General features: G+C 61.9%; 87 protein-coding genes, 2 tRNA genes and 2 pseudogenes. 25 read left to right on the forward strand and 66 right to left on the reverse strand.

Translation table 11 applies throughout. The annotated features are described in order from the left end of the window. Positions 1-4 precede the first annotated feature (4 nt). The 7 genes from B597_RS24960 (at position 5) to B597_RS24990 (ending at position 9,052) form a co-directional block, all read left to right on the forward strand. The gene (locus B597_RS24960) at positions 5-499 is read left to right on the forward strand and encodes a universal stress protein (RefSeq protein ID WP_003296534.1); all 495 of its coding nucleotides are present in this window, start codon (positions 5-7) and stop codon (positions 497-499) included. Between the two features lie 53 nt (positions 500-552). Continuing rightward, positions 553-1,569 carry a lipid A deacylase LpxR family protein gene (locus tag B597_RS24965; protein WP_003296535.1) on the forward strand — a complete coding sequence of 339 codons (1,017 nt, stop codon included), beginning with the start codon at positions 553-555 and terminating at the stop codon, positions 1,567-1,569. 203 nt (positions 1,570-1,772) lie between these two features. Next, positions 1,773-2,648 (forward strand): ribose-phosphate pyrophosphokinase, encoded by an 876-nt coding sequence (locus tag B597_RS24970; protein WP_003296536.1) that lies wholly within the window; start codon positions 1,773-1,775, stop codon positions 2,646-2,648. 38 nt (positions 2,649-2,686) lie between these two features. Then, positions 2,687-5,065, forward strand: coding sequence for a phosphoketolase family protein (locus B597_RS24975; RefSeq protein WP_003296537.1), 2,379 nt, complete (start codon positions 2,687-2,689; stop codon positions 5,063-5,065). Between the two features lie 35 nt (positions 5,066-5,100). Beyond that, entirely contained in the window at positions 5,101-6,459 is a 1,359-nt protein-coding gene (locus B597_RS24980; protein WP_003296538.1) for an MBL fold metallo-hydrolase RNA specificity domain-containing protein, read from the forward strand. Continuing rightward, positions 6,456-7,973 carry a thymidine phosphorylase family protein gene (locus tag B597_RS24985; protein WP_003296539.1) on the forward strand — a complete coding sequence of 506 codons (1,518 nt, stop codon included), beginning with the start codon at positions 6,456-6,458 and terminating at the stop codon, positions 7,971-7,973. Before B597_RS24980 ends, B597_RS24985 begins: the two co-directional genes overlap by 4 nt. 188 nt (positions 7,974-8,161) lie before the next feature. After that, entirely contained in the window at positions 8,162-9,052 is an 891-nt protein-coding gene (locus B597_RS24990; RefSeq protein ID WP_003296540.1) for a LysR family transcriptional regulator, read from the forward strand. A 25-nt stretch (positions 9,053-9,077) separates the two neighbouring features. On the opposite strand, the gene B597_RS46180 is transcribed toward B597_RS24990, so the two are convergent. Beyond that, positions 9,078-9,371, reverse strand: coding sequence for a helix-turn-helix domain-containing protein (locus B597_RS46180; protein WP_003296541.1), 294 nt, complete (start codon positions 9,369-9,371; stop codon positions 9,078-9,080). 102 nt (positions 9,372-9,473) lie between these two features. On the opposite strand from B597_RS46180, the gene B597_RS24995 reads away from it, so the two are divergent. Then, positions 9,474-10,115, forward strand: coding sequence for a LysR substrate-binding domain-containing protein (locus tag B597_RS24995; RefSeq protein ID WP_003296542.1), 642 nt, complete (start codon positions 9,474-9,476; stop codon positions 10,113-10,115). 58 nt (positions 10,116-10,173) lie between these two features. Here the strand turns inward: B597_RS24995 and B597_RS25000 are convergent, their stop codons facing one another. The 3 genes from B597_RS25000 to B597_RS25010 form a co-directional block, all read right to left on the reverse strand. Further along, complete coding sequence (locus tag B597_RS25000; RefSeq protein WP_015879529.1) at positions 10,174-12,105, reverse strand: tyrosine-type recombinase/integrase; 1,932 nt, start codon at positions 12,103-12,105, stop codon at positions 10,174-10,176. Between the two features lie 226 nt (positions 12,106-12,331). Next, positions 12,332-12,407: transfer RNA gene (locus B597_RS25005), tRNA-Gly, on the reverse strand. Positions 12,408-12,412: 5 nt separating this feature from the next. Further along, positions 12,413-12,488 (reverse strand) — tRNA-Glu (locus B597_RS25010). Between the two features lie 226 nt (positions 12,489-12,714). Between B597_RS25010 and B597_RS25015 the strand changes: the two genes are divergently transcribed. After that, positions 12,715-13,476, forward strand: coding sequence for a hypothetical protein (locus B597_RS25015; protein ID WP_024161581.1), 762 nt, complete (start codon positions 12,715-12,717; stop codon positions 13,474-13,476). A 60-nt stretch (positions 13,477-13,536) separates the two neighbouring features. Beyond that, positions 13,537-14,214 carry a glutathione S-transferase family protein gene (locus B597_RS25020; RefSeq protein ID WP_003296545.1) on the forward strand — a complete coding sequence of 226 codons (678 nt, stop codon included), beginning with the start codon at positions 13,537-13,539 and terminating at the stop codon, positions 14,212-14,214. Between the two features lie 54 nt (positions 14,215-14,268). Here the strand turns inward: B597_RS25020 and B597_RS25025 are convergent, their stop codons facing one another. The 3 genes from B597_RS25025 to msrB form a co-directional block, all read right to left on the reverse strand. After that, complete coding sequence (locus B597_RS25025) at positions 14,269-15,159, reverse strand: ATP-binding protein (protein ID WP_003296546.1); 891 nt, start codon at positions 15,157-15,159, stop codon at positions 14,269-14,271. A 91-nt stretch (positions 15,160-15,250) separates the two neighbouring features. Then, a complete protein-coding gene (locus B597_RS25030; RefSeq protein WP_003296547.1) occupies positions 15,251-15,733 on the reverse strand; it encodes a glutathione peroxidase in 483 nt (160 codons plus the stop codon). 25 nt (positions 15,734-15,758) lie between these two features. After that, positions 15,759-16,157 (reverse strand): peptide-methionine (R)-S-oxide reductase MsrB, encoded by a 399-nt coding sequence (gene msrB / locus B597_RS25035; RefSeq protein ID WP_003296548.1) that lies wholly within the window; start codon positions 16,155-16,157, stop codon positions 15,759-15,761. Positions 16,158-16,348: 191 nt separating this feature from the next. Here msrB and B597_RS25040 point away from each other — a divergent pair, with 191 nt between their 5' ends. The 4 genes from B597_RS25040 to B597_RS25055 all read left to right on the forward strand — a co-directional run bounded on the left by B597_RS25040 (position 16,349) and on the right by B597_RS25055 (position 19,726). After that, the gene (locus B597_RS25040; RefSeq protein ID WP_003296549.1) at positions 16,349-17,560 is read left to right on the forward strand and encodes a pyridoxal phosphate-dependent aminotransferase; all 1,212 of its coding nucleotides are present in this window, start codon (positions 16,349-16,351) and stop codon (positions 17,558-17,560) included. A 3-nt stretch (positions 17,561-17,563) separates the two neighbouring features. Continuing rightward, on the forward strand, positions 17,564-18,034 hold the full coding sequence (locus B597_RS25045; RefSeq protein WP_003296550.1) for a hypothetical protein: 471 nt from the start codon (positions 17,564-17,566) through the stop codon (positions 18,032-18,034). A gap of 88 nt (positions 18,035-18,122) precedes the next feature. Further along, on the forward strand, positions 18,123-18,995 hold the full coding sequence (gene htpX, locus B597_RS25050; RefSeq protein ID WP_003296551.1) for a protease HtpX: 873 nt from the start codon (positions 18,123-18,125) through the stop codon (positions 18,993-18,995). Between the two features lie 86 nt (positions 18,996-19,081). Beyond that, on the forward strand, positions 19,082-19,726 hold the full coding sequence (locus tag B597_RS25055) for a DUF2959 domain-containing protein (RefSeq protein ID WP_003296552.1): 645 nt from the start codon (positions 19,082-19,084) through the stop codon (positions 19,724-19,726). A gap of 30 nt (positions 19,727-19,756) precedes the next feature. On the opposite strand, the gene B597_RS25060 is transcribed toward B597_RS25055, so the two are convergent. From B597_RS25060 to B597_RS25075, 4 genes are all read right to left on the reverse strand, one after another. Further along, positions 19,757-20,416, reverse strand: a complete 660-nt coding sequence (locus tag B597_RS25060) for a thiopurine S-methyltransferase (protein ID WP_003296553.1) — start codon at positions 20,414-20,416, stop codon at positions 19,757-19,759. A gap of 60 nt (positions 20,417-20,476) precedes the next feature. Continuing rightward, positions 20,477-21,871 (reverse strand): sigma-54-dependent transcriptional regulator, encoded by a 1,395-nt coding sequence (locus tag B597_RS25065; RefSeq protein WP_003296554.1) that lies wholly within the window; start codon positions 21,869-21,871, stop codon positions 20,477-20,479. A 3-nt stretch (positions 21,872-21,874) separates the two neighbouring features. Further along, positions 21,875-23,002 (reverse strand): sensor histidine kinase, encoded by a 1,128-nt coding sequence (locus B597_RS25070; protein ID WP_152028133.1) that lies wholly within the window; start codon positions 23,000-23,002, stop codon positions 21,875-21,877. A 205-nt stretch (positions 23,003-23,207) separates the two neighbouring features. Beyond that, positions 23,208-24,674 carry a sigma-54 dependent transcriptional regulator gene (locus tag B597_RS25075; RefSeq protein ID WP_003296556.1) on the reverse strand — a complete coding sequence of 489 codons (1,467 nt, stop codon included), beginning with the start codon at positions 24,672-24,674 and terminating at the stop codon, positions 23,208-23,210. Between the two features lie 93 nt (positions 24,675-24,767). On the opposite strand from B597_RS25075, the gene B597_RS47235 reads away from it, so the two are divergent. Next, a complete protein-coding gene (locus B597_RS47235; RefSeq protein WP_192939374.1) occupies positions 24,768-24,911 on the forward strand; it encodes a hypothetical protein in 144 nt (47 codons plus the stop codon). Between the two features lie 146 nt (positions 24,912-25,057). Here B597_RS47235 and fliT read toward each other — a convergent pair whose 3' ends face one another. The 11 genes from fliT to ccmA all read right to left on the reverse strand — a co-directional run bounded on the left by fliT (position 25,058) and on the right by ccmA (position 32,935). Then, positions 25,058-25,354 carry a flagellar protein FliT gene (gene fliT / locus B597_RS25080; protein WP_003296557.1) on the reverse strand — a complete coding sequence of 99 codons (297 nt, stop codon included), beginning with the start codon at positions 25,352-25,354 and terminating at the stop codon, positions 25,058-25,060. A gap of 158 nt (positions 25,355-25,512) precedes the next feature. Then, a complete protein-coding gene (locus B597_RS47485; protein WP_024161582.1) occupies positions 25,513-25,953 on the reverse strand; it encodes a hypothetical protein in 441 nt (146 codons plus the stop codon). 16 nt (positions 25,954-25,969) lie between these two features. Further along, positions 25,970-27,178: a c-type cytochrome biogenesis protein CcmI gene (gene ccmI, locus B597_RS25090; protein ID WP_003296560.1), complete on the reverse strand. Its 1,209-nt coding sequence runs from the start codon at positions 27,176-27,178 to the stop codon at positions 25,970-25,972. Further along, positions 27,175-27,648 (reverse strand): cytochrome c-type biogenesis protein, encoded by a 474-nt coding sequence (locus tag B597_RS25095; protein WP_003296561.1) that lies wholly within the window; start codon positions 27,646-27,648, stop codon positions 27,175-27,177. Before B597_RS25095 ends, ccmI begins: the two co-directional genes overlap by 4 nt. After that, on the reverse strand, positions 27,645-28,175 hold the full coding sequence (locus B597_RS25100) for a DsbE family thiol:disulfide interchange protein (protein ID WP_003296563.1): 531 nt from the start codon (positions 28,173-28,175) through the stop codon (positions 27,645-27,647). The genes B597_RS25095 and B597_RS25100 overlap by 4 nt, the downstream gene beginning before the upstream one ends. A gap of 1 nt (position 28,176) precedes the next feature. After that, positions 28,177-30,150 (reverse strand): heme lyase CcmF/NrfE family subunit, encoded by a 1,974-nt coding sequence (locus tag B597_RS25105; protein ID WP_024161583.1) that lies wholly within the window; start codon positions 30,148-30,150, stop codon positions 28,177-28,179. After that, positions 30,147-30,614 carry a cytochrome c maturation protein CcmE gene (gene ccmE, locus B597_RS25110; RefSeq protein ID WP_024161584.1) on the reverse strand — a complete coding sequence of 156 codons (468 nt, stop codon included), beginning with the start codon at positions 30,612-30,614 and terminating at the stop codon, positions 30,147-30,149. Before ccmE ends, B597_RS25105 begins: the two co-directional genes overlap by 4 nt. After that, entirely contained in the window at positions 30,611-30,787 is a 177-nt protein-coding gene (gene ccmD, locus B597_RS25115) for a heme exporter protein CcmD (RefSeq protein WP_003296567.1), read from the reverse strand. Before ccmD ends, ccmE begins: the two co-directional genes overlap by 4 nt. Then, the gene (locus B597_RS25120; protein ID WP_003296568.1) at positions 30,784-31,539 is read right to left on the reverse strand and encodes a heme ABC transporter permease; all 756 of its coding nucleotides are present in this window, start codon (positions 31,537-31,539) and stop codon (positions 30,784-30,786) included. The genes ccmD and B597_RS25120 overlap by 4 nt, the downstream gene beginning before the upstream one ends. 92 nt (positions 31,540-31,631) lie before the next feature. Further along, complete coding sequence (gene ccmB, locus B597_RS25125) at positions 31,632-32,303, reverse strand: heme exporter protein CcmB (RefSeq protein WP_003296569.1); 672 nt, start codon at positions 32,301-32,303, stop codon at positions 31,632-31,634. After that, on the reverse strand, positions 32,300-32,935 hold the full coding sequence (gene ccmA, locus B597_RS25130; protein ID WP_003296570.1) for a cytochrome c biogenesis heme-transporting ATPase CcmA: 636 nt from the start codon (positions 32,933-32,935) through the stop codon (positions 32,300-32,302). Before ccmA ends, ccmB begins: the two co-directional genes overlap by 4 nt. 134 nt (positions 32,936-33,069) lie before the next feature. On the opposite strand from ccmA, the gene B597_RS25135 reads away from it, so the two are divergent. Both B597_RS25135 and B597_RS25140 read left to right on the forward strand, forming a co-directional pair. Then, positions 33,070-34,599, forward strand: a complete 1,530-nt coding sequence (locus B597_RS25135; RefSeq protein WP_003296571.1) for a flagellar hook-length control protein FliK — start codon at positions 33,070-33,072, stop codon at positions 34,597-34,599. Continuing rightward, positions 34,596-34,928, forward strand: coding sequence for an EscU/YscU/HrcU family type III secretion system export apparatus switch protein (locus B597_RS25140; protein WP_003296572.1), 333 nt, complete (start codon positions 34,596-34,598; stop codon positions 34,926-34,928). Before B597_RS25135 ends, B597_RS25140 begins: the two co-directional genes overlap by 4 nt. Here B597_RS25140 and B597_RS25145 read toward each other — a convergent pair. From B597_RS25145 to flhA, 15 genes are all read right to left on the reverse strand, one after another. Continuing rightward, positions 34,909-35,349: a rhodanese-like domain-containing protein gene (locus tag B597_RS25145; RefSeq protein WP_003296574.1), complete on the reverse strand. Its 441-nt coding sequence runs from the start codon at positions 35,347-35,349 to the stop codon at positions 34,909-34,911. The two genes, B597_RS25140 and B597_RS25145, sit on opposite strands and share 20 nt — an antisense overlap. Before the next feature lie 126 nt (positions 35,350-35,475). Then, positions 35,476-35,889, reverse strand: coding sequence for a DUF2802 domain-containing protein (locus tag B597_RS25150; protein WP_003296575.1), 414 nt, complete (start codon positions 35,887-35,889; stop codon positions 35,476-35,478). A gap of 3 nt (positions 35,890-35,892) precedes the next feature. Further along, entirely contained in the window at positions 35,893-36,372 is a 480-nt protein-coding gene (locus B597_RS25155) for a chemotaxis protein CheW (RefSeq protein ID WP_003296576.1), read from the reverse strand. Positions 36,373-36,450: 78 nt separating this feature from the next. Then, entirely contained in the window at positions 36,451-37,248 is a 798-nt protein-coding gene (locus B597_RS25160; protein WP_003296578.1) for a CheW domain-containing protein, read from the reverse strand. Positions 37,249-37,335: 87 nt separating this feature from the next. Continuing rightward, the gene (locus tag B597_RS25165) at positions 37,336-38,124 is read right to left on the reverse strand and encodes a ParA family protein (protein ID WP_003296580.1); all 789 of its coding nucleotides are present in this window, start codon (positions 38,122-38,124) and stop codon (positions 37,336-37,338) included. An 84-nt stretch (positions 38,125-38,208) separates the two neighbouring features. Further along, positions 38,209-39,051 (reverse strand): flagellar motor protein MotD, encoded by an 843-nt coding sequence (gene motD, locus B597_RS25170; RefSeq protein ID WP_003296581.1) that lies wholly within the window; start codon positions 39,049-39,051, stop codon positions 38,209-38,211. Between the two features lie 5 nt (positions 39,052-39,056). Next, positions 39,057-39,797, reverse strand: a complete 741-nt coding sequence (locus B597_RS25175) for a flagellar motor protein (protein ID WP_003296582.1) — start codon at positions 39,795-39,797, stop codon at positions 39,057-39,059. A gap of 16 nt (positions 39,798-39,813) precedes the next feature. Further along, complete coding sequence (locus B597_RS25180) at positions 39,814-40,920, reverse strand: protein-glutamate methylesterase/protein-glutamine glutaminase (RefSeq protein ID WP_003296583.1); 1,107 nt, start codon at positions 40,918-40,920, stop codon at positions 39,814-39,816. Between the two features lie 53 nt (positions 40,921-40,973). After that, positions 40,974-43,178: a chemotaxis protein CheA gene (locus B597_RS25185; RefSeq protein WP_003296584.1), complete on the reverse strand. Its 2,205-nt coding sequence runs from the start codon at positions 43,176-43,178 to the stop codon at positions 40,974-40,976. 11 nt (positions 43,179-43,189) lie between these two features. Next, positions 43,190-43,984, reverse strand: a complete 795-nt coding sequence (locus B597_RS25190) for a protein phosphatase CheZ (RefSeq protein ID WP_024161585.1) — start codon at positions 43,982-43,984, stop codon at positions 43,190-43,192. A 23-nt stretch (positions 43,985-44,007) separates the two neighbouring features. Then, a complete protein-coding gene (locus B597_RS25195) occupies positions 44,008-44,382 on the reverse strand; it encodes a chemotaxis response regulator CheY (protein ID WP_192939375.1) in 375 nt (124 codons plus the stop codon). A gap of 74 nt (positions 44,383-44,456) precedes the next feature. After that, positions 44,457-45,182, reverse strand: a complete 726-nt coding sequence (gene fliA, locus B597_RS25200; protein ID WP_003296586.1) for an RNA polymerase sigma factor FliA — start codon at positions 45,180-45,182, stop codon at positions 44,457-44,459. 17 nt (positions 45,183-45,199) lie between these two features. Beyond that, a complete protein-coding gene (fleN, locus tag B597_RS25205; RefSeq protein WP_003296587.1) occupies positions 45,200-46,027 on the reverse strand; it encodes a flagellar synthesis regulator FleN in 828 nt (275 codons plus the stop codon). A gap of 91 nt (positions 46,028-46,118) precedes the next feature. After that, positions 46,119-47,411 (reverse strand): flagellar biosynthesis GTPase FlhF, encoded by a 1,293-nt coding sequence (flhF, locus tag B597_RS25210; protein WP_003296588.1) that lies wholly within the window; start codon positions 47,409-47,411, stop codon positions 46,119-46,121. A gap of 15 nt (positions 47,412-47,426) precedes the next feature. Then, complete coding sequence (gene flhA / locus B597_RS25215; protein WP_003296589.1) at positions 47,427-49,547, reverse strand: flagellar biosynthesis protein FlhA; 2,121 nt, start codon at positions 49,545-49,547, stop codon at positions 47,427-47,429. 200 nt (positions 49,548-49,747) lie between these two features. On the opposite strand from flhA, the gene sodC reads away from it, so the two are divergent. Next, positions 49,748-50,269 carry a superoxide dismutase family protein gene (sodC, locus tag B597_RS25220; RefSeq protein ID WP_003296590.1) on the forward strand — a complete coding sequence of 174 codons (522 nt, stop codon included), beginning with the start codon at positions 49,748-49,750 and terminating at the stop codon, positions 50,267-50,269. A gap of 47 nt (positions 50,270-50,316) precedes the next feature. Here the strand turns inward: sodC and flhB are convergent, their stop codons facing one another. The 18 genes and pseudogenes from flhB to fliE form a co-directional block, all read right to left on the reverse strand. Further along, positions 50,317-51,453, reverse strand: a complete 1,137-nt coding sequence (gene flhB, locus B597_RS25225) for a flagellar biosynthesis protein FlhB (protein ID WP_024161587.1) — start codon at positions 51,451-51,453, stop codon at positions 50,317-50,319. 33 nt (positions 51,454-51,486) lie between these two features. Beyond that, positions 51,487-52,263 (reverse strand): flagellar biosynthetic protein FliR, encoded by a 777-nt coding sequence (gene fliR, locus B597_RS25230; RefSeq protein ID WP_003296593.1) that lies wholly within the window; start codon positions 52,261-52,263, stop codon positions 51,487-51,489. Between the two features lie 4 nt (positions 52,264-52,267). Next, complete coding sequence (gene fliQ / locus B597_RS25235) at positions 52,268-52,537, reverse strand: flagellar biosynthesis protein FliQ (protein ID WP_003296594.1); 270 nt, start codon at positions 52,535-52,537, stop codon at positions 52,268-52,270. An 11-nt stretch (positions 52,538-52,548) separates the two neighbouring features. Continuing rightward, entirely contained in the window at positions 52,549-53,325 is a 777-nt protein-coding gene (fliP, locus tag B597_RS25240) for a flagellar type III secretion system pore protein FliP (RefSeq protein ID WP_003296595.1), read from the reverse strand. Continuing rightward, positions 53,325-53,747, reverse strand: coding sequence for a flagellar biosynthetic protein FliO (fliO, locus tag B597_RS25245; RefSeq protein WP_003296596.1), 423 nt, complete (start codon positions 53,745-53,747; stop codon positions 53,325-53,327). Before fliO ends, fliP begins: the two co-directional genes overlap by 1 nt. 1 nt (position 53,748) lies before the next feature. Beyond that, a complete protein-coding gene (fliN, locus tag B597_RS25250) occupies positions 53,749-54,231 on the reverse strand; it encodes a flagellar motor switch protein FliN (protein ID WP_003296597.1) in 483 nt (160 codons plus the stop codon). Positions 54,232-54,271: 40 nt separating this feature from the next. Further along, complete coding sequence (gene fliM, locus B597_RS25255; protein ID WP_003296598.1) at positions 54,272-55,243, reverse strand: flagellar motor switch protein FliM; 972 nt, start codon at positions 55,241-55,243, stop codon at positions 54,272-54,274. A 13-nt stretch (positions 55,244-55,256) separates the two neighbouring features. After that, on the reverse strand, positions 55,257-55,790 hold the full coding sequence (gene fliL / locus B597_RS25260) for a flagellar basal body-associated protein FliL (RefSeq protein WP_003296599.1): 534 nt from the start codon (positions 55,788-55,790) through the stop codon (positions 55,257-55,259). A 151-nt stretch (positions 55,791-55,941) separates the two neighbouring features. After that, positions 55,942-57,174, reverse strand: a complete 1,233-nt coding sequence (locus B597_RS25265) for a flagellar hook-length control protein FliK (protein WP_024161588.1) — start codon at positions 57,172-57,174, stop codon at positions 55,942-55,944. Positions 57,175-57,353: 179 nt separating this feature from the next. Next, positions 57,354-57,704 carry an Hpt domain-containing protein gene (locus tag B597_RS25270; RefSeq protein WP_003296600.1) on the reverse strand — a complete coding sequence of 117 codons (351 nt, stop codon included), beginning with the start codon at positions 57,702-57,704 and terminating at the stop codon, positions 57,354-57,356. Positions 57,705-57,730: 26 nt separating this feature from the next. After that, a pseudogene (locus B597_RS25275) lies at positions 57,731-59,420 on the reverse strand (SpoIIE family protein phosphatase). A 1-nt stretch (position 59,421) separates the two neighbouring features. After that, a complete protein-coding gene (locus B597_RS25280) occupies positions 59,422-59,727 on the reverse strand; it encodes an STAS domain-containing protein (protein WP_003296602.1) in 306 nt (101 codons plus the stop codon). 234 nt (positions 59,728-59,961) lie between these two features. Continuing rightward, positions 59,962-60,414, reverse strand: coding sequence for a flagellar export protein FliJ (fliJ, locus tag B597_RS25285; protein ID WP_003296603.1), 453 nt, complete (start codon positions 60,412-60,414; stop codon positions 59,962-59,964). A gap of 3 nt (positions 60,415-60,417) precedes the next feature. Further along, positions 60,418-61,776, reverse strand: a complete 1,359-nt coding sequence (gene fliI / locus B597_RS25290) for a flagellar protein export ATPase FliI (RefSeq protein WP_003296604.1) — start codon at positions 61,774-61,776, stop codon at positions 60,418-60,420. After that, positions 61,766-62,536, reverse strand: coding sequence for a flagellar assembly protein FliH (gene fliH, locus B597_RS25295; RefSeq protein WP_003296605.1), 771 nt, complete (start codon positions 62,534-62,536; stop codon positions 61,766-61,768). Before fliH ends, fliI begins: the two co-directional genes overlap by 11 nt. A gap of 18 nt (positions 62,537-62,554) precedes the next feature. Next, entirely contained in the window at positions 62,555-63,571 is a 1,017-nt protein-coding gene (fliG, locus tag B597_RS25300; protein ID WP_003296606.1) for a flagellar motor switch protein FliG, read from the reverse strand. Continuing rightward, the gene (fliF, locus tag B597_RS25305) at positions 63,564-65,345 is read right to left on the reverse strand and encodes a flagellar basal-body MS-ring/collar protein FliF (protein WP_024161589.1); all 1,782 of its coding nucleotides are present in this window, start codon (positions 65,343-65,345) and stop codon (positions 63,564-63,566) included. The genes fliG and fliF overlap by 8 nt, the downstream gene beginning before the upstream one ends. A gap of 13 nt (positions 65,346-65,358) precedes the next feature. After that, complete coding sequence (fliE, locus tag B597_RS25310; protein ID WP_003296608.1) at positions 65,359-65,688, reverse strand: flagellar hook-basal body complex protein FliE; 330 nt, start codon at positions 65,686-65,688, stop codon at positions 65,359-65,361. Between the two features lie 239 nt (positions 65,689-65,927). Between fliE and B597_RS25315 the strand changes: the two genes are divergently transcribed. Then, on the forward strand, positions 65,928-67,115 hold the full coding sequence (locus B597_RS25315) for a benzoate/H(+) symporter BenE family transporter (RefSeq protein WP_003296610.1): 1,188 nt from the start codon (positions 65,928-65,930) through the stop codon (positions 67,113-67,115). A 136-nt stretch (positions 67,116-67,251) separates the two neighbouring features. Here B597_RS25315 and B597_RS25320 read toward each other — a convergent pair whose 3' ends face one another. After that, positions 67,252-68,013 carry an SDR family oxidoreductase gene (locus tag B597_RS25320; RefSeq protein WP_003296611.1) on the reverse strand — a complete coding sequence of 254 codons (762 nt, stop codon included), beginning with the start codon at positions 68,011-68,013 and terminating at the stop codon, positions 67,252-67,254. 217 nt (positions 68,014-68,230) lie between these two features. On the opposite strand from B597_RS25320, the gene B597_RS25325 reads away from it, so the two are divergent. Next, a complete protein-coding gene (locus tag B597_RS25325) occupies positions 68,231-69,235 on the forward strand; it encodes an NADP-dependent oxidoreductase (protein ID WP_003296613.1) in 1,005 nt (334 codons plus the stop codon). A 50-nt stretch (positions 69,236-69,285) separates the two neighbouring features. Here B597_RS25325 and pyrF read toward each other — a convergent pair whose 3' ends face one another. Further along, positions 69,286-69,981 carry an orotidine-5'-phosphate decarboxylase gene (pyrF, locus tag B597_RS25330; RefSeq protein ID WP_024161590.1) on the reverse strand — a complete coding sequence of 232 codons (696 nt, stop codon included), beginning with the start codon at positions 69,979-69,981 and terminating at the stop codon, positions 69,286-69,288. 177 nt (positions 69,982-70,158) lie between these two features. Here pyrF and B597_RS46185 point away from each other — a divergent pair, with 177 nt between their 5' ends. Next, a complete protein-coding gene (locus B597_RS46185; RefSeq protein ID WP_003296616.1) occupies positions 70,159-70,326 on the forward strand; it encodes a DUF2897 family protein in 168 nt (55 codons plus the stop codon). A 110-nt stretch (positions 70,327-70,436) separates the two neighbouring features. Beyond that, positions 70,437-73,001: a bifunctional diguanylate cyclase/phosphodiesterase gene (locus B597_RS25335; protein ID WP_003296617.1), complete on the forward strand. Its 2,565-nt coding sequence runs from the start codon at positions 70,437-70,439 to the stop codon at positions 72,999-73,001. 247 nt (positions 73,002-73,248) lie between these two features. Here the strand turns inward: B597_RS25335 and B597_RS25340 are convergent, their stop codons facing one another. The 4 genes from B597_RS25340 to B597_RS25355 all read right to left on the reverse strand — a co-directional run bounded on the left by B597_RS25340 (position 73,249) and on the right by B597_RS25355 (position 76,782). Beyond that, on the reverse strand, positions 73,249-74,685 hold the full coding sequence (locus B597_RS25340; RefSeq protein WP_003296618.1) for an aminotransferase-like domain-containing protein: 1,437 nt from the start codon (positions 74,683-74,685) through the stop codon (positions 73,249-73,251). Positions 74,686-74,795: 110 nt separating this feature from the next. Next, the gene (locus B597_RS25345; RefSeq protein WP_003296619.1) at positions 74,796-75,593 is read right to left on the reverse strand and encodes an OmpA family protein; all 798 of its coding nucleotides are present in this window, start codon (positions 75,591-75,593) and stop codon (positions 74,796-74,798) included. Next, the gene (locus B597_RS25350) at positions 75,590-75,946 is read right to left on the reverse strand and encodes a DUF4398 domain-containing protein (protein ID WP_003296620.1); all 357 of its coding nucleotides are present in this window, start codon (positions 75,944-75,946) and stop codon (positions 75,590-75,592) included. The genes B597_RS25345 and B597_RS25350 overlap by 4 nt, the downstream gene beginning before the upstream one ends. An 11-nt stretch (positions 75,947-75,957) precedes the next feature. After that, positions 75,958-76,782, reverse strand: a complete 825-nt coding sequence (locus B597_RS25355; protein WP_024161591.1) for a substrate-binding periplasmic protein — start codon at positions 76,780-76,782, stop codon at positions 75,958-75,960. Here B597_RS25355 and B597_RS25360 point away from each other — a divergent pair. Further along, positions 76,781-77,041: a hypothetical protein gene (locus B597_RS25360; protein WP_024161592.1), complete on the forward strand. Its 261-nt coding sequence runs from the start codon at positions 76,781-76,783 to the stop codon at positions 77,039-77,041. The two genes, B597_RS25355 and B597_RS25360, sit on opposite strands and share 2 nt — an antisense overlap. Before the next feature lie 66 nt (positions 77,042-77,107). On the opposite strand, the gene B597_RS25365 is transcribed toward B597_RS25360, so the two are convergent. Both B597_RS25365 and B597_RS25370 read right to left on the reverse strand, forming a co-directional pair. Next, the gene (locus B597_RS25365; RefSeq protein WP_003296624.1) at positions 77,108-78,037 is read right to left on the reverse strand and encodes an electron transfer flavoprotein subunit alpha/FixB family protein; all 930 of its coding nucleotides are present in this window, start codon (positions 78,035-78,037) and stop codon (positions 77,108-77,110) included. Beyond that, a complete protein-coding gene (locus B597_RS25370; protein WP_024161593.1) occupies positions 78,038-78,787 on the reverse strand; it encodes an electron transfer flavoprotein subunit beta/FixA family protein in 750 nt (249 codons plus the stop codon). A 330-nt stretch (positions 78,788-79,117) separates the two neighbouring features. Between B597_RS25370 and B597_RS25375 the strand changes: the two genes are divergently transcribed. Continuing rightward, positions 79,118-80,773 (forward strand): electron transfer flavoprotein-ubiquinone oxidoreductase, encoded by a 1,656-nt coding sequence (locus tag B597_RS25375; protein WP_003296868.1) that lies wholly within the window; start codon positions 79,118-79,120, stop codon positions 80,771-80,773. A 66-nt stretch (positions 80,774-80,839) separates the two neighbouring features. Here B597_RS25375 and B597_RS25380 read toward each other — a convergent pair whose 3' ends face one another. The 3 genes and pseudogenes from B597_RS25380 to B597_RS25390 all read right to left on the reverse strand — a co-directional run. Beyond that, positions 80,840-81,406, reverse strand: coding sequence for a DUF1285 domain-containing protein (locus B597_RS25380; protein ID WP_003296867.1), 567 nt, complete (start codon positions 81,404-81,406; stop codon positions 80,840-80,842). Positions 81,407-81,456: 50 nt separating this feature from the next. Next, positions 81,457-82,068, reverse strand: a complete 612-nt coding sequence (locus B597_RS25385; RefSeq protein WP_003296866.1) for a DUF4823 domain-containing protein — start codon at positions 82,066-82,068, stop codon at positions 81,457-81,459. Between the two features lie 98 nt (positions 82,069-82,166). Next, a pseudogene (locus B597_RS25390) lies at positions 82,167-82,943 on the reverse strand (radical SAM protein); the annotation flags it as partial. Between the two features lie 684 nt (positions 82,944-83,627). On the opposite strand from B597_RS25390, the gene B597_RS47240 reads away from it, so the two are divergent. Further along, on the forward strand, positions 83,628-84,456 hold an 829-nt coding region (locus B597_RS47240; protein WP_031323173.1), incomplete at its 3' end, for a hypothetical protein.

Consider the following 84,456-nt stretch of genomic DNA (forward strand, 5'->3'; position numbering starts at 1 on the left):
GTTCATGTACTCAAGACTCCTGGTTCCGCTTGACGGAAGTCCCACCGCCAATTTGGCACTCCACCACGCCTCAGTGTTGGCACGCCTGAGTGGTGCAACCATCATCTTGCTGCACGTCATCGAGGAGATGAAGCACAGCAACGGCTTCGAGAGGCCGAGAATCTACATTGAAAAAGTGAGGCCAGGCTTCCTGGCGGCCGGGCAGAAGCTGCTCGACGAGGCGGCGCTCCGGCTGAGACAGGAAGGCCTGACGGTAGAGACCGTCCTTCTGGAGAGCAAGGGCGAGCGCGTCTCTGTGCTCATCGCGCAGCAGGCACTGGCCACCGAATGCGAGCTGGTGGTGTTGGGCACTCACGGACGCCGGGGCGTGGACAGGCTGCTGCTGGGAAGCGATGCCGAGCAGCTCGCTCGCATCGCACCGGTTCCCGTGATGCTGGTACGCCAGCCCCATTCTGTCATTGCTACTGCAACCCCTGGGCACGGTGGCATGCCAGCGTGACGAAAGTTCAGCCCACTGACCTCGCTGAATGGAGGCTCAGAGTCGCAGCTACCTTGCTGCTGCTGTCGCTGAGTGCCTGCGCGCAGGCACAGTCCTGCCACCGTGACAATCCGCTGCGCTCGACCGGAACGCTCAATCTGCGGATCGACAACGACATGTTCGGCGGCATGGGACAGGATCAAGGGTACTCCAACGGGTTTCTCGCCAGTTGGGTTTCCCCCAACCTCGTGGACTATAGCGATGACCCTTGTCTACCGCGTCTCGTCCGTGGGCTGAATCGCTTTCTCACGATGCTCCAACCCCAAGGCTTCGACGAACAGAACATGACCATCGGCTTCGGGCAGATGATGTACACCCCGAACGACAAAACGCGCAGCGATCTCATCAAGGATGATCGTCCTTTCGCGGGCGCCTTGATGTTGAGCCTTGGCTATAACGCGAGGCGGGGCGATACGCTGCGCACTTCGCAACTCCGCGTGGGGGTGGTGGGGCCCTCCTCCCAGGCCAGGCAAGTCCAGAACTGGTGGCATGACACCGTCGGAGTGGACAGATTCAATGGCTGGAGACATCAACTGCGCGACGAACCCGTGCTGCAGTTGCTCCACGAACGCCGAACACGAGTCATCAGGCAAGAAAACGTCAGCGGTTGGGGTTGGGATCTGACCCGCCACTGGGGCGGCAGCTTGGGCAATTTCGCCACCTACGCGAATGTCGGCGGAGAACTGCGCTATGGCCTACGCCTGCCGGACGACTTAGGCACCGCACCGCTGCGCCCGGCTGGAGAAAACACCTCGCCCGTGCGTAAGACCGCTGGCAGCAACTGGAACGGGCACCTGTTCGTGGCACTCGACGGTCGCTGGGTTTTGCACGACATCACGTTGGACGGCAATACGTTCAAGTCCAGTCATAGTGTTGATAAACGGCCATTCGTGGCCGATGTGGGCTATGGCATCGCGATGACTCAGGGCAACTGGCGCATCGCGATAGCCCGCTACCACCGCACCCGCGAATTTCGTGGACAAAAGGAAATCCCGGTCTACGGAACGATCACCGTAGGACGGCGATTCTGATGCAGATCGATTCCTTGAACGCCATGCAAGCCACTCTGTTGCTGTTCATGACAAGAGCCTGGTTGCTTGTGGAGCTACCACGTCGACGCAGTACTGCCAATGCCGTCGTCATTAGCCAGTTGGCAAGGTGAACACAGCGAGCTGAACGATAAGGCACCCGCGCTCGATAAGAGACCAAGGACAACAAATAAGGAGATAAATGGATGCAACGACTCACCCTGGCCCTACCCGGCAACGAAGATCTGGCCCGCGGCATCGCGCAGGCATGCGGCAGCGAAGCCGGCCGCATCGAAACGCGCCGATTCCCCGATGGCGAGAGCTATGTCCGGTTGCATGGCGAACCTGCCGATCGGATCGTGGATGTGATTTGCACGCTGGCCCATCCTGATCCGCAGTTCCTGCTTCTGGCTTTTGCCGCTGACGCGGCGCGCGAACTTGGCGCGCAAGAGGTGAACCTGATCGCACCGTATCTGGCCTACATGCGCCAGGACAAGCGATTCCATGACGGAGAAAGCGTGACGTCGCGGTCCTTCGCACGTCTGGTCTCATCGACCTTCGACAAGCTGCTCACGGTGGATCCGCATCTGCACCGCTATCCGACACTATCAGCGGTCTACACGATCCCCACCATCACCTTGCATGCCGCACCACTGCTGGCCGACTGGATCGCGAATCATGTCGAAGAACCTTTGATCGTGGGCCCCGACGAGGAAAGCGAGCAGTGGGCCGGCGCCATCGCGTCCCGCATCGGCGTACCGCACGCTGTGCTTCGCAAGACACGCCATGGCGATCGCAGCGTGGACATCGATGTTCCCGACCTGTCGATCTGGCGCGGCAGAACGCCGGCGCTTGTGGACGACATCGCATCATCAGGCCGCACGCTCGCCGAGCAAGGAATGCGCAAGCCGGAGTGCGTAGTGGTGCATGCCCTGTTCGCCGAGGATGCCTGGGCCCAATTGACACCGTTGTTTGCCCGAATTACGTCCACCGACGCAGTACCGCATCCGAGTAACCGGATTGGTCTCGCTTCGCTGATTGCCGACGCTCTCTCTAGCGGGAAAACCGATCCGCGAGGCTGATCTTTTTATCGATCCAACTATTTTCAAGGAGACCTGAAATGTCCTCTCAAGCTAACCTCGCAACCGATTGGCGTGCTGGTTACGGGCCCATCGCGCACAGGTCTGAAACCATCGAACGTATGCAGGCCCTAGTGCAACGTCTGGTCGCGCAAAGGCGTATAGCAGACGAAGCCTCGGCCCATGCGCTGCTGGCTGCAGCCGACCGGGTGGCCTGCACGGCCATGAGCGTAGTGGCGCATATGACCTATGCCCGGCGCATCGACCGAAGCGGCTGCCCACTGGGCTCCGATGATTTCAAACAAACGCCCGAAGGCCACACCGGCGGCTCGCTCAACATGGTGCCAGCCTTCGTGGGTTATCTGTTGGCCAACGCGCTGACCGGGACGACACGCGGCTGGCTCATGGGGCAGGGGCACTGCGTGGCCGCGATCGAGGCGGTGAACGCACTGACCGGCGATGTATCCGCCGCCCAGCGTGGACGCTACGACCGCAGCGAGGCGGGCCTGTCGCTCCTGATCGCGGACTTCTACTCCTATGCCATCGATAAGCAGGGTCGGCCCGCGGTACCGCTGGGTAGCCATGCCGGGCCGAACACGGCCGGCGCGATCTCCGAAGGCGGCTATCTGGGGTTCGCCGGGCTGCAGTATGTGCACACGCCGTTGCCGGGAGAAAGCCTGGTGGCATTCCTCAGTGATGGCGCTTTCGAGGAACAACGTGGCTCGGACTGGGCGCCGCGCTGGTGGCGCGCCGAGGACTGCGGCTTCGCCATCCCGGTCATGATTCTCAACGGACGGCGCATCGAGCAGCGCACCCAGATCGTGCAGGAAGGTGGCGCTACCTGGCTGGCCGAGGACCTGCGCCACAACGGCTTCGATCCGGTCATCGTTGATGGACGTGATCCGATGGCGATCGCATGGGCCATTGTTGAAGCCGAAGACACGCTGAGCGCCTTCGCCGCACGCTCGGATCGGCGCTATCCGGTCAAGCTGCCCTACGTGATCGCCGAGACGGAGAAAGGTTTTGGCTTCCCGGGCGCGGCGACCAATGCCGCCCACAACCTGCCGCTGAACGGCAATCCGCGCGAGGATGCGCAGGCACGCGAGGCCTTCAACGCAGGGGCTGCGGCGCTGTTCGTGCCCGAGAGCGAACTGGAAAACGCGCTCACCGTCCTTGCGAATCACGGCCAGAGCCAGCGCTCGCGCGAAAGCGAGCACCCCATGGCCCTACGCCATCCAGCGAGCCCTCATCTGCCGATGCCGGCCTGGGCGCCAACTGAGGTATCGGGCAGCGCCATGTCCGCACTGGACCGTTGGTTCGTGGAGCTAGTGCAGGCAAATCCACAGTTGCGCATCCGGATCGGCAATCCCGATGAACTGGCCAGCAACAAGATGGGGACCACGCTAGCGCTGCTCAAGCACCGCGTCAACGTGCCCGAACCCGGCGTCCCGGAATCGACGGATGGCTCGGTGGTCACCGCACTCAATGAAGAAGCCGTTGCGGCCGCCGCCCTCGCCAACAAAGGGGGGCTGAACCTGATCGTCAGCTACGAGGCATTCGCGGTCAAGATGCTTGGATTGATGCGCCAGGAGATCATCTTCGCGCGTCGGCAGAAGGAGCTGGGCCAGCCGCCAGGCTGGATCTCCGTCCCGCTGATCGTCACATCCCACACCTGGGAGAACAGCAAGAACGAGCAGTCACACCAGGACCCGACCATTGGCGAAGCATTGCTGGGGGAGATGTCGGACACCGCACGCGTGTTGTTCCCGGTGGATGCCAACACGGCGTCCGCCGCGCTGCGAGCGGTCTACGCCAGCCGGGGCCAAGTGGCCTGTGTGGTGGTCTCCAAGCGCGACACGCCGAATCACTTCAACGCCGCCGCCGCTCAATCGCTGGTTGAGCACGGAGCAGCCCATGTAGCCGGCGATCCGGCTACAGCACAACTGCAGTTCGTGGTGATTGGCGCCTACCAGTTGGAGGAAGCGTTCAAAGCCCACGCCCGCCTGGAGCGCCATGGACTTGCGTCGTGCGTCACTGTAGTGATCGAACCCGGCCGCCTGCGCATTCCGCGAGATGACCTTGAGGCCACCTTCGTGGTCGGTGACGAAGCCCTGCAAGCACTCTTCCCGCCTCACTTGCCTCGCGTGTTAATAAGCCATACCCGCCCAGAGCCGATGCTGGGTGTGCTGCGCCGCATTGACAGCGGCACCTCGAAGACGCGGGCTTTGGGCTACATCAACCGCGGCGGCACGCTCGATGTGGCTGGAATGTTGATCGCCAACCGCTGCACCTGGGTGGACGCCATCTATGCCGCTGCGCAAGTGACCGGCCGGAACAGTTCGCAGGTTGCTGCGGCCGCGACCGACGAGCGAATTTCAAGTGGTTCTGACGCGGTCCGCGGCGACCGCGCCGGTTCCTGATTTCACAACCCACAAACAAGAGGGGAGACAAATACATGCTCTCATTGACCAGCCTGGGCGGTGCCGGCACCGTCACCGGCTCCAAACACCTTATCACCCATGGCAATACCCGCATCTTGATCGACTGCGGACTGTTCCAGGGATTGAAAAACCTGCGCGAACTTAACTGGCAGCGCCTGGCAGTTGAGCCCAAGGACATTGATGCGGTCGTATTAACGCATGCGCACCTGGATCATTGTGGGTATCTGCCCCGATTGGTGCTGGACGGGTTCCGCGGGAAGATTTTCTCGACCTCAGCCACGCGAGATGTCGCCGAACTCATCCTACTCGACAGCGCCTGGTTGCAGGAGAAGGACGCCGATTTCGCCAATCGAAAAGGATTTTCCAAACACAAGCCAGCCCTTCCGCTGTATCGGGTTCGGGATGCAGAACGTACGCTCCTGCAGTTCAAACCGGTGCCGCTGCATCAAGAGACTGAATTGCCGGGCAATGCCCGTCTACTGCTGCGCAGCGCCGGTCACATTCTTGGGGCGGCGACGGCTCAGATCGACATTGGCGGCAAGCGTTTGGTGTTCTCCGGCGACTTGGGACGCTTTGACGACATGGTCATGCCTGATCCTGAACCAGTCACGGAAGCGGACTACATCATCATCGAGTCCACCTATGGCAATCGTCGTCATGACCGTTCCGATGCCGTCGAAGCGCTGGGCGACATCATCGAGCGCACGACTCGCCGCGGAGGCACGGTGGTAATTCCCGCTTTTGCCGTGGGACGAGCGCAGTCGTTGATCTACGACTTGTGGCTGCTGCGACAGCGCGGTCGGCTCCGCAACGTGCCCGTCTATCTGGACAGTCCGATGGCCACCAACGCAACTGTGCTGCTGCACCGCCACTCCGACGACCACAAGCTCACGCAACACGATTTCGAGGCCGCATTTTCGGAAGTCAAATACGTGCGCGACGTTGAAGAGTCCAAGGCACTATCGGCGAATCGCTACCCCAAGGTGATTATTTCCGCCAGCGGCATGGCCACAGGTGGCCGCGTGTTGCATCACATAGAAGCGTTTGGCGGCATTCATCAGAACACGCTGCTGTTCTCTGGATTTCAGGCCGCAGGTACGCGCGGACGCAAACTGCTTGAGGGCGCTCGCGAAGTCAAGATTCATGGACGCTGGATGCCGATCAATGCGGAGGTCGCCGAGCTTCCGATGTTGTCGGCTCATGCCGACAGCGATGAACTGATGCGATGGCTGGGCGGCTTTACCCGGGCGCCGGAAGGGGTGTTCATTGTTCATGGTGAATCCAATGCCTCCGAGGCGCTGCGCGAACGTATTCAGCGCGAACTCAAATGGCACGCATCGGTGCCCATGCAAAACCAGGAGTTCGCCCTGTGAGTGCCCGCATCACTCCCCAGACACCCGCCTTGCAAGCGTCACGCATGCGACTGCATGCCCAGCATCAACCTGTCGTCTTGATGCGTACCGATTGCCATGTCTGCCGTGCCGAAGGGCTGGCACCGCGGTCACAGGTACTGATCATTGCCCGCGACCGTACTGTACAAGCGCTGCTGTACCAAATCGACAGCGATCTGCTCAAGACTGGACAGATCGCTCTGTCGGAGGCCGCCTGGGATGCCTTGGGCATTCATGAGGGCGATCTGGTGCAGGTTCGGCATCCGCCGATGCTCGAATCGTTGTCGGCCGTGCGTGCGCGAATTCACGGCCACCGACTGCAGGCGACGGAGTTGCAGGCGATCGTCCGTGATGTGGTCGATGGTCGCTATACCGATGTCGCACTTTCGGCCTTCCTGACCGCAACGGCGGTACTGCCTCTGGATATGCAAGAGACCATCCATCTCACCCGTGCGATGGTCGATGTCGGGGATCACCTGCAATGGCAGGCTCCGATTGTTGTGGACAAGCATTGCGTGGGCGGATTACCGGGAAATCGCACCACGCCGTTGGTGGTTGCCATAGCCGCAGCCAATGGATTGTTGATGCCCAAGACCTCATCACGCGCCATCACCTCTCCCGCCGGCACGGCGGACACCATGGAAACGCTGGTTCCTGTAGACCTGGGCCTGGATACGCTCAGAAAGGTCGTGGAAAAAGAGGGTGGATGCGTGGCGTGGGGCGGCGCGATGCACCTCAGCCCCGCGGACGACATCTTCGTGCGCATTGAGCGTGAACTGGATATCGACACGCAAGGACAACTGATTGCCTCGGTGTTGTCCAAGAAGATTGCGGCAGGGGCGACCCACATCGTGATTGACATTCCGGTTGGGCCAACCGCAAAAGTCCGCAGCCAGGAAACGGCCGAGCATCTTGCATATCACCTTTCGGAAGTCGCCGCGTCATTTGGCCTTGTATTGCGTTGCCTGTTTACAGACGGCAGCCAGCCTGTCGGCAGAGGTATCGGCCCAGCGTTGGAAGCACGCGATGTGTTGGCGGTATTGCGCAACGAGGCTGATGCGCCACAGGATCTACGTGACCGTGTGGCGATGGTGGCGGGTGCGGTACTTGAGCTTGGCGGCGTCGCCAAAGAAGGGGATGGAATTCGATTGGCTCACGAGACGATCAGCAGTGGCCGCGCCTGGGAAAAATTTCAGAGGATCTGTGCCGCTCAGGGGGGATTTCGTGAGCCACCCCAAGCTCTTTACGTCGAACCGCTTTTGGCAACCACTACGGGACGAGCAGTACACATCGACAACCGGAAACTTTCCCGTTTAGCCAAATTGGCCGGAGCGCCAGAGAGTCCGGCCGCAGGGATTCAGTTGCAGGTTCGCCTAGGGGACGAGGTAACAAGCGGGCAACCATTGATGTTTTTGCATGCGCAAACGTCTGGAGAGATGGCCTATGCACTCGCATACGTACATGACATTGGTGACATTGTAAATATTGAACCGTAGCGCCGTAGATATACAGGGCTCTTGAGCGCTTGGTCAATCAGAGCCCGGCATCTCGTTTGGAAAAGTTGAACGCCTACGACTCGTGCTCAAAGAACATATGCCACATACATCGCTTAAAAGCAGTTTTCAACCTGCATGGCGTGAGCAAATAGAAGGAGGTTGTCAGCGCCTGAATAGGAACATTGCTCATGGAACTGCGACACTTGCGTTGCTTTATCGTTTTGGCCGAAGAGCTTCATTTCACACGCGCCGCTGAGCGCCTGCATATAGAGCAATCCCCCTTGTCTCGAACTATCAAAGAGCTTGAGGACGAGCTAGGGGTTGTGCTCTTCGATCGGAATCGCCGGGGCACAGCGCTGACCCCTGCTGGCGCCGCCTTCTTACAGGACATCCGCAGGCTGTTCACTGTCCTGGAGCAGGCACAGGAGAACGTTCGAGCGGTCGCAGCAGGCTTGCGAGGGAACCTGCGCATTGCCGTCTCCGATGGTGCGACCGACCCTCGGCTCTCGGCGTTTCTGGCCCGTTGCCGCGCCGAGGAGCCGGAGGTCGAGATACGTCTGTCCGAAGTGCCTTTGGCCGAGCAATTGCGCGGCTTACGATCAGGCGACTTCACGATCGGGTTCGCGCACACCGCCGACGTCGGTGATGGCATTGTTGCGGAACCGATCTGGCGAGACCCGCTGGTGCTTGCTGTGCCAGCCCGGCACGAGTTGCTCGCCCACAGGGAGGTTCCACTTCATGAACTCGGGAGCCACCCGCTCGTCTTGTGCGATCCACAGGTGTGCGAGGGGTACTGCCACCAACTGGCACAGCTCCTGCAGCCTCTGGAGCACAAGCCAAATGTCGTTGAGCACGCGTCCTCGCTGGACATGATGCTCACCCTTGTCGGTGCAGGCTACGGCGTCGGCTTCACAACGACGACCAGGATCGCTGGCTACCAGCGTCCGGATGTTGTGATCCGTCCCTTGGCGATGGAATCCGCAGTCATCACTACCTACTTGCTTTGGTCCGAAAACAGCAGTATGTCGGTTTCGCTGGAGCGATTCATCGCTCGCCTACGCGACCGTTTGGGCGACTGACGGCGCCATCCGCAGACGGCCAATCTCAAGAATCGGTGCCAGAACCAAGGTTGCGCTCTGTTACAGCCATCAGTTCGGCAGCACTTATCCCGAGCGCGGCGGCAATTTTCAGTATCAGAGCCAGCGTAGGCATATGCTCTCCACGCTCGATCTTGCCCATGTGCGAGCGCGCGACCCCAGCCAAGCCTGCCAGCTTTTCCTGACCGACTCCTTGTTCCAGGCGTGTGGCACGCACCGCTTTTCCGAAGGCCAGCGCTGGCTCGGCTTCAAATGTGGTTGTGCCTGGGGGACGGCCTTGTGAAATTGGACGCTTCTGCATTGACAGAAGCGTCGATCAGCCAAGAGAATTTAACCACGTTAAACTTAACTCATTGCTATCATATTGGGTTATTTTTTGACCCGATAGCTTCGTGGGGCTCTCATGCACGACGCCACAAACCGGTTGTCCCATTTCAAGCTCGCGATAGCGCCTGGTGTGCCGTCATCACGTCTCTCTAAGCTGCTTGCGCTGCAGCGCGCGGAGGAACCGGAAGTCACCATCGCGTTTTTCGAGGTCACGGCGGACGATCTGGTGGCAGGGCTTCGTGAAGGCCGTTACGACGCAGGGATGTCGCTTCAGGGCTTGGCCGATCCATCCCTGAGCAGTCAGCCCCTGTGGAGCGAAAGCATGGCCGTTGCCCTGCCGTTGCGGCTCCCTTTGCTGGATCAGGCAACGCTCACAATTGCCGGGTTGCAGGACTACATGGTGTTTCGCTGGCAAGCAGAGGCCTGTCCCTTACTGGATCAGAGGTTGTCCTCCTTCCTACCGGAAGACCAACGGAACATTCGGTACATGACTTCGTTCGAGCTGCTGGCTCTATGGGTGGCGGCGGGCTATGGCGTCGGCTTATCCGCGCAATCGCACATCGAGCATGCTCATGGATGGGGAATCAGCATGCGACCACTCTCTGATGGTCCCTACGAAATCGTGACGCACCTGCAGCGTCCCCACGGGCCAGCCAATTCTGTTTCTGAGCGGTTCGAGCGCAGAGCACTGCAGATTGCCAAGGCTGGCGCAGCCTGATCCCGAGCCTGGCGACCGGGACAGTCCCACCCCGGTCGCCAAGTCGCACCGTCGGCGTTCAAGCCCCTTCAAGCACCACGGTGCTATCCACCAACCGGCGGACACTCTGCCGCACCTGTTCGGGGATAGGCCGCGGCGAGACAGTCTCGGGGGCATCTGCATGCTGCTGATCGCCCGCGATGGTTCGGACGACTGCGACCAGATTGGTCGGTGTCACCACATCGATGGCCGCGCGATCCCCCAAATCCGGGTGTGGCCGGGTCAGCATGCGGTAAAGCTCCCAGGAGTCCGCTTCCGGGCACTGGTTCATGAGCACCAGAGCCAGCTTGTGCTTGAGCGGCACCAATTGCCAATCGGGAACACGCTGCCCCCGGTTGCCTAGACTGATGGACAGCAGCTTGCCCGCCTTCAACTCGCGGTTGATCTGGTCCTTGGACTTCCCGGCCAGCTTGCCGAACAGAGGAACCGGAAGGTTGTTCGGCGATTCGTAGATGGCGAGCATTTCCTCGCGCTCGCGCTGGATCGCGGACACTTCCGGCTCTGGCGTCCGGGTGGGGGGCGGAGGCACTTGCGACAGCCGCTGGAACGTGGCCCCGGCGGTGTTCGGCGTCACGATGATGGGAGTAGCCACCACAGGCGGGACGGGGACTGCAGGGGAAGCCTCGACGATGGCAGCGGCATCTTCCGCTTCTACCATTGCCGGCACCCCTTCGATATGGATGGTGAGATGCGCGCTCGCAGCCTCCACCTGGCCCTGTTCGAGCAGGTCGAGGCGGTCGGCCCAGTCCTGCATCATCCGGCGGCGCGGCTCCACATACTTGGCGTGGTTGTAGGCCGAACTCACCTTGTTCGGGTCGGAGTGCGAAAGCTGCGCGTCCACCCAAATCTTGGGGTAGCCGATCTCGTTGAGCGCCGTAGAGATGGTTCCGCGGATGCCGTGGCCGGTCAGTTGATCCTCGTAGCCCATCCGTTTCAAGGCGGCGTTGAGGGTGTTCTCGCTGATGCGCTTCTTGAGGTCGCTGCGATGCGTCAGCAGGTACTGCTGGGCCGGCCGCATCACCCCCAGGAGGTAGCGCAAGATCTCGATGGCCTGGAGGGACAGCGGCACGATGTAGGGCGGCACATCCTGCGGGCGCTTGCCGGCCTTGCGCATCTCGTCCTGAAGCTGCTTGACGATCTGCGGCGGGATGATCCACAGACCACGGTCGAGGTCGAACTGATCCGGGGTCGCCAGCCGCAGTTCGCCGGTGCGCACCCCGGTCAGGAACAGCAGCCGGATGCCGAGCTGGGTTTGCCAGCCGCGAGGGTTGTAGAGCCTGAGCTTCTGGAGAAATTCGGGAAGCTCGGGCAGATGCAGGTAAGGGTTATGGTTCACCGGCGGTTTGGGCTCCGCCACCACGTCCAGGTCCGTAGCCGGATTGGTTTCCATACCCTCGACAATGACCAGAGCATAGCGGAACAATTGTCCCAGCCAGGTGCGGACCTTTTCAGCGGTAGTGAAGGCCTTGCGCTGCTCGATCCTTGCCAGGACACCCAGAAGCTGGGGCCGGCGAATGTCGTAGATCGACATCCTCCCAAGGCTGGGCAGCACGTCCTTGTCGAAGATACGGAGGATCTGGGAGAGCGTGCTTTGCCGACCTTCCTTGAGTTCCTTGCGGCGATGCTCGACCCAGGCGTCGAAGACCGCCTTGAAGGTGTAATCGGAAGCCAGTTTGACCGCATGCCGTTTCTGCTTGCGGTCGGTGTGGGGGTTGATGCCCTTGGCCAGCAGCGCCCGGGCCTCGTCGCGCAGGGCACGAGCCTCGCGCAGGCCGATCTCCGGGTAGTTGCCCAGGGAGATGCGCTTTTGTTTGCCGAGCCAGTAGTAGCGCAGGTGCCACGACTTGCCGCTGGTAGGGGCGACCACCAGGCCGAGGCCGTCGGTGTCGGGGATGCTGTAGGTTTTGTCGGCGGCCTTAGCTTGCCGCACAGTCAGATCAGAGAGTGCCATCATCGAGCTCCTAAGTTGCGACTTAGGCTCAATGCTCGTCACGGCTCCCCTCCAACCCCAGCAACAATCCGGAACCTGCACCCCCCGCATTCTTTGGCCTCAATTTTGGCCTCAAAAACGCTGGCTGTTGGTGGATTTCCATGGCTTTTGCTGGAATGAAAAAAGGGCCTTTCGGCCCTTTTTTCAACGACTTACAGACGCCAGTGGAAGTCTGTAGATCATAACTTGGAGCGGGAAACGAGACTCGAACTCGCGACCCCGACCTTGGCAAGGTCGTGCTCTACCAACTGAGCTATTCCCGCAAATATGGCGTCCCCTAGGGGACTCGAACCCCTGTTACCGCCGTGAAAGGGCGGTGTCCTAGGCCACTAGACGAAGGGGACGCTGCCCGGAAACTACAGCTTTCTTCCGGCTTGCAGCGCTCTGTTTCGCGCTTCACGCTGCAAGTGGCGCGCATTCTATGGAGCCATCAGGGAGTCGTCAAGCATAGTTTCAAAAATATTTTCATGGCATCACCATGCGGCGCCGAAAGCTATCGGCCACATCACCAAGCCACTACACTCAGGCGAAAACTCAGCGGCTCGAGAGGTCAGTCAAGTGTCTCCACTCATGATCACAGGATTGATCCTGACCGGTTTGCTCCTTCTGGTCGTCATCGTCTATTTCATACAGATCGTCGAAAAGGGCAATCTGGAGAAAGCCCGCAGACGTGCAGACCTGACTGACCGTTGCCGCCGCTGCGCTCATCTGTCCGACGAACTTCCCGGACAGATGATGACACCCGCCCTCAAGCTGCTGTTGACGCAACTCGAATTGAACCTGAGCGAGCGCTTGCTGGCGCTGGACAAGCGTGACGATCAACTGAGCGCACGCATTCAGGTATTGCGGAACGAGACGACCAAGGGCGAATCGATCGAAGTGAGAAATCCTGCGCGCCAGATTGTTACCGAGACGCAGGCCAAGGAGAGCCGCTTCATGCTCGAGGATCTGCATGCGCAGATCGTTCGTGCAACCAAGGACGGACTGCTGCAGCAGGTAGAGGCCAAGCGCTGGATCCAGGACATTCAGCGGATGCTGGCGATACTGCACATCGAATATTTCACAGGGCTCGGTCGACTGGCATTGCAGCAGAGCCAGCCACAACGCGCACGCCTGGCCTTCGAGCGGGGCATTCAGCATATACGCCGGCAACCCTCACCCGCGCCCTACCGGGCGCAGCTGGAACAGCTGGAGGCACTGCTCGAACACTCGAGCGCCCTGGTGCTGCAGCATGAGCCGGCGAGGACCGTCACGCCCACATCGAGTGCGCTGGAGGAGGGCCTGGAGTCGCTCGGCGATGATGATCTCTGGAAGAAGAATAATCTCTACTGAGCATTTGCCGGTCGCCTGCCCGGTCGACAGATGCTCGAACAACCGCTGCGGAGAATGACGATGTCCCTGACCGTTTTTGGCGTACCCCTCTCCCCTTTCGTTCGCAAGGTACGCTTGTGCCTGCTCGAAAAAGGTATCGACTACCAGCTTGAAACGGTGATGCCGTTTACGCCCCCGCAATGGTATCTCGAGCTCAATCCGCTGGGCCGCATTCCAGCGCTCAGGGACGGTGACTGTACGCTCGCCGACTCCAGCGTGATCTGTCAGTACCTGGAGGAAGCCTACCCCGATACGGCTCGCCTTTACGGAAAGGATGCACAGGAGCGCGGCCGTGTGCGCTGGCTCGAAAAGTACGCGGACTACGAGCTGGCACCTCTGACCACCTTTACCGTCTTCCGTAACCGCATCCTCAAGCCGACCTCCGGCCAGCCGTGCAACGAAGAAGCCGTGCAGGCAGCGCTACAGGAGAAGCTTCCGCCGCACTTCGATTACTTGGAGCAACAGCTTGGCGCCCAACGCTTTTTCCTTGGAGATCAACTGTCCCTGGCCGACATTGCAGTGACCTGCCAGTTGATCAACATGGCGCATGGCGGTGAGCAGCTCGATGCGCAACGCTGGCCGGCACTGTCTGCCCATCATGCGCGCATGCTGGCGCTACCCTCGATCGCCGGCCTGCTGCCGGACGAGCAGCGTATGAATGCCAAGCTCAAGGAAATGGGCAAGACTGCCACGGCGTGATTCTCAATTGTGCAGTGGCTGCCGGACCCGCGTCCGACAGCCACGCCGCGGCATTCAGCTGCGCGCTTCCAGCAGGCGCTTGCCGACCCACTGACGGGCATACTGATAGGCACAGCGGCCGTTACGATTGCCGCGACCGCTGGCCCAGCGGATCGCATCCTTCTCCAGCTCTTCGGTCCACTCCCATTCAAGCCGTGCAAGCCCAGCCAGCGACTCGATCCAGTGGCGCACCACGCTTAGGTAATGTTGCTGGCTGAACGGATAGAACGATAGCCAGAGGCCGAAGCGGTCGGACAGGGCGATCTTGTCTTCCACGGCTTCGTTCGGGTGCAGTTCACCGTCGACCATCTGCCAGTTTTCGTTGTCGCTCTGGCGTTCCGGTACCAGATGCCGGCGATTGGAGGTGGCATACAACAGCACGTTTTCCGGCGCGCGCTCAAGCGAGCCGTCGAGCACGCTCTTGAGCACCCGATAGTCGCCCTCCCCGGCTTCGAACGACAGGTCGTCACAAAACAGCACGAATGCCTGCTGCAGGCCGGACAGCTGTTCCACCACCCGGGGCAGATCCGCCAGGTGATCACGCTCTATCTCGATCAGCCGCAGCCCGCATTTCGCATACTCGGCCAGCAGCGCGCGGATCAGCGAGGACTTGCCGGTACCACGAGCGCCCCAGAGCAAGACATGGTTGGCGGGCAGCCCGTCGACGAACTGACGGGTATTGGCGGCCAGCAGATCGCGCTGCCGATCGATGCCGATCAGGTCTTCCAGGCTCAGGTTAAGGCTGACTTCGAGCGGTGCCAGATATCCGCTTCGCGCATCTCGCTGCCAGCGAGCCGCCAATGTGCGATCCCAGTCGATGACGGGAGGCTGCGCCGGCAGCAGCGGCTCGATACGCGCCAGCAGCCCTTCGGCTCGTTGCAGGAAGGCTTTCAACTCGACATCCATGATTCACTCCAAACACGAAAAGTCCGGCCGATACCGGACCGAACGACACAGGTGCAAAGGTCCGACGATCAGCGCTGCGCCATGCCCCGCATCAGAGCAGCGCTTCGATATCCGCAGCCAGCGCCTGTGGCGCCGTGCGCGAGGAATAACGTCTGACGGTTTTCCCCTGATCGGCTACTAGAAACTTGGTGAAATTCCACTTGATCGCCTTGCTGCCCAGCAGGCCGGGGGCGCGCTTTTTCAGCTCGATGAACAGCGGGTGGGCATCTCCGCCATTGACCTCGACCTTGGCGAACAATGGAAAGGAGACGCCGAAGCGGCGCTCGCAAAACGCGGCGATCTGTTGCTCGCCATCCGGCTCCTGCTGGCCAAACTGATTGCACGGGAAGCCGAGCACTACCAGTCCGCGCGCACGATAGCGCTGCCACAACTCCTCCAACCCCTTGTACTGCGGGGTAAAGCCACACTGACTGGCCGTATTGACCACCAGCAGCACCTTGGCATCGAAATCCGCGAGCCTCTTCTGCTCGCCCTCGATGGTGACACAGGGAATGTCCAGCAATGAATCGTGCATGCGCGGCTCCTTGCAACCGACGATGTCAGGCGTCGCGCGGCTTCAGGTTGAGAGAGGCGGAATTGATGCAGTAACGCAACCCGGTTGGCTGCGGGCCATCGGGAAATACATGACCGAGGTGAGCATCGCAGCGCGCGCACCTGACCTCGATCCGGTGCATACCGTGACTGAAATCGTCCAGGCTGGCGATGGCGGTATCGCTGACCGGCTGGAAGTAGCTGGGCCAGCCGCAGCCTGAATCGAATTTCGCATCCGCATCGAACAGTGGCGCATCGCAGCAGGCGCAATGATAGATGCCAGGCGTCCTGGTGTCGTTGTACTTACCCGTGAAGGGACGCTCGGTGGCGCCCAGCCTGCAGATCTGGAACTGCTCATCGGAGAGTTCCTCGCGCCAGACGTCGAGCGGTTTTTCCAGCTTGTCCATCGATACAACTCCTCAGCTCAAAAAAGGCCGATCTGTACCTTTTCCGGTGGTCGGGGCGCACGTATCATGCGTCCCTCTTCGACGCCTAGTCTGGCAGCGGGGTTTCCGACTGCCAAGGCGCCCGGGTTCATGCCAAGCGCGGCCAGCCATTTCCGGAACTGGCGCGTTTTCACTTCGGGACACTCAGGATCATGCAGGTCAGCAAATCGAACAAGCTCGCCAATGTCTGCTACGACATCCGCGGGCCCGTGCTCAAGCACGCCAAACGCCTGGAAGAGGAAGGCCATCGCATCCTCAAGCTGAACATCGGCAACCCGGCGCCGTTCGGTTTCGAAGCACCGGAGGAAATCCTCCAGGATGTGATCCGCAATCTCCCGACCGCCCAGGGCTACAGCGACTCGAAAGGTCTGTTCAGCGCCCGCAAGGCGATCATGCAGTATTACCAGCAGAAGCAGGTGGAAGGCGTCGGCATCGAGGACATCTACCTCGGCAACGGCGTGTCCGAGCTGATCGTCATGTCCATGCAGGCACTGCTGAACAACGGCGACGAGGTGCTGATCCCTGCTCCAGACTATCCGCTGTGGACCGCCGCGGTGAGCCTGGCTGGCGGCAAGCCGGTGCACTATCTGTGTGACGAACAGGCCAACTGGTGGCCGGATCTGGCCGACATCAAGGCCAAGATCACGCCGAACACCAAGGCACTGGTGTTGATCAACCCGAACAACCCCACCGGCGCGGTCTACCCGAAGGAAGTGCTGGAAGGCATGGTGGAACTGGCACGCCAGCACAAGCTGGTACTGTTCTCCGACGAAATCTACGACAAGATCCTTTACGACGACGCGGTACACATCTCCACCGCATCGCTGGCGCCGGACGTGCTCTGCCTGACCTTCAATGGCCTGTCGAAGTCCTATCGTGTCGCCGGCTTCCGCTCGGGCTGGGTCGCGATTTCCGGCCCCAAGCACCGCGCGCAGAGCTACATCGAGGGCCTGGACATCCTCGCCAACATGCGCCTGTGCGCCAACGTGCCGTCGCAGCATGCCATCCAGACCGCGCTGGGCGGCTACCAGAGCATCAACGACCTGGTATTGCCGCCCGGACGCCTGCTCGAGCAACGCAACCGCACCTGGGAGTTGCTCAACGACATTCCCGGCATCAGTTGCGTCAAGCCGATGGGTGCGCTCTACGCCTTCCCGCGCATCGACCCGAAGATCTGTCCGATCCACAACGACGAGAAGTTCGTACTCGACCTGCTGCTTTCCGAGAAGCTGCTGATCGTGCAGGGCACTGCGTTCAACTGGCCATGGCCGGATCACTTCCGTGTGGTCACCCTGCCCCGCGTCGACGACCTGGAGCAGGCCATCGGGCGCATCGGCAGCTTCCTCAAGACGTACCAGCAGTAACCGATGGACCTGCAGGTCGACGACTTCTACAAGGATGCCGCGGGCGGCCTGCTGATCCTCTATCAGGCTTTCCCGCGCAAGGTCGCACTGTATGTCGAAGACCTGATCGGCCAGGAAGAGCTGGACGAGTTCGGCCTTCCCTCCAGGCGTCATCAAAGCTGCCTGAGTGCCCTGCTCTGGCTGGCCGAGGAAGGCTATCTGCGATTTGAAAGCACCATTCACCACCAGGCCCTGGACCAGGCCGTACTCACCGAAAAAGGCTTTTTACGACTGACGCGTGCCGTCCCCGGGCAGCTTGCCGACAAGCGCAACTTGCCACCCAGCGTGCTGCGCATTCAGGCCAGCCTCGCTCATCAGCTTCGCGAAGCCTTGAAGAGCGGAGACGGTGAGCGTACAGCCCGGCTCGCCCGCATGCTGTTCGAAAACCAGGCCGACGGATCGCTGCACGCCAGTCTCGCCGGGCAAGCGACATAGCTTGAAATAGTCGCTCGGTTGAATAGCTCAAGGGCGCACCTTATATAGCCTATCGTTCTTCAATTCCTACCCTGGAGTCTGCTGCAACATGATGCGCATTTTCTTGTTCCTGGCCACCAACCTTGCGGTACTGGTCATTGCCAGCATCACCCTCAAGCTGCTCGGGGTCGATCGCTACACCGGCCAGAACTACGGCAGCTTGCTGGTCTTCTGTGCGGTCTTCGGCTTCGCCGGTTCGCTTATCTCGCTGTTCATCTCCAAATGGATGGCAAAGATGAGCACCGGCACCGAGATCATCAGCCAGCCGCGCACTCGCCATGAGCAGTGGCTGTTGCAGACAGTCGAGCAGCTTTCACGCGATGCCGGCATCAAGATGCCCGAGGTCGGCATCTTCCCGGCCTACGAGGCCAATGCGTTCGCCACCGGCTGGAACCGCAACGATGCGCTTGTGGCTGTGAGCCAGGGCTTGCTGGAGCGCTTCTCGCCGGATGAGGTGAAGGCGGTACTGGCCCACGAGATCGGCCATGTGGCCAACGGCGACATGGTTACCCTGGCGCTGATCCAGGGCGTGGTGAACACCTTCGTGATGTTCTTCGCGCGCATCTTCGGCAACTTCGTCGACAAGGCGATCCTCAAGAACGAGGACGGCCACGGCATCGGCTACTTCGTCGCGACCATCTTTGCCGAGCTGGTACTGGGCCTTCTGGCCAGCATCATCGTCATGTGGTTCTCGCGCAAGCGTGAATACCGCGCCGACGAAGCCGGCGCCCAGCTGGCCGGTACCAGCGCCATGATCGGTGCACTGCAGCGCCTGCGCGCCGAGCAAGGCATGCCGGTGCACATGCCTGATACCCTCAAGGCATTCGGCATCAACGGCTCGCTAAAACATGGCCTGGCCGGCCTGTTCATGACCCACCCGCCGCTGGAAGATCGTATCGAAGCGCTGCGTCAGCGCGGTTGAGCGACGAAGGCCATTCAGCAAGGGCGACGCAAGTCGCCCTTTTCGTTGGTCTATGCAGATTAAGCCAACGCATACAAGGAATCGCCATGCGCCGTTTCATGCTCGCCTGTTGTGCCCTGCTCGTCCTAGCCGGCTGCCAGAGCGCCTACTACTCGGCGATGGAGAAAGCCGGAATCCATAAGCGCGACATCCTTGTCGACCGGGTGGAGGATGGGCGCGACTCCCAACAGGAAGCCAAGCAGCAGTTCAAGGATGCCCTGGAGCGTTATCGCAGCGTCGTCGAAGTCGGGGGCGGTGATCTGGAGAAGCGTTACGACGCGCTGAGTCGCGAATACGAGGACAGCGTCGCGAGCGCCCGGGATGTGCGGGTGCGTATCGAGGAGATCGAAGATGTCGCCGACGCCCTGTTCGAGGAATGGGATAGCGAACTCAAGCAGTACAGCAACGCCAGCCTGAAAGCCGCCAGCGCGAAGGAACTCGCCAGGACCCGGGCCGAGTACCGCACCCTCATTCAGCGCATGAAGGCAGCCGAGCAGCGCATCGAGCCGGTATTGAGCGTACTGCGCGACCAGGTGCTGTTCCTCAAGCACAACCTCAACGCTCGCGCCATCAGCGCGCTGCATGGCGAATACCGCACCCTGCAAGGCAACGTCGATCAACTGATGGCGGAAATGCAGCGCGCCATCGACGAGGCGGACACCTTCGTGCGCCGCCTGCAGGCCAAAGGCTGATCGAGTGCGCCGCCGCTTGCAAAGCGGCGGTCAGGACTGCCGCTGCAACCGATGGAAATGCTCTTCGAGACGTTGCAGACCACGCTCGCGCATTTTCGGGTTACGCTCCAGGACCTCCTTCGCCTCCAACAACTCAACCTCCCACCCGGCTGCGTATAGCTCGCGTACCTCGCCGTCACTGATGGCAAAGGGTGGGCCGTCCATTTCAGCCTGCTCGTAATCCAGCGTGACCAACAACTGCTGACAGCCGGCCGGCAGGATGGTCGAAAGCAGTGCCGCATAGCGTCGACGCATCGCCGGTGGCAAAGCGATCAGAGCGGCTCGGTCGTAGACGCCCTTGCAACTGGCGACATCCTCGGCAGCGAGCGCGAAAAAGTCTCCGCAGCGAATTTCCAGCGCTCCCGACCGGTAGACCTTGAACGGCCCGGCGCGGGAAATCTCCGGCTCGAGGTTCTGCTCTTCGAAGAACGTCTCGACCGCTTTCTGGCTCAACTCGATCCCGAGCACCCTGAAGCCCTGCCCCGCGAGCCAGGCAAGATCAAGGCTTTTGCCGCACAGCGGCACCAGCACCATCGCCCCGCGCGGCAGATCGAGTCGCGGCCAGTGTCGGCGCAGACCAGGGTGAACTTCGCTCAGGTGGAAGCCAATTTCGTTGCGCGCCCAGCGCTCCTGCCAGAAGTCTTCGTGCACCTGCAACCTCCATCGTGATCAGAAGCGACAGCTTAACAGAGCGAACCGCGCCTAAACCGGTCAGTTGGCGTAGAGCGAGGCCTCGACATCCAGACCCGCATCACGCATCTGCGCCAGCTTGTAACGCAGCGTGCGCGCACTGATGCCCAGGCGGTCGGCGGTTTCCTTGCGGCGCCCACGCTCGGCGCGCAGGGTATCGATGATCAGCTGAAATTCTCGACGGCGCAGGTCGTCGCCAAGAGCCGAAACCGATTCGGCAGCCGGTGCTGCCGACTCGATGCTGACTGGCATCGGAGCGACTGGCAGGAACGCCGCTCCCGCCACCGCGCCTGGCGTAGCCAGGCAGAGATCCTGCGGCTGGATCAGGCCACCCTGCTGAAGAATCAGGGCACGCTGAACGGCGTTGTCCAGCTCACGTACGTTTCCAGGCCAGGCATGTTCGAGCAGGCAACGCTGCGCTGCCGCCGACAGCCTCGCGGGCGCCTGACGCATCTTCCGGGCATGCTCGGCCAGCAGCCGCTCAGCCAATGGCAGGATGTCCGCCGGCCGCTGACGCAAAGGCGGCCAGGCGAGCGGAAAGACGGATAACCGATAGAACAGATCCTCGCGGAAGCGGCCAGCAGCCACCTCGCCGGCCAGGTCTCGATTGGTAGTGGCCAGCACCCGGATGTCCAGCGTGATCGCCTTGCGTCCACCGACCCGCTCGACCTCGCGCTCTTGCAGTACACGCAGCAGCTTCGCCTGCAGCGCCAGCGGCATTTCGGAAATCTCGTCGAGCAGCAAGGTACCGCCGTCAGCCTGCTCGAACTTGCCCGCCTGGCTGGCGATGGCACCGGTAAACGCGCCCTTTTCGTGACCGAACAGGGTCGCTTCCAGCATGTTGTCAGGGATCGCGGCGCAATTGATCGCTATGAATGGCTTGTCGGCACGCGGAGACTGCTGGTGAATGTAGCGAGCCAGCACTTCCTTGCCGGTACCCGACTCGCCGGATATCAGCACCGTCGAGTCACTCTGCGCCACCCGCGAGGCGAGGTTCAGCAGTTGCTGGCTGACCGGTTCGCACGCTACCGGCCCTTCGGCCTGGGAGGGACCGACACCCACGACATGCCGACCGAGCAATTCAAGCAGCGTCTGCGGCTCGAACGGCTTGACGAGATAGTCCACGGCGCCCTGGCGCATGGCATCCACCGCCCGGGCAACGGCGCCAAATGCAGTCATCAGCAGGACGGGAATTTGCGGATGGTGCTGCCGGACCAATGCCAGCAGTTCATGCCCATCCATGCCGGGCATGTTCACATCGCTGACGACCAGGCCGAACGGCTCTCTCTTCAGGGCGACCAGCGCTGCCTCGGCACAATCGACTGCCCGGTATTCGTAGCCGCCCAGCTGCAGCGTTACGCCCAGGGCCTCGCGCAACGCATGATCATCCTCGACCAGAAGTATCTTGGCGGCCATGGGTCACTCCGATCGGTCTATGCATGAAATCAGCGGCAACGTCAGCAAGGCACAGGTGCCGCGCGCAGGCCGCGAACGAAACTGCAGTTCACCCTGATGCGCCCGAGCGACGGCCTTGACCACCGCCAGACCAAGCCCGGTACCGGTGGTTCGAGTGGTGAAAAAGGGCTCCCCGAGGCGCGCCAGCGTGGCGCCGTCGACACCATGACCGTTGTCGCTGATGCAAAACCGCAGCGTCGTCGCCCGTCGATACAGATGGATCTTCAGGCGCAGGCCTGCAGGGCAGGCCTGTCGCGCGTTCTCGATGAGATTCAGCAGTGCGCCGACCAGGGTGTCGCGATTGCACAAGATCTCCTCACCCTGGACGTCGCATTGCCAACGCACCGCAACACCCTGTAGCTGCGACTCCGCAGCCGAGCGCAATGCCATCATCAGCGCAGAAGGGCTCAGTCGATCACTCAACGGGAGGTCGCCACGCGCGAACACCAGCATATCGCGGACCTGATGCTCGAGCTCATGCAGCCGGGCCTTCAGATTGCCGGCGCAGCGTTGCTGCAACTCCTCGGTCAGCCCGCCCTGCTGCAGATGACTCGCGTACAGCAACGCACTGGATAGCGGCGTACGAATCTGGTGGGCAAGCGACGCAACCATCCGCCCAAGCGCCGACAACCGCTCATGGCGGGCAAGCTGATCCTGCAGGCGCCGGGTTTCCGTCAGATCGGTGAGCAGTACCAGCTGGCCTGGCTCGCCCCTGAGCGAGCGCGTGGCAATCGACAGGCGACGCCCGTTGCGCAAGGATACTTCGTGCCCATCATCCCTGCGCGGAGCGAAGCTGCGGGATATGACGTCGCGCCAATATGCACCCATCAGAGGCTCGCCGAGCAGCTCCAGCGCCACGGGATTGGCATCCCGCACGACACCGTGACCATCTATCACCACGACCCCGCCGGGCAGCAGATCCAGCACGCTTTGCAGCCGTTGCGCGAGCCTCTCTTTTTCCTCGAGCTCCTGACGCCGCAGCTCACCCGCCTCGGCCAGCCGCTCCTGGAGGTCGATGACACGAGTCCGCAAGAGGCCCTCAGACTCATCCAACTGATCGGATATCCGCTGAAACAGCTGAAGCGATTGCATCAGCTCGCGCTCATCGGCGTATTCATGCAGTTCGGCAGAAGGCTTGGTGACGGATTTCACGGACTCACTCGCGCCTGTCAAAAGATGGTCAGTGGGAGTGAAAGAGCAATCTTCGTGCCCGGCAAGGAATCACGGCCGCGCCGCAGCGGCCGCGCACAATGAAAGAGGCCGCTTGAACAAGCGGCCTCATGGAGTTTCAGGACGGTTACTCGGCTTCGTCGTCGCGACGGTTCATACCGTACTTGCGCATCTTTTCCACCAGGGTGGTACGCCGGATGCGCAGCCGCTCGGCTGCGCGCGCCACGACGCCACCAGCATCTTCCAATGCCTGATGGATCAAGCCCTGCTCCAGATTGCCGAGATACTCCTTGAGGTCCAGCCCCTCGAGGGGCAGCATCGCCTGAGCTTCCGGAACGACCATTGGTGCACTGATGGCCGCCCGCTCTTCCATTTCCTCGTTGAGACTGGTGGCGTACTGCTCGTCCTCGTCATCGACATGCCGAAACTTCTTCGGCAGTTCCATCACGCCAATCACGCCGTACGGGTGCATGATTGCCATGCGCTCGACCAGATTGGCCAACTCTCGAACATTGCCCGGCCAGTCATGACGACAGAGCGACATGATCGCGGCCGAGTTGAAGCGAATCGAGCCCCTCTTCTCGTGCTCCATGCGCGAGATCAGCTCGTTCATCAGCAGCGGGATATCCTCGACGCGTTCGCGCAGCGGCGCCATCTCGATCGGGAAGACGTTGAGGCGATAGTAAAGGTCCTCGCGAAAGGAGCCTTCTTCGATCATCTTCTCCAGATTCTTGTGGGTCGCCGCGATGATGCGCACATCGGCGCTCTGCGTACGATTGCTACCCACTCGCTCGAACGTGCGCTCCTGCAGGACTCTCAGCAATTTGACCTGCATGGGCAACGGCATGTCGCCGATCTCGTCGAGGAACAGGGTACCGCCTTCGGCAAGCTCGAACCGACCTGAACGAGCCGTGATGGCGCCGGTGAAGGCGCCCTTTTCGTGGCCGAACAGCTCGCTTTCGAGCAGCTCTGCGGGAATCGCGCCGCAGTTCACGGGTACGAATGGCCCCTGCCGCCGCTTGGAATGGTAATGAAGATTGCGCGCCACCACTTCCTTGCCCGTCCCGGATTCACCAAGGATGAGCACGCTGGCCTCGGTATCGGCAACTTGCTGCATCATCTGCCGAACGTGCTGTACCGCGCGGCTGGTGCCAACCAGGCTGCGAAAAAGATTGGGCTCGCGCTGCCGGCCACGAGACTTCGCCTGGTCGTACATTTCGCGGTAGATCTGCGCGCGATGCAGGGAGTCGAGCAGCTTGTTGTAGCTGGGCGGCATCTCAATACTGGTAAGTACCCTGCGCCGGACCTCTTCCGGCCAGTCGCTCGGAGCGACTTCGCCTATGAGCATCAGCGGAACGTTTTCGTCCCACTTGCCCAGTTGCCTGATCAGCTCGACAGCACCGCCCCGGACAGAGACATCACCCAGCATGACGCCATTCACTGCACGGCTGGACTCGAGACCTGCCACAGCGTCCTGCCATTCGCTACTGGAACAAGCCAGATGATCTTCACTGAGGAAGTTCAGGATGACTGCCAAGTCTCGCCGGCGGTCTCGATCATCATCTATCAACAAAATCTTGGTTTCACGCCACATCTTGTTTATAGGGCTCTATATAGCTGAAAGAAAGCCTGCGCTCGCATCCATGGAAGAAAGGCGAATCACACTATGGCAGATGAAGGTAGATTAATGAAAAAAAGAACCGAGTCAAATTTATGGCGTGAAATAGCGACCAAAGAACCAATGGGAATTCTGCAGCTTGCGAAGCTGGCAAAAGCGGGGAAAGGCATTTCGGTGCATTTTGCTGCGTATAAAGCTAATTACGTAGCATAAGCCGACAAAACAGATACGCAACATGGCGCCACAGCGACATAATGTCACATATTTTGTAATGATAAATTTTGATCGCCGCGCCGGATGCCACGCGGTCGACAATAGAGAGCGCAGGGACAAGCACGCCGCTGAATCCGGGAAGGCTCTCAACCGAACAGTCGGTAGACTTTTGCTCCCTGCTGGGAATGGTTCAGGCGTCGCAACTCGCCTACCAGGCGTTGCTGCTCGACTTGACAGGTGCTGACCATCTCGCGATACAGGTCCAGCAATTCCTTCAGGCGCTGCCGAAGCAGAACGTTATCGCGCTCTGATTCGCTCATTACATCATCCACAGCGTTACGGCACTCCCGGTCGAGCATACTGATCGCTGCCCAGTCCTGCTGGCTCAGCGCGTCGCGCAAGGCGGAACCAGTTTCTTCAAGGCGCTTGACGGAAGCATTCATGATCGACTCCGGGGGACCTGTGCCCGATGCGGCGGCTTATGCCGAACCAGCTATAACGTTTTTCACCAGTGCTGCCCGAACTGTATCGGCACCGACTGAGCGGTCTTTAGGCTGCGCTGCAAAAACTTCTACCGCCCATGCCCTCGGACCGCCTCGGCTCAATAGCGGTTGCGCAATCCCGGCGGCACGCTCGGCGGCGCCACCGGCTCCCATGGGCCGTCGGGCCGGCCGGCACAGAACCAGTCGCCATCCCAGCGATAGTAAAGTCGCTCGCGATAGTACAGGTCGCGGCCCTCCACCACATAAACGCCAAGGCGGTTATCCCAGTGCGCGGCCACATGCGGCGGCGGAGCGTAACGAGGGTGACTTTTGCGCGTACTCGGCGGGCGCGGCGCAGGCGGCGCCTTGATGGGTGGAGGCGAAATGACCGGACCAGCGGGCTCGGGCAACCGCGGAACAGGCCTGGCCGCAGGCTCCTGGGGAGCTGTTTCATAGGGCGTTCCGGCGCAGGCAGCGAGCAGCAAGACCAGCCCGGACAACGCAACCTGCTGACCAAGCAGCTTAAGCAATCGCGGCAAGGCTGATGGCGTTGCTGTCATTTTCACCTCTGAATGTTCAGGGAGCCTCGGCACGATCAATGGTCAGGCGTACCGTTCTCTCTTCACCCTTGGTCTGAAGAGCCTCGCTTTGACCCAACCATTCACCCTTGGTTGCATCGCCTGTGCGGGAAACACGTGCCACCAGTGTGACCTGCTCGACGCTGGATATCTTGAGAGACGGAACCATAGCATCGGCGTCGCCCAGGCTGATGGTCGCTGGCAGGTCGGCAACCGTCAGGCGCTTGGCTGCCAGCGGCACACCAGGCCCAGAAACCGCTCTAGCGAAAACGAAAACGCTGTCCTGTGGCGAAACGGCCTTTGCCACTTCAGGGTCGAGCTCCACCTCGACCTGCAGGGTAAGCCCTTCGGCTTCGGATGCCGCTGGCACCTGCGCGGCGGCAGGCTCACCGAGCTGTGCGCGTGCACGGTCGATACCACCGCGGATGGCCTCACGTGACGGATCACCGTCGGGCAGCACGGCTACCAGCTGCTCCCAGAAGCGCACCGCATCAGCGTAGCGTGCCTCTTCGTAGGCGGCGATCCCGAGCAGGCCAAGGCTTGTCACCTCTTGCGGATCGCCTCGCAGCGCCTCATCGGCCAACCCCTGCAATTCGGCCGACCACTGCCGACCCCGTGCGAAATACAGCGCTTGCGCCAACTGGCCAAGCAGCTCCGGTTGCCGCCCGGCGAGCTCCACGACACGACCGAAGGCCTGCGCCGCATCTTCCGGACGCTCCTGATTCATATAGGTGCGCCCCAGAAAGTACCAGGCCTCGGCCGAATCCGGCTGTTCCTTTACGGCCAGCTCGAGACGGGCCGTCATTTCCTCGATCGTACGCGGCTGTTCACTGAACTGACGCGCCATCTGCACTTTTCCGCTGGCGCCCCAGTGCATGTAGAGCCCGTACCCCACCAGCGGCACCAGAATCGCCGCTATCAGCGGTACGCTGCGGCCGAGCCTGGCAACGCTCGGCGTGCCTCTTTCCTCGGTATCTTCGAGCAACTCGCGCGCGGCATCCGCCCGCCCGGCTTCCAGCTGCTCATCGCTCAACGTTCCGGCGCCATGCTGGGCGGTCAGCTCGGACAGACGCTCCTCATACAGAGCCACATTGAGCGCAGTACGATCTTCTTCCGTCTGGGCACGGCGACCACGCAGGATAGGAAACAGCAGAAAAGCCAATGCCACCAGCAGCAAGGCAGCGGCAGCGATCCAGAAATCGATCATGAGTCTTTTTTATCCAGCAGCTTGGCGAGACGTTCGCGCTCGGTATCGGAAAGAGTGTGCGATGCGCAGGCCTGCTCGAACCGACGACGGCGGACCAGGATTATCGCCAGCACGCCGAAGCCCACCACCAGCAGCCCGGCCGGACCATACCAGAGCAGCATGGTTTTCGCGTTCATCGGTGGCTTGTAGCGAACGAAATCGCCATAGCGGGCGACCAGATAGTCCACGATCTGGTCGTTGCTTTGCCCCTCTTCCAACATGCGGAAGATCTCCTGACGCAAATCCATGGCTATCGGCGCATTGGAATCGGCGATGTTCTGATTCTGGCATTTCGGGCAGCGCAGCTCTTCGGTCAGGGTGCGATAACGCTCGCGCTCTGCCTCGTCACGAAATTCATAGGTATCGATTGCCGCCTGCGCGGTGCCGGCCAGGACAAGGCCAAGCAGCGCGGCGTGGATCAGTCGTTTCATTCGTCCACCAGTTGCTGATAGAGCGCCGCCAACTGTTCGCGCCAGACACGCTCATCGATTACGCCGACGAACTTGTGGCGGATGATTCCCTGCTTGTCGATCAGGAAGGTTTCCGGGGCGCCGTAGACGCCCAGATCCAACCCCAGACTGCCGCGCTCGTCGCGGATATTGAGCTGGTAGGGGTCATGGAATTCCTTCAGCCACTTCTGCGCAGCAGCATTGTCGTCCTTGTAGTTGACGCCATAGATGACCACGCCCTGCGATGCCAGGCGGTTCAGTACCGGATGCTCCACCTTGCAGGCCACACACCAGGTTGCCCAGACGTTGAGCAGCGCCGGTTTGCCCTTGAGGTCCGCATCGCTGATCAGGCGCTGCTCGTCCTCTACCGATGGCAACGAGAACGTCGGGACGGGCTTGCCGATCAACGCCGACGGCAACTCGGATGGATCAAGGAACAGGCCGCGATAAAGGAATACCGCGACGATCAGGAACACCGCCAGCGGCAGCAACATCAACAGTCGTTTCACATCAGGCTCCTTGCGCCGCCATGCCCAGCGCTTCGCGCACGCGGGTCTTTACCTTGACGCGGTAGCGCCGATCACTGGCTGCCAACACCCCGCCCAAAGCCATCAACAGGCCGCCCAACCAGATCCAGCGCACGAACGGCTTGATATGCACACGCACCGCCCAGGCGCCATCCCCCAGCGGCTCGCCGAGCGCAACGTAGAGATCGCGGGTAAAGCCGGCGTCGATGCCCGCCTCGGTCATCGGCATTTGCTGCACTGTGTAGAGACGCTTTTCCGGGTGCAACGTGGCAACTTGTTTGTTGCCGTCGAGCACGCGAATGGTGGCTTTGTCTGACGTGAAGTTCGGCCCTTCATGATGCACGGCACCTTCGAAAACGAACTGATAGCCGCCCAACTCCAGAGACTCGCCAGGCGCCAGGCGCAGGTCCCGCTCGGCGCTCTGGTGACTGGTAAGCACCACCCCAATGGCGCAGACCACCAGACCGAGGTGCGCCAGATGCATGCCCCAGTAGCTAGGCGCCAGGCTCCGCACGCCCTTTAGCAGGCCCTTGTGACGGGTCTTGTCCAAAAGATCGCGGACACTGGCCAGGACTACCCAGGCGCCAAGCAGGCAAACGGCCAGCACGGCCCAGTTGAAGTCGCCGAACAGCAACGAGCCAAGCCCGCCCAGGATAACGCTGGCGAGCAACACCGGCATGAGCATTCCCAGCAGCCACTTCAGTGGCGTGTCCTTCCAGCGCACCAGAATGCCAAACGCCAGCGCTACCATCAGCGCCCCAATCAACGGCACGAACATGGCGTTGAAGTAAGGTGGCCCGACCGAAAGCTTGGCACCGGACAGCGCGTCCAGCAGCAGCGGATAGAGCGTGCCCAGGAGGATCATCGAGGTGGCGACCACCAGCAGGAGGTTGTTGACCAGCAACAGCGTTTCTCGAGACCACAACCCGAAGCCGACCTGACTCTTGACCACCGGTGCGCGCAATGCAAACAACGTCAGCGAGCCGCCTACCACCATCAGCAGGAATACCAGGATGAATACGCCGCGCTCAGGGTCGGTGGCGAATGCATGGACCGAGGTCAGGACACCGGAGCGGACCAGGAAAGTACCGAGCAGGCTCAGCGAGAACGCGGCAATGGCCAGTAGCACAGTCCAGCTCTTGAACACACCACGCTTTTCGGTGACCGCCAGCGAGTGAATGAGCGCAGTGCCGACCAGCCACGGCATGAACGAGGCATTTTCCACCGGATCCCAGAACCACCAGCCCCCCCAGCCCAGTTCGTAATAGGCCCACCACGATCCCAGCGCGATGCCCAGGCCGAGGAAAGCCCACGCCACCAGGGTCCATGGCCGCGACCAGCGCGCCCAGGCCGCATCCAGCCTGCCGCCCAACAGCGCGGCGATGGCGAAGGCGAAGGCCACCGAGAAGCCTACGTAGCCCATGTAGAGCATGGGCGGATGGACGATCAAACCGAAATCCTGCAACAGCGGGTTGAGGTCTCGGCCGTCCATGGGCGACTGCGGCAACAGGCGTTCGAACGGGTTGGAGGTGATGATAAGGAACAACAGAAAGCCGATGCTGATCAACCCCATCACGCCAAGCACCCGAGCCAGCATGTCCTCCGGAAGCTGCCGGGAGAAGATCGACACGGCGAACGTCCAGCCGGCAAGGATGAGAGCCCAGAGCAGCAACGAGCCTTCATGGGCGCCCCAAACGGCGCTGAACTTGTAGTACCACGGCAGCGCGCTGTTGGAGTTCTGGGCGACATAAGCGACGGAGAAGTCGTCGACCATGAAGGCATAGGTCAGGCAAACGAACGAGAAAGCGAGAAAGGCGAATTGCCCCCAGGCCGCGGGTTGCGCCAAGCCCATCCACTGCCTGTCGCCACGCCAGGCACCGATCAGCGGCAGCGTCGCCTGCACGACGGCCAGGCACAACGCGAGGATCATCGCCAGATGGCCGAGCTCGGGAATCATTTCGCGTACTCCTGCTTGCCGCCTTCGTAGTGCTTCATCATGCCGCTCTTCTCGAGTGCCTGGGTCACTTCCGGCGGCATGTAGTTCTCGTCGTGCTTGGCCAGCACTTCATCGGCAACCAGCACGCCAGCGGCGTTGACCCGCCCCAGTGCGACAATGCCCTGCCCTTCGCGGAAAAGGTCCGGAAGGATGCCCTGATAAGTGATGGTCACCGACTCCACCCCATCGGTCACCCGGAACGATACGCTCAGGGAATCGTTGGTGCGCTGCACCGAACCTTCCTCGACCAGCCCCCCCGCACGGATGCGGGTACCCTCAGGCGCTTCCCCCGCTGCGATCTGGGTTGGCGTATAGAACAGGTTGATGTTCTGCTGCAAAGCGGACAACGCCAGCGCCACGGCGATACCGACACCGGCGAGGATCGCCAGGACGATGAAAAGACGCTTCTTGCGCACCGGATTCACTTCGACTCCTCCCGGCGCAAACGACGCGCCTCATCTTGCAGGTAACGCCGGCGTGCCAGGACCGGCAACACGACGTTGAGTATCAGGACAGCCAGGCTGATGCCGTAGGAGGTCCAGACGTACACGCCATGATTGCCCATGGCGATGAATTCGGCGAAGGACGAAAAATTCACGAGTTGTTCCCCACCAGAGCCTTGACCTCGGTCTTCACCCAGCTGGCACGCGATTCACGGCGAAGCACTTCCAGGCGCATGCGCATCAGCAGCACCGCGGCGAAGAAGCAATAAAAGCCAACCACCATCACCAGCAACGGGAGCCACATTTCAACCGGCATTGCCGGCTTCTCGGTGACCTTGAAGGTTGCCGGCTGGTGCAATGTGTTCCACCACTCCACCGAGTACTTGATGATCGGGATATTCACCACCCCGACGATCGCCAGCACCGCACAGGCCTTGGCAGCGCTGTCGCGATTGCTGATCGCCTGGCCCAGCGCGATGACGCCGAAATACAGGAACAGCAGGATCAGCATGGAAGTGAGCCGCGCATCCCATACCCACCATGCGCCCCAGGTCGGCTTACCCCAGACAGCGCCGGTCAGCAGCGCAATGAATGTCATCCAGGCACCGATGGGCGCCGCCTGCTGCAGCGCGACATCGGCAAGCTTCATTTTCCAGACCAACCCGACTACGCCCGCCACGGCGAGCATGACGTAGATGGACTGAGCGAGAAAGGCGGCCGGCACGTGGATATAGATGATCCGGAAACTGTTGCCCTGCTGGTAATCCTGCGGAGCGAACGCCAGGCCCCAGACTACTCCTACGCCGACCAGCAACGCCGCAGTCCAGGCCAACCAGGGCAACCAGCGCCCGCTGATCTCGTAGAACCACTTGGGCGAACCCAGCTTGTGAAACCATGTCCAGTTCATCGGAAGACTCATCGTCCAGCGAGCGCCTGATGGATCAGGCCTCGACATTCGCTACGTCGACCGGGCGCAGGCCCGGCCATCAGGTGTACAGCTCACTCACCAACGCTGATCTTCAGCCCGGCGGCAATCGCAAAAGGTGTAAGAGTAACCGCCAATGCCGTCAGGCTGGCCAGCCAAAGCAGATGCCCGACTGCCGGCAGCCCTTGCAGAGCAGCCTGCAACGCGCCACTGCCGAGGATGAGCACGGGGATATAGAGCGGCAGAATGAGCAGAGCCAAGAGCAAACCACCCCGTTTGAGCCCCACAGTCAGCGCCGCGCCCACCGCCCCGAGCAGGCTCAGGATCGGCGTGCCCAGCAACAGCGAGATCAGCAGCACCGGCATGGTGCCGAGCGGCAAGCCCAGCATCAGCCCCAGCAAAGGCGCCAGCAGCACCAGCGCCAGTCCGGAAAAGGCCCAGTGTGCCAGCACCTTGGCGAGCACCAGAAGCGCGAGGGGGTGCGGCGAAACGACCCACTGCTCGAGCGAGCCGTCCTCGAAATCGCTACGAAACAGCCCGTCCAGCGAGAGCAACACGGCCAAAAGCGCCGCGACCCACACCAGTCCCGGAGAAATCGTTTGCAACAGTTGCGTTTCCGGTCCGACCGCCAGCGGGAACAGTGCGATGACGATGGCGAAGAACACCAGCGGGTTGGCCAGCTCGGCCGGACGGCGAAATAACAGGCGGGCTTCACGTGCCAGCAGAAGGGTGAATACGCTGCTCATGCGGCCCGCTGCCCCAGATCCAGTTCGCGGTAGCCGACAGGCATCTCGGTCAGGCTGTGGTGGGTCGTCAGCACAACCAGTCCGCCCTGCTCGCAGTGGGCGGCGAGGTGCCTTTCCAGCTGGGCCACGCCATGCTTGTCGAGCGCGGTGAATGGCTCGTCGAGAATCCACAATGGTGGCGGCGAGAGATAAAGCCGCGCCAGCCCCACACGGCGCTGCTGGCCCGCGGAAAGGGTGTGGCAGGGCACGTCTTCGAAACCGCGCAGTCCTACTTCAGCAAGCGCCTGCCAGATCGCCTCACGGCCTGCCGGCTGGTGCAGCGCGCATAGCCAGGTCAGGTTTTCCTCCGCGGTAAGCAGGCCCTTGATGCCTGCAGCGTGCCCTATCCACAGCAGGTTGCGAGCCAGCTCGCCACGCTGCGCATCGAGCGGCAACCCCTTGAGCCTCACCTCGCCGGCGGTAGGCTGCATCAGGCCGGACAGCAGGCGCAGCAGACTGGTCTTGCCGCTACCGTTGGGGCCGGAGATCTGCAGCATCTCGCCATTCTCGAGGCGCAGGTCGAGCTTGTCGAAAAGCAGCCGCCAATCCCGCTCGCAGGCGAGCGCCACAGCTTCGAGAAACGGAGTTGACACGCTAGCGGTACCTCAAGATGAAAAAAGCCTGGCCGCTATACTCAGGCAATAGGCCGGGCGGGCGGAATTATACATGGCAAGCCTTGCTGCCGAAGGCCGCAATCGCGAAAGGTTGTAAGAGCATTTGAGGAAAGATGACCGAGATCAAGAGTACCACTGCTCTGCCCCAGGCCAGCGCTCCACGCCAGGCCGCAGCGGCCAGCGAGCTAGCCCTGAAGCTGCTGCAACCCATGCAGGGGCTGCTCGCAGCGGGTGAGCAGGCCGAAGCGGAGATAGTCGGCATCAGGGAGGCCGCACAGGCATTCCGCCTGGTACTGCGGTTGACCATGACCGGTGGGCGCCAGGCCACGGTGGAGGTCAGCAGCAACAAGGCCCCGTCGCTGGGCACCGCCTACGTCATCACGGCGCTGTCGGACAGCCGCTTGCTGGCCTCGCAACAGGCAACCGGACGCCAGCCCGCATCGGTACTCGATCTTCAGCAATTGCCGGTCGGCAGCGTGATCCAGGGCCGGGTAGTCGCCACCAGCCAGCATCAGCTGGATGACGGACAGAAGCTCTTCAAGGCGGTGGTCAGCCTGCTCAACTCCCCGCTGTCCGGGCAAAAGCTGAACATCGAATCGGCTAGCCCGCTCGCGCTCGGCAGCCTGCTTACGGCCCAGGTCAAAGGCAGCCAGGCCCTCACTTTTGTTCCGCTGAGCGGCCGGCTCGATCAGTTGCATCTTGGCGAGCAGCTTGGTGCGCAACAGAATCGTCAGGCATCACTGGAGGGGCTGCTCAAGGCCTTGCAGGGCAACTCTGGCACGCTACCCGCAGGTCTGCGGGGTGCCGCCGAGAAGTTGCTCGGCCAGATTCCCGAGATGCAGCAGTTGGCAGATGCCAAGCTGCTGGCCGCAGCGCTGGCCAGGAGCGGCGTTTTTCTCGAGGCAAGGCTGCTGGCCGGACAGACCGAGGCGCTGCAGGGCGATCTCAAGGCTGCGCTGCTGCGTTTGCTGGCACAGATGCCGAATCTTCCAGGCAGCACGCCGCTGGCCAGCGCACAGGCTGGCAGTGCGATGGGCCAGGTCTTGCCTGCCTTCGCGCGCCAGGCCCTGGGAGCGCTGGCGCAGAGCAGTACGCGCCAGCTCGCGACCGGTTTCCCGTTGCCCAGCAAGCTGCCGCCAGGCATGGACGAAGAAGCCGATCTGGAGCTGCTGCTCAAACTCGCCGCCGCGGCGGTATCGAGGCTGCAGACTCACCAGTTGTCCAGTCTGGCGCAGACGCAGGTCGGGCCGGACGGCGCATTGCTCACCACTTGGCAGCTGGAATTGCCGATGCGAGACGGGCGCGATTTCGTGCCGCTGCAGATCAAGCTACAGCGCGAGGACTCGCCGCAAAGGCAGGAAAAGGAACGCGGCGAGGCCCTGTGGAAAATCGAGCTGGCATTCGATGTCGCCCCTCTGGGACCGCTGCAGGTGCAGGCGCAACTGATGCACGGAACGCTGTCGAGTCAGCTATGGGCCGAACGCAGCGCCACCGCCCGGCTGATCTCCACGGAACTGGCACACCTGCGCGATCGCCTGCAAGCCGCAGGGCTCAGCGTAGGTGAGCTCGTCTGCCGACAGGGTTTACCGCCGCAGGGCCCGAGCACCAAACTCGAACAACGCTTCGTGGACGAAACAGCATGACCGACAGACAACCACGCCAGGCCATTGCCCTCAGCTACGACGGCGTCAATGCGCCGAGCCTGAGTGCCAAGGGCGATGATGAGCTGGCCGAAGCCATTCTCGCGATCGCCCGAGAGCACGAAGTGCCGATCTACGAGAACGCAGACCTGGTGAAACTGCTCGCACGGCTGGAGCTGGGAGACGAAATACCAGAAGCTCTTTATCGCACCATTGCCGAAATCATCGCCTTCGCCTGGTATCTCAAGGGCAAGTGCCCGCCGGGCTTCCGCGAATCGGGCAGCGATTCGCCGTCTCCATTGCTACCGCAACTCAGTGGGCCTGCGCATTGAGCGTGACAACTGGACGATCCCTGCCGCTCACCTGCGGCAGATCGTGCAACTGCCAGGCGAAATAGCCGGCTCGGAAATAGAACACTCGCTGATAACCCCAAGCCACTGCCAGACGCGCTGCTTCGGCACTGCGCGGACAGATCTCGCTGTCGCAATAGACCATCAGAGGCAGATCACGCGGCCACTCGGCCCCGGCCAGGTCGACGAAATCACCGGTCAGGTCGAAGTGCACCGCATCCTCGACATGCCCCCACAACCATTCGCGGTCCGTACGTACGTCAATGAATACCGCGCCCAACTCGTGCAGCCGCTTGGCCTGGAAGACATTGACGGTCAGTGCACCGTCGACGCTCTCCGGTGCCTCGCCAGCGCGAGCTCCAAGCGACACCACAAGCAGCAGAAAAACGAGTATGCACCGCATCATCGCCCTCCTCGTCCCGAAAGCGGAACTGGACCCCTGGCCAAGCCAGGCCGATACGGGTTGGAATACGGCGCTTACAGGAGGTTCCAGTCTTATCGACGGGAACCTGAGGCAATATTGCGAAACTCAGGGCTTCTGCCGCGCCTGATGCAACTTGCTCATCAGCTCGGCCTCGGACTGCGAAAGGCCGCAGGACTGGGTAAGATCATCGACGCTGGCACCCATGCCAACCAGCTTGGCGGCCTGGGAGAAAGAAAAGTTATTGGGGTCACGCAGTTCCAGCTGACTGAGTTTGTCCGGCAGCGGCGCGACGACCCGCCCCAACTCACGCAACTCGTCCCCCATGCGCATGTTGCCTTCCAAATAGGCATCCAGGCGATTGCTCAGGTCCTTGACTCGCTTGTCTCGACTCGCGTCACGCTGGCGCTGCTGCTCAGCCAACAACCGCTGTCGCTTGAGCAGCCACAGGCAGAAAGCCAGCAGCCCCAGACAGCAGATTGCCAGCGCAACCAGCGATGCGACCAGCGACGCGATCAGCATGTATCAGATGCTCTCAAGCTCAGCCCATTCTTCTTCGCTCATCATCTTGTCGAGTTCGACCAGAATCAGCAGCTCGCCGTTCTTGTTGCAAACGCCCTGGATGAACTTGGCCGACTCGTCATTGCCGACGTTGGGCGCCGTTTCGATCTCGGACTGACGAAGGTAAACCACCTCGGCCACGCTATCGACCATGATTCCGATGACTTGCCGATCCGCTTCGATGATCACGATACGGGTGTTGTCCGACACCGGAGCGGGCTCCAGGCCGAAACGCTGGCGGGTGTCGATCACCGTGACCACATTGCCACGCAGATTGATGATGCCCAGCACATAGCTCGGCGCGCCGGGAACCGGCGCGATCTCGGTATAGCGCAACACCTCCTGAACCTGCATCACATTGATGCCATACGTCTCGTTATCCAGACGGAAGGTTACCCATTGCAGAACAGGATCTTCGGAACCCTGTGCAGACGTCATCTTCATAGCCCCACCTTCTTCAGTTACCGCAATGGCGGTCGATTCATTCGCCGCGCCGCGCAAACAGGCGCGAGCGCCATTTCATTACGTTCGGCGCACCCGGGATTGCGCCGCACCTTGCATCCGCTTGGCCGCGCCGCTGGCGATCAACTCGGCCAGGGCCGTGACATCGACCAGCGCGCACATGTGCTCGATCACCGTACCCGCCAGCCATGGACGCTGACTGCGTTGGGTGCGCCACTTGACCTCGCTCGGATCGAGCCGGATCGAGCGGCTAACCTGATGCACGGCCAGCCCCCACTCGTAACCCTGCACCGAAATCACATACTGCAGCCCTTCGCGGAAGTCGTCACGATAGCGCTCAGGCATTACCCAGCGCGCGGTATCCAGCACCTTCAGATTGCCCGCGTGGCTCGGCAGTATGCCAAGAAACCAGTCAGGCTGGCCGAACAGCGGGGTAAGCTCCTGACCGGCGAGCGGGTGGATCGAGCCCAGGCAGACCAGCGGAACCGCGAGCGTCAGGCCGGCGACATCGAACAGCAGACACTCGAAGGGCTCGTCTGCCCAGCTCGGCTGCCCGGAACCATGCGTCGCGGCGGGCTCATCCAGCGGCTGCGCCGCCACGTGCAGGTCGGCGACCGGTTCGAACACCGCGATCGGTGCTGGTGCGACATCGGCTACGACGACCGTCGGCTGAACGACTTCCAATCGCGGCGCCAGGCGCTGCCGGGAATCGCGTAACTGCTCCTCGAGTACCGCAGCCTGGAATTCATCCTGACTGACCGAGTCCGCCAGCTCGATGGCAGCATCCTGCAACAGCCCGTCGAGATAGGACTGCAGCGCCTGCTGGGATCGGGTTTCTGTAAGGACGGTGCGACTCATGGAACGAACTCATAAGAGAATCTGAACAGGCTATCGGCTGCAAATACGACAAACTTGAGCCGCCGGGGGCCGAGCGGCAGTGCCTTTTCAGGCCACCTGCGACGACGACTGCAACGTCAACAAATGCTTCAGCAGGGCGCGATAGGCAAGCACGGCGCGGCTGGCCGGATCGAACTGCGAGGGCGTCAGCCCGGCCCGGCTGGCATCGCGCAGACGGGTATCGACCGGGATGAAAGCAGGCCAGAGCGTATCGGCATAACCCGCGCGCAGCACTTTCAGGGTATTCATGGAAGCTTGGGTCCGGCGATCGAACAGAGTCGGCACGATGGTGTAGGGCAGCGCCTGCTTGCGTGAACGGTTGATCATCGACAGAGTGCCAACCATGCGCTCCAGCCCCTTCATCGCCAGAAACTCGGTCTGCACGGGGATCACCAACTGCTGACTGGCGGCCAGCGCATTGACCATCAGCACACCCAACAGCGGCGGACTGTCGATGATGGCGTAGTCGAAATCCTGCCAAAGCTGCGACAGGCTCTTGGCAATCACCAGGCCCAGGCCATTCTGTCCCGGCGACTGCCGCTCCAGGGTGGCCAGCACCGTGCTCGACGGCATCAGCGAGATGCGTTCATGGCTGGTGGCTAGCAGGAGCTGCCAGGGCAGCCCTTCAGGCACCGAGCCCTGGTGCTGGAACAGGTCGAAAACGCTGTGCTCCAGGTTGTCCGGGTCCTGACCGAAATAACTGGTCATCGAGCCGTGTGGATCCAGATCCAGCACCACGACTCGCTTGCCGGAATCGGCCAGCAAGCCCGCCAGTGCGATCGACGTGGTGGTCTTGCCCACCCCACCCTTTTGATTGGCTACAGCCCAGACTCTCATTGATTTCCACCCGGCGAAGCTGACCGGCGTTGCCCGCCGGTAATGGCGGAGCGACGGTGTTTTGACGACTGCACCCTCAGGCGCTCACATGGAAGCTGATGGTGCAGATTGTGTGCCAGCCCGACGCAGCGCTTCGTTCGGCCTGGCATTGTTGCTACCCACACCGGTGACGCTGCGGCGCACGTCGAGATTGCGCGAAACCACGAGAATCACCCGCCGATTGCGGGCCCGTCCTTCGGCAGTCGAATTATCCGCTATCGGCTGAAACTCTCCGTACCCTACCGCCGCGAGTCTGGAGGGTTGCACGCCCTGTGCGGCGAGCATCCGCACCACGCTGCCGGCCCTCGCAGCGGACAGTTCCCAGTTGGTGGGGAACTGGTCCGTGCTGATCGGCAGATTGTCGGTGAAGCCCTCGACATGGATGGGGTTGTCGAAGGGCGCGAGAATTGCCGCGACCTTGTCGATCAACTGGAACGCCTGATCGTTAGGCAGCGCATCGCCGCTGGGAAACAGCAGGCTGGAGTTGAGTTCGATCTCGATCCACAGCTCATTGCCGCGAATCGTCAGTTGCTCGTTGGCGATCAGCTCGCCGAAGGTATCCCGCATGCTCTGGGCAATGCGCTCCAGCGGATCGAGAGTCGGAGCCCCGGCCGACAGCGCCGGGCTGGAAAGGTCCGCGACCTCCGAGACATCGGCCTCTGTGGTCCGCGGTCGTTCCTCGCCGATAGGGATGGGCTTGACCGAGCGATCGGCCTGATTGAATACGCCGACCAGAGAGTCGGACAGAATCTTGTACTTGCCTTCGTTGATCGAGGAGATCGAATACATCACGACGAAAAAAGCGAACAGCAGCGTAATGAAGTCGGCGTATGACACCAGCCAACGCTCGTGATTTTCGTGCTCTTCCGGCGGTCTGCGTCTGGCCATGGCCGTCAGTCCATGAAGCCTTGCAGCTTCATCTCGATAGACCGCGGATTCTCGCCCTCGGCGATGGATAGTACCCCCTCCAGCAGCATCTCGCGGTAGGCGGTCTGCCGCTGGACGACGCTCTTGAGCTTGTTGCCGACCGGCAACACCAGCAGGTTGGCGAAGGCAACGCCGTAGATGGTCGCGACGAACGCCACGGCGATACCGCTGCCCAGCTGATTGGGGTCGGCCAGATTGCCCATCACGTGGATCAGGCCCATCACCGCACCGATGATGCCGATGGTCGGAGAATAGCCGCCCATGCTCTCGTACACCCTGGCAGCGCGGAGATCACGGCTCTCCTGAGTGTAGAGGTCAACCTCGAGAATGCTGCGGATCACTTCCGGCTCGGCGCCATCGACCAGCAACTGCAGCCCCTTGCGTGCATAGGGATCGGACTCCGTTTCTGCGACCGGTTCGAGGCCGAGCAGTCCCTCCTTGCGCGCAGTGTTGCTCCAGGTCGTGACCATCAGGATGCCACGAGCCAGATCGATGCGCGGCGGAAAGAAGATCCAGCGACCAATGCTCATCGCCCGCATGAATACGGCAATGGGGGTCTGCAGCAGCACCGCACCCATGGTGCCGCCAAGCACGATCAGCGCCGCCGGGCCATTGACCAGCGCCGAAACATGGCCGCCCTCGAGAAAGTTGCCCCCGACGATGGCAACGAACGCCAGCACCAGCCCGATGAGGCTGAGTACGTCCATCAGTTATGCGCCTTCATCAGATGCAGGCCTCGGCCAGATTGCGGCCGATGTCATCCAGTCCGTAAACGGCATCACTGAGATTGGCCTTGACCACCGCCATCGGCATACCGTAAATCACACAGCTGGCTTCATCCTGCGCCCAGACCTGGCTGCCGTTCTGCTTGAGCAGGCGAGCTCCCTCACGGCCGTCGGCGCCCATGCCGGTTAGCACAACCGCCAGTACCTTGTCATGAAATGACTTGGCGGCCGAGCCGAAGGTGACATCGACACACGGCTTGTAGTTGAGGCGATCATCGCCGGGCAGAACCCGCACCGCTCCACGCCCGTCGATCATCATCTGCTTGCCGCCGGGCGCCAGCAACGCCAGGCCGGGACGCAGTACGTCACCATCTTCGGCCTCCTTGACCCGAATGCGACAGAGCTTGTCCAGCCGATCGGCAAAGGCCTTGGTGAAAGCCGCAGGCATGTGCTGAACGAGCACGATGGGCGCCGGAAAGTTGGCCGGCAGCTGGGTCAGTACGCGCTGCAGCGCCACCGGCCCGCCCGTCGAGGTGCCGATGGCCACCAGCTTGTAGGCCTTGCGCTTGGGGGCTGGCGAACGCGCGGGTACAGCCGGCGCCGTTGTCGTAGTGCCGGTTCTGGCAATGGAAGGTGTCGAGGTCGAACCGCGGAGCGAGGCCGGCGGTGCAGCGACGCTGGTGTTGCAAAGCATGCTGTAGCGCCGATTGCTGCGCGAAACGGTATGCACCTTTTCGCAGAGCAGTTGCTTGACCTTGTCGGGATTGCGCGAGATGTCCTCGAAGTTCTTCGGCAGATAATCCACTGCGCCTGCGTCCAGCGCATCGAGCGTTACCCGCGCGCCTTCATGCGTCAGCGAGGAAAACATCAATACCGGGGTCGGACAGCGCTGCATGATCTGACGTACCGCCGTGATGCCGTCCATCATCGGCATCTCGTAGTCCATGGTGATGACATCCGGCTTCAGCGCCAGCACCTGATCGATCGCCTCACGCCCATTGGTAGCGGTGCCGACGACCTGGATATTGGAATCAGAGGAAAGGATTTCCGAAACGCGCCGACGGAAGAAGCCGGAATCGTCGACGACCAGGACCTTGACTGCCATACATCACTCCTAGCGACAGCGCGCCCACTCCAGGGCTGCGCTGCCTGACCGAATCAAATCCTGCGTGCGTACCGCTTGAGCATGCTGGGAACGTCGAGAATCAGAGCGATGCGGCCATCGCCGGTGATGGTCGCGCCGGACATCCCGGGCGTTCCCTGCAGCATCTTGCCCAGCGGCTTGATGACCACCTCTTCCTGACCCACGAGCTGGTCGACGACGAAACCGATGCTCTGGTTGCCAACGCTGAGTATCACCACATGGCCCTCTCGCTGCTCTTCCCGAGCCGCATCGTGGACCAGCCAGCGCTTGAGGTAGAACAGGGGCAGGGCCTTGTCGCGCACGATCACCACTTCCTGCCCATCGACGACGTTGGTACGCGACAGGTCGAGGTGGAAGATCTCGTTGACGTTGACCAGCGGGAACGCGAACGCCTGGTTGCCGAGCATGACCATCAGCGTGGGCATGATCGCCAGGGTAAGCGGAACCTTGATCACGACCTTCGAGCCCTGGCCCTTGGTGGAGAATACGTTGACCGTACCGTTGAGCTGGGAAATCTTGGTCTTGACCACATCCATGCCTACGCCGCGGCCAGATACGTCGGAAATCTCGGTCTTGGTCGAGAAGCCGGGCGCGAAGATCAGGTTGTAGCACTCCAGGTCGCTCAGCCGCTCCGCTGCATCCTTCTCCAGCATTCCTTTTTCGACTGCCTTGGCGCGCAGGATGTCAGCATCCATTCCCTTGCCGTCATCACTGATGATGAGCAGGATATGGTCGCCTTCCTGTTCGGCGGAAAGCACTACACGGCCGGTACGCGCCTTGCCCGCAGCCTCGCGCTCGTCGGGCATTTCGATGCCGTGGTCGACGGCATTGCGCACCAGGTGCACCAGTGGATCGGCCAGTGCCTCGACGAGGTTCTTGTCGAGATCGGTTTCCTCCCCTACCAGCTCCAGGTTGATCTCTTTCTTCAGGCTGCGCGCCAGATCGCGCACCAGCCTCGGGAAACGACCGAATACCTTCTTGATCGGCTGCATACGGGTTTTCATTACCGCGCTCTGCAGATCGGCGGTTACCACGTCGAGGTTGGAAACAGCCTTGGCCATGGCCTCGTCGTCACTGTTGGAACCGAGCCGCACGAGGCGGTTTCGCACCAATACCAGCTCGCCGACCATGTTCATGATTTCGTCCAGGCGCGCAGTGTCGACACGCACCGTGGTTTCGGCCTCGGCCGGAGCCTTTTCAGCCGCAGCTGGCGCGCCCGGTTTGCTCACTGCCGCAGCGGCAGGCTTGGCGACAGGCGGACGCGCCGGCTCGGCTTTGGCCGGCACCGGCCTGGCGGGCTTATCAAGTGGCGCAGGCGCCGCAGGTGGTGCATCGGACGCGACGCTCGCCGGCTCGAACTTGCCCTTGCCATGCAATTGGTCGAGCAGCGCTTCGAATTCATCGTCGGTGATTTCGTCGCTGGCACTCGCGCCCACGGCGTCCGGGGACGGCTCGGCGCCCATCGGCCCGGCGGCTTCGCTGGTCGCCGGTTCGAACTTGCCCTTGCCATGCAATTGGTCAAGCAGCGCCTCGAACTCGGCGTCGGTTATTTCGTCACTGGCCGGCGCTGCGAGGGCGTCGCCTTCATCGGCGGTCGCTGCGCTTGCGGTGCCGGAGAAGTGACCCTTGCCGTGCAACTGATCGAGCAGCGACTCGAATTCTTCATCGGTTATTTCGTCGGGTACCGTGCCCGTGTCAGCGACGCCAGCCGCCGATTCGGCAGTTGGCGGCTCGATGGCTTCGAGCAATTGCTCGAACTCGGCATTGGCGCTATCGGCCGGCGCGTCAGCAGCCACCTGGGGCGCTGCTGCGGGGGGAGCATCTTGGGAGGCCGGCTCCGCCAAGCGTGCCAATGCGGCCAACAGCTCGGGCGAAGCAGGCGTGGGCTCGACACGCTCGCGCACCTGGCTGAACATTTCGTTCACGGCATCGAGCGCCTGCAGAACGACGTCCATCAGCTCGGAATCGACTCGGCGCGCACCCTTGCGCAGGATGTCGAAGACGTTTTCGGCGATATGGCAGCATTCCACCAGCTCGTGAAGCTGAAGGAACCCTGCGCCACCCTTGACGGTATGGAACCCGCGAAAAATCGCATTGAGCAACGCCATATCATCGGGGCTGCTTTCCAGCTCCACGAGTTGCTCGGACAATAGTTCGAGAATCTCGCCGGCCTCTACCAGGAAGTCCTGGAGGATTTCTTCATCGGCGTCGAAGCTCATATTCACTTCCCCTAAAAGCCCAGGCTTGAAAGCAGATCATCGACATCGTCCTGGCCGGAAACGACGTCTTCACGCATATCGGCATGCATCTGCGGACCTTCACCGCTAGAAGGCATTTTTTCTTGTTTTTTCTTTTCCTGCTCGGCGCGCATCGCTTCGCGGTCATGCTGGATACCGGCCACGCGATCGACCTGTCCCGCCATCAGAACGAGATTGAGCAGGTTGCTTTCAAGCTCGGTGATAAGCCGGGTCACCCGCTTGATCACCTGACCGGTCAGGTCCTGGAAGTCCTGAGCGAGCATGATCTCGCTGAGATTCTGTGACAGCTGGCTGCCGTCGTTCATGCTTCGCTGGAGATATTGGTCGATGCGCTTGACCAGGCCGCGGAACTGCTCGGCGTCCATGTCGCGGCGCATGAAGCGCTGCCAATCGGCCGTCAGGCTCTGGGCCTCATAGCTCACGAAATTCACCAAAGGCGCCGACTCTTCCACCAGGTCCATGGTGCGATTGGCCGCTTTTTCGGTCATCTCCACCACATAGGACAGTCGGTCGGTCGCATCAGTGATCGGTGACGGGTCGCCGCCGCCGGCGCAGGTGTCCATCTCGAGCTTGACGATGGCGTTGTGCAGCTCGCGCGTGAGCTTGCCAACTTCCAGGTAGAGCCCGTGATTGCGCGCCTGATTGAGCTCATTGAACATCTGCGCGGCCTCATCGAAGCGGCCCTGCTGCAGGCTTTCAATCAACTGGGGTGCGTGCGCCTTCAGAGTCGCTTCGAACTCTGCCAGGCTTTGGTCTGCTTGCGACATAGTGCCCTCGCGGCGTTGCTGCTTCAGCCGTTGACGCGCTCGAAAATCTTCTCGATCTTTTCCTTGAGCACCTGGGCAGTGAAAGGCTTGACCACATAGCCGTTTACCCCGGCCTGGGCCGCCTCGATGATCTGGTCGCGCTTGGCTTCTGCCGTCACCATCAGCACCGGCAGATGCTTGAGGCGCTCGTCGGCGCGCACGATACGCAGCAGCTCGATGCCGCTCATGCCGGGCATGTTCCAGTCGGTGACGAGGAAGTCGAAGCTGCCGCTCTTGAGCATCGGCAGCGCAGTGGTGCCATCATCCGCCTCGGCGGTATTGGTGAACCCCAGATCACGCAAGAGGTTCTTGATGATTCGTCTCATCGTCGAGAAGTCATCGACGATGAGGATTTTCATGTTCTTGTCCAAGTCGACCTCCGTAAGTCCCAAAATGCCTCAGCAAACCGAGCACGTCATACCGCAAACAATCGTCAATTGGCGCGCCATTCGCCGAGGCGCGCACGCAGGCGCGCAGCACACTGGCTATGCAGCTGGCTCACACGCGACTCGCTGACACCTAGCACCTGACCGATTTCCTTCAAATTCAACTCTTCGTCGTAATACAACGACAGCACCAGCTTTTCACGCTCCGGCAGATTGGCGATCGCGTCCGTCAGCGCCTGCTGGAAGCGCTCGTCCGCCAGGTCGCGAAAGGGCTCGGGATGCGTGCTGGCCGCATCTTCCTGAAGTTCGCCGTGCTCACTCTCCTGCAGCAGATCATCGAAGCTGAACAGCCGACTGCCAAGGGTATCGCCGAGAATGCCGTAATACTCGTCGAGGCTAAGCTTAAGTTCGGCCGCGACCTCATGATCTTTAGCGTCGCGACCGGTTTTCGCCTCGATGGCCCGAATGGCCTCGCTGACCATCCGCGAGTTGCGATGCACCGAGCGTGGCGCCCAGTCCCCCTTGCGCACTTCGTCGAGCATGGTGCCGCGAATGCGGATACCGGCGTAGGTTTCGAAGCTGGCACCCTTGCCCGCATCATACTTTTTTGCCGCTTCCAGCAGCCCGATCATTCCAGCCTGTATCAGATCGTCGACCTGCACACTGGCGGGCAGGCGCGCCAGCAAGTGGTAAGCGATTCGCTTGACCAGAGGGGCATACTGATCGATCAGGCGGTACTGAGCATCCTTTGCCTGAGCCTTGCTGTAATACATAGCGGATCCGGCGACTGTCATTCGTGGCGTTCTGAAGCAGGGCTGATAAGACGCTCAACGAAGAATTCGAGATGGCCACGCGGCGTCGCGGGCAACGGCCAGGTATCGATCTTCTGCGCGATGGCCTTGAAGGCCAGCGCGCATTTCGAGCGCGGATAGGCTTCATAGACTGCTCGCTGTTTCTGTACCGCCTTGCGCACAGTTTCATCGTAAGGCACGGCACCGACATATTGCAGCGCCACGTCGAGAAAGCGCTCGGTGACCTTGGTCAGCTTGGCGAACAGGTTGCGGCCTTCCTGCGGCGCATGGGCCATGTTGGCCAGGACACGAAAGCGATTGATGCCATAGTCGCGATTGAGCAGCTTGATCAACGCATAGGCGTCGGTGATGGACGTGGGTTCATCGGTGACCACCAGCAGCACTTCCTGTGCGGCGCGCACGAAGCTGACCACCGAATCGCCAATACCGGCAGCGGTATCAATGATCAGCACATCGAGCTCGTCGCCCAGATCGCTGAATGCCTGGATCAGGCCGGCGTGCTGCAGGGAGGAAAGCTGCACCATGCTCTGCGCACCGGATGCTGCAGGCACGATGCGGATGCCGCCTGGCCCCTGGATCAGAACGTCGCTCAGATCGCAGTCACCGGAAATCACGTCAGCCAGGGTCCGTTTGCTGGTCAATCCCAGCAATACATCGACATTGGCCAAGCCCAGATCGGCATCGAGCAGCACCACGCGCCGACCGAGATCGGCCAGTGCCAGCGCCAGATTGACCGACACGTTGGTCTTGCCGACGCCACCTTTGCCGCCGGTCACCGCAATAACCTGTACGGGATGCATACCCATGTTCACACGCCTATATCTTACTAGGGCCATACGGCCGGCGATGCGCCCGCATGGCACGCATCTGATTCATTCTGGTACCGCTCTTGCCTGGTCAGCCAGCCCGCCGTGACGACCCGTCGTACAACCCGGCGAACATATCGGCCATGGTTTCCTCATTCGGTTCCTCGCCGGATTGCAGGCTCACCGCGCGACTGACCAGCTGATGACTGCGAGGCAGGTGCAGGTCGTCCGGGATGCTCGGCCCATCCGCAAGATAGGCTATCGGCAGATGCTGGCTGATCGTGAGCCCGAGCACATCACCGAGGCTGCCAGCCTCGTCCAGCTTGGTCAGGATACAGCCCGCCAGGCTGCAACGGCGGTAGTTGTGCCACGCCGCCTTGAGCACCTGGCTCTGGCTGGTTGCCGCCAGAACCAGATAATTCTTCGATTTCACGCCACGATCGGACAAGGCTTCCAACTGCATGCGCAGGGTCGGATCACTGGCAGGCAGCCCTGCCGTGTCGATCAGGATCACACGCTTGCGAGCCAGCGGCGCCAGCGTCTTGCTGAGTGGCTGACTCGGATCGATCTGCACCACCGGCACATCGAGGATACGACCCAGGGTCTTGAGCTGCTCCTGCGCGCCGATCCGATAGTTGTCCATGCTCGCCAGGGCGATGCTCTGCGCGCCGTACTTCAGCACGTAGCGAGCGGCGAGCTTGGCCAGCGTCGTGGTCTTGCCGACTCCGGCAGGCCCGACCAGGGCGATCACGCCCCCCTCTTCCAGCGGCTCCTGCTTGCCGACCTTGATCGCCTGCGCCAGGTACGCCAGCACCATGCGCCAGGCCTGCCGCGGGTCGTTGATGGTAGCGACCTTCTCCAGCAGGCTGCGCGACAACTCGACCGGCAAACCAAGACGCTGCAGCCGACGCCAGAGACTGGCCTGCTGCGGACGACGGCTCTGCTCCTGCCCCCAGGCGATCGAACCGAGCTGCACTTCGATCAGCTCGCGCAGACCATGCAGCTCGGTGTACATCGCTTCTATCGCACGGGAGTCGACGGCAGCGGATGGCGCAGCTAGCGTCTCAGGCTGCATCTTGGCGGCGGCGGGTTCCGGCTTCTCGTCAAGCACTTGACGATCCTGCATCTTCGCCCGCGGCGCGGCGCTCAGTTCAGCGTGCGCGCTGGCGAGACGCGACTGAGTCTTGCGCAGCTCAGCTTCAAGAGCAGGGTTGGGCTTGTTCGCCGCCGGAGCGGACTGCATCGGATAGTCGAGTACGGCGGTCAACTCGACGCCACCGGCGACCCGGCGATTGCCGATGATCACGGCATCGGCGCCCAGCTCGTCGCGCACCATTTTCATGGCGATGCGCATATCGGCGGCGAAGAAACGTTTGACCTGCATGGCCTGTACCCTCGGTTAATTCTGACCCACCGTCGAGACGATGGTGACCTGCTTGTTGTCCGGTATTTCCTGATAGGCCAGGACATGGATGTTCGGCACTGCCAACCGTGCGAACCGCGACAGCATCGCCCTGACCGGCCCGGCAACCAGCAAAACCGCCGGTTTGCCGAGCATTTCTTGACGCTGCGCTGCCTCTACCAGAGAACGTTGCAACTTTTCGGCCATTCCCGGTTCCAGCAAGATGCCGTCATCGGAGCCCTGGCCAGCCTTCTGCAGACTATTGAGCAAGATTTGTTCCAAGCGCGGCTCCAGGGTGATCACGGGCAGCTCCGGCTCTAGTCCCACAACGCTCTGCACGATTGCGCGAGACAACGCAACGCGCACCGCAGCCACCATTGCGGCGGGATCTTGACTCTTGGCGGCAACATTGGCGATAGCTTCGGCAATGGTCCGTATGTCGCGCACCGGCACCTGCTCCTGCAGCAGCGCCTGCAGCACCTTGAGCAGGGTGGAAAGCGAAACCATGCCAGGCACCAGTTCTTCGGCCAGCTTGGGCGAACTCCTGGCCAGCAGTTGCAACAGCTGCTGCACCTCCTCGTGCCCCAGCAGTTCGTGCGCGTGCTTGTACAGCACCTGATTGAGATGAGTGGCAACCACGGTGCTGGCGTCTACCACCGTGTAACCCAGCGACTGCGCCTGGTCGCGCTGACTGGCTTCGATCCATACGGCTTCCAGACCGAATGCCGGGTCCCTCGCGGCTATGCCATTGAGCGGGCCGAACACCTGGCCGGGATTGATCGCCAGCTCGCGATCCGGATAGATCTCCGCCTCGGCCAGGCTCACCCCCATCAGCGTCAGCCGGTAGGCATTAGGCAGCAGGTCGAGGTTGTCGCGGATATGGACCGAGGGCATGAGAAAACCCAGGTCCTGGGACAGTTTCTTGCGTACGCCCTTGATACGCGCCAGCAGTTGCCCGCCCTGGTTGCGATCCACCAGCGGAATCAGGCGATAGCCGACTTCCAGGCCCACCATGTCCACCGGCGTCACGTCATCCCAACCCAGCTCCTTGGTTTCCGCCGCACGCTGCGCCGGCAGCATTTCCTGCTGCTTCTGCACATCCTGCTCGGCCTGCTGCTGCGCCTGCTTCTGGCGATGCCAGATCCAGTACGCACCCGCTGCGGCCGCTGCACCCAGGCCGAGGAAAGACATGTGCGGCATGCCCGGGACCAGGCCCATGGCGATCATGATCGCAGCGGACACCGCGAGCGCCTTGGGTGAAGCGAACATCTGCCGCTGTACTTGCTGGCCCATGTCCTCCGAGCTGGTGACACGCGTGACCATGATGGCGGCGGCGGTCGACAACAGCAGCGAGGGAATCTGCGCGACCAGACCGTCACCGATGGTCAGCAGCGCGTAGACCTGACCGGCATCGCTGAAGCTCATGCCGTGCTGCGCCATGCCGATGCCGACGCCACCGATCAGATTGATGAACAGGATCAACAGACCGGCGACGGCATCACCACGGACGAACTTCGACGCACCGTCCATGGAGCCATAGAAATCCGCCTCCGACGAAACCTCGCCACGGCGTTTCTTGGCTTCCTCCTGATCGATCAGGCCGGCGTTGAGATCGGCATCGATGGCCATCTGCTTGCCAGGCATGGCATCGAGGGTAAAACGGGCACTGACTTCGGAGATACGCCCGGCACCCTTGGTCACCACGACGAAGTTGATGATCATCAGGATCGCAAAGACCACGATACCGACCACGTAGTTGCCACCGATGACCACATTACCGAAGGCTTCGATCACGTGCCCGGCAGCCGAGCCACCTTCGTGGCCGTTGATCAGCACCACGCGTGTCGAAGCCACGTTCAGCGCCAGGCGCATCAGCGTGGCGACCAGCAGGATGGTCGGGAATACGGCGAAGTCCAACGGCCGCAACGCATAGACGCTGACCAGCAGTACGACGATCGACAGGGCAATGTTGAAAGTGAACAGCAGATCCAGCAGGAACGGCGGCACCGACAGCATCATCATGCCCATCATCACCAGCAACAGCAGCGGTACGCCGAGGTTGCCGCGCCCCGCGCCCGTCAGGCCGTTGCGAATATTGATGAGTTGCGTGCGATCCACATAGACCCCGGGAATACAGAACGAATTGTTGACGCGAAATGCGCCCTGCCGGGGCCATAGCAAGAAGGGGTCCAACTTTTCCGCCGCGCCCAGGCTGCGCCCTTCAGCCGCCATGGAGATCTGCCGAACGCGACCGGGCGGCGAGAGTCACAGTTGCTACCGGCGACACTCCGTCGCCGCCTGTGCAAAGGAGCTTTCAGATGAAACAGTGGATCATCGCCGCGCTGGCCGGCTGCACCGCACTCGCCGCGCAGGCCGAGACCTTGAGCGTCAAGGTCAACGCCGTCACCGCCCAGGGCATCGGCGACTCGCTGGGCACCGTCAAGGTCGAGAGCAACGAGTACGGCCTGGTCTTCCGACCCGAACTTTCAGGCCTGCAACCGGGCAGCCATGGCTTCCACATCCATGCCAAAGGCAACTGCGAGGCGGCCGAGGTCGACGGCAAACCGACTGCAGCCGCGGCGGCCGCCGGCCACTGGGACCCGAAGAACAGCGGCAAGCATGGCGAACCCTGGGGCGATGGACACATGGGCGACCTTCCCGCGCTGTACGTCGACAGCAATGGCAAGGCCAGCCAGCCGGTACTGGCACCGCGCCTGAAAAGCCTGGGTGACATCAAGGGGCTGGCACTGATGGTTCACCAGGGTGGAGACAACCACGCCGACCATCCACAGCCACTGGGCGGTGGCGGCGCACGCGTGGCCTGCGGCGTCATCGAGTGATCGCAAGCCACTAGGCGGCAGGCCCGGCAGCCGCCGCGTGGCCGCCGTCATTCATCGCGACGCAGGTCCGGCGGAATGGGCAGATCGTTCAGCGGGTCGGGGCGCCGGCCCTTGCCGGCGCGGTACTGGCGCAACTGATAGACGTAAGCCAGTACCTGCGCCACGGCCAGGTACAGGCCTGCCGGGATCTCCTGCTCGAGCTCGGTGGAGTAGTACACCGCCCGCGCCAGCGCTGGCGATTCCAGTATGGTGACCTTGTGCTCCTGGGCGATCTCGCGGATCTTCAGGGCCACGAAGTCCCCCCCCTTGGCCAGCAGCATGGGCGCGCCACCGCGCGCCGCATCGTATTTCAGCGCGACAGCGAAGTGCGTCGGGTTGGTGATCACCACATCTGCCTCCGGCACCGCCTGCATCATTCGCCGCTGCGCAGCCTCGCGCTGCAATTGACGGATGCGCGACTTGACCTCGGGCTTGCCTTCGGAATCCTTGTATTCGTCCTTGACCTCCTGCTTGGTCATCATCAGCTTCTGCTTGTTGTCCCAGAGCTGGAACGGCACATCCACCACCGCGATCAGAATCAGCCCGCAGGCCATCCACAAGGCGCACCAGCCGACTACTTCGGCGCTGTGCATGATGGCCAGGTCCAGTGGCTGCTTGGCAATGGACAGCAGATCGTCCTGATAGGCCGACAGCACCAGCAAGGCCACGCTGAGTACCACCAGAAACTTCGCCAAAGCCTTGAGCAGCTCAACCAGCGCATGGGTGGAAAACATGCGCTTGAGCCCGGCTGCGGGGTTCATCCGACTGACCTTGGGCGCCATCGCCTTGGCCGAGAACAGCCAGCCACCCAACGCAATGGGCCCCACCAGCGATGCGACCAGCAGAGCGATCAGCAGCGGCAGGATGGCCTCCAGCGCGATCAGGCCGCTGCTCATCAGCAGCGTCACCATGGAGGCTTCGTCAAGCAAGGTTTCACGACTGAGCTCGAAGGTGCCCTGCATCATCGCCATCAGGCTCTGGGCCAGACTCGAGCCCGAAGCCAGCAGCCCACCGATGCCGCCCAGCGTCACCGCCACGGTATTGAGTTCTCGCGAACGCGCCAACTGCCCTTTTTCACGGGATTCGCGCAGGCGTTTCTCTGTGGGTTGCTCGCTTTTGTCGGCGCCGCTTTCGCTCTCAGCCATGAGCGACCTCCGGTCCGCACAGGAAATGTGGCATCAGCGCGCCCCTGCCAGCTCACGAAGCATCATCAGCGCCTCACTGACGAAGACCTGGTACTGGGCGAATATGTCCGCCATGCCGATCCATACGATGATCAGGCCAAGCACCAGCGTCAGCGGGAAGCCGATGGAAAAGATGTTCAACTGCGGTGCCGCCCGGGTCATCAGACCGAACGCCAGGTTCACCACCAGCAGCGCGGTGATTGCCGGCAGCACCAGCAGCAGGCCGGCGCCCAGCACCCAGCCGAGTTTGCCCGCCACTTCCCAGAAGTGATTGGTAGACAGGCCGCCGCCCACCGGCAAGGTGACGAAGCTCTCGGCGAGAATCTCCAGCACCACCAGATGACCATTGACCGAGAGGAACAGCAGGACCACCAGCATGTTGAAGAACTGGCCGAGCACCGGCACCGAAACGCCATTGGCTGGATCGACCATGGAGGCGAAGCCGAGGCCCATCTGCATCGCCAGCAACTGGCCCGACACGATGAACACATGGAAGAACAGCTGCAGGACGAAGCCCAGCATCACACCGATCAGCAACTGTTCGGCAATCAGCAGCAGCGCTTCCAGGCTAAGCGAGTCGACCATCGGCATGGCTGGCAGGGTCGGCACCAGCACCAACGCAATGGCCAGCGCCAGGTACAGGCGCACCCGCATCGGCACCAGCTGAGTACCGATGAGCGGCATGCTCATCAGCAAGGCGGCAATACGAAACAGCGGGAGCAGGAACTGCCCTACCCAGCCGCCAATCTGCGCGTTGCTCAGCTCCAGCACGTGCCTACCCGATCAGCAACGGAATGTTCTGGACGAGGTTCTGGGTGTACTCCATCAGCTCGCGCACCAGCCACGGGCCGGCCCAGATCAGCGTCAGCAGCATCACCAACAGGCGCGGCAGGAAGCTCAGGGTCTGCTCGTTGATCTGCGTCGCGGCCTGGAACATCGCCACCACCAGGCCGACCAGCAGACTCGGCACCACCAGCACGCCGACGATCATCGCCGTCATCCACAGCCCTTCGCGAAACAGGTCCACCGCAACTTCTGGTGTCATCTGCGTCCCTCCTACAGGGTGCCGAAGCTACCGGCGAGCGTGCCGATGATCAGCCCCCAGCCGTCCACCAGCACGAACAGCATGATCTTGAACGGCAACGAGATGATCAGCGGCGAGAGCATCATCATGCCCATCGCCATCAGTACGCTGGCCACCACCATGTCGATGATCAGGAATGGAATGAAGATCATGAAGCCGATCTGGAATGCCGTCTTCAGCTCGGAGGTGACGAAGGCCGGCACCAGGATGGTCATCGGCGCGCTCTCGGGCGAAGCGATGTCCGTGCGCCGCGACAGCCGCACGAACAGCTCCAGGTCGCTTTCGCGGGTCTGCGCCAACATGAAGTTCTTCAATGGCACCTCGGCACGCGAGATGGCCTCCTGCGCCGGAATCTGCTCGCTCAGGTAAGGCTGCAGGGCCTCCTGATTAATCCGCTCGAAAACTGGCGCCATGATGAACAGTGTCAGGAACAGGGTGAGGCCGATGAGGATCTGGTTCGACGGCGTCTGCTGCAGGCCCAGGGCCTGGCGCAGGATGGAAAAGACGATGATGATCCGGGTGAAGCTGGTCATCAGCATGACGAACGCCGGAATGAAACTCAGCGCCGTCATGATCAGCAGGATCTGCAGGCTGACCGAATATTCCTGCTGCCCCTCGGCGTCGGTGGTCAGGGTAATCGCCGGAATCGAGAGTGGGTTGTTGCCCTGCGCCAGGATGCCGGACGACTCCTGAGCCATGACGAGAGGGCCGACCAGCATCAGTGCGGCCAGCAGCAGAATGCGCAACATCAGGGGCGGTCCTTGTGGTCCTTGCCAAGCAGCTCCATCAGACGCTGGGCGAATTCGGGATTGGCCGGCTCGCCATCCGGCAGGTGCACCGGCTCCTGCATGACGTGCAACGGCGTGATGCGCCCACCACTCAGGCCGATGAGGATCTGTTCGCTGCCAACCTGCACCAGCACCAGACGCTCGCGCGGCCCCAGCGCCTGGCTGGAAACGATCCTGATCAGCTGGGTGCCGCGCGGATTCATCTGCTGCACCCGGCGCAGCACCCAGGCCAGCAGGAAGATCAGCCCGATAACCAGCAGCAGGCCGAGCATCAGCTTGCTCAGTTGCGCACCCATGTCGGCACTGCTCATGCTCGTCGCGGGCTGCGCAGCCAAAGCCGGGAGCGTCATGAACGTAACCGCCAGAGCCGCAAGCGCACGCATGTCAGCGCAACTTCTTGATGCGTTCGGTGGGGCTGATTACATCGGTCAGGCGGATGCCGAACTTCTCGTTGACCACCACCACCTCGCCATGGGCGATGAGCGTGCCATTGACCAGCACGTCCAGCGGCTCGCCGGCCAGTCGATCGAGCTCCACCACCGACCCCTGATTGAGCTGCAAGAGATTACGGATGCTGATTTCCGTACTGCCCACCTCCATGGAGATGGAAACCGGGATGTCGAGAATGACATCCAGATTCGGGCCATCCAGCCCCAGCTGAACACCACTGGATTTCGGCGCGCTGGCGAAGTCCTCCAGCGGAGCGCGCGGCGCGGCCGGTGCGGCTGGGGCAGCCGGAGCGGTGCCCTGATTCAACAGCGCGTCGATATCGTCCTGACTGGCGTCGCCGGCCTCGGCCAGCGCTGCGGCCCATTCGTCGGCCAATGCCTGTTCCTCGGGAGAGGAGTTGTCGTTTTCGTCTGCCATCGCTAGTCCTCGAACGGCTCGAATTGAGTAAAGGGCGGGTTCAACGTGGACGAAACACGGGCTCCAGCACCTGCAGTGCCAGGTTGCCCTTGTGCGCCCCCAGCTTGACCTTGAAGGCAGGCATGCCATTGGCGCGCATGATCATGTCTTCGGGCATTTCCACCGGAATGACGTCGCCCGGCTGCATATTGAGGATGTCACGCAGTTTGAGTTGCCGGCGCACCACGGTGGCACCCAGCGGTACGTTGACGTCGAGAATATCCTCGCGCAGGGCCTTGACCCAGCGCTCGTCCTGATCGCTGACATCCGACTGGAACCCAGCGTCGAGCATCTCGCGGATCGGCTCGATCATCGAATAGGGCATGGTCACGTGCAGATCGCCGCCGCCGCTTTCCAGTTCGATGTGGAAGGTCGACACCACCACCACTTCGCTGGGGCTTACGATATTGGCCAGCGCCGGGTTCACTTCCGAATTGACGTACTCGAAGTTGACGTCCAGCACCGCGTGCCAGGCTTCCTTGAGATCGGCGAAGGCCTGGTCCAGCACCATGCGCACGACGCGCAGCTCGGTAGGGGTGAATTCCCGCCCCTCGATCTTGGCGTGCCGACCGTCGCCACCGAAGAAGTTGTCCACCAGCTTGAACACCAGCTTGGCGTCGAGGATGAACAGCGCCGTGCCACGCAGCGGCTTCATCTTCACCAGGTTCAGACTGGTGGGCACGTAGAGAGAATGCACGTATTCGCCGAACTTCATCACCTGCACGCCACCCACGGAAACGTCCGCCGAACGGCGCAGCAGGTTGAACATGCTGATTCGGGTGTAACGGGCGAAGCGCTCGTTGATCATTTCCAGCGTGGGCATCCGCCCACGAACGATGCGGTCCTGACTGGTCAGGTCGTAGCTTTTGATGGATCCCGGCTCGGCATCGCTCTCGGTATCCACCAGACCGTCGTCGACCCCATGCAGGAGCGCATCGATCTCGTCTTGCGAGAGCAGGTCTTGAACAGCCATTTGCAGCAGCCTTCTATTGCAATACGAAGTTGGTGAAGAGCACTTGCTCGATGGCAAGTTTGCCGATTTCCTTCTGCGCCAACTCCTGCACGCTGGCAGTAGCCTGCTGGCGCAGCATCTCCTTGCCGACGGGCGTTTTCAGTGCCTCGAAATCCTGACTGGAGAACAGCATGACCAGTCGATTGCGCAACAGCGGCATATGCACCTTGAGCGCATCCAGTGCGGCCTGATCACGCGACATCAGCGCGAGACTGACCTGCATGTAACGCTGCCGCCCCTTGTCGCTGAAGTTGACCACGAATGCCGGCATAAGTACTTCATAGATCGCCGGCTGCTTGCCCGAGGCGGTAGTCGCTGATTCTTCCGACTTGTCGCCAGCAAGGTCGTCGCCCTTGCTCATGAAGTAAAGCGTGCCGCCGATGGAAAGCCCCACAGCCACCAACATGGCGACCACGATCACGAGAATGAGTTTCAGCTTGCCCTTGCCAGCCGGCACCGCTTCCGGGCCCGTTGGCGGCACCACCGGTGGAGCCTGTTTTTTAGCCATGCCAAATATCCGTCATCAACAGCGTTTCGATCCGATTATGCGAGTTAGGAGCAACAGGTGTGCCAACGTGCCGGCGCCACACCACGACAGCGCCAGATAAAGCGCCGGACCGACACGGTATCAGGAAAAGGACATGAGAACGGCCATTGCGTCAGGCGTAGTAATCGACCAGACCGCGATCACCGGAGGTACGGTTGCTGGACACCTCGGCGATACCGCGCTGCTGCTCATCGTCGCCGGCCGCGTCGCTCCCGCCAGCCGAGCCTCCGCGCGAGGAGCCACCGTCAGCGCCGCCCTGCCAGCCACGCGCCAGTGACTGGTCGGAGACATTGACGTCCACCAGGCTCATGCCCTGCTGGTTGAACATCTCGCGCAGGCGCTGCATCTGGCCTTCGAGCGCATCACGCACCCCCGCGTGAGGACTGAGGAAAGTGACCTGCGCCTGATCCTTGGTCAGCTCGATACGCACCTCCATGCGCCCCAGCTCCGCCGGATCGAGCTGGATTTCCGCCGACTTTAGGTTCTGACTCGAGAGCCACATCACCCGATCCACGACAGCCTCGCTCCAGCCCGACTGCTGCATCTGCACCGGTTGCCCCGGGACCAGAGCAGGCCGCTGCGCCTGCTGTACCTGCTGCGCATTTGCCTGGCTCATGGCATTGGGTCGGGAGGCGGCAAGTTCAGCGGCGTTCGCAGCCCGGCTTTCCTTGGGCCCATCCACGCCTTCCAGCAGCTCTTCGGTCGTCAGCTGCAGCCCTGCATCTTCCTCCTCCACCGACTCCTTGGCGCCCAGCAGGGCACTGGCAAATCCATCATCGCCTTCTTTCGCCTGTGCATCGGCCAGAGGACCGTGCAACTGCCCAGCCGTCTTTTGCGTACCGAAAGGAGCGTCGCCCACTACCCCGGTAGCGAGAGACTCTTCACCAGCAGCCTGCGCGTCCCCGGCGACCAATCCCTGCACAACCGGCAGCCCTGACAGCAGGGACTCGGACTGAAGCTCCCCGGCAGGCTGAGCCTCGACCGGAGGCTCGAACTGACCGCCAAGACCGAGCAACAACAACGGATCGAGCTCGGCCTCCGGCACCTCCTCCGCTGCCGGTTCGGGAGGCAACGGGTTGCCGCTTTCGGCAACCGCCGGCTTTTCGTCGTCGGCCTTATCTGCCGCATTCGCCGCGTCCTTGTCGTCGACGGGCTTGTCACGACGGGAGTCGGTGCGCTCGGGACGCTCGACCGGCTTGCTCTGACGCTCCTTGGCGTAGACGTCGGAAAAGCTCGAACTACTGCGGTCCTGGCTCTCGCGCGGCGCCTCCGGCGCTTTTGCCGCTGCCTTGGGTCGCGCATCAACAGAGGGAGTCTTGAGCAGCAGGTCGGTGGAAACAGCCATGGGGTCATTCCGCTACGGAGGGTCGTGGGGTTAGCCGAGCAATTTCCGGGCCATCCGCAAGCTTGGATGTCACGAGGGTAAATGCAGACGGTCGCCCAATGGCCAACGGAGCCTGCCAGGCCAATGCTGCTCCGCAACGGCCCGATTGCGGCGTGACGGCGCGCCAGAAAAGCGTCTCGTCAGCCGTATCGCTGACGCTCGGCCCTGAACAGAATGCCGACGATGGCGAACTCACGTTCGATGGATTCGATGAGTGCAGGCGCTTCGGCAAGCTGACCGCAACCGGCGACCTTTTCCAGCGCCTGGCAGGACTCCGCCAAAAGCGTCGCACCCATGTTGCTGCAGCTACCCTTGAAGCTGTGTGCAGCACGACGCAAGGCCTCGGCCTGCTCGGCCAGCAAGGCCTGGCGAAGCAGACGGATGCGCTCCTCGGAGTCGGCAAGGAAGGTGTCCAGCAGTGCCGGGTACTCATTCTCCATCACCTCTTGCAGCGTGGTGAGCACGCCACTGTCGAGATGAGCTTTGGACACCGATACTCTCCTGTTTCGAGGCATGATCACTCCTCAGCCTGCCAGATGAACTCTACGCTGAGGCCACGCCCGTCCGCCTGCCATTCGAATCCGTCGCTCAACTGGCGCACCAGATGCAAGCCTCGACCACTGAACCGATCGCAGGCGAGCCGAGCGTGCAAGGCCCGGACAACGTCGAACCCGGAGCCGCTGTCGCTGATGCCGATACACAGCCGCCCGCCCTGCGAATCGGCCTTGAATGCCCAGTTCCAGACGCACATGACCATCGGCCAATGCCTGCAAACGCTGCTGACGCAACTCGTAGTAGCGCCTGAAACCGTCCGCATCGCATTTGAGGGACGAGTCGAGCCCGAGCACGCCATGCTCCAGCGCGTTGGAATAGAGCTCGCCCAGCACGGCATAGATTGCGCTCACCCTGGGTCGCAGCTGAGGGATCCGCAACAGCATCTGCAGCAACAGCGGCAGCGGTTGGCCATGCCGCAGGCTATCGGCCCGCAACTCGTAATGAGCCGACCAGTCCATCGGCCGGGGGCGAGACAGCGCCGGGCCGGCACAGACCATGGTGCCGACCTGGTCGACCACCACGACCTCGACGAGACTGAGGTCGTCATGTGACTGACCATGAAAATCGAGCAGCGCCTGTTCGATTTCGTCGAACAGCCGTGTCGGATCGCGGTTGGCGGCCAGGGTTGCCAGCAAACGCTGCTCACCCAAGAACTCGCCAGCGGCGTTGCGACTCTCCAGCACGCCATCTGACAGCAGCAGCAGGCGATCGCCCGGTGCCAGCGGGTAATGCTCGAACTTGTCATCCAGTGCCGCGGCGGCAACCACCCCAAGGGGCAGGTGGCGGGACACCAGCGGCGTGCGCCGGCCGTCCGCGCAAATGAGGTAACCGTCCGGCAAGCCACCATTCCATACCCGCAGGACGCCCTGCTTGGGATTGAGGTCCAGCAGCGTTGCGCAACAGAACATCTCCACGGGAAGTATCTGCTTGAGCTTGGCATTCATCTCGCGAAGGATGTCGGAGCTGGAATAGCCCTTCGCGGTCATCCCGTAGAAGATTTCCGCCAGCGGCATGGCGCCGATCGCGGCCGGCAGGCCATGGCCGGTGAAGTCGCCGAGCAGCACGAACATCTGCCCGGCCGGTGCCTGCGCAGCCAGCAGCAGATCGCCATTGAACAAGGCCTGCGGCGATTGCCGATAACGGATATTGGGGGCGCTCAGGCAGCCGGCATGAGCGACCTTGTCGAAGATCGCCTTGGCCGCCCGGTGCTCGTCGAGCAAATGCTGGTTGCGCCGGGCAATCAGGTCTCGCTGTTCGAGCACCGTCGCCTGCAGCCGACGCAGGCGGTGCATGGCCCGGATCTTGGCCTCCAGAATGATCGGGCTGTAGGGCTTGGCGATGAAATCGTCGCCTCCGGCCTCGAGGCAGCTGGCCAGCGCCTCATGTTCGGTCAACGAAGTCAGGAAGATGATCGGCACCAGCTCGTCGCCGGCCAGCCGCTTGATCCGCCGCGCCGCCTCGAAGCCATCCATCACCGGCATCAGGGCGTCCATCAGCACCAGCTGCGGCCATTCCTGCTCGAACAGCTGCACCGCTTGCAGTCCATCCGCTGCGGTGAGCACACGGTGCCCCTGTCGGGCGATGATGGTCGACAGCAGCATGCGGTCGACCGGACTGTCCTCGGCGATCAGGATCGACAGCCGCGTCAGCATCTCAGGCGATCACGAATAGCTGTTCGAAATTGGATACCGAAAGGATCTTGCGCACCTCGGCATTGCAGTTGAGCAGGCGAATGTCAGCCTCGTCACCACCGGCATGGTCGCGTAGCAGAAGCAGCATGCCGAGCGCCGAACTGTCCATGTAAGTTGTGCCGTGCAGATCCACCACGTACCGCTGGGGGCTCACGTCCTGGCGTTGATAAGCATCGCGGAATGCCTGATGCGCATTGAAGTCGAAGCGTCCGCTGATGGAAATGGTCAACTCCTGGTTATCCGCAGAAGGCTGCGAAGTAATGGTCATGTGGCACTCCTGATCCGGTACGTCGTGAAGGCCGCTTGCGGGCAGCCGTCGCTGTATGCGAAATGTGCAGCCGTGTACCGACTGAAGGGCAGCGACCCACAGCCAGGAATCATGCCTGGCAAAACCAGGCGCTCATAAACCGATCGGCGGTCGCCCCGCTGAGCCGCAGTCAAGATTTATCATTCAAGCAGCGCTACGGCAAGCACGAAGCGGTCTGCGTCGGCTCTTAACGGATCAATGCTCCCGCACCCTTCCGGCCAGCCGCTGGGCGAATTCGTCGAGCAGCTTCTGCTCGTGCTTGTCCGCGGCAATGCGCGCCTCGCGCTGGTAACTCTCGATCAGCTTGCTCAGCCCCTCGACGCGCGCGTGCCGCTGGTGCCATTGCTGGCGCAGCTTGAGCAGGTTGTCGCGGTACCAGTTGACGCTGCGCTGCTGCTGGCCGATTGCCGATTCGAGCTGGGAGAGGAAGCGCTGGTAGTTCATCAGCCACTGACCGGACACGCCTTGACTGCCCTGCTGCATCCATTGTTGCTGGTAGTCCCTGAAGTACTGCTCCAACTCGCCAAGCTTGGCCTCGGCCTGATTCAGCTGCGCCTGCCCCTGACCCAGCAGACGAGCGGCCTCCTGCTCGGCCTTCTCGGCCATTGCAATCACCGGCGCCAGACGCGCAGCTCGACTGGCCGCCACCGGTTAACCGCCTTGCCGGGAATTGAAGAGCGACGCCAGTTGCGCGGCGCTCCTTGGCAAGACTTCACTTTCATCGAGGCCCTGGCGCAGATAGCCGACCATTTCAGCCTGCCGTGCGATGGCCATATCCGTTTCCGGATCGCCGCCTGGCACATAGGCACCGACACTGATCAGGTCACGACTCTGCTGATAACGCGACCAGAGCTGCTTGAAGCGTTGCGAGGCGCGGACGTGCTCGGGACTCACCACTTGCGGCATCACGCGACTGATGGACGCCTCGATATCGATGGCCGGGTAATGGCCCTCTTCGGCCAGCCGGCGCGACAGCACAATGTGTCCGTCGAGCACGCCGCGGGCGGCATCGGCGATCGGGTCCTGCTGGTCGTCGCCCTCCGAGAGCACCGTATAGAAAGCGGTGATGGAGCCGCCGCCCTGCTCGGCGTTGCCGGCACGCTCGACCAGGCTGGGCAGCTTGGCGAATACCGACGGCGGGTAGCCCTTGGTTGCCGGTGGCTCGCCGATGGCCAGGGCGATTTCGCGCTGGGCCTGGGCGTAGCGGGTCAGCGAATCCATCAGCAGCAGCACGTTCTTGCCCTGGTCGCGGAAATACTCGGCGATGCGCGTGCAGTACTGGGCGGCGCGCAGGCGCATCAAAGGCGCCTCGTCGGCAGGTGATGCAACCACCACCGAACGCTTGATGCTCTCTTCGCCAAGGATGTTCTCGATGAATTCCTTGACCTCGCGGCCGCGCTCGCCGATCAGCCCGACGACGATGATGTCGGCTTCGGTGAAGCGGGTCATCATGCCCAGCAGCACCGATTTACCGACGCCGGTACCGGCGAACAGGCCGAGACGCTGACCGCGCCCGACCGTAAGCAGTCCGTTGATACTGCGGATACCGACATCCAGCGGCTCGCTGATCGGATGGCGCTTGAGCGGGTTGATCACCGGCCCGTCCATCGGCACCCAGTCTTCGGCTTTCATCCCGCCCTTGCCATCGAGGGCGCGACCGGCACCGTCGAGTACCCGACCGAGCATCGACATGCCCATGGGCAGGCGACCCGTATTGGCCAGCGGCACGACCCGGGCGCCGGGCGCTATGCCGGCCAGGCTGCCGACCGGCATCAGGAACAGCTTGCCACTGGAAAAGCCCATCACCTCGGCTTCGACCTCGGTGGGATGATAGCTGTCGTCGTTGATCACCAGACAGCGGCTGCCGACCGCCGCGCGAAGCCCCTCGGCCTCCAGGGTCAAACCGACCATCCGCAGCAGTCGCCCTTCCAGCACCGGCTGGCCAGGCAGCTTGATCGCGTCGCCATAGGTCTCGAAACGCCTGGCGAAGCTGACCCGTTCAAGACGCATCGGGCACATCCAGGTCGATGTTCAGATCAGCCGGTGGAGGATGGGTTGCGTTTTCCCGCTGCTGCTCGAACAGTTGCTTGATGGCCTGGCTCAGGCGGGTCTCGATGCTGGCATCAATGCGGCTATGCTCGGTTTCGATATGGCAGCCACCGGGCAGCAGGCTGCTGTCCTCCAGAATTCGCCAGCTTTCCTCATGGCGCTCGCGCAGCGCCTTGATCAGCTCGAAATCCTGCGGATTGACATGGATCCGCACATTGCTCGCCCCCATGGGCAGCAGCTTCAGCGCTTCGCGCAACACCTCGCGGATCTGACTGGAGTCGATCAGCAGGTCACGCTGGATCACTTCGCGCGCCATATGACTGATCAGCGTAGCCATGGCGTGCTCCAGATCGCGATCCTGATCGGCGATCGGATCGAGTAACTGGCCCATCAGCCGCTCGAGGCTTTTCAGGCGCGGCGCCAGGGCAGCGTCGGCATCCTGCCGGGCCTTGAGCTGGCCGGCATGGAAACCGTCCTTCTCGCCCGTGGCGAAGCCTTCGTTGTAGGCCTGCTGACGAATCGCCTCGAGCTCGTCGAGCGTCAGCGGTTTGACTTCCTCGACCGGGACATCCTCGCTGCGTGCCAGTTCTTCGACAGGCTCTTGCTCGGCTACCGGCTGTTCCGCTTCCTCGCTTTGCGAGTCGAAACTGGGCAGGGACCAGCGATCGAAGAGACTGACATCCTTCGCGCGAATGAGATCGCTGGGGTTGTCCTTGGCCATGACTGAAGTTTTGCCCCGTTAGATCATTTCCTCGCCGCCCTTGGAGCCCAGGACGATTTCCCCGGCCTCGGCCATGCGGCGAGCGATGGTGAGAATTTCCTTCTGGGCATTTTCCACGTCGCTGACGCGCACCGGCCCCTTGGCTTCGAGGTCGTCGCGCAGCAACTCGCCGGCGCGCTTGGACATGTTCTTGAAGACCTTTTCCTTGATGCCGTCGTCGGCGCCCTTGAGCGCCATCACCAGCACGTCGGAGGATACCTCACGCAGCAGTATCTGGATGCCACGGTCGTCGACCTCGGCAAGGTTGTCGAAGACGAACATGAGGTCTTCGATCTGGGTGGACAGGTCCTCGTCCACCTCGCGGATAGCATCCATCAACTGGCCTTCGACGGAGCTGTCCAGGTAGTTCATGATGTCCGCGGCACGCTTCACGCCGCCGAGACTGGCACGACTGGTATTGGTGCTGCCGGAGAACTGCTTCTCCAGGATCAGGTTCAACTCCTTCAGCGCGGCGGGCTGTACGGTATTGAGCGAGGAAACGCGCAGGACGATGTCCAGCCGCACCTTGTGATCGAAATGCGAGAGCACCTCGCCGGCCTGGTCCGGGTCCAGATAGGCCACCACGATGGCCTGGATCTGCGGGTGTTCGTAGCGGATGACATCGGCCACGGCACGCGGCTCCATCCATTTCAGACTGTCCAGGCCGCTGGTGTTGCCGCCCAGCAGGATGCGGTCGATCAGACCGCCCGCCTTGTCCTCGCCCAGCGCCTGGGTGAGCATCTTGCGGATATAACCGTCGGAGCCGACGCCCAGGCTTGTCTGATCGCCAACGATCTCGACGAATTCGCTCATTACCTCCTCGATCTGCACCCGCTGCACGTTGCGCATCTGCGCCATCGCAGTACCGACCCGCTGCACTTCCTTCGGCCCGAGATGACGCAGCACCTGCGCGGCATCGGTCTCGCCCAGGGAAAGGAGGAGGATGGCGGCCTTGTCAACCTTGGTGAGCTTGGCTGTAACTCGATTGTCACTCATCGGCGTTGATCCATTCTTTCACCACCTGGGCTACCCGTCCCGGGTCATCGGCCACCAGGTTCTTGATCGCATTCAGCTGGGCTTCGTATCCCTCGCTGGGGCTCGACAGCAAGATGTTCTGCGGACCGCTCAGGCTTACGCGGTCGTTGGCCAGCCCGGCATCCAGACCGCCCTCTTCATCCAGCTCCCCTGGCCCGCCGGCAACCTGCAGGCCCTTGCCGGCCGAAGGATTGGTGAGACTCTTGAGTACCGGACGCAGCACACCGAACACCAGCACCAGGATGAACAGTACGCCTAGTACCTGCTTGACCACGTCCCAGAACCACGGCTGGGAGTAGAAGGGGATCTCTTCGAAGGTTTCCCCGGCGCTATCCGCCACGAACGCGGTATTGATCACGCTGACGCTGTCGCCACGGCTGGCGTCGAAGCCGACCGCGTCCTGCACCAGACGAGTGAAGCGCGCCAGATCGTCGGCATTCCATGGCACACGCACGGCCTCGCCCGCCGCATTGAGCGATACCTGGTCATCGACCACCACCGCCACCGACAGGCGGCGCAAACGCCCCTGCTGCTGTTTGGTATAGCTGATCGAGCGATCGAGCTCATAGTTGCGTGTGGCCTGCTCCCGCTTGTCAGCCGGATACGGCGCAAGCATCGGCTGGCCGGTAGCCGGGTCCACGACCTGCTGGCCATTGGCGTCCAGCAGCGGCTGCCCCGGCGCCACAGCGCTGGCAGCGGCGGCCTGGTTGGCCTGTTCCGGTGCCGCGGCCGGGCCGGGGGGCTGATTGCTCAGGGCACCCGGTACGCCCTGTGGCGGCAGGCTGCTCTGGCGCTGCTCATTGACGCTCTGCTCGCTGCGCAGCGCGGGCTGGTCCGGATTGAAAGTCTCCGAGGTGGACTCGACTGCGCTGAAATCGACATCCGCCGAAACCTCGGCTTTGTAGCGCCCGCTACCCAGCACCGGCTGCAGGATGTTGTGCACACGCTGGGTATAGAGGCTTTCCATGCGACGGCTGTAGTCGAACTGCTTGCCGGCCATGGTCAGCTCGGAGAGCTCCTGCTGGTCGGAAAGCAGGTTGCCCTTCTGGTCCACCACAGTGATCTGTGACTTGTTGAGTTCCGGCACGCTGGTAGCGACCAGGTTGATGATCGCCATCACCTGGCTCGGCTCCAGTGCGCGGCCAGGATAGAGCTCCACCAGGACCGAAGCGCTGGGCTTGCGCTCATCACGCACGAATACGGAGCTCTTCGGGATCGCCAGATGCACGCGGGCGCCCTTGACGTTGTTAAGGCTGGAAATGGTACGCCCCAGTTCGCCCTCGAGGCCGCGGCGATAACGAGTCGCCTCCATGAACTGACTGGTGCCGAGCCCCTGGTCCTTATCGAGAATTTCGAAGCCGATATTGCTGTCGGCAGGCGCGATGCCGGCACCGGCAAGCTTCAGTCGCGCGCGCGCCAGATCGTTGGCCTTGACCAGCAGCGCGCCGGAATTGGGCTCGACGGTATAGGCGATGTCCGCCGCGGCGAGAGTCTCCATCACCTGGTTGGCATCCATACCGGCCAGACTGCCAAGCAGTGGACGGTAGTCCGGCTGCTGCGACCAGAGCACCACGGCAAAGCCGATAGCCACGCTCGCTGCCAGGCCGACCAATAGGCCGACCTGCCGCAGCATGGACATTTCCGAGAGGTTTTCCAGGAACGACAAGCCCAGCAAGGGCTTCTTCCCACCCGCTGGAGTAGCCGGCACCGGGACGTTGCTCACCGCGTCAGCCATGGTTCAATCCGCCTCACACCGGCATCTGCATGATGTCTTGATAGGCCTGCACCAGTTTATTGCGCACCTGGGTCATGGCCTGAAAGGAAACGCTGGCCTTCTGGGAGGCGATCATCACTTCGGTCAGGTCGACGCCACCCTGCCCCATCTCGAAGGCCGAAGCCAGCTGACTGGAGGCCTGCTGGGTTTCGTGAACCTTGTTCACCGCCTGCCCCAGCATGTCGGAGAAGCTCGGCGCGGCAACCTCCTGGGTCGACACCTCCGGCTTGGTACGTGCCATGGCATCGGTCTGCATGGCCCGCATTTCCAGCATCAAGCGATTGAATTGGACACCTTGGCTCATCTAATCCTCCACAGCCGCGGTTTTTTTGACGCATCACGGCGAGCACTGACTAGATAGCAACAAGGGTGCCAGATCCTCCCCCAAGGGGCAGGCGCGGCGATCACCTGTATTTGCACGAGACGCGACTGTCATGTCCAATGCGTGTGCAGCTGTACCGGGACGCCACACGGCTCCAGCCAATAGGCTTGCAAGGGGCCGCGAAACCGGCGGCAGCCAGACCTTCAATACGTAGACCAGCAATGAACGAGATCAGCCGTACCGACCTGCGCCCCCTGAGCGACAGCTCGCCTTCGACCATCGTGGCCGGCTTCATCGCCATGCTCACCGGCTATACCAGCTCGCTGGTGCTGATGTTCCAGGCCGGGCAGGCCGCGGGGCTGAGCACGGCCCAGATCTCGTCCTGGATCTGGGCACTGTCGATCGGCATGGCGATCTGCAGCATCGGCCTGTCGCTACGTTTTCGCACCCCGGTGGTAGTTGCCTGGTCCACTCCGGGCGCTGCCCTGCTGATTACCAGCCTGCCTGGCGTACCCTACGCCGAAGCGATCGGCGCCTTCATCTTCGCGTCGGCGCTGATCGCCCTGTGCGGCCTGACCGGCAGCTTCGACCGCCTGATGCGGCGGGTGCCGGCATCGCTGGCTGCCGCGCTGCTGGCCGGCGTGCTGTTCAATATCGGCAGCGAAATCTTCCGCGCCGTCGAAGTCCAGCCAGTACTGGTGCTCGGCATGTTCTTCAGCTATCTGCTGGCCAAGCGGCTGCAGCCTCGCTACGCGGTACTGGCCGCGTTGCTGGTCGGATGCCTGATCGCTGGCGTATCGGGACTGCTGGATTTCCAGCGTTTCAGCCTGCAACTGGCCGTGCCGGTATGGACCACGCCGTCATTGTCCTTCGCGGCTGTTTTCAGCATCGGTATCCCGCTGTTCGTCATCGCCATGGCCTCGCAGAACATGCCAGGGCTGGCCGTGCTGCGGGCCGAGGGTTATCAGGTCCCGGCTTCGCCATTGATATCGACCACCGGTATCGCCTCGGTACTGCTGGCGCCATTCGGCTCCCACGGCATCCATCTGGCCGCCATCACCATGGCGATCTGCGCCGGCCCTGAAGCCCACCCCGATCCGCACAAGCGCTACACTGCGGCCGCCTGGTGCGGAGTCTTCTATGGCATCGCCGGCATCTTCGGCGCCACCCTGGCGGCGCTGTTCGCGGCCTTTCCGGCGGCACTGGTGCTGTCCGTCGCGGCGCTGGCACTGCTCGGCTCGATCGGCTCGGGGCTGACCCAGGCCATGCAGCAGCCCAATGAGCGGGAGGCGGCGTTGATCACCTTCATGGTCACGGCGTCCGGGCTGACGCTGTTCGGTATCGGCGCGGCGCTTTGGGGGTTGATTGCAGGGGCGCTCACGTTGGTGATTCTTAACGAGCGGAGCTGAGGGCGTTGAGGCCGGATAGACAACCGGCCTGGCAAGATTTGGCTTAGGTGAATGAAATCAAAACGGTCATTCTCATGACCTGAATCTTGCCAGCCCTGCATGAACGACCCAAAGCCCCCGCCTCGAGCAGCAAGAATCAAATAGCCGTTGCCCCACCATCCACCGCCAGCGCATGGCCAGTGGTAAACGCAGCCCCATCGCTGCACAGATAGAGCACCGCCGCCGCGATCTCCTCCACCTTGCCCACCCGTCCGACCGGATGCATCGCAGCGGCGAATTCGGCTTTGCGCGGGTCTGCCTCGTAGGCGCGACGGAACATGTCGGTATCGATAACCGCTGGGCAAACTGCATTCACGCGGATCTGCTTCTTGGCATACTCGATGGCCGCGGACTTGGTCAGGCCGATCACCGCATGCTTGGATGCCGCATAAATGCTCATTTTGGGCGCTGCGCCCAGCCCTGCGACCGACGCGGTATTGACGATCGCCCCACCGCCCTGAGCCAGCATGACCGGCAGTTGGTGTTTCATGCATAGCCAGACGCCTTTGACGTTGACCCCCATGATCGCGTCGAACTCGGCCTCGCTGCCCTCGGCCAGCCGGCCCTGCTCGATCTCGATGCCGGCGTTGTTGAACGCATAATCGAGTCGGCCGTAATGTGCCAGCGTCTGCTCGATCAGCGCCTTGACCTCCGCATCACGCGTCACGTCGCAGCGCACGGCGATTGCCTCGCCGCCGGCCGCACGAATGCGCTCTGCGCCGTCACCAATACCCGCTTCGTCGATGTCCGCCAGCACCACTTTCAGCCCCTGCTCGGCAAATGCCAGCACCGTGGCGCGACCGATGCCTGCCGCGGCGCCGGTAACCAGGGCGACCTGTCCAGAGAATGTCATGCTCATGATTGTTCTTCCCGAAGAATTCGACTGACCCTGTGCCTATCAAATGACCACAAAGGGCTTCCCGGTCGAACTTATACCGCCATGCGTTCACCTATTTAACTGCCGTTACGGTCATATCACCAAACTGGATGCCCATGCATTCCAGCCTGCTGACATACCTTGCAGCGCGGTGCTGGGCGGGCTAAACCAAACCTTTCGCAAACACGAGGCTGATTTCATGACCCTGCTCAACCAGCAATTCCTGCTAGCCCAGCGACCGATCGGCGTGCCGACCCGGGAAACCTTCGACTACGTCGAGCAGCCGGTGAGCGAGCCTGGCCCCAATCAGATTCTGGTCAAGGTCGAGTATCTGTCCATCGACCCGGCGATGCGCGGCTGGATGAACGATGCCAAGTCCTACATCCCGCCGGTGGGCATCGGCGAGGTGATGCGCGCATTGGGCGTGGGCAAGGTCATCGCCTCGCAGCACCCAGGATTCAAGGAAGGCGACTATGTGAACGGCGCGCTGGGCGTGCAGGCGTACTACCTCGGCGAGCCGAAGGGTTTCTACAAGGTCGATCCGCAGCAGGCGCCTCTGCCTCGCTACCTGTCGGCGCTGGGCATGACCGGCATGACCGCCTACTTCGCGTTACTGGCGGTGGGCCAGCCCAAGGCAGGCGAGACCGTGGTGATCTCCGGCGCCGCCGGCGCGGTCGGCAGCGTTGCCGGGCAGATCGCGAAGATCAAAGGCTGTCGCGTGGTGGGCATCGCCGGCGGTGCGGACAAGTGCCGATTCCTGACCGAGAAGCTCGGCTTCGATGGCGCCATCGACTACAAGAACGAGGACCTGGCGGCCGGCTTGAAGCGCGAATGCCCGAAAGGCGTGGACGTGTTCTTCGACAATGTCGGCGGTGACATCCTGGATACCGTGCTGCAACGCATCAGCGTCGGCGCACGGGTGGTGATCTGCGGCGCCATCAGCCAGTACAACAACAAGGAAGCGGTTAAAGGGCCATCCAACTACCTGTCGCTGCTGGTCAACCGCGCGCGAATGGAAGGCATGGTGGTGACCGACTATGTCACGCGCTATCCCGAGGCGATGCGCGACATGGCCGAATGGCTCGCGAGCGGCCAGCTCAAGAGCAAGGAAGATATCATCGAAGGGCTGCAGACCTTCCCGGAGACGCTGATGAAGCTGTTCACCGGCGGCAACTTCGGCAAGCTGGTGCTCAAGGTCAGCTGAGCAACTGCCCGCTGCGAAAAGGCTGAGCCGTGAGGCCCAGCCTTTTTTCGTCATGCCAGCTCGGCCACCACGGCTGCCAGCGCTTGCGCCGGATCGGCTGCCTGCGCGATCGGCCGGCCGATCACCAGATAATCGGAGCCCGCAGCCATGGCCTGGGCGGGCGTGAGAATGCGTCGCTGATCGTCCTGTGCACTGCCGGCCGGACGGATTCCCGGAGTGACCAGCTGCAACGACGGGAACTGCGCCTTGAGCGGCACCGCTTCCTGCGCCGAACAGACCAGCCCATCGAGTCCCGCCTGCGCGGCCAGACCGGCCAGCCGCAACACCTGCTCCTGCGGTGCGATATCCAGACCGATACCGGCGAGATCGGCCTGTTCCATGCTGGTGAGCACGGTGACGCCGATCAGCAGGGGGGCAGGCCCGACGACGCTTTCAAGCGTTTCGCGGCAGGCCGCCATCATCCGCAGGCCACCGGAGCAATGCACGTTGACCATCCATACACCCAGCTCGGCAGCGGCTTTCACCGCCATGGCCGTGGTGTTGGGGATGTCGTGAAACTTGAGATCGAGAAACACCTCGAAGCCCAGAGCCTGCAGAGCTTCGACCACCTCGGGCCCACACCGGGTAAACAGTTCCTTGCCGACCTTGACCCGGCACAACTGCGGATCGAGCCGCTGTGCCAATGCCAGGGCAGCATCGCGGGATGGGAAGTCGAGCGCTACGATAATCGGAGTCTGGCAGGTCATGACACGTCCTCGGAAAATTCGGCGCGCATTGTCGCAGAAAACTTGCCGCGCGACGAAAGCCCGCTCGCGAGGTCGAACGCTCCAGTCTGACGGCCACAGGTGACCGCTCCGGCGTCCCGACGTAAAGTGCATACACCGCCCGTACCGAATCACTCAATCGCCCGCCTGGAGAAACGCATGCCCTGGTATTTCTGGCTAATTCTGCTTGTCGCGCTGGGATCGATCGTCGGCAGCCTGCTGATGTTGCGCTCCACCGCGCGCAAGATCCCGCTGACCGATGAACAGAAAAAGCGTATCGCCCAACGCAATGCGGAGGCGGACGCACAGGAGTCACGGGACCGCTGACCGGCCACGCGCGTGGTGCTCGGTGCCGCGATCCGGTACCGCTAGTACCAGCGGTAGTGGTGCTATGCCAGTGCAAACGCGATCATTGCAGTTCTGGCAAGGACTCTCTCATGCGAACTCCCCCTCTCTATGGCCCGGCAAAGCCGAAGGCCAGAACCATTTTCGCCCGCCGCATCCTCCCGGGCATGGTCGCGCTGCTGGTCGTTGCGCTGCTGGTTGCCGCTGTCGCGGTGATTCATATCGCCCGGCGAATCGATCAGGATGCCCTGCAACAGAGTCGGTTCCTCGTTGGCAAGGCATTGCAGTCGCAGCATGAGTGGATGACCCGCTCCATCGCCGACTACGCCTTCTGGGGCGATGCCTATGTGCACCTCAACAGGCGGGTGGACCTCGACTGGGCCTACGAACAGGCCAACATGGGGCCCTCGCTTTACAAGGACTTCGGCTATGACGCCGTGCTGCTGATTAGCCCTGCTGGCGAAACCGCCTACTCGGTGGTGCACGGGCAGCTGCAGCCCATCGAAGCCTTTGAATACCTGCAACATGGATTGCCAGAGCTGCTTGCACGGGCGCGCGAGGCGGTGGAAGAGGAAGCCGGCGTATCCGCCCTGCTCTGGGCCGAAGGCCAACCGGCGCTGGTGGCAGCCGCGGTATTGACCAGCGGTGGCACCGACATCGAAGAGGACCGCGGGCCGGCCTCCATTCTTCTGTTCGTCGACCAACTGGATGCCGAGCGGCTCGAGGCAATCGGCGAGCAATATGCGATCGCGCAGTTGCGCCAGACCAGCGAACCAGTTGCGCAGGATGCCCCCTACGCTCAGCTTTCCATGGAGGACGGCACCGCCGTTCGCCTTACCTGGCAGGCTGCACAACCCGGACGACTGATGCTATGGATCACATTGCCAACCCTTGCCGCAGTGGCACTTGGACTGGCACTGCTTGCCTGTTTGCTGATCCGCCAAGCGTTGCGCGCCATGCAATTGCTGGATGCGAGCTATACGAGGCTTGCCGCCAGCCGCAGTGCACTGGCAGCCAGCGAGGAGCGTTTCCGCGATGTCGCCGAGGCCGCCTCGGACTGGATCTGGGAAACCGACGAGCAGACGCACCTTACCTTCCTGTCCAGTCGGTTTCGCCAGATTACTGGCCATGAAACCCAGCAGTGGCTGGGCCGCCCTCTGCTGGAACTGCTGATTTGCGACAGCGCCGCCATACGGAACTGGCTCGAGGCGCCGCAAACAGCGCCGCTGCGCAGCAGCTACCGTGCCGCCGATGGCGGCGAGCGTGTTTGCCGCCTGGCTGCACGCGCCATCCAGCGAGATGGCAAGCTGCTCGGCTATCGGGGCACCGCCAGCGACATTACCGAAGAAACGCAGGCCCAGGCCAGGGTCCAGTACCTTTCCCAGCACGACGCACTGACCGGTCTCCCCAATCGCAGCCACCTGCGTGACTACCTCGAACAACACATCGCCTCGCTGCGCAGCGGCTCGATACTCACACTGCTTTATATCGACCTCGATCGCTTCAAGCCGGTAAATGACACACTCGGCCATGCCGCTGGCGACGAACTGCTGATCGGCGTGGCGGCCCGCTTGCGTCAATGCACTCGCGATGGTGATCTGGTGGCGCGCCTGGGTGGCGATGAATTTGTCGTGGCGCTTCAGCGTATGCATACGGATATCGATATAGACCGGCTGTGCACTCGGATCATCGAAGAGCTCAGCGCGCCCTTCGCCTACCAGAACCAGCAGATTGCCATCGGCACCAGTATCGGCGTGGCACGGGCCCCGACAGATGCCACCCGGGCCGACGAATTGCTGCGCTGTGCCGACATCGCCCTCTACCAGGCCAAGGGTGCCGGCCGTGGCACTTGGCGCGCCTATGGCCGCGAAATGGACCAGCGCCTGCACGAATATCTTCGCCGCGAAGAAGAATTGCGGGTCGCCATCGCCGAGCGACAACTGGAAGTGCACTACCAGCCGCGCTATCGGAGTCAGGGCATGCAAATCATCGGGGCCGAAGCCCTGCTACGCTGGCAGCATCCCGAACGCGGCATGCTGCTGCCCGAGTTCTTCATACCGCTCGCCGAAAAAACCGGCCTGATCCTCCCGCTCGGCCGCTGGGTATTGCATCAGGCCTGTCGACAGGCTGCCAGATGGCCGGCCGATACGATCGTGTCGGTCAATCTGTCGCCGCTGCAACTGCATGATGGCAGGCTGCTGGAGGAAATAACCCAGGCGCTGAACGAGAACGGGCTGCCTGGCGAGCGACTGGAACTGGAAATCACCGAAAGCGCCTTGCTGGAAGAAACCCAGAGCACACTGGCGCTGCTGAAACGCATCAAGGCGCTCGGCGTGCGGCTCGCCGTCGATGACTTCGGCACGGGCTACTCGTCGCTCACCAGTCTGCGTCACTACCCCTTCGACGTGATCAAGATCGACGACAGCTTCGTTGCCGGTATCGGCCAGTCGATGGAAGATCATTCGATTGTGCGCGCACTGATCGAGCTGGCCCGCGGGCTACGGATGCGCGTGACAGCCGAGGGCGTGGAAACCGCGGAGCAGCTGCGCCTGTTGAGAGACGACGGTTGTACCGAAGTCCAGGGCTTTCACATGAGCCATCCGCTGCCCGCCGAAGAGCTGCACGATCTGCTGACCCGGACAGTTGCGCAGCATTGAGACTGCTCGCCTCAGCGCTTGAATTCGAAACGGATTTCGGCGCCCTCGATAAGCGCCTCATCTTCATCTTCGCCGGAAATCAGCCTGCCGCCGCCCCGAAAAGCGGGGCCAACAGCTGGCTTGCCTGCGCACCGGCTGCGGACGCCAACTGCTCGCCCGGCCCATCCGCCAAGCAGGATCACGACAATAACAACAGCGGCGACCTGCGCATCTGGATCGAGCCTTTACCGGTTGCCAGTCAGAGCCGCTATTGTGCGTCCCGACACAGCTCCGATGCCAGTTGCCCGAGTGTACGCAGCGCCCATTCGGTCTCGTGATTCCATCGCAGCCCGCAATTGAGCCGGATGCAATGGTTGAATTGCTCGGTGTTACTGAAGATCAGTCCCGGCGCGATACTGATCCCTTGAGCCAGCGCCTGTACGTGCAATTCCTGGGTATTGACCCGAACCGGCAGGCTGACCCACAGGATGAAGTTGCCCTTGGGCCTGGTCATCTGCGTGCCCTCGGGAAAGTAGCGCTGCACTGCCAGCTGGAAGGCGCTGAGGTTTTTCCGGTATTCCTGTCGTATCGCGCGCAGATGCCGGTCGTAGCCGCCGTTCTCCAGGTACGCCGCCACCGCCATCTGGGTGACACTGCACGCTGAGTGGGTACTGAACGTCTGCAGACGCTCGATCTCTGGCTGATGCCGGCCCGCGACGATCCAGCCGATACGAACGCCGGGCGACAGGGTCTTGGAGAAGCTTGAGCAATAGATGACACGGCCGTCCTTGTCGTTGGACTTGAGCGCCTTGTACTGATCCTGATCCTGGTCGAACATCAGCTCGCCGTAGATATCGTCTTCGACGATCTGGATGTCGAACCGCGCCGCCAGACCCAGCAGCTGCTTCTGACGGTGATCAGGCATGCTGACACCCAGCGGATTACTCAGGCGCGCCGTCAGAACCAGAGCCTTGATCGGCCATTGCCCGGCAGCCAACTGCAATGCCTCCAGACTCATCCCGGTATCGGGATCGCTGGGTATCTCGATGACCTTCAGGCCCAGCAGATCAGCGAGCTGCAGTAGTCCGTAATATGTCGGTGACTCGGCCGCGATCAGATCGCCCGGCTTGGTCAGTACGCGCAGCGCCATCTGCAGCGCGTCTACACAACCGTGGGTGATGACGATTTCGTCTGGATCGACCACCACTCCGGCATCGCGCATGCGAATCGCCACCTGACGCCGCAATGGTTCGTAGCCCGGACTGAACATGTAGCTGAACGCTCTGGGGCTCTGGAAGCGCGTGACCTTGGCAAGCTGCTGGTGCAAGGCACGCACTGGCAGGTAGTCGACGTGCGGAACTGCCGCCCCCAGGGGAATCAGCCCTTCGCGGCGAGACTCGCCGAGCACCTGGTTGATGATGCTGCCACGGGTAACCAGCGTTGGCCGCTCGACTTGCGCGATATCTGGCGTTGGCGCCGTGAGCACTGGCGTCTGGTGAACATAGAAGCCAGACTGCGGGCGCGCACGGATCATGCCCTGGTCTTCGAGGTTGGCATAGGCCTGCAAGACCGTCGCATGGCTGACACTCAGCTGACGGCTCATCTTGCGCACCGAAGGAACGCGTTCGCCAGGTCGATAGACGCCGCGCCGGATATCCTCGGCGAGCTGCTGGGCAATACGCTGATAGAGCAACAGATTGGTCATTTCGCCGGTCTCCCGCCAACTGAACCGTAACAGTAGCGCACAGAAGCGAGAGCGCACCGATACAGTTGCGCAGCATGTGGACGAAACAGTCTATCGAGCGCCCGTATGCCTCAGCGATCGGGCCCGAGGTTGCCCTCTCTGTCGGAGAACAGGATTTCGACCCGACGATTCTGCGCACGACCACGGGCTGAAGCGTTTTCGGCAACCGGGAACTGCTCACCATAACCGCGCACTTCGATGCGCTCGACAGCGACTCCCAGGCTCACGAGCAAATCGGCCACCATCTGCGCGCGAGCGTTCGACAACTCGAGATTCGCCTGGGCATCGCCACGGCTATCGCTATAGCCCTCGATACGCACCTTGCGCTGCGGATTGATCTGAAGGAAATGCACGAGCTTGAGTACAGTGCGGTTAGCGGAATGGCTCAGCTGCGCGCTGTCGGGATGAAACAGCACATCGCCCAGCGTCATCACCTGGCCACGGTCCGTCTCGCTGGCGGCCAGACTCATCAGCTGATCTTCCATCCAGCTACCCTGCTGTTCATCCGTCATCAGCCTGGCATCCTGCAGCATTCGCCGCAGACGATCGCGCTCCATCTGCAGGCGCGCGACCCGCTCCTGGTGCTGCACCAGTGCCCCCTGCAGGCGGGCGATTTCACTGTAGCGCTGGCTGAGATAGGCATAATGGCGGGCATCCTCGCCCCCACCCCAGTACTCATTGAAGCGCTCGGCACGCTGCAGTGTTTCCAGCGCCCGCTGCAGATCTTCCGGAGCACTTCGATGAGCGGCAGAATCGGCCTGCACCCGCTGCAAGGCAGCGGACGCCGTGCCAAGCTCACGCTCGGTTTCCTGAGTGGAGCAGCCAACCAGTACCAGTCCAGCCAGTACTACTGCAAATCGCCTCGTCACCTTACTTCTCCCAGCTGTTGCCGCAGGCGCTGGATACGCCGATTGAGATCGTCGATCTGCGCTGTACGCTGATCCGCGAGTACTCGGGCCTCGGCAAGTCGAGCATCCAGCTCCGCCTGTTCGGCCAACAGACGTGCTTCACGATTTTCGCCGGCCTCCAATGCCGCGCGGGCAGCGTCCAACTTGGTCTCGGCCTGTGCAAGCTCGTCATAGGCCTGCGCAGACTCAAGCGACCGCGCCTGCGCTACCGCGAGCTCAGTCAGGCGCAGCTGCTCCACTGGAGCCGGATCACTGGCGCAGCCGCCCAAAAAGAGCAAGGCCAGGAAAAGGGAACTGGGGGTAAGTCGTTTCAATACGGCGAATCCTACTTTTTCGATGCGCTGGTCCGATCCGACTGCTGGTTCTTCCAGACCGTCAGGTTGTGCACCAGCAACTGCTCCGGCACGCCAGCAGCGCGCAATTCTGTCATTTTCCGCGCCAGTTGTCCGCGCAACCAGGGGTCGTTACAGGCCGAGTCATGGGAAATGGCCAAGTGCATGTCGCGGCCCACGACCGGTGGCTCCAGGCGCTGGATCCTGTCCAGCCATCCCCGCGCATCAGCCGCAGCGATGGTGCTGTAGCGCTCGTGCAACAGATACTGCCGTCCGCCCTCGACAAGTTGCTGCAGCCCTTGCTCCAGTCCAGCCGCCTGCTGCAATTGCAGGTTCGCCTTGGCAAAAGCATCGAATTCGCTTCCCAAACGACTGCCGGCGACGATCATGCCGGCGTGACCACGCAAGTCCTCGCGACTGGAGTAGAAGAATCCGGGCTCGTTACGCACCCAAGCCACGGTCTGCAACTGCACGATGGCAGGATGAATGAAGTCCAGCTGCTCCAGGCGCTGCACGGTCAATGTCGCATCAGCCAGTACGTCGACCCTGCCACTGCGCACCTCCTCGAGCGCCTTGGCGCGATCGCCGGTGTAAAGCAGATCCAGCTTCAAACCAAGCGACTCGGTAATCTGCCCGAGCAGATCGGCGTTGGCGCCGATCAGACGTTTTGGGTTCTGCGGGTCTTGCCAGAGAAACGGGGGGTTGTCCGCCGCGCCGGTTGCCACCAGGCGGTCGCATTTTCCCGCGGCCATTGCCGTGATGGGCATCGCCAGCACCAGGGCGATCAAAGCCAATTTCAGCGGGAAGGCAAAACGCATGGAGATCCCCTTATTGCGCAACGGTGAGGTGCCTGACTCGGGCACGCTGATCTTATCACTGGCGAGACGACTGATCGCTCAGGAAAAAGGCGATTTCCCCGTCACGTACTACAGAATCCTGTTGGCAACTTTCGCCTCGGACCCTGCGCGCGACAGCGCGATGTGCGGGGGAGCAAGCGCACGGCGAGCAAGGACCGGCACGCGCGTGCTGGGTGTTATTGCCATGTTCCCCTGGCTTCGTGCCCCAGTCTGGCCGTGACTGGCGAAACCGGTCGCCCATGAAAAAACCCGCTACATGAGCGGGCTTCTTCGACGGCAATCTTGCTCAGACGAGCTTTTCCAGCTCCGGCACGATCTCGAACAGGTCGCCCACCAGGCCGTAGTCAGCTACCTGGAAGATCGGCGCTTCCTCGTCCTTGTTGATCGCGACGATCACCTTGGAGTCCTTCATGCCGGCCAGGTGCTGGATGGCACCGGAGATACCGACCGCGATGTACAGCTGCGGTGCGACGATCTTGCCGGTTTGGCCGACCTGCATGTCGTTCGGCACGAAACCGGCGTCGACCGCGGCACGCGAGGCGCCGACTGCCGCGCCGAGCTTGTCGGCCAGCGAGTACAGGTGCTTGAAGTTGTCGCCGTTCTGCATGCCGCGACCACCGGAAACAACGATCTTGGCAGCGGTCAGCTCCGGACGATCCGACTTGGCCAGCTCTTCGCCGACGAAGGCGGACTTGCCGACGTCGCCGGTGCCGGAGATCTGCTCGACCGCAGCCGAACCGCCGGTGGCATTCACGGCATCGAAGCCGGTCGCACGCACGGTGATGACCTTGATCGCGGCGCTGGACTGCACGGTCGCGATGGCGTTACCGGCATAGATCGGGCGCTTGAAGGTATCGGCGCTTTCAACCGCGATGATCTCGGAGATCTGGTCGACGTCCAGTTGGGCGGCGACGCGCGGCAGGAAGTTCTTGCCGTTGGTGGTAGCAGCGGCCAGCACGTGGCTGTAATCCTTCGCCAGATCGGCAATCAGCGGCGCGACGTTTTCCGGCAGTTGGTTGGCATAGGCTGCGTCATCGGCAACCAGTACCTTGGCCACGCCTTCGATCTGCGCGGCGGCCTCGCCGATGGCAGCGCAACCGCTGCCGGCTACCAGTACGTGGATGTCGCCACCGATCTTGGCAGCGGCAGCAACGGTGTTCAGGGTCGCGGCCGCGAGGACGGCGTTGTTGTGTTCAGCGATAACCAGGATAGTCATTTAGATTACCTTCGCCTCGTTCTTCAGTTTCTCGACCAGTTCAGCCACGGACTTGACCTTGATGCCGGCGCTGCGGGCAGCCGGCGCTTCGACTTTCAGGGTCTTCACGGTGGAAGCGGTGGCGACGCCCAGTGCATCCGGGGTCAGCACTTCCAGCGGCTTCTTCTTGGCCTTCATGATGTTCGGCAGCGACGCGTAGCGCGGCTCGTTCAGGCGCAGGTCGGTGGTCACGATCGCCGGCAGGCTGAGCGCGACGGTCTGCAGGCCGCCGTCGATTTCGCGGGTCACGTTGACCTTGTCGCCCGCCACTTCCACCTTGGAGGCGAAGGTGCCCTGGGCATAGCCGGTCAGTGCGCCGAGCATCTGCCCGGTCTGGTTGTTGTCGCTGTCGATGGCCTGCTTGCCGAGGATGACCAGTTGCGGCTGCTCCTTGTCGACCACGGCCTTGAGCAGCTTGGCGACCGCCAGCGAGTTCAGCTCGTCATTGGACTCGACCAGCACGGCGCGATCGGCGCCCAGTGCCAGCGCGGTGCGCAGCTGCTCCTGAGCAGCGGTCGGACCGATGGAGACGACGACGATTTCGCTCGCCACGCCCTTCTCTTTCAGGCGTACGGCTTCTTCCACGGCGATTTCGCAGAAGGGGTTCATCGACATCTTGACGTTGGCGAGGTCAACGCCGGAATTGTCCGCCTTGACGCGAACCTTGACGTTGTAATCGACCACTCGTTTGACAGCTACAAGAACCTTCATGGATTCCTCGTTACTCTCCGGTGAATAGAATTCCGCCGAGGCGAACCGAGCCTTGCTCGTGGCTTGGGTTTCGATAGCCGCTGCCCTGTTCGGCGATTGCAAACCGTCCGTATCTTGACCGCAGGCCGCAGACGGGGTCAACAACGCATATGACCCGTCATAACCTCGCGGTTCGGCCGATTCTAACAGGCTTGCAGAAAATTCAAACAAACGTTTGTATTGGACCGATCCGAGTGTCTAGATATAATGCGCCGGCCCGGCTCGGTCAGGGACCGATCACAGCCCTCCACCACTTATATAACAACCAAGCCCTGAGTAGGAGAAAGCCTAATGGAACGCGAATACATGGAATTCGACGTTGTCATCGTCGGCGCCGGCCCTGCAGGCCTATCCGCAGCCTGCCGCCTGAAGCAGAGAGCCGCCGACGCCGGCCAGGAAATCAGCGTCTGCGTCGTCGAGAAAGGCTCCGAAGTCGGCGCACACATTCTATCCGGCGCGGTGTTCGAGCCGCGCGCGCTCAATGAACTGTTCCCCAACTGGAAGGAACTCGAAGCACCGCTGAACACCGCGGTCAAGCGCGACGACATCTACCTGCTCAAGAACGCCGAATCGGCCAGCAAGCTGCCCAATGCATTCGTTCCCAAGACCATGCACAACGAGGGCAACTACATCATTTCCCTGGGCAACCTGTGTCGCTGGCTGGCGCAGCAGGCAGAGAACCTGGGCGTGGAAATCTACCCGGGCTTCGCCGCCCAGGAAGCACTCATCGATGAAGAAGGCGTGGTCAAGGGCATCCTGACCGGCGATCTCGGCGTCGATCGCGAAGGCAATCCCAAGGAAGGCATGTACACGCCGGGCATGGAATTGCGCGCCAAGTACACCCTGTTCGCCGAAGGTTGCCGCGGGCACATCGGCAAGCAGCTGATCAGCCGCTTCCAGCTCAACGCCAATGTCGATCCGCAGCACTATGCCATCGGCATCAAGGAACTGTGGGACATCGACCCGGCCAAGCACGAGCAGGGCCTGGTCGTGCATACCGCTGGCTGGCCGCTGAACGACGAGAATACCGGCGGCTCGTTCCTCTATCACCTGGAGAACAATCAGGTAGTCGTGGGACTGATCGTCGACCTGTCCTACAGCAACCCGCACCTGTCGCCGTTCGATGAATTCCAGCGCTACAAGCATCATCCGGTGGTGAAGCAATACCTGGAAGGCGGCAAGCGCGTGTCCTACGGCGCCCGCGCCATTGCCAAGGGCGGCCTGAACTGCCTGCCGAAGATGGTATTCAACGGTGGCGCGCTGATCGGCTGCGATGCCGGCACGCTGAACTTCGCCAAGATCAAGGGCAGCCACACCGCCATGAAGTCCGGCATGCTGGCCGCCGAAGCCGTTGCCGACGCCCTGTTCGCCGGGCGCGAGGGCGGCGATGAGCTGACTGCCTACGAAGAGGGCTTCAAGAACAGCTGGCTGTATGACGAGCTGTACAAGAGCCGCAACTTCGGCGCGGCGATCCACAAGTGGGGCGCGATCAAGGGTGGTGCGTTCAACTTCATCGACCAGAACATCTTCGGTGGCAAGATCCCCTTCACCCTGCACGACACCAAGCCGGACCATGCCTGCCTGAAGCCGGCGGCCGAGGCGAAGAAGATCGATTACCCGAAGCCGGACGGCAAGCTCAGCTTCGACAAGCTCAGCTCGGTATTCCTCTCCAACACCAACCATGAAGAAGACCAGCCGGTTCACCTGAAGCTGACCGACCCGAGCATCCCGGTCGAGAAGAACCTGCCGCTGTACGACGAGCCGGCACAGCGTTACTGCCCGGCAGGCGTCTATGAAGTCGTCAGCAACGACGACGGCAGCAAGCGCTTCCAGATCAACGCGCAGAACTGCGTGCACTGCAAGACCTGCGACATCAAGGACCCGGCGCAGAACATCACCTGGGTAGCGCCGGAAGGCACCGGCGGGCCGAACTACCCCAACATGTAAGACCAGCAAAAAAGGCTCCCTCGGGAGCCTTTTTCATTAGCCTGGCAAAGCGAAACACCGGGGCCGCTACTCGGCGCGACCGATGGGAAAGAATACCCCGCCACTCCAAACACCGAGCCAGCTCTCACCGTCTACCTGGCCGGGCACGGCCAGCTCCACGAGCTGATAGAACACGTTGCGATGAATCAGCGCCTCGAGGTTGGCGCGCACATGTACATAGGGCGACGGCTCCTGGGTCTGCGGATCGATGGCCACGCGCAGCGGATGCTCGACACCAGCCTGCACTTCGTCCTCGACATTGGTGACGAAACGCAGACACTGTTCCTGCCCCAGCCCACTCACCTCCAGCCGAACAGCGACGAACGGCGCGTCCTCGACCTGGATGCCGACTTTTTCCACCGGTGTAACCAGAAAGTACTCCTCGCCGTCGCGACGAATCACCGTGGAAAACAGGCGCACCATCGCCGCACGCCCGATGGGCGTACCCTGGTAATACCAGGAGCCGTCGCGGGCAATGCGCATGTCCAGGTCGCCGCAGAACGGGGGATTCCACAGATGCACCGGCGGCAGTCCTTTCTTCCCGCCTGCGGAAAGCTGCGCCAGCAGATCTCCGGCCTTGCCTGTCTCGTTCATCAGGAGCTCCTCGGCTCGCCGCAATGTCTGGCTCGATACTGCCACATCCGTCAGCGCGGCAGACCCAGTAACCGACGAGCATAGTCCTGCAATGGCGGCCGCAGGAGCTGCTCTGGCCTGGCATCATAGATACCCAGCACGCCACCACGGCTACGAATCCGGGCCGTATCGACCAGATAGCGGGTTCCCGTTTCGATCAGCATCAGTTGAACCACGCCGGAATCGACACCAAGGCGATCCATTGCGCGCTGGTTGTTAAACTCGTCGAAGCTGCCGATGCGGTCATCCGCCGCAGCAAAACGCAGATACAGCAGGTAATGGGCACCGGCCGCCGACGCCTGCTCCATGGCCTCCTCCAACCCAGCAGGATCACGCGCACGGCGCACCATGGGGAAGTATTCGACAAAGCCGCTGAAGGCTTCCTCTGCCACGATATTCGGTCGTGGGTATACATCGCCCGGCGGCACGAAATGCCCCTGCGCGATATAAATGAAGGAGTCCGGCTGCAGGCGCCAGGAGCTGGAGCGACGCGTTTCGCTATGGTCGAGAATGCCGGCGTCGCGAAGGTGATAGCGAGTACCTTCGGCCATGTCGCTGACTTTCATGCAGCCAGTCAGCACGAGCATCGCCAGCAGGCCTGGCACTGCTAGTGAAAAACGCATGAACTTATCTCCCGGGGCCGGCGACGGAAAACCGGCGACCCGATCGGCAATGCAGCATCCAAGCCAGATTGCACGACGGCAGCGATAGCACCGCTCGATCACAGCCCGCGCTGCCACTCCTGACGCAAGGGCGCGTTGCGCGGATATCCGATGGCCTCGCGCACACGGCGTAGCAGCCCCCGCTTGTCGGCCCCGAGCGTACCTTTGAGCACCGGGTAATTGGATGCATGGTCGCTACGGAAAACCGTATCGCTCAACTCGAGATCGGCCAGCAGCCATTCCAGCTCGCGAAGCAGATCGGGCGGCGTCAAAGGCTCGAAGCCTTCATAGGCTTGCCGAAAGCGCGCCTCGCCTTGCGGGAAGCTGACCACCAGCGTGGAGAGGAACTCGGGCTGCGCTGCATTCATCAGCCGCGCGGAATTGCGCGCATGCTGACGACTCAGGCCGCGGCCACCCAGCCCGTTGAGAATCATCACCGAGCGGGCAATGCCTGCCTGCCCCAACTTGTCCAGCGCACTAAGGGTCGACTCGTATGTTTCGCCCTTGTTGACGCGCGCCAGCACCTCGTCATCACCCGACTCGGCACCGACATACGCCATGGCAAGTCCGGCCTCTGCCAGTTCTCGCAGCTCATCGACGGATTTCTTGCGCAGGTTACGCGGCAGGCAATAACTGGAGACGCGCTGTACCTCGGGCAGGCTCTGGCGAATCTGTTCAAGGATCTTCAGCAGCCTTCGGGTGGGCAACACCAGCGCGTCACCATCAGCCAGGAACACCCGCTGGACGATCAGCCGTTCTGCGCAACGACGAATCTCATCGAGCACCTCGGCCTCGTCGCGGGCACGAAACTTCTTCTGCGGCGCGGTGAACATTTCTCAGGAAGCTAGCCCTAGAAGGTCTTAAAAATGTCACATCAGTGCTTCAGCGCCGGTTTTTGGCGGCTTCGTTTTAGGATAATTTCTAAGATGCGAAAAAATACTCATCCTAAATCGTGAGGCTCTTTAACCCCAATCAGGGCCACTCGCCACGACGTCAATTAGGAGCTGATTTCTCGAATCCGCACCATAACAAAGGGGCACCTACCATCCAAGCAGACCCTACTGTGGATTTAGCCTCATCTAACCAAGATCAATCTGGACCCCGCCCTCACCGCAAGCGCCGTAATCTGAACAATGTGGCTGTATTCACGCATCTCAATGGCCCCCGTCAGCTTAGGAGCAGAGCTGTCCGTGTCGAAATTTTTGAGTCAGGATATGAGGGTTCGCTTTCAGCCTAGAGGACGCTGGTGACAGGCCCCTATCGGCTGAGCTGCCACTCACATACGTCAGACTCCGGCCAAAAGTAGGCGTGAACATGCTCACGTAGGTTGGGGCACCTCACATACTTGGCTGCCCGGAGACATCTGGTGGTGTATAAGCTTCCCCTAGGCCTATCTAAACTGAATCTTGATAAATCGCTTTTTGGCGGATTATTTATCCCTTCCTCTCGCAACTCCGCTGAGATGGGCTAAATGGCTCTGCAGACTCCGTTTGAATATATGCAATTGGAATAATCACCTGATGACTAAAATTCCAGCTCTTACTCTCGAAGACCGTTTGATGCGTTTGAAAGAGATCCTTCAGGATGAAATTAATCCCGCCCAGTTGGAGAAATTAGCTGCGGCATTGATTAGTTCGCTTACTCAGGTCGGGATCGGGGTTGCCAAATCGGGCTTTCAATTTGGGGGGGATGCTGGCCCTGCGGGGCGTCAAGGGCGTCGCTTCCGAATTGAGACTAAGCGCTACGGAGACACGACGAGTCTGAGTGACCGAGAGCTGCAAGGAGAGGTCGATGACGCTCTGTCGCGTGATCCCTCGCTGGAGGGGTGGTTTCTTGTCGCTACTCGTGCGGCCCCCGAGCAGCTCGAAATGGCGCTCTTGAGCAAGAGTGATCAGATTGGGGTTCCCATCATCGTTATTGATTGGAAACCGAATTTATTCCCTGCATTGGCGGCACTCTGCACTGCGGCTCCCGAGGTTCTCGGAACGTTTGTCTCGACTGAAGCCGAAAATCTCGCACGCGAGCTGCAGGTAGATGGTGCAGCTGTTTTGGCGTCGCTCACTCGCGATCTTGAAAGTTGGCATCTGGGCTTCGAGCGCTTGCGCTCGCTGTCGATACACCATCTGAAAAAGCTGTGGACTAAACCTTGCGCATCTACGGCAGTCCTTGGGCAGGACACAGCGGGCGGTCACTATTCAACTACGATCAGGCGAGCGAGCAGCTTCGTAGCGCTGACCCACTGGTGGTCTGGCAGAGATACGACTGAAGCACCTGCTGCTGTAGTGGGCTGGGAGGGCGTCGGAAAAACATGGGCGACCCTCGACTGGCTTACGGATCGCAGTAGCGACC

The sequence above is a fragment of the Stutzerimonas stutzeri KOS6 genome (assembly GCF_000307775.2).
In the GTDB taxonomy this organism is placed as follows: domain Bacteria; phylum Pseudomonadota; class Gammaproteobacteria; order Pseudomonadales; family Pseudomonadaceae; genus Stutzerimonas; species Stutzerimonas stutzeri_B.

Bases quoted from the DNA above. Each gene is read 5' to 3' on its own strand.
- ccmB (WP_003296569.1), bottom strand. From the start codon at position 32,303: ATGAGCAGCGTATTCACCCTTCTGCTGGCACGTGAAGCCCGCCTGTTA.
- B597_RS25165 (WP_003296580.1), bottom strand. From the start codon at position 38,124: ATGAGAGTCTGGGCTGTAGCCAATCAAAAGGGTGGGGTGGGCAAGACC.
- fliA (WP_003296586.1), bottom strand. From the start codon at position 45,182: ATGTATTACAGCAAGGCTCAGGCAAAGGATGCTCAGTACCGCCTGATC.
- B597_RS25315 (WP_003296610.1), top strand. From the start codon at position 65,928: ATGAACGAGATCAGCCGTACCGACCTGCGCCCCCTGAGCGACAGCTCG.
- B597_RS25120 (WP_003296568.1), bottom strand. From the start codon at position 31,539: ATGAACTGGACATGGTTTCACAAGCTGGGTTCGCCCAAGTGGTTCTAC.
- fliQ (WP_003296594.1), bottom strand. From the start codon at position 52,537: ATGACACCAGAAGTTGCGGTGGACCTGTTTCGCGAAGGGCTGTGGATG.
- B597_RS25175 (WP_003296582.1), bottom strand. From the start codon at position 39,797: ATGGACGTACTCAGCCTCATCGGGCTGGTGCTGGCGTTCGTTGCCATC.
- fliH (WP_003296605.1), bottom strand. From the start codon at position 62,536: ATGGCCAAGGACAACCCCAGCGATCTCATTCGCGCGAAGGATGTCAGT.
- B597_RS25040 (WP_003296549.1), top strand. From the start codon at position 16,349: ATGCAGGTCAGCAAATCGAACAAGCTCGCCAATGTCTGCTACGACATC.
- B597_RS25355 (WP_024161591.1), bottom strand. From the start codon at position 76,782: ATGCGTTTTGCCTTCCCGCTGAAATTGGCTTTGATCGCCCTGGTGCTG.
- B597_RS25045 (WP_003296550.1), top strand. From the start codon at position 17,564: ATGGACCTGCAGGTCGACGACTTCTACAAGGATGCCGCGGGCGGCCTG.
- B597_RS25195 (WP_192939375.1), bottom strand. From the start codon at position 44,382: ATGAAAATCCTCATCGTCGATGACTTCTCGACGATGAGACGAATCATC.
- B597_RS25360 (WP_024161592.1), top strand. From the start codon at position 76,781: ATGGAGATCCCCTTATTGCGCAACGGTGAGGTGCCTGACTCGGGCACG.
- B597_RS25380 (WP_003296867.1), bottom strand. From the start codon at position 81,406: ATGAACGAGACAGGCAAGGCCGGAGATCTGCTGGCGCAGCTTTCCGCA.
- fliL (WP_003296599.1), bottom strand. From the start codon at position 55,790: ATGGCTAAAAAACAGGCTCCACCGGTGGTGCCGCCAACGGGCCCGGAA.
- B597_RS25000 (WP_015879529.1), bottom strand. From the start codon at position 12,105: ATGGCACTCTCTGATCTGACTGTGCGGCAAGCTAAGGCCGCCGACAAA.
- B597_RS25375 (WP_003296868.1), top strand. From the start codon at position 79,118: ATGGAACGCGAATACATGGAATTCGACGTTGTCATCGTCGGCGCCGGC.
- B597_RS25340 (WP_003296618.1), bottom strand. From the start codon at position 74,685: ATGACCAATCTGTTGCTCTATCAGCGTATTGCCCAGCAGCTCGCCGAG.
- B597_RS47235 (WP_192939374.1), top strand. From the start codon at position 24,768: ATGAAAAAAAGAACCGAGTCAAATTTATGGCGTGAAATAGCGACCAAA.
- B597_RS25325 (WP_003296613.1), top strand. From the start codon at position 68,231: ATGACCCTGCTCAACCAGCAATTCCTGCTAGCCCAGCGACCGATCGGC.
- B597_RS47485 (WP_024161582.1), bottom strand. From the start codon at position 25,953: ATGACAGCAACGCCATCAGCCTTGCCGCGATTGCTTAAGCTGCTTGGT.
- B597_RS25065 (WP_003296554.1), bottom strand. From the start codon at position 21,871: ATGGCCGCCAAGATACTTCTGGTCGAGGATGATCATGCGTTGCGCGAG.
- B597_RS25075 (WP_003296556.1), bottom strand. From the start codon at position 24,674: ATGTGGCGTGAAACCAAGATTTTGTTGATAGATGATGATCGAGACCGC.
- fliM (WP_003296598.1), bottom strand. From the start codon at position 55,243: ATGGCTGTTCAAGACCTGCTCTCGCAAGACGAGATCGATGCGCTCCTG.
- B597_RS25145 (WP_003296574.1), bottom strand. From the start codon at position 35,349: ATGCGGTGCATACTCGTTTTTCTGCTGCTTGTGGTGTCGCTTGGAGCT.
- sodC (WP_003296590.1), top strand. From the start codon at position 49,748: ATGAAACAGTGGATCATCGCCGCGCTGGCCGGCTGCACCGCACTCGCC.
- B597_RS25160 (WP_003296578.1), bottom strand. From the start codon at position 37,248: ATGAGTCGCACCGTCCTTACAGAAACCCGATCCCAGCAGGCGCTGCAG.
- B597_RS25370 (WP_024161593.1), bottom strand. From the start codon at position 78,787: ATGAAGGTTCTTGTAGCTGTCAAACGAGTGGTCGATTACAACGTCAAG.
- B597_RS24980 (WP_003296538.1), top strand. From the start codon at position 5,101: ATGCTCTCATTGACCAGCCTGGGCGGTGCCGGCACCGTCACCGGCTCC.
- B597_RS25095 (WP_003296561.1), bottom strand. From the start codon at position 27,648: ATGAAACGACTGATCCACGCCGCGCTGCTTGGCCTTGTCCTGGCCGGC.
- B597_RS25155 (WP_003296576.1), bottom strand. From the start codon at position 36,372: ATGAAGATGACGTCTGCACAGGGTTCCGAAGATCCTGTTCTGCAATGG.
- B597_RS25105 (WP_024161583.1), bottom strand. From the start codon at position 30,150: ATGATTCCCGAGCTCGGCCATCTGGCGATGATCCTCGCGTTGTGCCTG.
- flhB (WP_024161587.1), bottom strand. From the start codon at position 51,453: ATGGCTGAGAGCGAAAGCGGCGCCGACAAAAGCGAGCAACCCACAGAG.
- fliN (WP_003296597.1), bottom strand. From the start codon at position 54,231: ATGGCAGACGAAAACGACAACTCCTCTCCCGAGGAACAGGCATTGGCC.
- msrB (WP_003296548.1), bottom strand. From the start codon at position 16,157: ATGGACAAGCTGGAAAAACCGCTCGACGTCTGGCGCGAGGAACTCTCC.
- B597_RS24975 (WP_003296537.1), top strand. From the start codon at position 2,687: ATGTCCTCTCAAGCTAACCTCGCAACCGATTGGCGTGCTGGTTACGGG.
- htpX (WP_003296551.1), top strand. From the start codon at position 18,123: ATGATGCGCATTTTCTTGTTCCTGGCCACCAACCTTGCGGTACTGGTC.
- B597_RS24970 (WP_003296536.1), top strand. From the start codon at position 1,773: ATGCAACGACTCACCCTGGCCCTACCCGGCAACGAAGATCTGGCCCGC.
- B597_RS46185 (WP_003296616.1), top strand. From the start codon at position 70,159: ATGCCCTGGTATTTCTGGCTAATTCTGCTTGTCGCGCTGGGATCGATC.
- B597_RS25335 (WP_003296617.1), top strand. From the start codon at position 70,437: ATGCGAACTCCCCCTCTCTATGGCCCGGCAAAGCCGAAGGCCAGAACC.
- B597_RS25180 (WP_003296583.1), bottom strand. From the start codon at position 40,920: ATGGCAGTCAAGGTCCTGGTCGTCGACGATTCCGGCTTCTTCCGTCGG.
- B597_RS25140 (WP_003296572.1), top strand. From the start codon at position 34,596: ATGACCGACAGACAACCACGCCAGGCCATTGCCCTCAGCTACGACGGC.
- B597_RS25185 (WP_003296584.1), bottom strand. From the start codon at position 43,178: ATGAGCTTCGACGCCGATGAAGAAATCCTCCAGGACTTCCTGGTAGAG.
- ccmI (WP_003296560.1), bottom strand. From the start codon at position 27,178: ATGATCGATTTCTGGATCGCTGCCGCTGCCTTGCTGCTGGTGGCATTG.
- motD (WP_003296581.1), bottom strand. From the start codon at position 39,051: ATGGCCAGACGCAGACCGCCGGAAGAGCACGAAAATCACGAGCGTTGG.
- fliT (WP_003296557.1), bottom strand. From the start codon at position 25,354: ATGAATGCTTCCGTCAAGCGCCTTGAAGAAACTGGTTCCGCCTTGCGC.
- fliE (WP_003296608.1), bottom strand. From the start codon at position 65,688: ATGAGCCAAGGTGTCCAATTCAATCGCTTGATGCTGGAAATGCGGGCC.
- fleN (WP_003296587.1), bottom strand. From the start codon at position 46,027: ATGGGTATGCATCCCGTACAGGTTATTGCGGTGACCGGCGGCAAAGGT.
- B597_RS25030 (WP_003296547.1), bottom strand. From the start codon at position 15,733: ATGCACGATTCATTGCTGGACATTCCCTGTGTCACCATCGAGGGCGAG.
- fliP (WP_003296595.1), bottom strand. From the start codon at position 53,325: ATGTTGCGCATTCTGCTGCTGGCCGCACTGATGCTGGTCGGCCCTCTC.
- B597_RS25150 (WP_003296575.1), bottom strand. From the start codon at position 35,889: ATGCTGATCGCGTCGCTGGTCGCATCGCTGGTTGCGCTGGCAATCTGC.
- fliI (WP_003296604.1), bottom strand. From the start codon at position 61,776: ATGCGTCTTGAACGGGTCAGCTTCGCCAGGCGTTTCGAGACCTATGGC.
- B597_RS25320 (WP_003296611.1), bottom strand. From the start codon at position 68,013: ATGAGCATGACATTCTCTGGACAGGTCGCCCTGGTTACCGGCGCCGCG.
- pyrF (WP_024161590.1), bottom strand. From the start codon at position 69,981: ATGACCTGCCAGACTCCGATTATCGTAGCGCTCGACTTCCCATCCCGC.
- B597_RS24995 (WP_003296542.1), top strand. From the start codon at position 9,474: ATGCACGACGCCACAAACCGGTTGTCCCATTTCAAGCTCGCGATAGCG.
- fliF (WP_024161589.1), bottom strand. From the start codon at position 65,345: ATGGCTGACGCGGTGAGCAACGTCCCGGTGCCGGCTACTCCAGCGGGT.
- B597_RS25025 (WP_003296546.1), bottom strand. From the start codon at position 15,159: ATGGATGTCGAGTTGAAAGCCTTCCTGCAACGAGCCGAAGGGCTGCTG.
- B597_RS46180 (WP_003296541.1), bottom strand. From the start codon at position 9,371: ATGCAGAAGCGTCCAATTTCACAAGGCCGTCCCCCAGGCACAACCACA.
- flhF (WP_003296588.1), bottom strand. From the start codon at position 47,411: ATGCAGGTCAAACGTTTCTTCGCCGCCGATATGCGCATCGCCATGAAA.
- B597_RS24960 (WP_003296534.1), top strand. From the start codon at position 5: ATGTACTCAAGACTCCTGGTTCCGCTTGACGGAAGTCCCACCGCCAAT.
- fliG (WP_003296606.1), bottom strand. From the start codon at position 63,571: ATGAGTGACAATCGAGTTACAGCCAAGCTCACCAAGGTTGACAAGGCC.
- B597_RS24990 (WP_003296540.1), top strand. From the start codon at position 8,162: ATGGAACTGCGACACTTGCGTTGCTTTATCGTTTTGGCCGAAGAGCTT.
- B597_RS25055 (WP_003296552.1), top strand. From the start codon at position 19,082: ATGCGCCGTTTCATGCTCGCCTGTTGTGCCCTGCTCGTCCTAGCCGGC.
- B597_RS25015 (WP_024161581.1), top strand. From the start codon at position 12,715: ATGATCACAGGATTGATCCTGACCGGTTTGCTCCTTCTGGTCGTCATC.
- B597_RS25365 (WP_003296624.1), bottom strand. From the start codon at position 78,037: ATGACTATCCTGGTTATCGCTGAACACAACAACGCCGTCCTCGCGGCC.
- B597_RS25280 (WP_003296602.1), bottom strand. From the start codon at position 59,727: ATGACCATTACTTCGCAGCCTTCTGCGGATAACCAGGAGTTGACCATT.
- B597_RS25385 (WP_003296866.1), bottom strand. From the start codon at position 82,068: ATGCGTTTTTCACTAGCAGTGCCAGGCCTGCTGGCGATGCTCGTGCTG.
- B597_RS25020 (WP_003296545.1), top strand. From the start codon at position 13,537: ATGTCCCTGACCGTTTTTGGCGTACCCCTCTCCCCTTTCGTTCGCAAG.
- B597_RS25190 (WP_024161585.1), bottom strand. From the start codon at position 43,984: ATGTCGCAAGCAGACCAAAGCCTGGCAGAGTTCGAAGCGACTCTGAAG.
- fliO (WP_003296596.1), bottom strand. From the start codon at position 53,747: ATGCGTGCGCTTGCGGCTCTGGCGGTTACGTTCATGACGCTCCCGGCT.
- B597_RS25070 (WP_152028133.1), bottom strand. From the start codon at position 23,002: ATGCAATCGCTTCAGCTGTTTCAGCGGATATCCGATCAGTTGGATGAG.
- B597_RS25265 (WP_024161588.1), bottom strand. From the start codon at position 57,174: ATGGCTGTTTCCACCGACCTGCTGCTCAAGACTCCCTCTGTTGATGCG.
- B597_RS25135 (WP_003296571.1), top strand. From the start codon at position 33,070: ATGACCGAGATCAAGAGTACCACTGCTCTGCCCCAGGCCAGCGCTCCA.